This is a genomic window from Mediterraneibacter sp. (assembly GCF_030825015.1).
GTDB lineage: Bacteria > Bacillota > Clostridia > Lachnospirales > Lachnospiraceae > Mediterraneibacter.
Window position 1 is genome coordinate 1 of the sequence record NZ_JAPJQP010000007.1, and the last position, 89,006, is coordinate 89,006.

The 89,006-nt window shown below is 43.2% G+C and carries 82 protein-coding genes, 2 pseudogenes and 1 riboswitch; of the genes and pseudogenes, 78 read left to right on the forward strand and 6 right to left on the reverse strand.

The window, feature by feature from the left end:
- The first annotated feature begins 223 nt into the window (after positions 1-223).
- From nadA to RCH61_RS05025, 6 genes are all read left to right on the forward strand, one after another.
- On the forward strand, positions 224-1,129 hold the full coding sequence (gene nadA / locus RCH61_RS05000) for a quinolinate synthase NadA (protein WP_306480050.1): 906 nt from the start codon (positions 224-226) through the stop codon (positions 1,127-1,129).
- Positions 1,130-1,283: 154 nt separating this feature from the next.
- Positions 1,284-2,510 carry an L-aspartate oxidase gene (locus tag RCH61_RS05005; protein ID WP_306480051.1) on the forward strand — a complete coding sequence of 409 codons (1,227 nt, stop codon included), beginning with the start codon at positions 1,284-1,286 and terminating at the stop codon, positions 2,508-2,510.
- A 150-nt stretch (positions 2,511-2,660) separates the two neighbouring features.
- Positions 2,661-3,527, forward strand: a complete 867-nt coding sequence (nadC, locus tag RCH61_RS05010) for a carboxylating nicotinate-nucleotide diphosphorylase (protein WP_306480052.1) — start codon at positions 2,661-2,663, stop codon at positions 3,525-3,527.
- Positions 3,524-4,039: a transcription repressor NadR gene (locus tag RCH61_RS05015; protein WP_306480053.1), complete on the forward strand. Its 516-nt coding sequence runs from the start codon at positions 3,524-3,526 to the stop codon at positions 4,037-4,039. The genes nadC and RCH61_RS05015 overlap by 4 nt, the downstream gene beginning before the upstream one ends.
- Positions 4,040-4,073: 34 nt before the next feature.
- Positions 4,074-5,297 (forward strand): class I SAM-dependent methyltransferase, encoded by a 1,224-nt coding sequence (locus tag RCH61_RS05020; RefSeq protein WP_306480054.1) that lies wholly within the window; start codon positions 4,074-4,076, stop codon positions 5,295-5,297.
- A complete protein-coding gene (locus tag RCH61_RS05025; protein ID WP_306480055.1) occupies positions 5,294-7,747 on the forward strand; it encodes a C39 family peptidase in 2,454 nt (817 codons plus the stop codon). Before RCH61_RS05020 ends, RCH61_RS05025 begins: the two co-directional genes overlap by 4 nt.
- A 165-nt stretch (positions 7,748-7,912) precedes the next feature.
- On the opposite strand, the gene RCH61_RS05030 is transcribed toward RCH61_RS05025, so the two are convergent.
- The gene (locus RCH61_RS05030; protein WP_306480056.1) at positions 7,913-8,416 is read right to left on the reverse strand and encodes a QueT transporter family protein; all 504 of its coding nucleotides are present in this window, start codon (positions 8,414-8,416) and stop codon (positions 7,913-7,915) included.
- A 434-nt stretch (positions 8,417-8,850) separates the two neighbouring features.
- Between RCH61_RS05030 and RCH61_RS05035 the strand changes: the two genes are divergently transcribed.
- The 4 genes from RCH61_RS05035 (at position 8,851) to RCH61_RS05050 (ending at position 11,326) form a co-directional block, all read left to right on the forward strand.
- A complete protein-coding gene (locus RCH61_RS05035; RefSeq protein WP_306480057.1) occupies positions 8,851-9,180 on the forward strand; it encodes a nucleotidyltransferase domain-containing protein in 330 nt (109 codons plus the stop codon).
- Positions 9,165-9,560, forward strand: a complete 396-nt coding sequence (locus tag RCH61_RS05040) for a HEPN domain-containing protein (protein WP_306480058.1) — start codon at positions 9,165-9,167, stop codon at positions 9,558-9,560. Before RCH61_RS05035 ends, RCH61_RS05040 begins: the two co-directional genes overlap by 16 nt.
- A 72-nt stretch (positions 9,561-9,632) precedes the next feature.
- Entirely contained in the window at positions 9,633-10,055 is a 423-nt protein-coding gene (locus RCH61_RS05045; RefSeq protein ID WP_306480059.1) for a hypothetical protein, read from the forward strand.
- A gap of 131 nt (positions 10,056-10,186) precedes the next feature.
- Positions 10,187-11,326, forward strand: coding sequence for a glycerate kinase family protein (locus RCH61_RS05050; protein WP_306480067.1), 1,140 nt, complete (start codon positions 10,187-10,189; stop codon positions 11,324-11,326).
- Positions 11,327-11,490: 164 nt separating this feature from the next.
- Here the strand turns inward: RCH61_RS05050 and RCH61_RS05055 are convergent, their stop codons facing one another.
- On the reverse strand, positions 11,491-12,081 hold the full coding sequence (locus RCH61_RS05055; protein WP_178007793.1) for a 50S ribosomal protein L25: 591 nt from the start codon (positions 12,079-12,081) through the stop codon (positions 11,491-11,493).
- A gap of 224 nt (positions 12,082-12,305) precedes the next feature.
- Between RCH61_RS05055 and yfcE the strand changes: the two genes are divergently transcribed.
- The 25 genes from yfcE (at position 12,306) to RCH61_RS05180 (ending at position 40,106) form a co-directional block, all read left to right on the forward strand.
- On the forward strand, positions 12,306-12,878 hold the full coding sequence (gene yfcE, locus RCH61_RS05060; RefSeq protein ID WP_178007791.1) for a phosphodiesterase: 573 nt from the start codon (positions 12,306-12,308) through the stop codon (positions 12,876-12,878).
- Positions 12,854-13,825 carry an NYN domain-containing protein gene (locus RCH61_RS05065; RefSeq protein ID WP_178007789.1) on the forward strand — a complete coding sequence of 324 codons (972 nt, stop codon included), beginning with the start codon at positions 12,854-12,856 and terminating at the stop codon, positions 13,823-13,825. Before yfcE ends, RCH61_RS05065 begins: the two co-directional genes overlap by 25 nt.
- Before the next feature lie 109 nt (positions 13,826-13,934).
- A complete protein-coding gene (gene asnB / locus RCH61_RS05070; protein WP_178007787.1) occupies positions 13,935-15,473 on the forward strand; it encodes an asparagine synthase (glutamine-hydrolyzing) in 1,539 nt (512 codons plus the stop codon).
- Positions 15,474-15,554: 81 nt separating this feature from the next.
- Entirely contained in the window at positions 15,555-16,808 is a 1,254-nt protein-coding gene (locus tag RCH61_RS05075; RefSeq protein WP_178007785.1) for an iron-containing alcohol dehydrogenase, read from the forward strand.
- Positions 16,809-16,846: 38 nt separating this feature from the next.
- Complete coding sequence (locus RCH61_RS05080) at positions 16,847-17,608, forward strand: TatD family hydrolase (RefSeq protein ID WP_178007783.1); 762 nt, start codon at positions 16,847-16,849, stop codon at positions 17,606-17,608.
- Positions 17,609-17,700: 92 nt separating this feature from the next.
- Positions 17,701-18,567, forward strand: a complete 867-nt coding sequence (gene rsmA, locus RCH61_RS05085) for a 16S rRNA (adenine(1518)-N(6)/adenine(1519)-N(6))-dimethyltransferase RsmA (RefSeq protein WP_178007781.1) — start codon at positions 17,701-17,703, stop codon at positions 18,565-18,567.
- Positions 18,568-18,712: 145 nt separating this feature from the next.
- Complete coding sequence (locus RCH61_RS05090) at positions 18,713-20,083, forward strand: citrate/2-methylcitrate synthase (protein ID WP_178007779.1); 1,371 nt, start codon at positions 18,713-18,715, stop codon at positions 20,081-20,083.
- 15 nt (positions 20,084-20,098) lie between these two features.
- Entirely contained in the window at positions 20,099-21,040 is a 942-nt protein-coding gene (locus RCH61_RS05095; RefSeq protein WP_178007777.1) for an alpha/beta fold hydrolase, read from the forward strand.
- Between the two features lie 57 nt (positions 21,041-21,097).
- Complete coding sequence (gene asnS, locus RCH61_RS05100; protein WP_178007776.1) at positions 21,098-22,489, forward strand: asparagine--tRNA ligase; 1,392 nt, start codon at positions 21,098-21,100, stop codon at positions 22,487-22,489.
- Positions 22,490-22,656: 167 nt separating this feature from the next.
- The gene (locus RCH61_RS05105; RefSeq protein WP_178007774.1) at positions 22,657-23,709 is read left to right on the forward strand and encodes a metallophosphoesterase family protein; all 1,053 of its coding nucleotides are present in this window, start codon (positions 22,657-22,659) and stop codon (positions 23,707-23,709) included.
- Positions 23,710-23,712: 3 nt separating this feature from the next.
- Complete coding sequence (locus tag RCH61_RS05110; RefSeq protein ID WP_178007772.1) at positions 23,713-25,338, forward strand: ATP-binding protein; 1,626 nt, start codon at positions 23,713-23,715, stop codon at positions 25,336-25,338.
- Between the two features lie 37 nt (positions 25,339-25,375).
- Positions 25,376-26,725, forward strand: a complete 1,350-nt coding sequence (locus tag RCH61_RS05115; RefSeq protein WP_178007770.1) for a CCA tRNA nucleotidyltransferase — start codon at positions 25,376-25,378, stop codon at positions 26,723-26,725.
- Positions 26,726-26,811: 86 nt separating this feature from the next.
- The gene (locus tag RCH61_RS05120) at positions 26,812-27,813 is read left to right on the forward strand and encodes a CotS family spore coat protein (RefSeq protein ID WP_178007768.1); all 1,002 of its coding nucleotides are present in this window, start codon (positions 26,812-26,814) and stop codon (positions 27,811-27,813) included.
- Positions 27,814-27,890: 77 nt separating this feature from the next.
- Complete coding sequence (locus RCH61_RS05125; protein WP_178007766.1) at positions 27,891-29,630, forward strand: phospho-sugar mutase; 1,740 nt, start codon at positions 27,891-27,893, stop codon at positions 29,628-29,630.
- A gap of 105 nt (positions 29,631-29,735) precedes the next feature.
- Positions 29,736-30,008, forward strand: a complete 273-nt coding sequence (locus RCH61_RS05130) for an HU family DNA-binding protein (RefSeq protein ID WP_004846044.1) — start codon at positions 29,736-29,738, stop codon at positions 30,006-30,008.
- Positions 30,009-30,238: 230 nt separating this feature from the next.
- The gene (locus RCH61_RS05135) at positions 30,239-30,478 is read left to right on the forward strand and encodes an RNA-binding S4 domain-containing protein (RefSeq protein ID WP_178007764.1); all 240 of its coding nucleotides are present in this window, start codon (positions 30,239-30,241) and stop codon (positions 30,476-30,478) included.
- 87 nt (positions 30,479-30,565) lie between these two features.
- Positions 30,566-30,850, forward strand: coding sequence for a sporulation protein YabP (yabP, locus tag RCH61_RS05140; RefSeq protein ID WP_178007762.1), 285 nt, complete (start codon positions 30,566-30,568; stop codon positions 30,848-30,850).
- 3 nt (positions 30,851-30,853) lie between these two features.
- Positions 30,854-31,213 (forward strand): spore cortex biosynthesis protein YabQ, encoded by a 360-nt coding sequence (yabQ, locus tag RCH61_RS05145; protein ID WP_306480060.1) that lies wholly within the window; start codon positions 30,854-30,856, stop codon positions 31,211-31,213.
- Positions 31,214-31,293: 80 nt separating this feature from the next.
- Positions 31,294-31,635: an FtsB family cell division protein gene (locus tag RCH61_RS05150; protein ID WP_178007758.1), complete on the forward strand. Its 342-nt coding sequence runs from the start codon at positions 31,294-31,296 to the stop codon at positions 31,633-31,635.
- Positions 31,636-31,876: 241 nt separating this feature from the next.
- On the forward strand, positions 31,877-33,313 hold the full coding sequence (locus tag RCH61_RS05155) for a SpoIIE family protein phosphatase (protein ID WP_306480061.1): 1,437 nt from the start codon (positions 31,877-31,879) through the stop codon (positions 33,311-33,313).
- A gap of 7 nt (positions 33,314-33,320) precedes the next feature.
- Positions 33,321-34,784 (forward strand): tRNA lysidine(34) synthetase TilS, encoded by a 1,464-nt coding sequence (gene tilS, locus RCH61_RS05160; protein WP_178006476.1) that lies wholly within the window; start codon positions 33,321-33,323, stop codon positions 34,782-34,784.
- Positions 34,741-35,268, forward strand: a complete 528-nt coding sequence (gene hpt / locus RCH61_RS05165; RefSeq protein ID WP_178006477.1) for a hypoxanthine phosphoribosyltransferase — start codon at positions 34,741-34,743, stop codon at positions 35,266-35,268. The genes tilS and hpt overlap by 44 nt, the downstream gene beginning before the upstream one ends.
- Positions 35,269-35,283: 15 nt before the next feature.
- A complete protein-coding gene (ftsH, locus tag RCH61_RS05170) occupies positions 35,284-37,125 on the forward strand; it encodes an ATP-dependent zinc metalloprotease FtsH (protein ID WP_330692926.1) in 1,842 nt (613 codons plus the stop codon).
- Between the two features lie 3 nt (positions 37,126-37,128).
- On the forward strand, positions 37,129-39,195 hold the full coding sequence (locus RCH61_RS05175) for a glycoside hydrolase family 13 protein (protein WP_178006478.1): 2,067 nt from the start codon (positions 37,129-37,131) through the stop codon (positions 39,193-39,195).
- Positions 39,180-40,106: a bifunctional hydroxymethylpyrimidine kinase/phosphomethylpyrimidine kinase gene (locus RCH61_RS05180; protein WP_306480062.1), complete on the forward strand. Its 927-nt coding sequence runs from the start codon at positions 39,180-39,182 to the stop codon at positions 40,104-40,106. Before RCH61_RS05175 ends, RCH61_RS05180 begins: the two co-directional genes overlap by 16 nt.
- A 116-nt stretch (positions 40,107-40,222) precedes the next feature.
- Here RCH61_RS05180 and RCH61_RS05185 read toward each other — a convergent pair whose 3' ends face one another.
- Both RCH61_RS05185 and RCH61_RS05190 read right to left on the reverse strand, forming a co-directional pair.
- Entirely contained in the window at positions 40,223-41,086 is an 864-nt protein-coding gene (locus RCH61_RS05185; protein WP_178006325.1) for a methionyl aminopeptidase, read from the reverse strand.
- Between the two features lie 38 nt (positions 41,087-41,124).
- On the reverse strand, positions 41,125-42,360 hold the full coding sequence (locus RCH61_RS05190) for a DUF1015 domain-containing protein (protein ID WP_178006324.1): 1,236 nt from the start codon (positions 42,358-42,360) through the stop codon (positions 41,125-41,127).
- Between the two features lie 156 nt (positions 42,361-42,516).
- Here RCH61_RS05190 and RCH61_RS05195 point away from each other — a divergent pair, with 156 nt between their 5' ends.
- The 4 genes from RCH61_RS05195 to RCH61_RS05210 all read left to right on the forward strand — a co-directional run bounded on the left by RCH61_RS05195 (position 42,517) and on the right by RCH61_RS05210 (position 45,905).
- A complete protein-coding gene (locus tag RCH61_RS05195) occupies positions 42,517-43,083 on the forward strand; it encodes an FHA domain-containing protein (protein WP_178006323.1) in 567 nt (188 codons plus the stop codon).
- A gap of 191 nt (positions 43,084-43,274) precedes the next feature.
- Complete coding sequence (locus RCH61_RS05200; RefSeq protein WP_178006322.1) at positions 43,275-43,697, forward strand: hypothetical protein; 423 nt, start codon at positions 43,275-43,277, stop codon at positions 43,695-43,697.
- Positions 43,698-43,918: 221 nt separating this feature from the next.
- Positions 43,919-44,431 (forward strand): shikimate kinase, encoded by a 513-nt coding sequence (locus RCH61_RS05205; RefSeq protein ID WP_178006321.1) that lies wholly within the window; start codon positions 43,919-43,921, stop codon positions 44,429-44,431.
- A gap of 181 nt (positions 44,432-44,612) precedes the next feature.
- Positions 44,613-45,905, forward strand: a complete 1,293-nt coding sequence (locus tag RCH61_RS05210; protein ID WP_178006320.1) for a UDP-N-acetylglucosamine 1-carboxyvinyltransferase — start codon at positions 44,613-44,615, stop codon at positions 45,903-45,905.
- A gap of 69 nt (positions 45,906-45,974) precedes the next feature.
- Here RCH61_RS05210 and RCH61_RS05215 read toward each other — a convergent pair whose 3' ends face one another.
- The gene (locus RCH61_RS05215) at positions 45,975-46,973 is read right to left on the reverse strand and encodes a LacI family DNA-binding transcriptional regulator (protein WP_178006319.1); all 999 of its coding nucleotides are present in this window, start codon (positions 46,971-46,973) and stop codon (positions 45,975-45,977) included.
- Positions 46,974-47,204: 231 nt separating this feature from the next.
- Between RCH61_RS05215 and melA the strand changes: the two genes are divergently transcribed.
- The 20 genes from melA to RCH61_RS05315 all read left to right on the forward strand — a co-directional run bounded on the left by melA (position 47,205) and on the right by RCH61_RS05315 (position 68,095).
- A complete protein-coding gene (gene melA, locus RCH61_RS05220; protein WP_178006318.1) occupies positions 47,205-48,563 on the forward strand; it encodes an alpha-galactosidase in 1,359 nt (452 codons plus the stop codon).
- On the forward strand, positions 48,544-49,827 hold the full coding sequence (locus RCH61_RS05225; protein ID WP_178006317.1) for an ABC transporter substrate-binding protein: 1,284 nt from the start codon (positions 48,544-48,546) through the stop codon (positions 49,825-49,827). Before melA ends, RCH61_RS05225 begins: the two co-directional genes overlap by 20 nt.
- A gap of 95 nt (positions 49,828-49,922) precedes the next feature.
- A complete protein-coding gene (locus RCH61_RS05230) occupies positions 49,923-50,798 on the forward strand; it encodes a carbohydrate ABC transporter permease (protein ID WP_178006316.1) in 876 nt (291 codons plus the stop codon).
- Positions 50,799-50,809: 11 nt separating this feature from the next.
- Positions 50,810-51,646: a carbohydrate ABC transporter permease gene (locus RCH61_RS05235; protein ID WP_178006315.1), complete on the forward strand. Its 837-nt coding sequence runs from the start codon at positions 50,810-50,812 to the stop codon at positions 51,644-51,646.
- Positions 51,647-51,701: 55 nt separating this feature from the next.
- Positions 51,702-52,766 (forward strand): amidohydrolase family protein, encoded by a 1,065-nt coding sequence (locus RCH61_RS05240; protein WP_178006314.1) that lies wholly within the window; start codon positions 51,702-51,704, stop codon positions 52,764-52,766.
- On the forward strand, positions 52,763-53,740 hold the full coding sequence (locus tag RCH61_RS05245) for an N-acetylglucosamine kinase (RefSeq protein WP_178006313.1): 978 nt from the start codon (positions 52,763-52,765) through the stop codon (positions 53,738-53,740). The genes RCH61_RS05240 and RCH61_RS05245 overlap by 4 nt, the downstream gene beginning before the upstream one ends.
- A gap of 6 nt (positions 53,741-53,746) precedes the next feature.
- Complete coding sequence (locus tag RCH61_RS05250) at positions 53,747-55,168, forward strand: MATE family efflux transporter (RefSeq protein WP_178006312.1); 1,422 nt, start codon at positions 53,747-53,749, stop codon at positions 55,166-55,168.
- 73 nt (positions 55,169-55,241) lie between these two features.
- Positions 55,242-55,339, forward strand: a riboswitch (SAM riboswitch).
- A 211-nt stretch (positions 55,340-55,550) separates the two neighbouring features.
- Entirely contained in the window at positions 55,551-56,744 is a 1,194-nt protein-coding gene (gene metK, locus RCH61_RS05255) for a methionine adenosyltransferase (protein ID WP_178006311.1), read from the forward strand.
- A 229-nt stretch (positions 56,745-56,973) separates the two neighbouring features.
- The gene (locus RCH61_RS05260) at positions 56,974-58,029 is read left to right on the forward strand and encodes a sensor histidine kinase (RefSeq protein WP_178006310.1); all 1,056 of its coding nucleotides are present in this window, start codon (positions 56,974-56,976) and stop codon (positions 58,027-58,029) included.
- On the forward strand, positions 58,022-58,714 hold the full coding sequence (locus tag RCH61_RS05265; protein ID WP_178006309.1) for a response regulator transcription factor: 693 nt from the start codon (positions 58,022-58,024) through the stop codon (positions 58,712-58,714). Before RCH61_RS05260 ends, RCH61_RS05265 begins: the two co-directional genes overlap by 8 nt.
- 192 nt (positions 58,715-58,906) lie before the next feature.
- Positions 58,907-60,295, forward strand: a complete 1,389-nt coding sequence (locus RCH61_RS05270; RefSeq protein WP_178006308.1) for a TrkH family potassium uptake protein — start codon at positions 58,907-58,909, stop codon at positions 60,293-60,295.
- A gap of 20 nt (positions 60,296-60,315) precedes the next feature.
- The gene (locus RCH61_RS05275; RefSeq protein WP_178006330.1) at positions 60,316-60,999 is read left to right on the forward strand and encodes a potassium channel family protein; all 684 of its coding nucleotides are present in this window, start codon (positions 60,316-60,318) and stop codon (positions 60,997-60,999) included.
- Between the two features lie 17 nt (positions 61,000-61,016).
- The gene (locus RCH61_RS05280) at positions 61,017-61,808 is read left to right on the forward strand and encodes a TrmH family RNA methyltransferase (protein ID WP_178006307.1); all 792 of its coding nucleotides are present in this window, start codon (positions 61,017-61,019) and stop codon (positions 61,806-61,808) included.
- Between the two features lie 52 nt (positions 61,809-61,860).
- A complete protein-coding gene (argF, locus tag RCH61_RS05285) occupies positions 61,861-62,844 on the forward strand; it encodes an ornithine carbamoyltransferase (RefSeq protein WP_178006306.1) in 984 nt (327 codons plus the stop codon).
- A gap of 18 nt (positions 62,845-62,862) precedes the next feature.
- Positions 62,863-63,861, forward strand: a complete 999-nt coding sequence (locus RCH61_RS05290; protein ID WP_178006305.1) for a biotin--[acetyl-CoA-carboxylase] ligase — start codon at positions 62,863-62,865, stop codon at positions 63,859-63,861.
- Positions 63,862-63,951: 90 nt separating this feature from the next.
- Positions 63,952-64,275 carry a DUF6145 family protein gene (locus RCH61_RS05295; RefSeq protein ID WP_178006304.1) on the forward strand — a complete coding sequence of 108 codons (324 nt, stop codon included), beginning with the start codon at positions 63,952-63,954 and terminating at the stop codon, positions 64,273-64,275.
- Positions 64,276-64,277: 2 nt separating this feature from the next.
- Complete coding sequence (locus RCH61_RS05300; RefSeq protein WP_178006303.1) at positions 64,278-64,934, forward strand: ABC transporter permease; 657 nt, start codon at positions 64,278-64,280, stop codon at positions 64,932-64,934.
- A gap of 83 nt (positions 64,935-65,017) precedes the next feature.
- Positions 65,018-65,953: a glycine betaine ABC transporter substrate-binding protein gene (locus RCH61_RS05305; RefSeq protein ID WP_178006302.1), complete on the forward strand. Its 936-nt coding sequence runs from the start codon at positions 65,018-65,020 to the stop codon at positions 65,951-65,953.
- A gap of 57 nt (positions 65,954-66,010) precedes the next feature.
- Entirely contained in the window at positions 66,011-66,736 is a 726-nt protein-coding gene (locus RCH61_RS05310; RefSeq protein WP_178006329.1) for an ABC transporter ATP-binding protein, read from the forward strand.
- 6 nt (positions 66,737-66,742) lie between these two features.
- A complete protein-coding gene (locus RCH61_RS05315) occupies positions 66,743-68,095 on the forward strand; it encodes an MATE family efflux transporter (RefSeq protein ID WP_178006301.1) in 1,353 nt (450 codons plus the stop codon).
- A 77-nt stretch (positions 68,096-68,172) separates the two neighbouring features.
- On the opposite strand, the gene RCH61_RS05320 is transcribed toward RCH61_RS05315, so the two are convergent.
- On the reverse strand, positions 68,173-69,012 hold the full coding sequence (locus tag RCH61_RS05320; protein WP_178006300.1) for a helix-turn-helix domain-containing protein: 840 nt from the start codon (positions 69,010-69,012) through the stop codon (positions 68,173-68,175).
- Positions 69,013-69,346: 334 nt separating this feature from the next.
- Between RCH61_RS05320 and RCH61_RS05325 the strand changes: the two genes are divergently transcribed.
- The 19 genes and pseudogenes from RCH61_RS05325 (at position 69,347) to RCH61_RS05415 (ending at position 88,884) form a co-directional block, all read left to right on the forward strand.
- Positions 69,347-70,687, forward strand: a complete 1,341-nt coding sequence (locus RCH61_RS05325; RefSeq protein WP_178006299.1) for a carbohydrate ABC transporter substrate-binding protein — start codon at positions 69,347-69,349, stop codon at positions 70,685-70,687.
- A 114-nt stretch (positions 70,688-70,801) separates the two neighbouring features.
- Entirely contained in the window at positions 70,802-71,692 is an 891-nt protein-coding gene (locus RCH61_RS05330) for a carbohydrate ABC transporter permease (RefSeq protein WP_178006298.1), read from the forward strand.
- Between the two features lie 15 nt (positions 71,693-71,707).
- Positions 71,708-72,601 carry a carbohydrate ABC transporter permease gene (locus tag RCH61_RS05335; protein WP_178006297.1) on the forward strand — a complete coding sequence of 298 codons (894 nt, stop codon included), beginning with the start codon at positions 71,708-71,710 and terminating at the stop codon, positions 72,599-72,601.
- Positions 72,602-72,613: 12 nt separating this feature from the next.
- Positions 72,614-72,793: a DUF6903 family protein gene (locus RCH61_RS05340; protein ID WP_178006296.1), complete on the forward strand. Its 180-nt coding sequence runs from the start codon at positions 72,614-72,616 to the stop codon at positions 72,791-72,793.
- Between the two features lie 57 nt (positions 72,794-72,850).
- A complete protein-coding gene (gnpA, locus tag RCH61_RS05345) occupies positions 72,851-75,007 on the forward strand; it encodes a 1,3-beta-galactosyl-N-acetylhexosamine phosphorylase (RefSeq protein WP_178006295.1) in 2,157 nt (718 codons plus the stop codon).
- Positions 75,008-75,475: 468 nt separating this feature from the next.
- Entirely contained in the window at positions 75,476-76,675 is a 1,200-nt protein-coding gene (locus RCH61_RS05350; protein ID WP_178006328.1) for a cation:proton antiporter, read from the forward strand.
- Between the two features lie 370 nt (positions 76,676-77,045).
- A pseudogene (locus RCH61_RS05355) lies at positions 77,046-77,174 on the forward strand (sporulation transcriptional regulator SpoIIID); the annotation flags it as partial.
- A 332-nt stretch (positions 77,175-77,506) separates the two neighbouring features.
- Complete coding sequence (locus RCH61_RS05360; protein WP_306480064.1) at positions 77,507-78,739, forward strand: hypothetical protein; 1,233 nt, start codon at positions 77,507-77,509, stop codon at positions 78,737-78,739.
- A 34-nt stretch (positions 78,740-78,773) separates the two neighbouring features.
- Positions 78,774-79,571 carry an LEM-3-like GIY-YIG domain-containing protein gene (locus tag RCH61_RS05365; RefSeq protein ID WP_178006294.1) on the forward strand — a complete coding sequence of 266 codons (798 nt, stop codon included), beginning with the start codon at positions 78,774-78,776 and terminating at the stop codon, positions 79,569-79,571.
- Positions 79,572-79,811: 240 nt separating this feature from the next.
- Entirely contained in the window at positions 79,812-80,000 is a 189-nt protein-coding gene (locus RCH61_RS05370) for a hypothetical protein (protein WP_178006293.1), read from the forward strand.
- A gap of 66 nt (positions 80,001-80,066) precedes the next feature.
- Complete coding sequence (locus tag RCH61_RS05375; protein ID WP_178006292.1) at positions 80,067-80,279, forward strand: hypothetical protein; 213 nt, start codon at positions 80,067-80,069, stop codon at positions 80,277-80,279.
- 109 nt (positions 80,280-80,388) lie between these two features.
- Positions 80,389-81,240, forward strand: a complete 852-nt coding sequence (locus tag RCH61_RS05380; protein ID WP_178006291.1) for a MurR/RpiR family transcriptional regulator — start codon at positions 80,389-80,391, stop codon at positions 81,238-81,240.
- 308 nt (positions 81,241-81,548) lie between these two features.
- A complete protein-coding gene (locus tag RCH61_RS05385; protein WP_178006290.1) occupies positions 81,549-83,459 on the forward strand; it encodes a PTS fructose transporter subunit IIABC in 1,911 nt (636 codons plus the stop codon).
- 1 nt (position 83,460) lies between these two features.
- Positions 83,461-84,120, forward strand: coding sequence for a ribose 5-phosphate isomerase A (gene rpiA / locus RCH61_RS05390; protein WP_178006289.1), 660 nt, complete (start codon positions 83,461-83,463; stop codon positions 84,118-84,120).
- A 61-nt stretch (positions 84,121-84,181) separates the two neighbouring features.
- On the forward strand, positions 84,182-85,159 hold the full coding sequence (locus RCH61_RS05395) for a Gfo/Idh/MocA family protein (protein WP_178006288.1): 978 nt from the start codon (positions 84,182-84,184) through the stop codon (positions 85,157-85,159).
- Positions 85,152-85,928 (forward strand): HAD-IIB family hydrolase, encoded by a 777-nt coding sequence (locus RCH61_RS05400; RefSeq protein ID WP_178006287.1) that lies wholly within the window; start codon positions 85,152-85,154, stop codon positions 85,926-85,928. Before RCH61_RS05395 ends, RCH61_RS05400 begins: the two co-directional genes overlap by 8 nt.
- A gap of 229 nt (positions 85,929-86,157) precedes the next feature.
- A pseudogene (locus RCH61_RS05405) lies at positions 86,158-87,157 on the forward strand (recombinase family protein); the annotation flags it as partial.
- 585 nt (positions 87,158-87,742) lie between these two features.
- A complete protein-coding gene (locus tag RCH61_RS05410) occupies positions 87,743-88,072 on the forward strand; it encodes a MerR family transcriptional regulator (RefSeq protein WP_306480065.1) in 330 nt (109 codons plus the stop codon).
- A gap of 26 nt (positions 88,073-88,098) precedes the next feature.
- Positions 88,099-88,884, forward strand: a complete 786-nt coding sequence (locus RCH61_RS05415) for a hypothetical protein (RefSeq protein WP_306480066.1) — start codon at positions 88,099-88,101, stop codon at positions 88,882-88,884.
- Positions 88,885-89,006 lie beyond the last annotated feature (122 nt).

The window sequence follows — 89,006 nt, forward strand, 5'->3', positions numbered from 1 at the left end:
AAGGCGTGGGTCTGCAACACCCTGATTCACCGGTTCAAATCCGGTCTGCGCCTCTCAACCCGGAAGAGTAATCTTCCGGGTTTTTGTTATTATTGGCAGGAATGAATGGATTGAAAATATTACTGAAAACACAACTGTCTTGTCATTTGTAAACCCAAGTGTTATAATGAGCATCACGACAGAAACAAAGGCGTATGGATTTCATGCGGGAAAGGGTATACAAATGACGATTAGAGAAGAGATCGAACAGTTGAAAAAGGAAAAGAATGCAGTCATACTGGCACATTATTATGTAAGACCGGAAGTGCAGGAAATTGCGGATTATATAGGAGATTCTTTTTATTTAAGCAAGGTTGCCGTAGGGCTGGAAGAGCAGACGATTGTGTTCTGCGGCGTTTCATTTATGGGAGAAAGCGCGAAAGTACTGAATCCACAGAAGACTGTTCTTATGCCGGATGCAAAGGCGGACTGTGCGATGGCGCACATGGCGGATGAGGAAACGATCAGAGCTATGAGAGAAAAATACGAGGATTTGGCAGTTGTCTGTTATATTAATTCGACGGCGGAATTAAAAAGACTGTCGGATGTGTGCGTGACCTCAGCTAATGCTGTTCGGATCGTAAAGGCTCTGCCTAATAAAAATATTTTCTTTATCCCGGATCGGAATCTGGCACATTTTGTGTCAGAGCAGACACCGGAGAAGAATTTTGTGTACAATGAAGGATATTGTCCGATCCACGAGAAAGTAAAAATCGAGGAATTAAAACAGGCAAAAGCAGAACATCCGAATGCGGAAGTGCTGACACATCCCGAATGTCCGAAGGATCTTCTTGATCTGTCCGATTATATCGGAAGTACATCGGGGATTATCGATTATGCGGGAGAAAGTGATGCAGAAGAATTTATTATCTGTACAGAGAATGGTGTGAGATACGAACTTGAAAAGCGATATCCTGATAAGAAGTTTTATTTTACAAAGACAGAGCCTGTCTGTGAGGATATGAAGATGATTACGTTGGAGAAGATCGCGCATGTTCTGAAAACCGGAGAAAATGAAGTTCAGATGGAGGATGCCCTTCGTTCTGCTTCCAGAAAACCGCTGGAGAAAATGCTTGATCTTGCAAAATAATCAGAAACTGCCTTAAAAGGTGTTTGATCTTGCAAGACGATGAGGATTGTCAAGAGAGGGAAAGCTGTCTGAAAGAATGGAAGATGAAACAAAAAGAGAGCGGAAGGAACAGGAAAACGGAAAATAAGATTCGGGGGAACCAAAGGAAGTTGATATGGAGAAAATAAAAGAGAAACAGGAGCAGGTTGACGCGGTCATTGTCGGGACAGGAGTTGCCGGATTGTTTGCCGCTTTACATCTGCCGCGTGATTTTAAGATCATGATGATCACAAAGTCAGATTTAGAAAGCAGCGATTCGTTTTTGGCACAGGGCGGAATCTGTGTGCTGCGCGACGAAAGCGATTATGACAGCTATTTTGAAGATACAATGCGCGCCGGACATTATGAGAATCGCGAGGAATCAGTTGATATTATGATTCGAAGCTCACAGGAAATTATTCGGGAATTGATCGGGTACGGAGTTGAGTTCGAGCGGAGAGCGGAAGGCGGAAATGAACCGGTCGGCGACAGCGATATTTCTCGTACATATGAATATACGAGAGAGGGCGCGCATTCCAGTCCGAGAATTTTATTTCATGAAGATATTACCGGGAAAGAGATTACGAGTAAGCTGTTAGCGCAAGTAAAAGAACTGGAAAATGCAGAGATTTTTGAATATACAACAATGACGGATATTATAGAGGAAGACGGCGTGTGCCGAGGAATCGTCATGAAGGATCAAGACGGAACGCAAAGAGAAGTCCGGGCAGGATATACAATTCTTGCGAGCGGCGGAATCGGAGGACTGTACCGCCATTCCACGAATTTTCCGCATTTGACGGGGGACGCTCTTGAGATTGCGAGAAAGCATGGAATCAAACTGGAGCATACGGACTATGTGCAGATTCATCCTACAACGCTTTATTCGAAAAAACCGGGGCGCAGATTCCTGATTTCCGAATCAGTGCGCGGAGAGGGCGCGGTTCTTCTTGATAAATCGGGAAATCGTTTTGTCAATGAACTGCTTCCGAGAGATGTGGTGACGAAAGCAATCCGTGAACAGATGGAAAAGGATGGGACAGACTATGTATGGCTGTCTATGGAAAATATAGGAGAAGAAATGATCTTAAATCATTTCCCGAATATATACAGACGATGCAGGGAAGAAGGATACGATGTGACGAAAGAGCCGATTCCGGTCGTTCCTGCCCAGCATTATTTTATGGGCGGTATTTGGGTGGACAGTGACAGTCAGACATCGATGGAACGATTGTTTGCGGCGGGAGAGACGAGCTGCAACGGCGTTCATGGGGCGAATCGTCTGGCAAGCAATTCGTTATTGGAAAGCCTTGTGTTTGCAAAAAGGGCGGCGCAGAAGATCGTCAGATTGGAAGTTAAATAAAACGGACGAAAACATATTGAAAAAAGAGAAATAATGAAAAGATTGAGGGCGAAAGGGAAGACAGATAAAAAATCGCGGCGAAAAGAAAACAGATAAAAATGCAGGCGAAAAAGGAACAGTGGAATAGAAAATGGGAAAAGGAGAAAAAACGTGAATAAGATTACGATGAAATTACAGGCAGATCATTTGATCATGGAGGCGCTGAAAGAGGATATCTCAAGCGAGGACGTAAGTACAAACGCGGTGATGAAAGAGGCGGTTTCAGGAGAGGTGGATCTGATCTGCAAACAGGATGGAATTATTGCCGGATTGGATGTTTTTTCAAGAGTATTCGAACTTTTGGATGAAAATACAAAAACAGAGCTTTACTGCAAGGATGGAGATGAGGTAAAATCAGGACAGCTCATGGGAAAAGTAAAGGGAGATATCAGAGTGCTTCTTTCCGGTGAGCGTGTAGCGCTTAACTACCTTCAGAGAATGAGCGGTATCGCAACATATACACATTCTGTAACGGAACTTTTAAAGGGAACGAAGACAAAACTTTTAGACACAAGGAAAACAACGCCGAATATGCGCATTTTTGAGAAATATGCGGTTACAGCCGGAGGCGGATATAATCATAGATATAATCTGTCTGACGGAGTTCTGCTTAAAGATAACCATATCGGAGCGGCAGGCGGAGTGGCTCAGGCGGTGAAGATGGCGAAAGAATATGCGCCGTTTGTGCGTAAGATCGAGATCGAAGTAGAGAATCTTGATATGGTAAGAGAAGCTGTTGAGGCGGGCGCGGATATTATTATGCTCGATAATATGTCTGCAGACGAGATGAAAGAAGCGATCAAAGTTATTGACGGCAGGGCGCAGACAGAGTGTTCAGGAAATGTGACGAAAGAAAATATTGCGCGGCTGACAGAACTTGGAGTAGATTATATTTCAAGCGGAGCATTGACCCATTCGGCTCCGATACTTGACATTTCAATGAAAAACCTGCATGCTGTTAAGGGGGACGTCAGATGACAGGCTCTGACAGAAGAAAAGGGATCGTAGATCAGATCCGAAGCAGCGCGGCGCCTGTTCCCGGCAAAGTGCTGGCGGCGGCATATGATGTGAGCCGTCAGGTGATCGTACAGGATATTGCCCTGATACGGGCGGCGGGACATGATATTATCTCTACGAATCGAGGGTATATCATTAATGAGCCGGCAGCGGTAAGCCGTGTGTTCAAGGTGAAGCATACGGATGAGCAGGTGGAAGAAGAGCTGACGGAAATCATTGATTTGGGTGGAATTGTTCGGAATGTGATGATCAATCACAGAGTTTACGGTCATATGGAAGCCGAGATCAATATTACATCCCGCAGAAAAGTGACGGAATTTATGGAAGATATCCGAAAGGGAAAATCAAGTCCGCTGAAAAATATTACTTCGGATTATCATTATCATAAAGTGGAAGCAGACAGTGAGGAGACGCTGGATCTGATTGAAAATATGTTGAGAGACAAAGGATTTCTCGTGGAGGATCGTGGTTAAATCATTTAAAGCTAAGATGGACAGAGGTTGAATAATGAATGAGATTTTTACATTGCTGAAAGAAGTTTTAAATAGAGATTTTATCCGTGCGGTACTCAGTAATCCGAGAGTAAAAGACGCGGTGATAAAGGCGAAGGTGCGTCCCCTTGAGAAAAACGGGCGGCTGATATTTCAGATTGAGACGTTTACGAAGAAACAGGCGTTTCATGCAAACGAGGATGCCGAACAGGCGGCGCGGTTATTGACGGAATATATGGAAAATTTCCGACAGATGCAGATCGAGACGGTGAAGGCAGAATATACGATCCTTGTAAGTAAGAAAGGAAAAGTGTCCGTCAAGATGAAAAAGCGAAAATGTGAAGCTGCGCAGGCGGATCTGTCTCATGACAGAAAGAAACGATACATTTTGGAAGAGGGAATTTTTGTTCCGTTTTTACATGACCTTGGAGTGATGACTGAGGAAGGGAAGATCGTTCGGACAAAAACTGACAAATTTCGACAGATTAATCGATTTCTTGAATTTATTGAAGATATTCTTCCTCAGCTTGACAGAGGCAGGGAACTGACGATTCTAGATTTTGGCTGTGGGAAATCTTATCTCACATTTGCGATGTATTATTACTTAAAGGAACTGAAAGGTTTTGATATTAATGTGATCGGGCTTGATTTGAAAGAAGACGTCATTCATCGGTGCAGCGGGCTTGCGGAAAAATACGGATATGAAAAACTTCACTTTATGGTCGGAGATATTGCCGATTATGAAGGTGTAAAGGAAGTGGATCTTGTAGTGACACTCCATGCATGCGATACGGCGACAGATTATGCTCTTGCCAAGGCGGTTGGCTGGAATGCGAAAGTGATCTTGTCAGTGCCGTGCTGTCAGCATGAGATCAATGGGCAGTTTGCCGAGGCAGAGAAAGTGCATGGATATGACGGATGTTTAGCTCCGATTATGGATTACGGACTGCTCAGAGAGCGTTTTGCAGCTTTGGTGACAGACGGACTTCGCGCGAAATATTTAGAAAGCGAAGGGTATGATACGCAGGTGATCGAATTTATCGATATGGAGCATACGCCGAAAAATATTCTTCTTCGAGCAGTCAAAACAGAGAAGAAAAACAGAACAGTATGCGGAGAAGGAAAAACAGATACAAGAGCAGAAGCAAAAACAGTGATAGAGAAATGCGAACAGTTTTTGCAGATCGAGCCGGCTTTGGGGAGACTGCTGGCGGATAAAGGGGAGAATAACAGAGAATGAAGAAAAAAGTCATGAAAGCAGGGGTGCTGATCGTTGTGTTTTTTGCGGCGATCCTCATTTCAAGTCTTGTCATCAACTGGGATGTGCCGGATGATGCGGCTGACATGGGCGCCGCGTCATTGCCGAGAGTTTCTTTTTATGTAGGGGAAACGGAAGTCAATCCTTTGCTTGGTTATGTGAAGAAGATGGATATACCGGCTGTGCGTGATACGATTACTCCTCTTGAGAGTAACGGTTCGCTGACAGTGAAGACGAAGAAATATGGGAATGAGATCAGTAAGCTGAAATACGAAGTATATTCTCTTGACGGAACGAAGCAGTATACAAAAGGAACTGTGAAGATATCGAAAGATACTTCTGAGGCAGAGCTGGATCTGAGCGGGATCTTATCAGAGGAGACGCCGGAAGCGGTTCTGAAAATAATGCTTGATACGAATCTTTCTCAAAACGGGAAAACAGCCGGTTATTATACCCGCATCGTACGTCCGAAAGAAGTGACGACAGATCAATGTCTTGCATTTGCAAAGGATTTTCATACAAAGGCGCTTCATCAGGAAGCGACAGAAGAGATTACGTCATATTTAGAGCCGAATGAGCAAAGTGATAATACAACGTATCAAACGGTCAATATCCATTCAGATATTACTCATGTGCAGTGGGGAAATCTGTCTCCGTCTGTGATCGGTGACGTAGAGTGGAATATCAAGGAAAGTAATACGGTATATACATCAATCCTTGCAAAGTATAAAGTTGCCTGTACGGATGAAGACGGTGTGACAAATATTTATAACGTAAAAGAGTTTTTCAGAGTGAGATTTCTGGTAGATACGATTTATCTGCTGGATTATAACCGGGATATGGAACAGATATTTGACGGGGAAGAAAGTGATTTTGATGAAAATGGGATCATGCTCGGCATCGTTTCGCCGGATCTTTCCTATGAACTGAATAAAGATCAGACTTCTGCTGCGTTTGTGCAGGCGAGGGAGCTATGGCTGTACGAGTCAAAGAAAGGAAAGCTGACGAAAGTATTTGCGATGGCAGATCAGGAAGGCAGAGATACCCGGGGACAGAACGATCAGCATGCAGTACGTGTGATCAGTCTGGACAATAAAAATAACGTAACCTTTGCTGTCTATGGATATATGGCAAGGGGAAGCCATGAAGGGGAAGTAGGCGTTGGTATCTATTATTATGATGCCGCTGAAAATATGATCGAAGAGAAGGCGTTTATCACAAGTACGAAATCTTTTGCCATTGCAGAAGAAGAGTTGGGCAAGATGGTGTATTACAATCAAGGCACATCGCTTCTGCACGTTCTTGCGGACGGGACGCTGTATCGGATCAATCTGAAAGAAGATGAGAAAAAAGTTCTTGCAGAAAATCTGACGGATGATCAGTATGCTGTATCAGATGACGGCCATCTTATGGTGTATCAGACTTCGAAAAAAGAAAATAAGTCGGTGAAGCTTCATATTATGAATTTGAAGAGCGGAGACGATTATACGATTAATGCAGAGGAGGGGGAAGCCTTACGGCCTCTTGGATTTATTAACGGAGACTTCGTGTATGGAAAGGTCAGATCAGCGGATGCAGGGACGACGGTGTCAGGGGAACAGATCAGTCCGATGTACGAAGTGCAGATTAGAAATGCGCAGAATAAAGAAGCGGCGCAGTATAATTTTACAGAGCAGAATATCTATACGACGGACGTTCTGATCGACGGCAATCTGCTGACGTTTAACCGTGTCATAAAAGACGGTGAGACTTATAATTCCACAAAGCAGGAATATGTGACGAACAACGCAGAACGCAGGGAGTCAAAAATCTCTCTTGAGACGTATGTGTCGGAAGATGCAGGTAAACAGATACGTTTTACTTTTGCAGATGAGCTGAAGCAGAAACAGAAGCGAAATGAAAAACCGGAATATCAGATCAGTAAAAAAACATTGACGATTGAGCCGAAAGGAAAAGAGCTTGAAGAAAAGTATTATGTTTACGGTATGGGAGAATTGGCGGCTGTTTATAATAAAGCCGGATATGCGGTGCAAAAGGCGGAGCAAGTATCAGGCGTTGTAATCTCTTCGGAACAAAAATATGTTTGGGAAAAGGGGAACAGAGATCTCGTATATTCGACAGAGGCGGGATCGTTTCAGTGTGAAGAAGGCGAAAGTTCTCTTAAAGCGTGTGAACGTTACATGGAACAGTATCAGGCTCAACGGCTGGATCTGACAGGTTGTGCGCTTGATCAGGTTCTTTATGTGATCAACAGAGGCTGTCCGATGATCGCTATTCTTGAATCCGGACATGCGGTGCTTCTGACCGGATACACAACGACAGATATCACATATGTAGATCCGAATACGGGAGAGTCACATACGGTCGGTATGGACGAAATGTCAAATATGGCAGAAGCCGGAGGAAACACATTTATCGGATACATTAGATAAAAATAGAAAAACAAAACAGAAAAGAAAGATAAAACAAAAACCGCGGGATACCGAAAAATCGTATCTCGCGGTTTTTTGCAGCGGCGATGAGCCAAAGTCCGGGCTTGCCCGAGAACTTGGCGACTGCTTATAATTCTGAAATGTGCTTTTGGCACTTCCGGTGACTTATGAAACAGAAGGTTTGAATAAAACGCCTTTGTATTTATTTAGTGCAGTGTACAAAATCATTCCGAGAACGCCGCAGGAAATAATTTCTCCGAGTCCGACCGTCAGCATCATAAATGGAATCGGAAGAGGCACTGCGTAGCCGTATTTTAAAATGAACGGAACGATGAGCGCATTTGCGATGATCGGAGGGATCGGCGCGAGGTATTTGCTCTTATTGCGAAGCTGCCATGTAAATAAAGCTCCGATCAATGTAGCGATACTTCCGAAAACAATGTCCGGTAAAATCGCTCCGCCTAATATGTTGCTGATAAGACAGCCTAAAAATACTCCGGGAATACCCGCAGGCGTAAGTGCGGGGAGAACAGTCAGCGCTTCCGAAAAACGGATCTGCACTTCTCCGAATGCAAAAGATGCACCAAGCATAGTCAGTACGACATAGATCGCGGCGATCATTGCCGCTTGTGCCATGAAAAGCACTTTGTTTTGTTGAGTTGTTTTCATTTTTTAATTCTCCTTTAGTTTTGTTTTACGAGTGGAAGGTCTCGAACACTCGATTCATTTAACGCCGGAAATCGGCGGCAAGCCTGATAGACCTTGGTTTTTGTAGGCTTTGCAACGTCTGCTAGTATAACACGGTAGTAGCAGGAAATCAAGAAAAGTACCAAAAAAGTACCAAATCGGAATGTCCAGAATTTGTCCAACTTGGGAAAAATGAAAGGGCTATATGTTGAATTATCACCGGAGGACTATAAATGTTTAGAAACACAATTAAAACGGAGAAATTTAGATAAAACGAATTACATATTGTAACCCCACATATTGATGGATCTAAATTAGAATATTTGGATTGTTTGATATAACTGGTTATGATAATATGTAGATATACAGAAATACTATTTGGGTAAAAATAATTATCACAGAAAGAGGTGAGACGAATGTTATCTGAAAAAATGAAAGAAGACCTGATTCATGGGCTGAGGTTGATTTTTGGTGATGATATTCAGACGATTATCTTATACGGTTCTGTTGCAAGGAATGAAGCCACAGAAGAAAGTGATATCGATATTGCAATTATTATGAGAAAAGATATGGGGGAAGTTGAGAAGGAACAATTTATCCGCTGGTCTGCTGAAATGGATATCCAATACAACAGAGTGTTTTCAATCGTTGATATTCAGGAAGAACAGTTGGAAAAATGGGGAGATATTCTTCCTTTCTATAAGCATGTCAGAGAGGAAGGTATCGTTTTGTGGAAAGCAGCTTAAGAGAATTAGCGGGATACCGTATGGAACGGGCAAAAGAAATGCTTTCGGCAGCGGAGGACAACTTGAAGATTGGTCAGTATAAAACTTCTTTAAACCGTTCCTATTATGCAATCTTTCATGCAATGAGAGCTATGAATATTTTAAAAGGTTTTGATTCTTCCAAACATTCGGGAGTGATTGCATATTTCAATAAGGAATACATTAAGGAAGGTATCATGGATAAGGAGCTATCCGTAATTATAAAAAGCTGCTCCTTTTTGAGAGAAAAATCAGACTATGATGATTTTTTCATAGTCGGAAGAAAAGAAACGGAGAACCAGCTTGCAAGTGCAAAGGTTTTTCTGGAAGCAGTAGAAAAATATTTAACCGAAAAGGAATAGAGGAAACAAAGATTAAGAGGTGGATGTAACAGTCTGCCTCTTATTTTTGTATATTTTCAGGAGGCAAAGAAAATGGCGGGAATAAAAGACGAATTAGCCAAAAAGGATGAAAGTACAAAGGGTGAAACAAAATTAACAAAGTCCATGAGTATTGCAGACTTAATTTTACTAAAGATCAATCTTGAAAAGAGTAAAGTGCTAAACAAAGACGGAAAACCCATTATAAAGGTTGTTTTAGAGAATTTGGGGAGTAATCTGATACAATCCCTTAATATTATTAATCGGAAAGATAGATTGATAAAGAATGAGTTCCCGGAAAGTAATTATGAGGCTCAATATGTGTTTATTACCAATGTGTCCAGTGATATAAAAGATAGTTTTTCATATAATACTGAGTTGAATGAATATTGTTTTGATTTATCTGAATACAAAGGGCAATTTAAAGTTTTATGCCTCGGATTATGTAATCCTATACATGCATTCGATGTCTTATAAAAACATTTGAAATGTAAGAGAAGAAATGATACTCTGTGTACATTAAAGGTATTTCTATAATGAAAAATAAGTTTGGGAAAACATTTTTATAATGCTTATTTCTGAGCGAAGGGAAAGGAATGAATGTATTTATGAAAATTGTGGCGGCGATAGATTCATTTAAAGGAAGTATGACTTCGGTGCAGGCTGGGAAAGCTGCCGCAAAGGGCATTCACAAAGTTGATCCTGAAGCGGAAGTGCGGGTCAGACCTTTGGCAGACGGAGGCGAGGGAACGGTAGAAGCGCTGGTGTCCGGTATGAACGGGATCATTCGGAAGGTCAAAGTGACGGGACCGTTAGGGAAGCCGGTCATATGTGAGTATGGTGTGATCGAGGGTGAAGAAGAGAAGACGGCGGTGATTGAAATCGCAGGGGCGGCAGGCCTTACGCTTCTTCTGCCTGAGGAACGCAATCCTCTTTATACGACAACTTATGGAGTGGGAGAGACGATCAAAGATGCGGTTGTAAACGGATGCAGAAGATTTATTATCGGGATCGGAGGCAGTGCGACGAATGATGGGGGAGCAGGAATGCTTCAGGCTTTGGGTTTTGGCCTTTTGAAGGAAAACGGGGAGCAGATTCCGACTGGGGCATTGGGGTTGGAAGAACTGGCGGAGATCACAGATGACCATGTGATCCCCGGATTAGCAGAATGCAGATTCAAGATCGCCTGTGATGTGACGAACGTACTGTGTGGAGAAACAGGCGCAAGTGCGGTATATGGTCCGCAGAAAGGCGCAGATAAAGAAATGACCGAAAGGTTAGATCGACTTCTCTTTTCTTATGCGTCTTTGGTGAAGAAAAAAGTTCCGAAAGCAGATCCTATGTATCCCGGCACAGGAGCAGCAGGCGGTCTGGGATTTGCATTTCTTGCGTTTATGGAAGCGCAGTTGGAGTCCGGCATCCAAATTGTGATAAAAGAAACCGGATTAGAAAAGGAAATTGCGAAGGCGGATCTAGTTATTACCGGAGAAGGGCGTATGGATGGGCAGACTGCCATGGGAAAAGCTCCGATTGGGATTGCGAAGCTTGCAAAGAAGTATGGAAAACCGGTTATCGCATTTACAGGGACTGCTGCGCCTGATGCCGGAGCATGCAACGAGCAGGGGATCGATGCATTTTTTCCGATATTAAGGGAGGCGGTTACTCTTGAAGAGGCGATGAAGCCGGAAAATGCAAAGGCAAACATGGAGGCGGCGGCAGAACAGGCATATCGACTGTGGAGATTATGATATACAAAAATGCCCCGTTCCCTTTGCCGCGCACGAAGTGGGATGATCTGGGAGGCAAATCTCCACTGTGCGTCAGGTTTCCGGAACGGGGCAAACGTGTACTTTGTTTACAGTCTATTACAAGGTGAGGGCTAGAAAGCACATGTTTGTTTTGATTTATCAGATCAGGCGTCGGCGTTTTCTTCTGAATCAGTATCATCGTCTGAAGCAGACGCGTGTATTTCTGTTATGGTGACAACCGTTGTATCAGGATCGGTTGTTACGTCCAAATTTTCAATTTTTGTAATATCAAGGTCTTTCACACGGATCGTGTCTCCGACCTTCAGATCTCCTACGTCCAGGTCGATTTTTTCAACAAGTGCGGACGGCAGAGCCTTGAAATCAACTTCGTGGAGCATCTGCTGCGGAACTCCTGCGATAAGTTTGTCTGTGTTGAGCAAATGGATCTCTGCGGAAGAATGTACCTTCTCTGTGCTGACAAGCGCCTGAAAATCGATTTCATCTACGAATCCTTTGAGCGGGTTAAAATCTACTTCTTTGATGAGCGCATCATAGGCGGTGCCGTCAATTTCAAGGCGGACTCTTCCACCCTTTCCTTCCTCTTTTAACAGGCGGTCGATATCACTTTTTGCCATCTTGAGCGGAATTGATTCTTCCATTTCGCGTCCGAAGATACAGCCGGTTACATATCCTTCCCGTCTTAATTTTTTTGCTTTGATTGACATGTCTCGTTTTTCAGCTTTTAAAGTATTCATTTATCTTTTCCTCCAAATTCACTGAATTACGCTTAGCAGCCTTCGACTTGTATCAAGCAGGTATTGTTAAGTGTGTTTCTTTGTTACACCTATAATATAGCACGCTTGTCAAGAGGGCAGATTTACAAAAACAGAAGGGTTATGTTAAAATGATAAAATAAAGGGACAGGAACAATGTTTTATATAGTTTAAAACTGTCAAATCTAAATATGTGGGGAAAAAATATGAAATGGATGATTGCGTCAGACATACACGGTTCGGCGGTATATTGCGGGCAGATGCTGCAGGCATATCGGAGAGAAAAAGCGGATAGGCTGCTGATCTTGGGAGATCTTTTATATCACGGTCCTCGTAACGATCTGCCGGAAGGATACGCGCCGAAGGAAGTGATCCGAATGTTGAATGAAGTGAAAGAGGAACTGGTTTGTGTGAGAGGAAATTGCGATACCGAAGTAGATCAGATGGTTTTAGAATTTCCGATCATGGCAGAGTACGGCATTTTTCAGTTTGAAGGGATGGACATGATTTTTGCATCGCATGGTCATGTATATCATCCGAACAGTCTTCCGCCGCTGAAGAATGGGGATATTTTATTGAACGGGCATACACATGTGCCTGCGTGTGAGAAGAGAACGGACGGGAGCGGAAAACAGTACATGTATCTGAATCCGGGGTCGGTGTCTATTCCGAAAGAAGGATCGGCACACAGTTATATGATTTATGAAAGCAAAGCGTTTACTTGGAAAAATATGGAAGGTGAGGTATACATGGAATGGAAGAAAGATTCGCGCTTTTGATCGATGCGGATAATGTATCAGCAAAATATATTAAGCCGATTTTAGATGAATTGTCAAAATACGGAAACGTGACGTACAAGAGGATTTACGGAGACTGGACGCGCCCGAACAGCGCCGGATGGAAGGAAGAACTTTTACAGAATTCTATTACTCCGATCCAGCAGTTCAGTTATACTTATGGGAAAAACGCAACAGATTCCGCAATGATCATTGATGCGATGGATATGCTGTATGCAAGTGAACTGGAAGGATTTTGTCTTGTCTCAAGCGACAGTGATTTTACAAGACTTGCCAGTCGCCTGCGGGAGAGCGGGAAACGGGTGATTGGGATGGGAGAGGCGAAAACTCCTCTTCCGTTTCGCAAGGCGTGCGAGATCTTTACGGAATTGGAGCTTCTTTTGGAAGATAATATGATGGGAGCGGCAGAGCGTGAAGAGAAAGTGGGACTTCATGCAGTGAGCGGAAAAGAAACGAAAAAAATGATCTCGGCGACAAGAGAGCAGGTGGAAGAGGCTGTTGTAAAGATTATTACAGAAAATAAAAACAACGACAGGGAAACCGGACTTGGAGAAGTCGGAAGCAGACTGGTCAAGCTGTATCCTGATTTCGACGTTCGCCGTTACGGATATAGTCTGCTGTCTAAATTTCTGGAAACTCTTCCGAGACTGATGCTGATTCAGGAAGGGACAAAAGTGTCTGTTGCGCTCTATGAGGATAAGAGCAGGAAAGAAATGGTAGAAGAATACATTTTGTATCAGATCAAAACAAGCGGTGAAAACGGGATTCCTTTGAGCGCGCTTGGAAACAGGATCCGGCTGAAGTTTGGTGATTTCAAGGTGCGGGACTATGGATTCTCACAATTCAAACCTTATATTCAGAGTTTCCCCGAGGTGGAACTCCAAGGGGAAGGCGAGAGAACGAAAGCAGTGTATGCGCCGGAATTATGATCTTTTTTGATTCTTGTAACATCGCAGGCTTTCGTTTATAATAGCCGTGTAACAGAAGAGTTGGCGCTGCCGTCCGCAAAAGGCGGTATGCAGTTGGGAGTGAAAACAGATGATAAAAGTAAAAGAATACAGAGGTCATATAAGAAACTGGGAAGAACTTTGCGAGAGGCTGGAGATCTCTCTTGATCTGACAAGAGAAGAGCGTGAAGAGCAGATCCTTGTGAAGGCGTATGAGACATGGGGCAATGAGATGGCGGATCATATGCATGGGATGTTTGCATTTGCGCTGTGGGATGAAGAGGAGCAAAAACTGTTTTGTCTGCGCGATCAGTTCGGAACAAAGCCGTTTTATTATTATGAGACGGCGGATGGGAACTTGTTGTATGGGACGACAATCCGGGGGATCATGGAACAGCCGGGATTCGTGAAAGAATTAAATGAAGAAATGCTTCAGCTTTATTTGAGTCTGACCTATGTGGCGGGAGAGAACACGTTTTTCCGAGGACTGAAAAAGCTGCTTCCCGGCAGATATCTTATCTGGCAGAATGGCAGACTTTCTGTCAGTCGGTACTGGATGCCGGAATTTCATCCTGATAAGAGTCGGACTTTGGAGCAGTGGGCGGATGAGATTCACAGGACGGTAGGGGAGATCATGCCGGAGGTGAAGACGAAAGAAGAGTATGCAGAATCGTTCTTATCCGGCGGCGTTGATTCTTCTTATGTATTGGCGATGTCAGATGTGGAGACAACGGATTCCTGCGGATATGAGGAAGAGCGGTTTGACGAATCGGGATTGGCGAAGCAGACGGCAGATATTTTGGGAAGAAAAAATCTCCGCTGTCTGATTACACCGGAAGAATATTTCGGTATTGTTCCATATGTGATGTATAATATGGAGCAGCCGCTGGGAGATGCTTCGGCTATCGCGTTTGCGATTGCATGCAGGGAGACGGCGAAGCATACGAAGATCTGTTATTCGGGCGAGGGTGCGGATGAATTTTTCGGCGGATATAATATGTATCGGAATGCAGAGCGATACGGAGAGAATCTGAAGACGTTTTATGTCGGCAATACGAATATCATGAAAGAAGATGAGAAGAAACGAATCTTGAAAACGTATGATCCTGATGTACTTCCGATCGAACTTGCAAGGGGCATTTACGAAGAGACGGAAGGTCTTGATCCATTGACGAAGATGTCGGATGTCGATATTCAGATTTGGCTTGAGGGGGATATTTATCTTAATGTGGATAAGATGAGTCTGGCAGCAGGACTTGAGATCCGAATGCCTCTGACCGACAGAAGGATTTTTGATATTGCGTCAAGGATGCCGTCAGAGTATAAAGTGAATGAGGAACAGAATAAAGTTGCGCTTCGTACGGCGGCGGCGAAAGTGCTTCCTGAAGAAATCGCATTTCGAAAGAAGCTTGGATTCATAGTGCCGATTCGTATTTGGATGGCTGACGAACGATACAATGCAGATGTGCGGAGGCTTTTTGCAAGTGATATCGCAGAGAAATTCTTTCATATCGATGAGATTCAGGCGATTTTCGATGAGTATGTGGGAGGCAATTCGGATAATTGGAGAAAAGTGTGGACGATCTACACATTCCTTGTATGGTATGAAGAGTATTTTGTGAAAAGATAATGGGGAGAAAGAAAAAAGTTTCTATTCATACATAAATGATGCGAGTATAATAATGTAAATTTAATAAGGGGATGCATATATATGACAACGAAGAAAAGCATCAAGAAACTATATTGCAGAATGTTTCAGCGGGTTATGAAAGCAGGTGTGTCTGTGATCCCGTGGCGTACGCCGAAACTGATGAAAGGTGCAGGCGCGATCCGGCATCTTCCGGCGGCGGTCAAGAGAAGGGGATTAAAGAAGGCGCTTGTTGTTACAGGTCCGACGCTGATCGGGCGGGGACTTCTTGACGGATTGCTTGAAGAGATGGAAGAGCAGGGTCTTTTGTATGTCATTTACAATAAGCTGGAACAAAATCCGACAGATGAGAATGTTGAAGATGCGGCGCGGCTGTTTTGGGAGAATGGTTGTGACTGTATGATCGCCGTTGGCGGGGGAGCGCCGATGGACTGTGCGAAAGCGGTCGGTGCGCGGATTGGAAGGCCGAATAAACAGATTCGGCAGATGCAGGGTTTGTTTCGGGTTGTGAAGCCGATTCCAATGTTGTTTGCGGTTCCGACAACAGCCGGATCAGGCTCGGAGACGACGATGTCGGCAGTGATTACAGAAGCCGCGGCGCATCATAAGGCAGCGATCAATGATCTGCGTTTGATGCCGAAATATGCGGTTCTTGACCCGGAGCTGACAGTGGGAGTTCCGCCGGAAGTGACGGCTGCGACAGGAATGGACGCGTTATGCCACGCCGTGGAATCGTATACAAATGATACTTATAATAGTGATACAGAGCGAGAATTGTGCAGAAAAGCAGTCAGACTGATCTATGATAATCTGATCAAAGTCTATGAAAACGGCAGTGATCTTGAAGCGAGACAAAAGATGCAGCAGGCTGCATTTTATGCTGGAAGAGCATTTACAAGAGGAGCAGTCGGGTATGTACACGCTATCGGACATGCGGTGGGAGGTTTGTACGGTACGCCTCACGCAGTGGCGATGGCAGTTCTTCTTCCGCATGTGATGCGGGCATATGGCGAAGCGGCGCATGAGAAATTGGCGGAATTAAGTGATGTGTGCAAGCTTGCTCCGACGGAAGCGCCGGACAGTGTGAAAGCGGACGCATTTATCAGGTGGATCGAGGGAATGAAAGTGCAGATGCAGATTCCGGAATATCCTGAGATGATTAAAAAAGAGGATATCAGACAGATTGCAAAATGGGCGGAAAAAGAAGCCAATCCTCTTTATCCGGTTCCTGTTATATGGAATCGCCGCGAGTTTGAAAGCTTTATCAGAGGATTGACGGGAAAAAGGAAAACGGGAGAAGATGATCTTGTTTTTTGAATGACAAACGACAATGGAAGGGAAAGGAATCTTGAAAGATGATAATCGATACACATGCGCATTATGATGATGAACAGTTTGATGAAGATCGTGAGGAGATTCTCGGACAAATGCAGGCTGCCGGAATCGGAATGATCGTGGATGCCGGTTCTACGATCTCGTCATGGGATAAGATTGTAAAGCTGACAGAACAATATCCGTTCATGTACGGCGCTGTCGGTGTTCATCCTGATGAGGTCGGAAGTCTTGATTCAATACAGTTTGCAAGGATGGAACAGCTTCTTGATAAAGAGAAGATCAAGGCGGTCGGAGAGATCGGTTTAGATTATTATTGGGATAAAGAAAATCATGATCTTCAGAAAGAGTGGTTTGTCAGGCAGCTTGGACTTGCCAGACAGAAAGAACTTCCGGTGATCATTCACAGCCGTGAAGCGGCAGCGGATACAATGAAGATCATGAAAGAATACGGTTCGGGACTGGGCGGCGTTATCCATTGTTATTCCTATTCTCTGGAGATGGCGAAAGAGTATGTAAAAATGGGATATTATATCGGAATAGGCGGCGTGGTAACTTTTAAGAATGCAAAGAAACTGAAAGAGGTCGCAAAGGAGATTCCGCTAGAGTCTATCGTGCTGGAAACAGATTGCCCGTATCTTGCTCCGGTTCCCCATAGAGGGAAGAGAAACAGTTCCCTTTATCTTCCCTATGTGGCGGAAGAGATTGCGGCGTTAAAGGGCGTTGCGGCAGAGAAAGTTATTTTGCAGACCGAAGAAAACGCGCGGAAGTTATACGGACTCTAGAGAATGAGAAAAGAAAAGGTGCGGGATGAAGAGCACAGAGAAGCAGAAATCCCGCGGAGTTTTTGAAGAGAAAAGATTTGGGAAGGAAACATATGAAAGAACCTACGCTTGGCAATCCGCAGAATACGATTGCGGTGCTTCAGAAATATAATTTTATTTTTCAAAAGAAATTCGGACAGAATTTTCTGATCGATACACATGTTTTGGATAAGATCATCCGTGCGGCAGAAATCGGAAAAGATGATCTGGTGCTTGAGATCGGTCCGGGGATTGGAACGATGACGCAGTATTTGGCGTGTGCGGCGAGGAAGGTGATCGCAGTTGAGATCGACAGAGCTTTGATTCCGATTTTGGAAGATACGCTTGACGGATATGAAAATGTGCGTGTGATCAATGAAGATGTACTCAAAGTCGATATCCGAAAGTTGGTTGAGGAAGAAAATGAAGGCAGACCGATCAAAGTTGTCGCAAACCTGCCGTATTATATTACGACGCCGATCATTATGGGGCTGTTTGAAAATCAGGTGCCGATCAAAAGTATTACAGTGATGGTGCAGAAAGAAGTGGCAGATCGGATGCAGGTCGGACCGGGCACGAAAGACTACGGCGCATTGTCTCTTGCGGTACAGTATTATGCGGAACCGTATATTGTGGCAAATGTCCCGCCAAACTGTTTTATGCCGCGGCCGAAAGTCGGATCTGCGGTGATCCGGCTGGAAAGACATGAACGCCCGCCGGTTGAAGTCAAAGATGAAAAGCTGATGTTCAGGCTCATTCGGGCATCTTTTAATCAGAGAAGGAAAACATTGGCAAATGGATTGAAAAATTCGCCGGAGATCGATTTTTCGAAAGAGGAGATCGAAAGCGCGATCGAAAAACTTGGGAAAGGTCCCAGCGTGAGAGGTGAAGCGCTGACGCTTGCAGAATTTGCTGAACTGGCAAATTATTTTTGTGAGTAGAACGGAAACTATTTACAAGATATAGAAAGTTTAAAGTTTACTAACTGCGTCTGCTTCATAAAGATTTAATAGACAGTTTATTGTATAATTCTTTTGTTTTTAGTATAATAAACAAATATACCAAAAATGAAAAGGAGGAAGTTGTATGGCAAAAAATATAGACAGCATATTTTTTGATATTACTCCGAAGATTGAAGAACTTGCTCTTAAGTGTGAGCAGAATAATGCGATCGATAAGGAATTATACACGAAGTATGAAGTGAAAAGAGGTCTCCGGGATCTGAACGGAAAAGGTGTGCTTGCCGGACTTACGAATATTTCGGATGTGTGCGCATCGAAGATTGTAGATGGGAAGTCTGTTCCGTGTGAAGGAAATCTGTATTACAGAGGTTATAATATCAAAGACCTTGTCAAAGGGTTTCTTGAGGCGGATCATTCGGGATTTGAGGAGACAGCGTATCTGCTTCTGTTCGGAGAACTTCCGAATAAAGCACAGTTGGAGGATTTTCAGAATATGATCGCGGAACGCCGTACGCTTCCTCCGAATTTTGTGCGCGATGTTATTATGAAAGCGCCCAGCCGCGATATGATGAACAGTATTACAAGAAGTATTCTTCAGCTTTATTCTTATGATGAAAAAGCGGACGATACAAGTATTCCGAACGTCCTTCGTCAGTGTCTGAACCTGATCAGTCAGTTCCCGATGCTGATGGTATATGGATATCATGCATATAATTACCGCAGAGGAGAGGATCTTTATATTTATGCGCCGAAGGCGGAACTTTCCACAGCGGAGAACATTTTGATGATGCTTCGTGAAGATCGGAAATATACGAAGCTTGAAGCAGAGATTTTGGATATGGCGCTTGTGCTCCACATGGATCACGGCGGTGGAAACAACTCAACTTTTACGACTCATGTTGTTACGTCTTCTGGGACGGATACATATTCGACGATCGCCGCTGCAATGGCGTCCCTGAAAGGACCGAAGCACGGCGGAGCGAACATCAAAGTGACACAGATGTTCGAGGATATGAAGTCTGTTTTGACAGACTGGGAAGACGAAGATCAGATTCGTGCTTATTTGGAAGCTCTGCTCGATAAGAAAGCATTTGACCGAAAGGGATTGATCTACGGTATGGGACATGCGGTTTATTCGATCTCTGATCCACGAGCTGATATCTTCAAAGGATTTGTGAAAAAGCTTGCAAAGGAAAAAGGCCATGAAGCAGAGTACGGTCTTTATGAAAAGGTAGAACGTCTTGCTCCGGCAATTATCGGAGAGAAACGAAAGATGTATAAAGGTGTTAATGCAAATGTCGATTTTTACAGCGGACTTGTGTACAGCATGCTTGATCTTCCGCCGTCATTATATACACCGATCTTTGCAGCGGCACGTATTGTAGGATGGAGCGCGCACAGACTGGAAGAGCTTAAAAACGTAGACAAGATCATACGTCCGGCATATAAACCGCTCGCGCCATACCGCGATTATATAAAATTAGATGACAGGTAAGGAAGCATCAGTGACATGAGAGACGAGTTTTATTTCCCATCAAAAGACGGTAATACAGAGATCCATACGATAGAATGGAAGCCTGAGGGCGAGGTGAAAGCAGTATTGCAGATCTGCCACGGAATGGTAGAGTATATCAAGCGATACGATGAATTTGCCGAATTTTTATGTGACAAGGGTTTCTATGTCGTGGGAAATGATCATTTGGGACACGGAAAGTCAGTACAGGCAAAATCGGAATATGGTTTTTTCAGTGAAAAATATGGTAATGCGTGTGTCCTCGGCGATATTCATACGCTTCGCCAGCGGACGATGAAGAAATATCCGAACGTTCCGTATTTTATGCTGGGACACAGTATGGGATCTTCGCTTCTGCGTCAGTATATTCAGATGTATGGGAAAGGACTGAGCGGAGCGATCATTATAGGCGTGGTTGCCGATCATAAAAAGGCGACGCTTGTGTTTGGAAAACGTCTTTGCAGATTGATGGCAGCCGTGCGGGGCTGGCATTATCGCAGTCATTTTGTAGATCGTCTGGCTGTTGGGAATTTTAATCGAAAGTTTAAGCCGTCAAGGACGCGGGCAGACTGGGTTACAAGCGACAGGGAACATTTGGATGCCTATGTATCGGATCCGCTTTGTTCCTTTGTCTTTACGGTTAACGCGTATTACAGTATGTTTTCAGGAATGATCAACATGCAGAGAAAGGAAGGCGTCTACATGATTCCGAAAGGCCTGCCGATTTTGTTTGCGGCAGGATCGGAAGATCCGGTAGGAAATTTCGGAAAAGGCGTCCGTAAAATTTATGAAAAATACAGAGCGGCGGGAATAAGAGATGTATCGCTGCGGCTCTATACCGGTGATCGGCATGAAATCTTGAATGAATCAGACAGAGAACAGGTATATGATGATTTATTTGAGTGGCTGACAGGACATATGGAAGAGAAAGTGTTATAATAGAACTGTTATTGCCGCAGAAATGCCGGTGAAATTTGATTGAAGGAGTTATCTGATATGGAATTGACAACGATTCGGGAATTATTTAAAGACAGAGAATCATATCTTGACAAAAAAGTAACTGTAGGAGGCTGGGTTCGGAGTCTTCGGGATTCGAAGACATTCGGTTTTATTGTGGTGAATGACGGTTCTTATTTTGAACCGCTTCAGATCGTATACCATGATGAGATGGAGAACTTTGCAGAGGTTTCAAAATTAAACGTAGGAGCGGCAGTAATCGTGAAAGGTACGCTTGTCGCTACTCCGCAGGCAAAACAGCCTTTTGAGATTCAGGCGGACGAAGTACAGATAGAAGGCGCGTCTGCATCGGATTATCCGCTTCAGAAGAAACGTCATTCTTTTGAATATTTGAGGACGATTTCTCATCTGCGACCGAGAACAAATACATTTCAGGCAGTATTCCGTGTGCGTTCTTTGGCGGCATATGCGATTCATAAATTCTTTCAGGAAAGAGGATTTGTGTATGTACATACACCGCTGATCACGGGAAGCGACTGCGAAGGCGCAGGAGAGATGTTCCGTGTTACGACACTTGATATGGATCAGATCCCGAAAAATGAGGATGGAGCAGTAGATTATACAAAAGATTTCTTTGGAAAAGAGACGAGCCTTACGGTGAGCGGTCAGCTTAATGGTGAGACATATGCGCAGGCGTTTAGAAGTATTTATACATTTGGACCGACATTCCGTGCGGAAAATTCAAATACGACGCGTCATGCAGCGGAATTTTGGATGATCGAACCGGAGATTGCATTTGCTGATCTTGAAGATGATATGGATCTTGCAGAATCTATGCTGAAATATGTTATTAATTATGTGATCGAGAATGCGCCGGAAGAGATGAATTTCTTTAATTCTTTTGTTGACAAGGGGCTTCTTGAAAGACTTAATAATGTTGCAAATTCAGATTTTGCCCGCGTTACTTATACAGAGGCGATCGAGATATTAGAAAAGAATAACGATAAGTTTGAATATAAGGTTTCATGGGGATGCGATTTGCAGACAGAGCATGAACGTTATTTGACGGAACAGGTATATAAACGTCCGGTATTTGTTACAGATTATCCGAAGGAAATTAAAGCGTTTTATATGAAACAAAATGATGACGGAAAAACTGTTGCTGCAGTTGACTGTCTTGTTCCGGGTATTGGTGAGATCATTGGCGGAAGTCAGAGAGAAGATGATTATGAAAAACTGCTTGCCCGTATGAACGAACTTGGTCTTGATGAGAAAGATTATGGTTTCTATCTTGACCTTAGAAAATACGGCTCTACAAGACATGCAGGTTTCGGATTGGGATTTGAGCGCTGCGTGATGTATCTGACAGGAATGTCAAATATTCGTGACGTGATTCCGTTCCCGAGAACAGTAAATAACTGCGAACTGTAGTGAGGAACGCTGTTTGCGGCGGCAGGGATAAGAGGCGTTTTCAGAGAAAGCTTTCAGAGGCTGATTAATATAAACAGATAGAGAAGAAGTGTATTATAAGGGCGCGACAGTTGTGTGGCGTCCTTTTGCTACTATATGAAAGAGGTGCGGAAAAGGAGAAATAAAAGATGAGATTTATTCATATTGCGGACGTTCATCTGGGGGCAGAACCGGAAGCGGCAGGATACAGCCAAAACAGAGGACGGGAATTGTGGGCATCGTTTGAGAATATAGTACGGATATGTGAAGCGGAGAAGACAGACCTTCTTCTTATTGCCGGAGATCTTTTTCATAGACAGCCGCTTGTGCGGGAGTTAAAAGAAGTGAATTATTTGTTTTCGGAGCTGACGCATACGAAAGTTGTGCTTATTGCAGGAAATCATGATTATATGCGGATCGATTCGAATTATCGGACTTTTAAGTGGAATAAAAATGTCTTTCCGCTGTTTGGAAAAGAGATGGAGCATATCGATTTTCCGGAATTAGAAACTGCTGTATATGGTTTCAGCTATTATGAACGGGAAATTCGAGAGCCGCTTTATAATGATGCAGAGCCGGCAGGGTTTGAGAAAAATGAAATTTTACTGGCTCATGGAGGAGATGAAACACATATTCCGTTTGACAAAAAAAGGTTGGGCAAAGCGGGATTTTCCTATATTGCGTTAGGGCACATCCATAAGCCGCAGGCGTTGGAGAAAGATCGGATGATCTATGCGGGAGCGCTTGAACCTATTGATCAGAATGACGTAGGGCAGCATGGATATGTGAAAGGAGAGATCACAAATGGAAGTACGAGAACCCACTGGATTCCATTTGCGGGAAGAGAGTATATCCATGGCAAAGTAGAAGTAGATACATTGGATACAGAAGGTAGCATAAAATCCAAAATAAAGCAACTTATAGATGAATATAGAAATAAAAACATTTATAAAATCTTTCTTAGAGGGAAAAGAGATCCAGATATCATATTCGATGTGGGATATTTGGCAGAAGATGGCTGCATTCTGGCGGTTATAGATGAGACAAGTCCGGCGTATGATTTTGAACGGCTTTATGCGGATAACAAAGAAACACTTCTCGGAAGATATATTGAAAAATTCGCAGGATGCGAAGAAGGAAGTGTAGAATATTGCGCGCTCTGTGAAGGAGTGGAAGCGCTTTTGGCGGGAAACAGAGGATAAACAATGGTAATAAGGGAGCTTTATATTAAAAATTTCGGGAAATTTTCAGAAAAGCATTTTTATTTAAAAGACGGAGTACAAGTGATCAGCGGGGAAAATGAGTTCGGAAAGACAACGCTGCATTTGTTTATAAGAGCGATGCTCTTCGGGTTGGGACGAGGCAGGGGAAGAGCGGCGGCGAAAGATGATTTTACGAAGTATGAGCCATGGGACGGCGGCAGTTATGCAGGCGTTATGCGGTTTGAATGTGGCGGGAGATGTTTCCGGCTTGAGAGGACGTTTGGAAACGGACAGAAAAGCGGGAAAAAGGTTCTTTTGATCTGTGAGGATGACGGGGAAGAACTGTCACCCGAACACGGCGACCTGGAAATGCTTTTGGGTAGTCTGACAGCAGAATTATTTGACAGCACGGTATCTGTCGGTCAGTTGAAAAGCAGACCCGGACAGGCGCTTTCCGAGGCGCTGGAGAATTACGCTGCGAATTATTACGAGACAGGCGGAGCAGATCTTGACTTAAGAGGCGCGGTGCAGACGCTGAGAGAAAAAAGAAAAAAGACAGAACGGGCAATTCGGGAAGAGCAAGAAAAAGAAGAGCGAAAAAGACAGAAGATGCTTCAGGAATGTGAATATTTAGAGCGGGATATGGAGAGCCTTCGCGGGGAATATGAAGAGAGAAGAGAAGAACTTCACTTATTGAAGAGGTCTGTAAAGATGCGGGAAGAGGAAACGAAGATCGGTACAGAAGAGACAGAAACCAGAAAAGGTCGGGGGAAACATATTCTTTTCACCGGACTTGGCGGGATTTTTGCCGGCGGGATCGGACTGCTGTGGAGTCGTTTTGCGGCGGTTCGGGCAGGAGGATTTTCCGTGTCTTTTGCAGGAATTGCAGAGATTTTGCTTTTGATCGGATTAGGGATGTGTGCGATTGGACTGTACGAGGTAAGCAAAGAACTGCGAGAACGCAAAAAGAGCAGGCAGGATAAGAAATCTGCTGCAAGAGAAGTTGATTTGAACGGGCAGATCGATCAGAATTGCCAAATGGGAGAATTACGGGAATCAAGCGAGTTGAGAGAAAAGATCCGTCAGGCGCAATGGCAGATGTCACATCTGCGATCGGAGTGGAAAGAAAAGGAGATCCGTTGTCAGAATATACAGGAACAGTGCGGTGAACGGATGGACAGTGAGATCGGAAAGAGGCTGAAAGTGCAGAGAGAAGCGCTTGAAATGGCGGAAGAGGTTCTTATACAGACGGCGAAGGAAACGTCGGACGCCACTTCGCAGAAGATGAATCTGAGAGCCTCGGAAATCTTTTCTGAGATTACGGATGGCAGATATAGAGGGCTGAAGGCCGACGCACATGAGGGGATCTCTGTTTGGGACGGCGTACGCCGTATTCCGGCGGAGCGTCTGAGCAGAGGAACATTAGAGCAGATCTATTTTGCTGTGCGGATGGCGGCGGCAGAGATGCTTCTGGAAGAACCGATGCCGCTTATCTTTGACGATGCATTTGCTTTTTATGATGATAAAAGGCTGGAATCTGTTATAAAATGGTTGAGCCGGCAGAAAAATCAGGTTATAATATTAAGTTGTCACAATAGGGAAGAAAACTTGTTGGGGCAGTTCATGTAAATGGTTAGAAAAAGGGTATTTCAGAGGTGGAAGTTTCATGAAGATAGCATTACCGCGAAAAGTAATGATAATTATAAAAAATCTGCAGCTCCACGGATACGAAGCGTATGCGGTGGGAGGTTGTGTGCGTGATTCAATCCTTGCACGAAGACCGAAGGATTGGGATATTACAACATCTGCAAGACCGGAGGAAGTCAAGAAACTGTTCAAGCGGACGGTTGACACAGGAATTGAACATGGTACGGTTACTGTTTTGCTTGGAAAAGACGGATATGAGGTTACGACTTATCGGATCGACGGCGCGTATGAAGACAGCAGGCATCCGAAGGAAGTTTTGTTTACGAACAGACTGGAGGAAGATCTTCGCCGCAGAGATTTTACGATCAATGCGATGGCATATAATGATGAAGTACGTTTGGTGGACGTATTTGGAGGAATGCAGGATCTTAATCATCATTTGATTCGGTGTGTCGGAGAGCCGAAAGAACGATTTTCTGAAGATGCACTTCGGATCTTGCGGGCGGTACGGTTTTCTGCTCAGCTTAATTTCCCGATCGAGTCGAAAACGGCTGCTGCGGTCAGAGAACTTGCGCCGACATTGGAACATATCAGCGCAGAGCGAATACAGGCAGAACTTGTAAAACTTCTTGTGTCGGCACACCCGGAGCGGATACAGGATGCATATGAATTGGGGATTACAAGGGTGATCCTCCCGGAGTGGGATGCGATGGAAGGCGTGGCGCAGAATACCCCACATCATAAGTATGATGTGGCTCAACATACGCTTCATGCATTGAAGTATGTGAAACGGAACAAGATCCTACGTCTTACGATGCTGTTTCATGATATGGGAAAACCGGCGAGAAAGACAACGGATGAGAACGGAAGGGATCATTTTAAAGGGCATGCGCTTGTAAGTGAAGTGATTGCCCGTGATGTGATGCAGAGACTGAAGTTTGATAATGACACGATCAAGAAAGTGACCCGGCTTGTCTGCTTTCATGATTATCGGGTGGAAGCGACTCCGGCAAACGTACGGCGGGCAATGAACCGGATCGGCGTCGATCTGTTCCCGTATTATCTGGCGGTTCGGCTGGCGGATGTGAAGGCGCAGAGTTCGTACAGAAGGCGGGAGAAGATCGAGAATATTGTTGCCATGAGAAAGTATTATCAGGAGGCAATCATAAAGGAAGAATGTGTGACGCTTAGACAGCTTGCCGTTGGTGGAAGAGATCTGATGGCGCTTGGCATGAAACCCGGAGTTGAGATCGGAAGAATGTTAAGTGAACTGCTTGAATATGTCATTGATCATCCGGAAGAAAATGATAAGAAAAAATTGTGTGAATATGTAAACAAAAAAATATCTCAGAAGAACGAAAACAACTGATAGAAAGATCAGAAAAGAATGGTTATAATCGCCCTCTGTTGTTCATACATTAAAAAGAGTCATAATGTAGAAAACAGGGGGCAGTTATGAGAGAAGAATACGAACTGGAAGTTTTGGAAAAGTATGACATAGAAGTGAAAAGCACCCGAAGGATAAGGGGTGCGTTTTTTTGTGATACGAAAGAAGGGACGATGCTGCTCAAAGAGACAAAGATGTCAGAGCGGCGCGCCCCTTTTTTATATCGTGCGCTGAGTGAAATAGAAAGCCGCAGCAACATAAAAGCTGACATACCTGTCTGCACAAAGGAAGGTGGATTTTGTGTGATGTCAAGGGAAGGCAACTTGTATATGCTGAAAAAATGGTATCCGGGAAGAGAGTGCGACGTAAGGCAGGAACAAGAAGCTGCGTGGGCGTTTGGAACACTTGCGGATTTGCATAAGGAAATGGAAGATCTGGCTGTAAGGGTAGATCTTGGAGCTGATATGACAGGGAGGAATCCGGTTGAAGAGATCCGCAGATATAACAGAGAACTGAAAAAGGTTCGATCCTTTATTCGTTCAAGACCGGTGAAAAATGATTTTGAAATTTTGTTTTTGGAAAATTTCGACAAAATGTATTGTGCGGCAGATTGCGTTCTAAAACAGATGGAAAGTTCGGGATGCAGACAGCTTTTTGAAGAGAGTGTTTCTAAAGGAAGCGTTGTCCACGGAGACTACAATCATCATAATCTGATTATGCTCAGAGACGGGATTGCCGTGACAAATTTTGAACATATGCATGTAGATGTTCAGGTGAAAGATTTTTGTTATTTTTTAAGAAAAGTAATGGAAAAAAATCAATGGAAACAAAAAACAGGACAAAAAATGGTGGAATCCTACGAACAGGTGCGTCCTTTATCGCAAAAGGAACGGGAGTTTATCGCTTTAAATCTTGCTTATCCTAAAAAATTCAAAAAGATCGCAGGGAGCTATTACCAGTCTAATAAGGCGCATCTTTCTGAAAAGAATGTAGAAAAACTGGAAATGTGTATTCGTCAGACAGAAGAAAAATATGAGTTCCTTAGTCGGATATTTCCTTTAAATTTATAGGAGTTTGTTGTATAATAAAACATATCGAGCATATAGGGGCGGATATAAAATTTATATTTAGTTTAGGAGGTAATATTATGGACTACAAAGCGAGGTATGAAGAATGGATTTCGAATTCATACTTTGATGAAGATACGAGGGCGGAGCTTGAGAGTATCAAAGAGGATGAAAATGAGATTAAAGAACGATTTTATATGGATTTGGAGTTCGGTACAGCAGGTCTGCGCGGTATCATCGGCGCAGGAACAAATCGTATGAATATTTATACGGTTCGTAAGGCGACACAGGGACTTGCGAATTATATCATTAAGAATGACGGTCAGGCAAAAGGAGTTGCGATTGCGTATGACTCCCGCCATATGTCAACAGAATTTGCAAAAGAGGCTGCCTGCTGTCTGGCTGCAAACGGGATCAAAGCATATATCTTTGAGTCACTGCGTCCGACACCGGAGCTTTCTTATGCAGTGAGAAAACTCGAATGTATTGCCGGAATTAATATTACGGCAAGTCATAATCCTCCGGAGTATAACGGCTATAAAGTATACTGGGAAGACGGCGCACAGATTACGCCTCCTCATGACAAAGGTATTATGGACGAAGTAAAAGCAGTGGAAGATTACACAACGATGAAGACGATGCCGGAAGAAGAAGCGAAGGCGGCGGGACTTTATGAAGTGATCGGAGCGGAAGTGGACGACGCTTATATTGCAGAACTGAAGACACAGGTTCTTCATCATGATGCAATCGAAGCGGCGGGAAAAGATCTTAAGATCGTGTATACGCCGCTTCATGGAACCGGCAATATTCCGGCGCGCCGCATTTTAAAAGAACTTGGTTTTGAGAATGTATATGTCGTAAAAGAGCAGGAACTGCCGGATGGAGATTTCCCGACAGTTTCCTATCCGAATCCGGAAGCTGAGGAAGCTTTTGAGCTTGGATTGAAACTGGCGAAAGAGATCGATGCGGATATCGTACTTGCGACAGACCCGGATGCGGACAGGCTTGGCGTTCGTGTGAAAGATAAGGACGGCGTATATCACGATCTGACAGGTAATATGTCAGGATGCCTTCTTGCAGATTATGAGATCGGACAGAGAAAAGAACTGAAAGGACTTCCTGAAGAAGGATATCTTATTAAGACGATTGTAACTTCTAATATGGCAGATGCAATCGCAGACTACTATAATGTAGGTCTTATTGAATGTCTGACAGGATTCAAGTATATCGGACAGCAGATCCTCGGATTTGAGACAAAAGGAAAAGGAGAGTACCTGTTTGGATTTGAGGAAAGCTATGGATGTCTGATTGGAACTCATGCAAGAGACAAAGATGCGATCGTAGCTACAATGGCATTGTGTGAGGCTGCGGCTTACTATCGTACAAAAGGTATGACATTGTGGGATGCGATGATCGAGATGTATGAGCGTTACGGATATTATAAGGACGATATTCAGTCCATTACGATGAAGGGAATCGAAGGACTTGAGAAGATCCGTCAGATTCTTGCTTCTCTTCGCAGTGAACCGCCGAAAGAGATCGCCGGATATAAAGTGCTGAAAGTAAGAGATTATCAGGCAGACACGATCAAAGACATGGAGACAGGGGAAGTAACCGCAACAGGACTTCCGAATTCTAATGTGCTTTATTACGAACTTCCGGACGGAGCGTGGGTATGTGTAAGACCGTCGGGAACAGAGCCGAAGGTAAAATTCTATTATGGTGTAAAAGGCGCTTCTATAGCGGATGCGGATGCAAAATCCGAAGAAATGGGAAAAGCCATTATGGAAATGGTGAAAAATCTTGACAAAGCAGTGTAAACCCGATATAACAGTATTTAAAGGCGGAAACTAGAGGAATTCAGATTGTTCCCCTTTAAAACGAATAACATTGTATGGTGATACAATTAAGAGGAGGATTTACCTATGAACAAGACAGAATTGATTACAGCAATCGCAGAGAGCGCTGACATTTCCAAAAAAGATTCTGAAAAAGCGCTGAAAGCTTTTGTTGATGTTGTTACTGAAGAACTGAAAAAAGGTGAGAAAGTTCAGCTTGTAGGCTTTGGTACATTTGAAGTGAGTGAGAGAGCTGCAAGAGAGGGTAGAAACCCGCAGACAGGAAAGACGATGAAGATCGAAGCTTGCAAAGCTCCGAAATTTAAAGCAGGAAAAGCTCTTAAAGACGCTATCAATTAATCAATTCGTTTGAATGCGCAGATAATGAAAGGCACTTACGATGCATGGCATCGCGAGTGCCTTTTGAGTATTACTGCGCATAAGGCAAAGAGTATGCGGACAGACAGAAAATACATTTAGAGTATCCCTCAGATGTGATGGATATTATGACAGGACTGAGGAAAGAATGGGGATTCGTTTATTCTGAAGAACGATAAAAACAGCAGAGTCAGTGGAAGGAGGATGAGAGAATGCGGCTTGATAAATTTTTGAAAGTATCCCGTCTGATTAAAAGACGGACAGTGGCAAATGAGGCGTGCGACGCCGGCAGGGTTTCAGTCAACGGGAAACCGGCGAAAGCATCTGTGCAGGTAAAACCCGGAGATGTGATCGAGATCCGTTTCGGGACAAAGGATGTAAAAGCGGAAGTACTGAAACTGGAAGATACAACGAAGAAAGAGAAGGCGGAAGAATTGTTCCGGTATCTGTAAAGAAAGTGGAATGAAAAGCATAAATGAAAACAACCTTTCATATATATAACCATGCTGTAAAAAGTTCGGAGGCGGGAGGGAGTTTTCATGGAAGAACAGCGGATTGCAAAGGCGCACAAATTGATCGTAAACAACCGAAAGACGAGTACGGTGACCGGGGTTTTGGATGTACTGTCTTTTGATCTGAATGAGATATTACTTGAAACGGAACAGGGGATGCTTATGGTAAAAGGAACGGATCTTCATGTCAACAGGCTGACGGTGGAAAAAGGCGAAGTCGATCTGTCAGGGAATATTGACAGTATTGCGTATTCAAGTGTAACTCCGCAGGCGAAGCAGGGGGACAGCTTTTTGACGAAGCTGTTTAAGTAAAGTATGATACTTGGAATCGGAGCGGAAGCAGGGATTTTTCTTTATGCGGTGCTGGCAGGAGTTGAGGTGGCGGCTGCCTATAGAATATTAGTCTGTTTTCGAAACCTCGTTGTCCACAGTTCGTGGGTGATGAGCCTGGAAGATCTTATTTACTGGTTTGGGGCGAGCGTGTATATTTTTCGGAAAATGTATGAGACAACGTACGGCGGAATCCGCTGGTTTTTTGTGCTTGGGATGCTGTGCGGCGGGGCGACCGGATATGCGGTGATGAAGACTGCCGTAAAATGGTGTGCCGGAATATGTGGAAAAAAAGAAAAAAATGAAAAATCGGGCAGAAAATCAAAGAAAGAAAAAAGAAAATAAGTCTTGAAATGAGTTCGGAAAAAAGCTACAATATTACTTAACACTGGGGAGTGCAAAGAAGAATGAATAGGGTGATATAAATGAACGGTAAGAAGAAAAGAACGACGGATAGAAGACATATGGATCGCAGAAAATCAGCGAATCTTCGGAAATACAAAAGAAGTATTCTGATGATCTGTACGGTTCTTGTATTTTTGTCCGGGGTACTCGCGGTCGGCGCAGTGAAACTGCATGCGAAGAACAGTGAGTATAAAGCGCAGGAAGAAGAATTGGACGCGCAGATCAAGGCAGAAGAGAAGCGCGCGGAAGAAGTTAAGGAATACGAGGCGTACGTTCAGACAGATGAGTACATAAAAGAGACGGCGGAAGATAAACTTGGTCTTGTGAATCCGAATGAAATTATTTTTAAACCGTCTAAGTAGAGCAGAGATAAGACAAAAAGCAGTTTGAAAAGCAGGATAGAAAGCAGAACAGGCATGTACGAAAGATAACTCCGGGGAAGATTCCCCGGAGTTTTTTGCGACTGGCGACAAGCCAAAGTCCGGGCTTGCCCGAGATCTTGGCAACCGCTTACAATCCCGGAATGTGCCTTTTGGCAATTCCGGTGATTGCTGCAAAAAAGATCGAGATTCTTTTTACGCAATCAGGAAAGGAGTCATATTAATGAAAGAAGGACAGGCTTTGCAAGGGAGTCCTTATGTAGAACAGATTGAAAAATATGCAAGCTCATTAAAGCAGCTTTCTCATACATTTTTAGAACTGGAGAAGCAGAAGGAAGAATTTACCGGAGCGGACATTGACGGCATGTTTGAACGGGTAAAAGAACGGGTGTGCAGGAAATGTGAAAAAAACGCATGGTGCTGGGGAGAAAATTTTGTTCATACATATCAGATGGGATATGATGTATTATCAGCGGTCGATCATTACGGAAATGAGCTGAATGTGGAGACGAAACGCAAACTCATGCAAAAATGCGAGAAGGCGCCCCGTTTTCTTCGGGAAATGCTGGAAGGATTTCGGGATGCCAGGCAGAATATCATATGGACAAACCGTTTGGCGCGAAGCCGGGAGGGCTGTGCGTTTCAGATGGATCTTTTCGCAGACATTATGAAGCAAACTGTGAGAGAATTGGAAAAAAGTATTTTTACAGATGAACGGATGGAAAAACGGATTGCAGCCGCGCTCCGCAAATGTGGGATGCGTGTTCTTTATACTTATCTGTTTTTGAACGGGGAGGGAAAGTTTGAGATTCATGTGACGGTTCGAAGCACGGGAAAAGAAAAAGGGACGGCGAAAGAAGTTGTTCAGGCTGTGTCAGAGGCATCGGGAAAACGTTTTATCCTTGCACAGGACGGGCCTCAGGTAGTCGGTTTTCGTTACATGACGATCGTATGCAGGGAAGGTCCACGGTATTATACGCTGTCCGGTTCTGCGAAAATCGGGAAAGGATGCTCTAAAATATCGGGAGATAATTTTACACTGATGGAGATACCGGGGGGCAGAAAGGCGGCGGCCCTTTCGGACGGAATGGGATCCGGAGAGGAAGCCTGCAGGGAGAGTACGCTGGTAATCGAACTTTTGGAAGAACTGCTTGCCGCGGGTTTCCCGGAAAAAGCAGCAATTCAGATGATCAACACAACTCTGTCGGCGGGGCGTGAGGAAATCCATTATTCAACAGTGGATTTAAGCGTGTTTGATCTGTATTCCGGGGAGTGCGAGATTGTGAAGGCTGGAGCGTCCTCTACATTTATCAAGAAGAAAGATTGTGTGGAACATCTAAGTTCCACGAGTCTTCCGATCGGGGTGATGAATCAGATCGAGATAGATTCTGTCAGGAGAAAGCTTGAGGATGGAGATCTCGTTATCATGGTAACTGACGGGATCCTGGATGCACTTCCGGTGGGCGAGCAGGATATTTTGCTGGAGACGATCATTCAGGGAAGCGCAATCGCCAACCCAAAGGAAATGGCACATCATATTTTGGAGCAGGTGCTGGCGTGGACAGGGCGCGAACCGGCAGATGATATGACGGTGATTGTTGTCGGAATGTGGGAAATATATCGTTCGGACACTTTACAGGCGAGGATGAATTCGGTATAGTTGACTTATGATGAACAGAGCGGGAAGAGAAACAGAAAAAAGAATTGAAGAATTGATCGTACAATTTCATATGATCGAACAGGGAGATGTTGTGATTGCAGGCGTATCGGGCGGAGCGGATTCGGTATGCCTGCTTTTGGCGCTCTGCGGTCTGAGGGAAAAGTATGGATTCGATGTAAAAGTATGTCATGTGAATCATTGTCTGCGGGGCGAGGCGGCGGATGCCGATGAGGCATATGTGAGAGGGCTGTGCGGAGAACTTAAGGTGGAATGCCGGGTTTTCCGAAAAGAAGTGGAATTAATTGCAAAAAAGCGGAAACAATCTTGTGAGGAAGCGGGACGCGAAGTAAGAAAAGAGGCGTTTGAGCAGATGTGCGCCGAAAACGGAGGAACGAAGATTGCGACCGCCCATCACAGAGATGACAACGCAGAAACGATTCTTCTCAATATTGCGCGGGGAACCGGAATCCGGGGTCTGTGCGGGATTGTTCCGATGCGCGGAAAACAGATAAGACCCCTTCTTTCACTTACGAGGAAACAGATTGAAGGTTATCTGCGGGAGAGGAACATTGCGTGGTGTACCGATGCGACGAACGAAGAAGATGAATATACACGCAACCGGATCCGGCATAAAGTGCTTCCGGTGTTGGAAAATGAGGTCAACAGGCAGGCTGTAAAACATTTGGAATCTTTGTCGCGTCAGGCAGAGGAAGTGTGTGAATATCTTGACTATGGCGCAGAACAGTTGTGGAAAACATGTGTCCGCATAGAAAAGAAGGAAAATGATACGGAGATATCAGCTCTTATGATTGAAAAAGAACCGTTCTTTCGGGAATTTCCGGCTGTAAGAAAGCTTCTTCTTCAAAAAGCGGTCGCAAAAGTACGGGGAGCAGAGAAAGATGTGACATCCGTTCATCTTCAGTCGGTATCGGAACTGTTTGAACGTCAGGTCGGAAAAAGTGTCGATCTTCCGGGCGGCGTGAGCGCAAGGCGGACGTATACCGGAATAGAACTTTGCAGGCAGCCAGAAGACTTGTTTTTGGAAGCCGAGAGAGCGGCACAGCAGAATTGTCCGAATGTCAGGCTGGATCTTCGTTTTGTGGAAAACGGAAACATTTCGCAGGCAGAAGAAATCCCGCAAAAAAGTTACACGAAATGGGTTGATTATGATATAATTAAATGCGGACTTTGCCTGCGGACAAGACAAAGCGGCGATTACCTTGTGATCGATGCGCAGGGAAAACGTCAGAAGATGAAGTCATGGTTTATTAATGAGAAGATTCCGAAGGAAGAGCGGGATAGGATGCTTCTTGTCGCCGATGGGAATCATATCGTATGGATACCGGGATACAGGATGAGTATTGCGTATAAAGTGACAGAGAAGACAAAGAAGATTGTTGAAATAAAGATTACGGAGGAAGAAAGAGATGGCAGAAACGATCAGAGAGATGATTTCAGAAGAGAAAGTTGATGAGAAGATTCGGGAACTTGGAAGAAAGATCAGTGAAGATTATGCGGGAAAACAGATTCATTTGATCTGTGTATTAAAGGGCGGCGTATTTTTTATGTGCGAGCTTGCAAAACGGATCACAGTTCCGGTTTCTATGGATTTTATGTGCGTTGGAAGTTATGGGGACGGAACATCTTCAAGCGGAGTTGTCCGTATAGCGAAAGATCTGGATGAGTCGATTGAGAATAAGGAAGTACTTATAGTAGAAGACATTATTGATTCGGGCAATACGCTGTATTACCTGATCGATGTATTGAAAAAGAGAAATCCGGCAAGTATGCGCCTTTGTACATTGCTGGATAAACCGGACCGCAGAGTGAAGGATGTAAAGGTTGACTACTGCGGATTTGAGATCCCGGATGAGTTTGTCGTGGGATACGGGCTTGATTACGCCCAAAAATATAGAAACCTCCCTTACATTGGCGTAGTGGAAGGTGTGGAATAATCAGGAGGATCAGTTTTGGATAATAACAGAAATTACAGAAGTGTGAATGGATTTACGATCATTACATTTATGGTGATCGTTTTTGGCGCGCTCTGGATGGCGAATCGGATGCAGGTGCATCGGCAGGCGATGACGTACACAGAATTTGTCACACAGGTTGAGGCGAAGAATGTAGAAGAAGTTTACATTGATCAGAATAAAGCAGTTCCGACAGGTACTGTCGTGTTTGTGCTGAAAGATACGGATGAGAACCGTTCGGTCAATGTTTCTAATGTGGAAAAGGCAGAAGAACTGCTTGAGAAGAATAAGGTTGCATATGAGATATCTGCGATCCCGGAAACGTCGATGATCTCTTCTGTGCTTCTTCCGACAGTGATTACGCTTGGCGGGATCATGCTGCTCTTTTTCCTTATGAACCGTCAGGGAAACGGAGCGAATGCAAAGGCTATGAATTTTGGAAAGAGCCGTGCGCGCATGACGAATCGTGACGAGATCAAAGTGACATTTGCAAATGTTGCAGGTCTTCAGGAAGAAAAGGAAGAACTTGCGGAGATCGTTGATTTTCTGAAATCGCCGAAAAAATATGTGCAGGTAGGCGCGCGGATACCGAAAGGAGTGTTGTTGGAAGGCCCTCCGGGAACAGGAAAAACGCTTCTCGCGAAAGCGGTCGCAGGAGAAGCCGGAGTTCCGTTCTTCAGTATTTCGGGTTCGGATTTTGTGGAGATGTTTGTCGGTGTGGGAGCGTCCCGTGTGCGTGATCTTTTTCAAGATGCAAAGAAAAACGCGCCGTGCATCATCTTTATTGACGAGATTGACGCTGTGGCAAGACGGAGAGGAAGCGGGCTTGGCGGCGGTCATGACGAGAGAGAGCAGACGTTGAATCAGCTTCTTGTTGAGATGGATGGTTTTGGCGTCAATGAAGGAATTATTGTGATGGCTGCAACGAACAGAAAAGATATTCTCGATCCGGCGATCTTAAGACCGGGACGTTTTGACCGGAACGTGCTTGTAGGGCGCCCGGATGTAGGCGGCAGGGAAGAGATCTTAAAAGTTCACGCGAAAAATAAACCACTGGCGGAAGATGTGGATCTGAAACAGATCGCGCAGACAACGGCAGGATTTACAGGGGCAGATCTGGAGAATCTGCTAAATGAATCTGCGATCATAGCTGCGAAAGAAAACCGGATGTTCATTCAGCAGAAAGACATCCGCCACGCATTTGTAAAAGTAGGGATCGGAGCAGAGAAAAAGAGCCGTATCGTTTCGGAGAAAGAACGGAAGATCACAGCTTATCATGAGGCTGGGCATGCGATTTTGTTCCACGTACTTCCTGATGTAGGACCTGTATACAGTGTGTCTATCATTCCTACAGGAGGAGCAGGCGGATATACGATGCCGCTTCCGGAGAAAGACGAGATGTTTAATACGAAGGGGCAGATGCTTCAGGAAATTACGGTTTCTTTAGGAGGCCGCGTAGCAGAAGAAGAGATTTTTGACGATATTACGACAGGCGCTTCGCAGGATATCAAGCAGGCGACTGCCATCGCAAAATCAATGATCACGAAGTTCGGTATGTCTGAGCGTCTTGGTCTGATTAATTATGATAATGACAGTGATGAAGTGTTTATCGGACGCGATTTTGGACATACATCGAGAGGATATGGAGAGAAGATTGCAGGAACGATCGATGAGGAAGTGAAACGAATCATTGACGAGTGCTATGCAAAAGCACGTTCTATTATCGAGGAACATCACGATGTGCTTGACGCATGTGCAAAGCTTCTGCTTGAAAAAGAAAAGATTACGCGCAGTGAGTTCGAGGCGTTGTTCGAGGACGGAAAATCAGAGGAGGTTTAGTATATGAACAGAGAGGCACTATTCTGTGACGGTACGCAGGATTATGTCATCCCTGCTGAACCAAAGGAAAACGAAAAGATCAAGATCCGGTTTCGCACGGCTCATAATGATGTGGATGAAGTCCATATTTTGAGCGGCGATACGTCACATTCGATGTGGAAGACTGTTTCTGAAGATGAATTCGATTTCTATGAGATAGAGTGGCAGCTTGGCGATGCTCCTCTTAGTTATTTGTTCGAAGTGAAAAGCGGAGATCAGCTCTGCTATTTCAGCAGAGGGGGAGTTTCGAATCAGAGGGAAGATTATTATGCATTTACGGTCGTTCCGGGGTTTTCAACTCCAGAGTGGGCGAAGGGTGCAGTTATGTATCAGATTTTCGTGGATCGGTTTTATAACGGAGATCCGACGAATGATGTAGAAGACGGGGAATATATTTATATTGGCGCGCCGAGCGCGAAGGTCAAAAACTGGAGCAAAGTTCCGGCAGCGATGGATATCAGGAATTTCTATGGAGGTGATCTTCAGGGCGTTATGGATAAATTAGATTATCTTCAGGATCTCGGAGTTGAGGTAATCTATTTTAATCCGCTTTTTGTCTCTCCGTCGAATCATAAATACGATATTCAGGATTATGACTATATCGATCCGCATTATGGGAAAATTGTTGCAGACGGCGGAGAAGCGCTTCCGAAAGGTGCGAAAGATAATATCGGCGCAACGAAATATCAGAAGAGAACAGGGGATATCCGCAATTTGGAAGCAAGTAATGCACTGTTTGCAAAGCTTGTCGAAGAGATGCATAAGAGGGGGATGCGGGTGATCCTTGACGGAGTATTCAACCATTGCGGTTCGTTTAATAAATGGATCGACAGAGAGAGGATCTACGAACAGCAGCCGGAATATCCGAAAGGCGCGTATGTAAGCGCTGACAGCCCATATCGGAAATATTTCCGTTTTCATGATGAGAGAAATGAGGCATGGCCGTATAATAAAAGTTATGACGGATGGTGGGGGCATGAAACACTTCCGAAGTTGTCTTATGAAGATTCACCGGAACTTGAGCAATATATTATGGACATAGGAAAGAAATGGGTTTCTCCACCGTATAATGTAGATGGATGGAGGCTTGATGTTGCGGCAGATTTAGGGTGCAGCAATGAATATAATCATATGTTCTGGAAACGTTTCCGCAAGGAAGTAAAGGAAGCGAATCCCGAAGCTTTGATTCTGGCAGAACATTATGGAGACCCGGCAGAATGGCTGCAGGGTGATGAGTGGGACAGCGTCATGAATTATGATGCGTTTATGGAACCTCTGACATGGTTTCTGACCGGAATGGAGAAGCACAGCGATGAACGAAGGACAGATCTGTGGGGAAATGCAGACAATTTTGTGGGCGGTATGAGACATTTTATGGCGAGTATGCTGACACCGTCGCTTCAGGTTGCGATGAATGAACTTTCGAATCATGATCATTCCCGTTTCCTGACACGAACGAACCATGTCGTGGGCAGAGCAGAACATGTGGGAGCAAAGGCAGCGGAAGAAGGGGTTAATTATGCTGTCATGCGTGAAGCGGTTACGGTTCAGATGACATGGGTCGGAGCGCCGACAGTTTACTACGGAGATGAGGCAGGTGTGTGTGGATTCACAGATCCTGATAACCGGAGGACATATCCGTGGGGCAGGGAGAATAAAGAACTGCTTGCGTTTCATAAAGAAATGATTCGGATTCACAAAGAAGAAAAACCTCTTCGGAAAGGTTCGATCAAGCTGCTTTATGCAGAGAGAAACGTACTTGCGTATGCAAGATTCCAAGAGGACGAGCAGATCGTTGTCATATTGAATAATAGTAAGGAACTTAAAGAGTTGACTGTTCCGGTCTGGCTGTCCGGAGTTCCGAAAGAGGGCAGAATGGAACGGCTTATGTATACATACGAGGAAGGATATACGACCGAGTATGACGAATATATAGTTGAAAACGGAGAGATTGTTATTAATATGGGACGCCACTCTGCGATTGTGATGAAACCGATACCGGAGGGAGATACAATATGGCAGGAAAAGTAGCGGTCTTGAATGATTTGGCAGGATTCGGGAGGTGTTCGCTGACAGCGGCAATCTCGGTTCTCTCGGCGATGGGGGTGCAGCCATGCCCTTTGCCGACAGCCATATTAAGCGCTCAGACAGGGTTTGAAAGCTATTTTTTTCAGGATCTTACAGAGCAGATGGGAAAGATTACTGAAGAATGGAAGAAAGCAGACGCACAGTTTGACGGGATTGTTACAGGATTTATGTCAGGACACAGACAGATCGGGGAAGTGAATCGCTTTCTTGATCTGTTTCATAAAGACGGCGCATTTCTTCTTGTAGATCCGGTGCTTGGAGATAACGGAAAACGATTTCCTGTTTTTGACGGGGTATTTCAGGAAGAGATGAAGCAGCTTGTCAGGAGGGCGGATATCGTAACGCCGAATGTGACGGAACTTTGTTTATTGACAGAGTTTGATTATCATCTTGTACAAGAGGCTGCCGAAACAGGGGATAAGGAAGCTCTTTTTGCTGTTGTGGCTGAAGCTGCCGGGAGACTTTTGGACAGCGGGGTATCAGAAGTGATTGTGACAGGGGTTCTGTTTGATGAGGCGAAGCCGGACAAAACAGGAACAGATTTGAAAAAAGATCCGCAGGCGGAGACAAGACAGAAAAAGGTTGCAAATCTTACGGTGACGCGTGAGAGAATGACAGCGAGTATATCCTCTTTTATCGGGACAAGTTATTCAGGAACGGGAGATCTGTTCGCTTCTGTAGTTGCCGGCGGGAAGGCGCGGGGCGACTGTACGGAGGAGTCGGTCAGACTGGCGGGAGAGATGATCGAACGGGCAATAAGAGACGCGGTATCTCTCGGGATTTCCCGAAAAGAAGGTGCAGAATATGAAAAATATCTTTGGATGTTGTGCGAGAAGAACCGCAGTAGTTCTTGAACGAGGACACTTTTGGCGAGAAAAAGAAAGAAAAAAGAAAATACCGCAGAACAGCAGGCGGAAAAGCCTCTGTTCTGCGGTATTTGTTTTTGGTAAGCAATAGCGTTTTAGACGCGTTACTTTGTCAAGACTTCGATTCCGTCATTTGTTACGAGTACCATATACTCGATCTGAGCTGACAATCCGTCATCAATCGTGTATACAGTCCAGTCGTTGTCTTCATCGACGAAAAAGTCCGGGCTGCCCTCATTGATCATTGGTTCGATCGTGAAGATCATGCCGGGAACGAGAAGCATTTCGCTTCCTTTCGGTGTGACATAGCTGACAAATGGATCTTCGTGAAATGCAAGTCCGATGCCGTGTCCGCCGATCTCTTCTACGACAGAGTACCCGTTTTTATGTGCATGAGTGCTGATTGCATGTGCGATGTCGCCCAAGTGCCCCCAAGGTTTTGCCGCCGCGAGTCCAAGATTGACACATTCTTCTGTCACACGGACGATCTTTTCTGCACGGTCTGAAACTGTTCCAAGCTTAAACATACGGGAAGCGTCGGAAAAATATCCGTCTAAGATTGTGGAGACGTCAACATTGATGATATCTCCTTCTTGAAGGATAATGTTTTTGTCGGGAATGCCGTGGCACACTTCATTGTTGATCGAAGTGCAGACACTTTTGGGAAATCCCTGATAGTTAAGCGGCGCAGGGATGCCGCCGTGCTCTTTTGTAAATGTATATACGATATCGTCGATATCGGCGGTGCTCATTCCGATGCGGATATTCTTCGCAACTTCATCAAGTACTGCTGTGTTCAGTTTGGCGCTTTCTTTGATCTTTTCAATCTGCGCAGGTGTTTTGAGGATCGCTCGTGTAGGAACGATTTCGCCTCTTTCCGTATGCAGAAGGATCTTTTCTTCAATCGGCATATGGCATTTTTTATATTTTTTGCCGCTGCCGCACCAACAGAGTTCATTTCTTTCCATGAATAACATCTCCTTGTTGTGTTTTTAAAAGGAACCTTTTAAAAGCGGTGAATAAACAGTCCGCTTCGCAGTTTCGGTTCAAACCATGTTGATTTCGGCGGCATAAGAAGACCTGCATCTGCAACATCCATTAATTCTGTCATTGAGGTCGGATACATGGCAAAAGAGATGCCGCCGGTTTGATCAGCAGCGTCTTTTAATGCGCCGAGTCCCCGGATTCCGCCGATGAAACGGATGCGGGAATCTGTTCTGGGATCCGTAATTCCAAGAACAGGAGCGAGAATGTGGTCCTGCAGAATAGAAACATCGAGATCTTTCACCGGATCGCCTGAAAACAGGTCGGAACCGGCGGTTACAAGATACCAGTTTCCGTCGGCGTACATACCGAATTGTCCCTTTTGCTGCGGACGTACAGGTTGTGTGCCGGCAGGAATCACATCAAACTTACCTTTTATTGTATCAAGAAATTGGTCAAATGTATACCCGTTCTTATCTGCAACAACCCGATTATAATCATAGATCGCAAGTTCATCTGAAGGGAAGAGAACGGACAGAAAATAATTATATTCTTCTTCTCCCGAAAAATCAGGGTCTTCCGATCTGCGCTTCAGACCGACTTTGACTGCAGATGCGGCGCGGTGATGACCATCCGCGATATATAAGTTAGGGATTGATTTAAAAATTTCCGAAATATCAACGATTGTTGACACTTCATCTATAAGCCACACTTCGTGTCTTACACCGTCGCTGCTTGTAAAATCATAAAGCGCAGGAGCAGTTTGGACAGTATGGATGATTTCACTGAGTTTTTCGTTTGGTCTGTAAGCGAGAAAAATCGGCCCTGTCTGCGCGCTGCATGTGTCGATGTGACGGATGCGATCTTGCTCTTTTGCTTCCAGCGTGTTTTCGTGTTTCAGGATCACGCCGCTTCGGTAATCATCGACGGAAGCGCAGCCTACAAGTCCGGTCTGTGTTCTTCCGTTCATTGTAAGTGCGTATAAGTAGTAACAGGGAGCGCCGTCCTGAATGAAAGAACCGTTTTCGATCATGCGGTTCAGCGTTTCGGCTGCGGTTTGATATACATCGTCATCATAGGGATTCGTTCCTTTTGGAAGAAGCGTTTCGGCGCGGTCAATCTGAAGAAATGACATCGGTTCGGCATTTACGATCTCTCGTGCTTCATCACTGCTGTATACGTCGTAAGGAAGAGCGGCAACAGCAGGCGCGAGATCTTCGCGGGGACGGATTCCTTTAAATGGTCGGATTGTGCTCATAGGGGTACCTCCTTAAAATCGTTTGCCAAATAACTATACCATAAGGCAAAGTGATTTGTCACGGAAGAGTCGGATGAAGTGAGACAAAAACTGACATTTTACTTGCCCGAATTGTAAAAATATAGTAGTATTAAATTTTAGAGGAGAGAAAAATTTATGTGGTATTGGATTGTAATGGTTTTACTTGCGGCAGGATGTGCCGCGATGTTATTTGCCTCGTTTTCCGGGATCAAAAAAAGTAAAGCGGAGCTGGCGAGAACAGATGGCAAGGGGCGTAAGAAACGTCGGGATGAATATGAAGAAGGGTATGGGCGTGAGGAGGAAGCACGCGCACGTTCCAGACGGGAGCGGGAAGAGGAAGCTTATGCGAGAGAACAGCGCCAGCGGAGGAAGAAACGCCGTTGGAAGATCATACTCGAAGATATCGACAGTTGGGAGAAGTATAGTTTTACGTTTTGTGATAATATTGGGATCGGCAGGGGAAAAGATGGAAGCATGTACGAAAAATATCTTCCGATCACATCCGACGGCAGAGTTTCCAAGCTCCATTGTGTGATCTTGCATAAGAACGACAAATTGTATATAAAAGATGAGGATTCACGAAATGGTACATATTTGAATGGCGTCCGCATCGATCATCCGATGGAGATCCAAAGGGATGATATTATCGGGATCGGCGAAACTCGTCTTGAAGTACAGCGTGTTCTTCGGGAAAGCGATTAAAAGAGAAGACAGAAAGTGATGCGCCAAAGGATGGTGTGAGTATAAGAAAAGCAGCCCATTTTACGAGTATGGCAGAGAACTGTCAGAATCGTGGAACGGGCTGTTTTGCGTGGTGCAATATTTTGGATTGTCACATTTTTGCATGATTTTACATATAGTACCCATATAATATCAGTCCGGGAGTGAGAAAGATGAACGAAAAACTGCCTTATTATATGGCTTATCCGATGCCTTTTTCCTTTGATGATGAGAGGGTGGAGCGGATGGATTTTGAATATTTAAAAAGTATGTATCCGAAGATCCCGAAACGGATTCTTCCTTATGTAGAAGAAGAGTGCGATCGAATGGAATATGAAAACAGCATGGTGTATGATATGTATCCCGATAAGCTTCAGCTAAAGCTGATGTGTGCGCGGGTGTGTGATAATGTCCGGCGGTATGAGCATATTTGCAGGGAAGATGGGGGAGATACAGAAGCGGAGGATGCAGATACCGCAGAAAATGCGAAGCTGGAGATGCAAAATCTGCGGGATTTGGTAGAAGTAATGCTGTTTCAGGAACTGTATAAACGGCGGTGCGATCATCGAAGGTGCTGTCACCGACTTTTTAAATAGGGTGATTTGCTTTATGCAAATTTTGCAAAATGTAGATGGGATTGATTGGAGAAAATGCGTTTTAGCTGAAATTTGAGGGGTATTAATCGTGAAAATTTAGGGATATTTTACAGAAATTTTCAAGCTGTCTGTCTTGATTTACTAATAGGACGGAATGTGATAAAATAAGAAAGATATAGCAATGTATACAGAAGGGGAATAAAATAAGGCGGAGAATACATATGAAGAAAAATTTGATTTTTATAGGGATGCCTGCAGTCGGCAAAAGTACAGTCGGTATTGTTGTGGCCAAACGTCTCGGAATGCAGTTTATCGATACGGATCTTTTGATTCAGGAACAGGAGAATAAGCTTTTGTGCGAGATTATAGCCGAGGTGGGAGACGATGGCTTTATTGAGATCGAAAACAGGGTGAATGCAGATGTAAATGCGGAAAATGCAGTTATTTCTCCGGGCGGAAGCGTGATCTACTGTGAAGAGGCAATGGAACATTACAAAAAGATCGGAACGATTGTATATTTGAAAGCATCTTATCAGACAATAAAGAAGAGGATACGCAGTCCGAAGAAGCGGGGGGTTGTCCTGCGGGACGGACAGACGCTGAGAGATCTCTATGAAGAGCGCGTGAAATATTTTGAAAAATATGCAGACATTACAATCTGTGAAGACGGATGTCAGATAGAAGATACGATTGAAAATGTTCTGGCAGAAGTAAAAAAACTTGACAATGTATAGGAAACCGCACTAGAATAGTGTTTTGGCAAAAACTTGGGATTTAAAAAAAGTTAAATATGTGTTAGAATAGACACGACAGACTGAAATCAACACAAATATATAGAATATAGAGATAGACAGAATATAGAGAAATGTACAAAAAAGTACAAGTATGATAATAAAATCTAAATAGAGGTGTGATATGGAACAATATATCATAAAAGGTGGCAATCCGCTTGTCGGCGAAGTAGAGATCGGCGGTGCAAAAAATGCGGCTCTTGCAATTTTAGCAGCAGCGATTATGACGGATGAGACTGTTCAGATTGAGAATCTGCCTGATGTGAATGATGTAAATGTGATGTTGGAAGCCATTGACGGGATCGGCGCTATGGTGCAGAGGATCGATCGTCATACAGTGAAGATCAACGGAAGTACGATTGGTGATTTTAATATAGAGTATGATTACATTAAGAAGATCAGGGCTTCTTATTATCTGTTAGGGGCGCTTCTCGGTAAGTATAAGAGAGCGGAAGTTGCGCTTCCGGGGGGATGTAATATCGGCAGCAGACCGATCGATCAGCATCTTAAAGGTTTCCGGGCGCTCGGAGCAGATGTTGATATTGAACATGGTAAGATTGTTGCCGAGGCGGAGAAGCTTCGGGGAACACATTTATATTTTGATGTTGTGACAGTTGGAGCGACGATCAATGTGATGATGGCGGCGGCTATGTCCGAGGGTCTGACGATCATGGAGAATGTGGCGAAAGAGCCGCATGTTGTTGATGTGGCGAACTTTTTGAATAGCATGGGCGCCAATATCAGAGGTGCGGGCACGGATGTAATTAAGATCCGCGGCGTGAGATCGCTTCATAAGACAGAATATTCTATTATTCCGGATCAGATCGAAGCAGGTACGTTTATGTTTGCAGCGGCGGCTACAAAAGGGGATGTGACGGTGCTGAATGTAATTCCGAAGCATCTTGATGCTACGATCTCAAAATTAGTAGATATTGGATGCGAAGTGGAAGAATTTGACGATGCGGTTCGCGTTGTTGCGAAAAAACGTCTGAGATGTACACAAGTGAAGACACTTCCGTATCCGGGATATCCGACGGATATGCAGCCTCAGATCGGAGTGACGCTTGCATTGGCGCAAGGAACAAGTACGATTACGGAAAGTATTTTTGAAAACAGGTTTAAATATCTTGGAGAATTGGCGCGCATGGGCGCACAGGTGAAAGTGGAAGGAAATTCCGCGACAATCGAAGGGGTTGAGAAGTTTTCTGCGGCTCGTGTGAGTGCGCCGGATCTTCGCGCTGGCGCAGCACTTTGTATTGCCGGGTTGGCGGCGGAAGGAATTACGATCGTCGATGATATCGTTTATATTCAGAGAGGGTATGAACGTTTTGAAGAGAAGCTTAGAAGTCTCGGCGGTATGATTGAGCGGGTATCCAGTGAAAAAGAGATTCAGAAGTTCAAATTGAAAGTTGGTTAAAGATTTAGGCAGGATCGGAATAAGTCGATCCTGCCTTTTGTTCTTTTACAGTGTAAAATTCACATTGTTTCAGCGGATTTTTCGAGTCGATTTTCGCACTTTTAATTCGACGGGAAGAAGGAGCTGCTGTTTTAAGACGGTATTGCTTTTGATCTGCCGGATCAATACTTCGGCGGATAGTTTTCCCATCTCGGCGGAAGGCAGACGGATCGTTGTCAGCGCCGGTGAGAAGTTTTTAGAAAGAGCGATATCGTTAAATCCGACAACTCCGATATCCTGAGGACATTTTAAGCCTAAATCTTTTAATTGAGAGAGGACGACGATCGCCAGAGAATCTGAACCGGCGAAGATCACCTCTGTTTCGGGATGCTTTGTTAAAAGCTCTTTTACTTGAGCGGCACATGTCTTTGAATCCCAGTTACAGTTGTAGATCAGCTCAGGGTCATAGGGGATCTTGTTTTCGCGAAGCGTTTCCCGCAAGATCATCATGCGGCAGCAGGAGTCGAAGTCTGAGGACAGGGATGAGTTGGAAGGCCCTCCGATATAGGCAATTTTTCTGTAACCGCAGTCGATAATATGATTGAAGACCAGCTGGTTTGCATATACGGTATTGTAACCTACATTGCAGTATCCGTTAATGTAATTGTCAATGAATATGAGTTTTTTGTTCAGGCTTGTAATAAAATCAAGCGTTCCCGGAGGAAGTTCTGTGATGATCAGCCCGTCCAGCTCCGCAAGCTGTTTTTTCAGTCCGGGAGTCATATCTTGCAGTTGAGCATAGCTTACGATTAACGAAATAAATGCGTTATGTGAGGCGCAATAAGATTGAATACCACCAAGAATATCGTTGAAATAAGGGTCAGAGTAACTATAGGTTAAGGACATGATACAGCCGATGTGGATCTGACTCTTTTTTCCTGTATATTGATAATGAAGTTCTTCTACTGTTTTAAGAACCCTTTCTTTTGTTGCCTGACTTACCCGAAAATCAGGATCGTCAGAAAGAACTTTGGAAACAGTAGTAATAGAAACATTTGCTGCTTTTGCAACTTCTCGAATTGTAGCCATAAGATCCCCTCCTTGTTTAGTAAACATAATAGCACAAAAAATTAATTATGTAAATAAAAAAATTATGTAAATTATCAACAAAAAAGAAAGTTTAGTAAACAAAATAGGTTAAAATAACTATAAAAATCAGACAAAAATAAAATAATTTGTGAAAATTACTTGAAAATCAGGTAAACAAATATTATGATTTAGATAAACAAAGACATAATGTTTAGTAAACGGAGGTGCAGCATGAAAAAATTTACATTTATAGGAGCAGGATCTCTGGATTTTACCAAAGACCTTGTAAGAGACATTCTTACATTCGAGGCGTTTCGGGATGCGGAATTGATGTTGATGGACATTGATCCGAAGCGCCTTGAATATGCGGTAAGAGGAGTACAGAAGATTGTTGACGCGGGCAATTATCCGGCAACAGTAAAGGGAACGCAGGATCGGAAAGAAGCGTTGAAAGATGCGGATGGCGTTCTGATTACAATTTTGCAGGGAGGTGTAGAAGTCTGGCGGCATGATATCGAAATTCCGAAAAAGTATAATGTCGATATCTGCGTAGGAGATACGCGCGGTCCATCCGGTATATTCCGGTTTTTAAGAACCGCTCCGGTACTTCTTGATATTATCAGAGATTGTGAAGAAGTATGTCCGAATGCGGTAGTTCTTAACTACACAAATCCGATGGCAATGCTTGTAAGTTATCTGCAGTCGATGTCTGATATGAATATTACAGGATTGTGCCACAGCGTACAGGGAACAGCGGAAATGCTTGCAAAATGGATCGGAGCGGAAGATAAACAGGTTCGCTACACATGTGCGGGAATCAATCATCAGGCATTTTATCTTGATTTTAAAGTGGATGGAAAAGACGCTTACCCGGAGCTTTACAGGGCGATTGAAAGAGAGGAAGTGGCTGCTGAAGAACCTGTCAGAATCGAAATGTTTAAGAAATTAGGATACTTTAATACCGAGTCGTCAGGACATAATTCAGAGTATGTCGCGTGGTTCAGAAAACGTCCGGATCTGATCGAAAAATATTGTACTCACGGAACAGGATGGAATCCGGGTGCATACGGATACATCTTGGATGAATATTTAGGACGGGAAGACACATGGGAGAAGGAGTATACAGACTGGCTTGAAAATGGCGAGGTGGAACTTGAAAGAGGAGAAGAATATGCTTCCAATATTTTCAATGCGGTATTTGGCGATCATACACCTTATTTCTTTAACGGAAACCTGAAAAACCACGGCTACATCACGAATGTAAAACAGGGAGTATGTGTGGAAGTTCCGACGGTCGCAACAGAAGAAGGGATTGTTCCGATCAAACAGATCACGCTTCCCGACCACCTTGCAGTGCTCGTAAACAACTCGGCGCTGATTGAAGATCTGGCTGTGAAAGCGGCTATTGAAGGAGATCCGAATCTTGTATTTCAGGCTGTTTTATATGATCCGCTTACAAGCGCGGTGTGCAGTATGGATGAAATTCAGAACATGGTTCAGGAAATGCTTGATAAAAATGCAGAATACTTAGGTTATTTTAAATCCTTGAAAATAAATATGGAGGTGCTACATGAAAAAGAGAATCGTTAGTTTAATATTATGCGGAGTTATGGTATTTTCAGCGGTAGGATGTTCAGGCGGCGGAGAAGATAAGGCGGGAAAAGATGATGTTACGCTGACAATGTGGAGTCATATCAATGAACCGTGGAATGCGGCATATGAGGACGCAATCAAAGAATTTGAAGCCCAAAACAAGGGAATTCACATTAAACTTGAGACGTTCCCGTATGACGAGTTTGAATCGAAAGTGCAGACGGCTTTGATCGATGGAGAAGGCGGAGCTGATATTTATGAATTGTGGGGAGGCTGGGCGTTAGACTTCACTCCTTACGGAACATTGATGGAATTGCCTGAGGAAATGGCAGAAAAAGTGCGGGAAGAAAATTATGCGCCGACATATGGAGCGCTTGAGTATGAAGATAAAATGTACGGTATCCCGTTAGAGTATAATATTGAGTACGGTGGAATGCTTGTAAACGATGCGCTTTTAGAAGCGAAGGAGCTTACTGTTCCGACGACATGGGCGGAGCTTAGAGAAACGGCTATAAAAGGAACAGAACATGACGGAAATATTTTCCAGTGCAAAGGATTTGATTTTGTTAACTGGGATTCCGTACCGTATTATTTCCTTGCTTTTATACTTCAGCAGGATGCGGATTATATGACGGATGACGGGAAATTCGACGTAACGACAGATGCAGCTAAGACTGCTTTTAACGAACTTGCGACGATGGTAACAGAAGACAAAGTTACAGATCTTGAAGGTCTGACAGGCGGAGCCGATATGGAAGGTTATCAGCAGTTATATGCAGGAAGAAATATGATGGTTCCACGCGGTCCGTGGACGATTTCGGAAGGTGAGCAGTCATTTGGATTAAAACTCGGTACAGATTTTGATTATGTTGCAATGCCTCAGTATGGAAACAATCAAAAATTTGCTTCAGAAAACGGATGGTCTCTGGCAGTCAGTGCAAGCTGTAAAGAGCAGGAAGCGGCGATAAAATTCCTTGAGTATCTGTATCAGGATGATGTTATGTTAGAGCATAATATCCGCTGTACACAGATCCCGGCGAAAAAGAGTCTGGCTCAGAGCGAAGAATATAAGAAAGAAGTTCCGTATGCGGACATTCTTGTCGGAATTCTCGATCAGGGACAATTTATCGGAAGCTTTAATACAGACCGTTTGAAAGAAACGATCAATAATACATTTGTCGCATATTGCTCAGGTAAATATGACTCGATTGATGCGGCAATGACAGATATGAATGAGAAACTGAATGGAATATTAGAGTAATGTATATCGGCTGTCGCAGATCAGACATGAGAAGAACTATGAAAGACGAGAGCAACAGATGTGAAGCGGCAGCCTGATTCACAAGGGGGTACGCCATGAAAAACAAAAAGTTTGTAGGGACGGTTATGATACCGGCTATGCTGCATATGTTTATATTTATTGTTATCCCAATCGTGATCGGCCTTGTGATTTCGTTCTTTAACTATAATCCACTTAGTTCGGATAATAAATTTATAGGACTAGAAAACTTTGTGAGGCTTGCTCAGGACGCGGATTTTCGTAAGGCACTTATTAATACGTTAGTATTTGTACTTGTTACAGTTACTTTAAATATCGGGATCGCTCTTGTCGTTGCACAGATGATCTCATGGTTCAAATCGAATAAGGTAAGAAGTTTTTTCAGGATGGTATTTTTCCTTCCGTGTATTGCGCCTATGGTTGCAACCTCTGTTGTATTTTCTCGTTCAATCTTTCCAACGACAACCGGATTTTTGAATGTGGCGCTTAATAAAATAGGGATCGATTCGATCAACTGGCTCGGAGATCCGAAAGTAGTCATGATCTCTCTGATTATTTATACCATTTGGGTGGATGTCGGATATAATATTATTTTGTTTTCAGCAGGAATAGACGGAATCCCTTCTTATGTATATGAAGCAGCAGATCTGGATGGGGCGAGCGAATGGGTGAAATTCCGTAAGATTACATGGCCGCTGCTTGGAAGAAGTTTTCAGTTTGTGATCGTACAAACATTGATTTCACATTTCCAGATGTTTGCACAGTTTGCGGTACTCATTTTAAAAGACGGACCTCAAAATTCGGGACTTGTGCTCTCAAGATATATTTATAAGATGGCGTTTGAATATAAAGATATGGGATATGCATCTGCCGTTTCGCTTGTGCTGTTTGTTATTATCATGACGCTGTCTTTGATCGAACAGAAGAAGAGCTCGGTAGACTGGGAATATTAGGAGGCGTAGTTATGAAAATGTTAAAAGACAAAAAGAACAGAAAATTAAGAATCATTTCATTTGTGATTTTGTTTTTGGCAGCAATTCTGTTTCTTGCGCCGTACTTTTGGATGCTTTCTAATTCGTTTAAATCAACGAAAGAGATTTTGCTGGAACCTACGAATATGCTGCCGAAGCAGTTTACACTTGACGGGTATGTGAAAGTGTTGACCGAGTCCCCATTTTTCAGGTGGATGGCAAACTCGCTTTTTGTGACGATTATAGATACGATTGTTGTTTTGTTTACAAGTTCTTTGATCGGATTCGTGTTATCGAAATACAGATTCAAATTGAATAAAGCGTTGTTTTATGTCATATTGATCACAATGATGATGCCGACAGCGGCGATGATGATCCCGAATTTTCTGCTTATCTCAAAGCTGGGATGGTATGATAAGATCATTTCGCTTGTTGTGCCTACGTTTGTGAATGCATTTGGAATTTTTCTGTGCAAACAGTTTATTGACGATATGCCGAAGGAACTTTTTGAGTGTGCGATGCTCGATAATGCAGGACCTTTTACGATCTATAGGAAAATCGTGCTCCCGGGGATACGCCCGGCGCTTGGAAGTTTGACGATCTTTACGTTTTTGGGACTTTGGAATGACTATCAGACACCGTTGATCTATTTGAACAGTTCGGAAAATATGACGCTGCCGCTTGCGATGTCGTATTTTTCAACGCAGCATTTGTCAGATCTTTCGGCGACGATGGCTGCGGCCTCTCTTATTATGATTCCGGCGTCAATCGTATTTATTATCTTCCAGAAGCAGTTCATTAAAGGAATTACGATGACGGGAATGAAATAACGTAAAATATATCAAAAGAGAATTATAAAGATAAAATCAAAGGGGGTGATCCTGCATGGAATTAGAAAAGTTTGATCCTGTCTGTGCCGCAGTGCTGAAAAAGACGGAAATTGATAAGCCGGCATATCCGGTGATAGATTTTCATATGCACATGGGAAAAATGCTGTTAGGGGAATCGTATGAAACAGAGTATGATACGCAGGAGTATGTAAGGGAACTGAAAGAATCCGGCGTTGTATGCGCTGTAAACATGGATGGCTATTTCGGACAAGAACTGAAAAAGATGCAAAAGAAACAAGAAGGGTTCGAGGAAATGTTTTTCAATTTTATGCAGCTTGATTTTTCTGCATATGATGAGCCTGATTTTTGTAATAGGACAGAAACGGTTATAGAAGAATCGTACAGACAGGGCTGTCGGGGAATTAAGTTGTGGAAAGATCTTTCGCTGTGGAAGCGGGATAAATACGGCAAGCCGATCCGTACAGATGATCCTCGTTTTGATATCATCTATGATACGGCGGCAAAACTGCATATTCCGGTATTGATGCATATTGCCGATCCGGCGGCGTTTTTTACTCCGAAGAGTGAGAGGAATGAACGCTGGGAAGAGCTTGATGTCTGTCCGGAGTGGGATTTTTCAGATCGTGAAACATATATGAGCTTTGAAGAACTTATGCAAATGCAGGAGAATACAGTGCGCAGCCATCCGAAAACAACGTTTGTGATCGCTCATGTCGGAAGTTATGCGGAAGATTTGGGTTGGGTGAGCGCGCAGCTGGAGAAATATCCGAATATGTATATTGATGTTGCGGCGCGTCTGGCGGAGATTGGACGAGTGCCTTACAGCGCGCGGGAGTTTTTTGTGAAGCATCAGGATCGGATCTTGTTCGGTACAGACTGTACGCCGCTTAGTATGGGATGTCATAAGATTTATTATCGTTTCTTTGAGACGAAAGACGAGTATTTTCCGTATCAGCCGGAAGGAGAACTTCCGGGTCAGGGAAGATGGGCGATCTATGGGATCGGACTGGAGGACGAAATATTGAGAAAAATTTACTACAAAAATGCGTGTAAGGTTCTTTCCCTTGACGAAAGCAGATTTGCGGGAGGTGTGAGATGAGACGGTATTTAAGCGTTGACTGCGGCGGAACGAAGACGGCGTTCCTCTTATGCCGTGAGACGGGAGAATTGGAGGCTGCGTGTACATTAGGTCCGGGCAATTATATGGTGAATGGGATCGATCATGTTCTGTCAGTGTTAAAAGACGGCATTTTGCAGATCTGCTGTCAGGCCGGGATTGCACAAAGTGAGATTACACATAGTTTTATAGCAATCGCAGGTTTTAAGGATATCCCGTCGGATGTGCCGATTCTCACACGTCTTGTGCAGGAAACGTTTCCGAGAATGGCGATAACACTAGGTAACGATACGGAAAATGCGCTGGCGGGATCGCTTCTTGGGAAACAGGGGATTCACGTTATTGCAGGAACGGGATCGATCGGCCTTGGGTTTGATAAAGACGGACGTTATGTGCGAAGCGGAGGATGGCATCATCTTTTTGGAGGAGATGAAGGCAGTGGTTACTGGATCGGATGTCAGTTGATCCGGCATTTTACGATGCAGGCGGATGGAAGAGAAGAAAAAACCGCTATGTTTGATTACATTTTAACAAAATATCATCTTGCGTGTCCTGAAGACATTCTTAAGCTCGTCATTAACGAGTGGAAAGGGGAACGGGATAAGCTGGCTTCTATGTCTAAGGATGCATATGAGCTTGCGGAACAAGGCGACGCTGCTGCGGCAGATATTTTCAAAAGTGCGGCTCGTGAACTTGCAAAGGTTGTAAAAGGCGTATACCGAAACGGACATTTTGATACTCCGGTCTATGTGTCTTATTCAGGCGGCGTGTTCAAAGCGATGAAATATATAAAAGAAACTATGGAAAAAGAACTTCAGGACGTTTCATGCGTTTTTACAGAACCGTGTCTTCTGCCGTCTGCGGGCGGAATTATACTGGCATGCAGGGAAGACGGATATGAGGTGAGCGAACAGATGATTGACAATCTGCGCAAGGCACAGTATATGCGTGTATAAAATGATATGAAAAAAATAAAAGAAAAATATATCGGAAACAAGGCTTTTTATACAATGGTTATGGCGATCGCGATTCCGATCATGGTGCAGAACGGACTTACGAATTTTGTGAATCTGCTGGATAACATTATGGTCGGAAGACTTGGGACAGAGCAAATGTCGGGAGTCTCGATTGTCAATCAGATTATTTTTGTGTATGATCTGTGTATTTTTGGCGGGGTTGCCGGGGTGGGAATTTTCACCGCGCAATATTTTGGACAGAAAAATGACGAGGGAATACGCAGTACGTTTCGCTATAAGTTTTGGCTGGCGCTGATCATTACTGTCGGCGCCGTTTTTGTTTTTTTATTTTTTGGAAAAGAACTGATTCTTTTGTATTTGACTGGGGAGAACGGTGGTAGTTCAGGAGCGACGTTGAAGTACGGTATGGCGTATATGAGGATTGTTCTACTGTATTTTCCGGCGTTTATGATCTTACAGATCTATGCAAGTACGATGCGCGAATGCGGAGAAACAGTTGTGCCTATGAAAGCCGGAATCATGGCGGTGGCAGTTAATCTTATTTTGAATTATCTGCTTATATATGGAAAGTTTGGATTTCCAAGGCTCGGTGTGGCTGGGGCTGCTGTGGCGACCGTAATGTCTCGCTATGTAGAGGCGGCGGCCGTTGTGATTTGGGCGCATACTCATACTGAAACAAATACATATATGAAAGGCATTTACAGAACAATGTCCATCCCCAGCCATCTTGTGAAAAAATATTTTGTGAAGGGAATGCCGCTTTTGCTGAACGAGGCGTTGTGGTCTTTTGGGATGGCCGTGCTGGTGCAAAATTATTCGGTGAGAGGTTTGACGGTAATTGCGGCAATGAATATTGCAGATACGATCAATAACCTTTTCAGTGTTATTTTTGCGGCGATGGGAGAATCGGTGGCTATTATAGTAGGGCAGGTTCTTGGATCCGGAGATATGAAAAAGGCAAGGGATACGGATAATAAGATGATTGCGTGTTGCATTTTTATCAGTTTTACAGTATCTGTCTTACTGTTTCTTTGCGCACCGTTTTTCCCGCGGATTTATAATACGACAAATGCTGTGCGTACGGCGGCGATGGGGCTTATTTTGGCGCAGGCGGTGTTTACCCCGCAGAATGCGTTTTTGAATGCCGCTTACTTTACGCTTCGGGCAGGCGGAAAAACAGGGATTACTTTTTTCTTTGACTGTGTATTCCTTTGGTGCGTGAACGTTCCGGTCGTTTTTGTTTTGTGCCGATACACAAGTCTTGCTCCGTGGGCTGTTTACAGCGCGATGCAGATTGGAGAGTGGCTGAAATGTATTGCGGGCGCGGTCATGGTGAAAAAGGGAGTGTGGCTTCAGAATCTGACCGGAAGCAGGGAGATGAAAGTGAGAACTTCTGTGGAAAAATGAAGAAAAGCATTGACATTTCTGTATGTACATTGTAAAGTCTTGTTTGGAACAAATAATTGAATAAAAATACTTTCTCTTATTCAGAGCAGTGGAGATACAAAGGATCTGAGAAGCTGCGGCAACCCCTGAGCAGGAAGGTGCCAACCTGAGCGAGTCATCGAACAATAAGAGGATTGTTGTGATAGAGAAACAGTCCGCTTTTGCGGGCTGTTTTTATTTCATAGGAACTGTGTTCCGTGAAATAAAAACGCTCCGCGAGGATTGCACTGCGGCGGATAGGAATTATGTTGCTGAAGCAACCCGCCGCAGGCGGAGAATTCTGCAGGCAGAATTCTTTCTTGATCATAAAGAAATAGAGAAAGTGGATGAAAGGAGAACGGTTATGGAAAGAGAAAAGATTTTATTTACTTCTGAGTCAGTTACAGAAGGACATCCGGATAAGATGTGCGATCAGATCTCGGATGCGATTTTAGACGCGCTTATGGAGCAAGATCCGATGAGCCGTGTTGCCTGTGAGACATGTTGTACGACAGGCGTCGTAATGGTTATGGGTGAGATCACGACAAAGGCATATGTAGATATTCCGAAGATTGTGCGCGATACAGTTCGTGAGATCGGATATACGAGAGGAAAATACGGATTCGATGCGGATACGTGCGGTGTGATCACAACGATCGACGAGCAGTCTTCAGATATTGCAATGGGCGTTGACAAAGCGCTTGAAGCAAAAGAGCATAAAATGTCAGAAGATGATATTGAAGCGATCGGAGCAGGAGATCAGGGAATGATGTTCGGTTATGCATCCGATGAAACAGAAGAATATATGCCGTACCCGGTGGCAATGGCACATAAACTTGCGCGCCGTCTGACAGAAGTGAGAAAGAACGGAACACTGCCGTACCTTCGTCCGGATGGGAAAACACAGGTAACTGTGGAATATGATGAGAACGGTGTTCCAAAACGTCTGGATGCGGTTGTTCTTTCTACGCAGCATGACCCGGAAGTGACGCAGGAACAGATCCATGAAGATATTAAGAAATATGTCTTTGATGAAATGATTCCGGCGCATATGACAGATGATGAAACGAAATTTTTCATTAATCCGACAGGCCGTTTTGTAATCGGAGGACCTCATGGGGACAGCGGTTTGACGGGCCGCAAGATCATCGTTGATACTTACGGCGGAATGGCGCGCCACGGCGGCGGCGCTTTCTCGGGAAAGGACTGCACGAAGGTTGACCGTTCTGCGGCATATGCAGCACGTTATGCGGCGAAGAATGTCGTGGCGGCAGGACTGGCGAAACGTTGTGAGATTCAGCTCTCCTATGCGATTGGCGTAGCACAGCCGACATCTGTATCGGTAGATACATTCGGTACGGGAAAGGTTTCGGATACAAAACTTGTAGAGATCATCCGTGAGAACTTTGATTTCCGTCCGGCAGGAATTATTAAAATGCTGGATCTGCGCAGACCGATCTACAAACAGACTGCGGCGTATGGACATTTCGGAAGATTGGATGTTGAACTTCCGTGGGAAAAACTGGATAAAGTTGACGATCTGAAAAAATATCTTTAGTCGTAGACCAAAAACGGTTGCAGCATGTGAAATGCAGCAAGGCCGCTGCCCGGACATGGAGAGCATGAATGGGCGGCGGTTTCTTTTTTTGAAGAAGTGAATTTTGAAGACAAGGTGAAAAAAGGCGGGGCAGGCTTTGTTTATAAAAAGTTTCGTTGAAGAAGCAGTGTCATGACGGTATAATAATATTATCACGCGAAAGCGAGAATCTGTTTTGGGAGGAGCGCTTATGAAACTTAAGACAAAATTGATCGTGGCATTTATGTCTGTTATGATCCTGCCTATGATCTTTATGACGGTCGTGATGCATACATTTGCACCGCGGGAGGTGGGAGAACTTCAGCAGCTTTATATGATCGTTGTATTTATTACGACGACGATGCTGATCTATTGGATCTACCGTTCGGTTTCGCTTCCTTTGGCAAAACTTCAAAAGGCGGCAAGAAATATCAAAGAGGGCAACCTTGATTTTGAGATCAGGCAGGAATCAGACGACGAGATCGGGCAGCTCTGTCAGGACTTTGAGGAAATGAGGCTCAGGCTGAAAGCCAATGCAGAAGAAAAAGTAGCATTTGACAGGGAGAACAAAGAGCTGATCAGTAACATTTCTCATGATCTGAAGACGCCGATCACTGCCATAAAAGGATATGTAGAAGGCATCATGGACGGGGTTGCCGACACACCGGAAAAGATGGACAGATACATTAAGACAATCTATAATAAAGCAAATGAGATGGATCTGCTTATTAATGAGCTGACTCTTTATTCAAAGATCGATACGAACCGTATCCCGTATAATTTTACGACAATATCTGCGAAAGATTATTTCGGAGACTGCGGAGAGGATCTTCACATGGAGCTTGAGTCGAAGGGGGTAGAGTTTACCTATCGAAACGACATGGAAGAAGACTGTAAAGTGATCGTTGATCCGGAGCAGCTTAGAAGAGTTATTAACAATATTGTGTCTAATTCTTTAAAATATATGGATAAACCGAACGGAAAGGTTACGATGGAAGTAAAAGATGTCGGTGATTTTATTCAGATTGAATTAGGCGATAACGGCAAGGGCATTGCGGCGAAGGATCTGCCGTACATTTTTGATCGCTTTTACCGGACGGATGCTTCCAGAAATTCATCAAAGGGAGGAAGCGGAATCGGGCTTTCGATCGTGAAGAAGATCGTGGAAGAGCACGGAGGCAATATATGGGCGACCAGTGAAGAGGGCGCCGGAACAACAATGTATTTTGTAATCAGAAAATATCAGGAGGTATCGATTGATGAGTAAGCGTATTTTGATCGTGGAAGATGAAGAAAGTATTGCAGACCTTGAAAAGGATTATCTTGAGCTGAGTAATTTTGAAGTGGAAGTGGCGAACGACGGAGAACTGGGACTGCAAAAAGGGCTTGGAGGCGATTTCGATCTGATTATTCTTGATCTGATGCTTCCGGGTGTTGACGGTTTTGAGATCTGCCGTCAGATACGAGATCAGAAGAATACTCCGATCATTATGGTTTCTGCGAAAAAAGATGATATTGATAAGATCAGGGGACTTGGTCTTGGCGCGGACGATTATATGACAAAGCCATTTAGTCCCAGCGAACTCGTGGCGCGTGTGAAAGCACATCTTGCCAGATATGAACGTCTGATCAACAGCAATGCGGAAGAAAATGAAGTTATTGAGATCCGCGGACTGAAGATCGATACAACAGCGAGACGGGTTTGGGTCGGAGGAGAAGAACGGTCGTTTACGACGAAGGAATTCGATCTGCTTACATTTTTAGCAAGTCATCCGAACCATGTGTATACGAAAGAAGAATTGTTCCGCGAGATTTGGGATATGGAATCGATCGGAGATATCGCTACCGTGACGGTTCATATTAAGAAGATCCGCGAGAAGATCGAATACGATACGTCGCATCCGCAGTATATTGAAACGATATGGGGCGTCGGTTATCGCTTTAAAGTATAATCGTGCGAGAAATAAAAAGAAATCTGCATTTACAGCGGGCAAAAAGGAGTTTCGTTTTCGGAGCTCCTTTTCTATTGTAAATGTTGATAAATGCGTGTATCATATAGAAGTCAAAAGAGAAACGGCGGACATGATAAGATGGATGCCGGATATAGGGGAAGACAGATTAAGATCAAAGGGTGATTTTGAAAAATGGAAAAAGGGAAAAAGAGTCCGAGAAAATTGAAGTTAAATACAGTGCAGACTGTAGCAATGGGCTTTTTCGGTGTGATCCTCGGAGGAGGAATACTGCTTAGCCTTCCGGTCTGTAATCAAAAACCGATTGAATTTATCGATGCATTGTTTACGTCTGTCAGCGGCGTGTGTGTTACGGGTCTTATGACCGTAGTTCCGGCAGAGCAGTTTACGCTGCTGGGAAAGCTGATCCTGCTGCTTTTGATACAGGTCGGCGGACTTGGGGTGATCGCATGTATGTCCGCGTTTTTTCTTTTATTAGGAAAAAGAATCAATATGAAAGGCAGGATCACGATACGGCAGGCATATGGACTGGATACGCTCTCGGGACTTGTAAGATTTATAATCCGCATTTTAAAAGGAACGTTTTTGGTGGAGGGGATCGGCGCAGTACTTTTTGCGATCCGGTTTGTCCCGGAATTTGGCTTTATAAAGGGGATCGGTTATGGGATCTTCCATTCGATTTCGGCATTTTGTAATGCGGGGATCGATATTCTTGGAAGTACCAGTTTCATTCAATATGCTGGATCTCCGCTTATTAATTTTACAACAATGTTTCTGATCGTTATGGGAGGACTTGGTTTTCCGGTATGGCATGATATTGCGGTCAATGCAAGAAAGCTGTGGGGAATGAAGAAACGACCGTTGAAATGGATGTTTACCCGCCTTCGTTTGCAGAGCAAGATCGTACTTGTGATGACGGGGATGCTGCTCTTATGCGGAACTCTCGGTTTTTTCCTCCTTGAGTTCAACAATCCGGAAACGATAGGAAATATGAATCTGTTTGAGAAGATGATGGCGTCGCTGTTCCAGTCGGTTACGACAAGAACGGCAGGGTTTGCCACTGTGCCGCAGGGCGCTTTGCGGGAAAGTTCCAAGCTTTTGGGATGCATGCTTATGTTTATCGGAGGATCTCCGGCAGGTACGGCCGGAGGCGTTAAGACAACGACGATCGCGATGCTTTTGCTTACGGTTCTCTGTGTGCTGAAAAACAGAAAGGATACGGAGTGTTTTGACAGAAAGATTGATAACAATATTGTCAGATCGGGAATTACGATCACGATGGTAACTTTGATCTTTTTGATGACGGGAATTACGGCTCTTACGATTTTTGAACCGGGAGTTGATTTTCTTGATCTGGCATATGAGGCGGCGTCTGCAATGGGGACAGTCGGATTGACGGCTGATCTTACCCCGGTTTTGAGCAGGGGCAGTCATGTGATCCTTATGATCCTTATGTATGTCGGCAGGATCGGACCGCTGACGATGGCGCTGCTGTTATCAGGACGAAGTGACAGGGATTCACAGTTTAGAGAACTGCCGGAAGAAAATGTAATGCTTGGATAGAAGACGGATAAAAGAGGATGATGCATGAAAACGAAGGGAGACAGATTATGAATAGACAGTTTGCAGTGCTGGGACTTGGAAGTTTTGGCTCGAGTGTGGCTCTTACATTAGAAAATATGGGATGCGATGTGCTGGCAGTAGACGAATCTTATGAAAAGGTGCAGGAGATCGCCGATAAAGTTTCTTATGCAGTTAAGGCAGATGTGTCAGATCCTGATGCGTTACAGTCTCTTGGAGGACGGAATTTAGACGGCGTTGTCATTGCCACTTCGGAAAGTCTGGAGGCGAGTATTATGGCGACGATGCTCTGCAAGGAAATGGGAATTCCACTTGTAGTGGCGAAGGCGAAAGATAAGCTCCAGGGAGCGATTCTGCAAAGGGTCGGGGCAGACCGCATCGTGTATCCTGAGATCGAGATGGGAAGCCGTGTGGCAAAAAGTCTTGTGTCGAAAGAATTTGTGGATTGGATATCTCTTTCGAACGATTACAGTATGGTAGAGATCGTTGTGCCAAAGAACTGGATCGGCAAGAGTCTTGTTGATCTTGGCATAAGGGAACGTCTGGGGATCAATGTTGTCGGTATAATTAAGAACGGAAAGATCGAAGTGGCGATCGATCCGCAGGAACATCTTCAGGAAAATACGATCTTGATCGTAATCGGTTCCAACGATATTCTTGAAAAATTTGATACGAAGAACAGATAGAAACGACAGGTGATAAAATGATTACAAGTACATCTAATATACAAGTGAAGGAATTGATTCGGCTTCAGAAAAAGAGCCGCGAACGAGAAACCGAAGGCGTGTTTATTGCCGAAGGCCCGCGAATGGCAGCCGAGATTCCAAAGGAACGCATTGTAAAGCTGTATATTTCGGAAAGCTTTCAAAAAAAATGCAGGAAAGAAAAAAACGAACAGTTCATAAAATCGGCGGAAGTCATGTCAGATCCGGTGTTTGCCCGTGTGTCTGATACAAAGACTCCGCAGGGAGTTCTTGCCGTTGTGCGCAGGATGGAATATACAATGGAAGACGTTTTGGGAGAAAACCCTCATGTGCTCGTGCTGGAAAATATTCAGGATCCGGGGAACTTAGGAACGATCTTTCGAACGGCAGAGGCTGCGGGGGCAACGGGTATCGTGTTGAGTAAAGATTGTGTGGATCTGTATAATCCGAAAGTTATCCGTTCGACTATGGGAGCGGTTTTACGGCTTCCGTTTCTTTATACGGATGATCTGACGGGAACGATCAATGAGATGAAACTGGCAGGGATTAAAATTTATGCGGCGCATCTGGGCGGCGAGACAGATTATGATCAGGAAGATTACCGAACGGCATGTGCGTTTCTCATAGGAAACGAAGGGAATGGACTGACGGAAGAAACTGCGGCATGTGCAGACAGGAAGATCCTGATCCCGATGAAAGGATCGGCGGAATCTTTAAACGCTGCGGTTGCCTCGGCGGTGCTCATGTTTGAGGCTGGAAGGCAGAGACGCAGACAGAGTGATAAAGGATAGAAAGAGAAAACAAAAGAAAATAAAAATCAATAAGAAGAGAGAGGGAAAGACAATGGATTTAAAAGGAAGACATTTTTTGACACTGAAAGACTTTACACCGGAAGAGATCTTATATCTTTTGGATCTTTCCGCAGAACTGAAAGAGAAGAAGAAACAGGGCATCCTGACGGAATGGCACAAAGGCAAAAATGTAGCGCTGATTTTTGAAAAAGACAGTACCCGTACACGCAGTTCTTTTGAAATTGCCGCTCACGATCTTGGGATGGGTTCTACTTATCTCGGACCGACAGGATCACAGATCGGTAAGAAAGAAAGCATTAAAGATACGGCGAGAGTACTGGGAAGAATGTATGACGGGATTGAGTACAGGGGGTATGGACAGGAGATCGTCGAGGAACTGGCGAAATATGCAGGCGTTCCGGTTTGGAATGGTTTGACAAATGAGTATCATCCGACACAGATGCTTGCGGATATGCTTACGATCCGTGAAAATTTCGGAAAGCTGAAAGGACTGAAACTTGTGTATATGGGGGATGCCCGCTATAATATGGGAAATTCTCTTATGATTGCCTGTGCGAAATTAGGACTTGATTTTGTTGCGTGCACGACGGAAGAATATTTTCCGAATCAGGAACTTGTAGAGGAATGCCGCGGTTATGCAGCGGCATCAGGATCGACGATCACATTGACAAGCGATGTGAAAGAAGGAACGAAAGACGCTGATATTATTTACACAGATGTCTGGGTATCTATGGGAGAGCCGGACGAAGTGTGGGAAAAACGGATCAAAGCGTTGTCTCCATATAAAGTGACAAAAGAAGTGATGAGCAATGCGAAACCGGAAGCGATCTTCCTTCACTGTCTGCCGGCATTTCACGATCTGAAGACGAAAGTCGGAAAAGAAGTCGGCGAGCGTTTTGGAATTACGGATATTGAAGTGACGGATGAAGTGTTTGAGTCTGAACAGTCAAAAGTGTTCGATGAAGCAGAGAACCGGATGCATACAATTAAGGCGGTCATGGCGGCAACACTTTAAGTTAAAAATGGAGAGAACATGAAAGCAGAAATTTTGAAAATGCTGCGTGAGACAAACGGGTATATTTCCGGTCAGGAAATCTGTGAAAAATTCGGCGTGTCGCGCACGGCTGTTTGGAAGGTCATCCGACAGCTTCAAGAAGAAGGCTATAAGGTTGAGGCTGTGCGAAACAGAGGCTATCATATGGTAGAAATTCCGGATCTGCTGACGAAAGAAGAACTGGAAAGTTGTATGCATACCGAGTGGGCAGGCAGGAAGATTGTCTGTTGTCAGGTGACAGATTCAACAAATCTGCGGGTGAAACAGCTCGGGGACGAAGGAGCGCCTGCCGGAACGTTGGTTGTGGCAGAAGAGCAGACTGCCGGAAGAGGACGCAGAGGGCGGTCATGGGATTCGCCTGCCGGAACAGGGATTTTTATGTCGATTCTTTTAAGGCCTGAAGTTGCGCCGGACAAGGCGTCCATGCTGACTCTTGTGATGGCATGCAGTGTGGCGGAGGGGTTAAAACAAAGTCTGAGGCAGGAAGAAAGTATCTGTTCGAAGATCCAGATCAAATGGCCGAATGATATTGTTGTCAATGGGAAAAAACTGGCTGGTATTCTGACAGAGATGAGTACGCAGATTGATTATATCGATCATGTGACTGTAGGTGTCGGGATTAATGTCAATACAAGACAATTCCCGAAAGATATTAAAGAACGCGCAACGTCTCTTTACATGGAATGCGGGCATACGGTGAGGCGCGCGCCTGTGATCGCATCGATCATGGAATGTCTGGAGAAGAATTACCGTATCTTCCTTGAAACGGAAGATCTGACAGGACTGATGGATTCTTATATGTCGATGCTGGTTAATCGGGACAAAGAAGTTCTCGTGCTTACTCCGAAAGGAGAATATAAAGCGCATGCATTGGGGATCAATAAAAAAGGAGAACTGATCGTGCGGCGGGAGGACGGAACGCAGGAAGCGATTTATGCCGGAGAAGTTTCAGTCAGAGGCGTATACGGATATGTATAGATTTTGCGTGTTTGAAAGAAAAGACGCAGCAGTCCGGGCAGAACAGTCTGATCGGATGTTGAGAGAACGTTTGAAAAAGAGAGGTTTTATATGGATGAAGAGATCGTGCTTTGTGCAGCAAGTGCATATGAGCAGAAATTTTATTTGAATCCGCAGTTTGCGTCTCTTCCTGAAGCGGTACGGCAGGAATTACAGATCATGTGTGTGCTGTATACGGAAGATGTCGGCGGAATTCTTATGGTTGTATATGATGAAGATGGCAATTTGGAGTTGAAAGTAGAACATGAGGAGAACGATTTCGCTTTTGATGAGATCGGAAGTGTTTTGAAAATCAAGCAGCTACAGCAGACGAAGAGGGAATTGTTTGAGTCGCTTGAAACATTTTACCGGGTGTTCTGCCTTGGAGAGGAGTAGGCGTGGAGTTTTTTCAAAAAGTCATTCATCTGTATGCGGAGAGAAAAGACTGGTTTTTGGAACTGCTTGCAGCTCATGTGGGGCTGGCGCTGACCGCGGCTGTGTGCGCCGGAGTTATAGGGCTTCTTTTGGGAATCTTTATTTCAGAGCATAAAAAAGCAGCTGCCCCTGTTCTGACCATTGCAAATATCTGTTATACGATTCCGGCGATCTCGCTGCTTGGAATGTTGATTCCTGTTTTGGGGATCGGCGATAAGACGGCGGTGACGGCGCTGACTATTTACGGGATCATGCCGATGGTACGCAATACTTATGCGGGGATTACCGGAGTTGGAGAAGAAGTTGTCGCGGCGGCAGAAGGGATGGGAAGCACACGGCTTCAGATCATGACGGAAATCAAGCTTCCGCTGGCGTCAGGCGTGATTATCGCCGGTGTGAGAAATATGGTCGTTATGACGATCTCGGTGTCGGCAATCGCTTCATTTATCGGTGCAGGAGGATTAGGAGTGGCAATTTACAGAGGGATCACGATCTACGATACGGCGATGACATTCTGCGGGAGTTTTCTGATCGCGTTTTTGGCGATTGTGAGTGATTTTCTGTTGGGGTTGCTGGAACGAAAGCTGAAAAAGAAAACAGGCGGATATAAACGGCAATAAAAAGAAGAAAATTAAAAGGCTGAAAAAGCAAGATATTAAAAAACAAGAATTTGAAAAATGAAACAACAAAAGGAGGCAGGCAGATGAAGTTAAAGAAGATAGCAGCGATTATTTTGTCAGGCGCACTTGTATTTTCTATGGCAGGATGCGCGGGAAATGATGGAAAAGATAAAACAGAAGAAGGAACGTCCAAAAGCCCGGAAGAACCGGTGAAGATTGCGACAAAACCGATGACAGAACAATTTATTCTCGGAGAGATGCTGAAACAGCTTATAGAGGAAAAGGCCGGTTATAAAGTAGAACTTACAAAGGGGATCGGCGGCGGAACGAGTAATATCCAGCCTGCGATGGAAAAAGGCGAGTTTGATCTTTACCCGGAATATACGTCCAGTGGATGGATCCTTGTGCTCGGGCATGAAGCGGGAGAAGTGAGCGATGATGAGATGTTTGCGAAACTTCAGGAAGAATACGAAGAAAAATTTGATATGACATGGATCGGTCTGTACGGTCAGAACAACACTTATGCTGTTGTAGTCAGAGAAGATACGGCAAAAGAATACGGCCTTGAGACATGCTCGGATCTGGCGGCAGTTTCTGATCAACTGATTTTCGGAGGAAATCCTGATTATATTGAGCGGGCGGACGGACTTTCCGGAATGTCTGAGGCGTATGGATTCCGGTTTAAAGAGATCAAGGATATTGATATCGGATTGAAATATCAGGCGCTTAGAAGCGGAGATATTGATGTGACAAATGGATATACGACAGATGCACAGATCAGTCAGGACGATGTGAAAGTGCTTAAGGATGATAAATCCTATCAGGTGAATTATTTTTGTTCAACCGTTGTCCGTGAAGATGCGCTCAAAAAATATCCGAAGTTAAAAGAAACATTGGAGCTCATGGATGGGATTCTTACAGATCAGAAGATGGCGGAGCTGAACTATCAGGTAGAGGAAGAAGGACGCGATGAGGCGGAAGTGGCAGAAGAGTTTTTGAAATCTGCAGGTTTGCTATAGGTTCTTAGAAGCCTTGAGAGCGGATCCTTTCTGAAACGATAAAATACAAAGGAAGCAATATGTATGGAAATGATACGTCTGGAACATGTGACGAAAAGTTTTGGCGGGCATAAAGCATTGGATGATGTGAGCATTGCCGTGGAAGAAGGAGAGTTCTTGACGGTGATCGGGAGATCGGGATGCGGGAAAACAACGATGCTTCGCATGATAAACGGGCTGCAAAAACCGGATTCGGGAAAAGTATATGCGGCAGGAGAAGATGTGGGGGAAGCGGATTTGATCCGTCTTCGCAGAAAAATCGGATATGTGATACAAAATAAAGGACTGTTTCCTCATATGACGGTTGAGAAGAATATCACTTATGTGCCGATGATCAGCGGAAAGAAAGATAAGAAGCAAAACAGGAAACTGGCGGAAGAACTGATTAGGCTTGTCGGACTGAAAGAGTCGATGCTTGACCGTTATCCTGAAGAACTTTCAGGAGGACAGCAGCAGCGGGTCGGAATTGCGAGGGCGCTTGCGTCACAGCCGAAGCTGCTTTTGATGGACGAGCCGTTCGGAGCGCTGGATGAAATTACGAAACGGGCGATGCAGAATGAATTGCTGGCTCTTCAGAAAAAACTGGGTATGACAGTTGTATTCATTACACATGACATTCGGGAAGCGATGAAATTAGGCGACCGTGTTCTTGTTATGGAAGAAGGAAAGATTGTGCAGTGTGATACGCCGGAACAGGTAAAGGAACATCCGGCAGATGAATTTGTGAAAGAGTTGATCGGATAAGGGACTATGAAAAAACGTGATCTGACAAAAGGAAATGTAACGGCGACCATGTTGTTGTTCGCCGTTCCGATGATTCTGGGGAACGTGCTGCAGCAATGCTATAATCTGGCGGATACGTGGATTGTCGGAAGGTTCGTCGGAGCAGACGCGCTGGCTGCGGTGGGAAGCGCCTATACGCTGATGACGTTTCTGAATTCAATCCTGATCGGGATGTGTATGGGAAGCGGCGCTCTTTTTTCAATCTGCTATGGACGCAGGGCGATGAAGAAACTGAAAGAATATATTGTTTCATCCTTTGTGCTCATTTTCCTGGTGACTGCAGCGCTGACGATTGTTTCCTATCTGTGTCTTGATCCGATCCTCAGTCTGCTGCGGACTCCTTCGGATATTTATGAACTGATGCGCGCCTATATGGGGACGATCCTTATCGGACTGGTCTTCGTTTTTCTTTATAATTATTTTGCATTCCTTCTCCGGGCGTCTGGCAATTCAATCGTTCCGCTGTTTTTTCTCGGGATCGGAACGGTTTTTAATATCGGACTGGATTTCCTTTTTGTTGCAGGACTTGGACGCGGGGCGAGAGGGGCTGCGGAAGCGACCGTTCTTGCTCAGGCGGCAGCGGGGATTGGGATTGGATTATATGCACTTTTGAAAGAATCGGAACTTAATAGAAAGAAAATGAAAGAAGAAGGGATCGGTATACGGAAGGATCTGCTGAAAGAGATCTTCTCTTATTCGGTGTCCACAGGAATCCAGCAGTCGGTAATGAATTTTGGGATTCTTATGGTTCAGGGACTTGTAAATAGTTTTGGGACTTCGGTTATGGCGGCGTTTGCTGCGGGAGTGAAGATTGATACGTTGGCGTATATGCCGGCACAGGAGTTCGGAAACGCGTATTCGATCTTTATCTCTCAGAATTATGGCGCGGATAAGAAAGACAGAATCCGAAAAGGAACGAAGAGCGCTGCTGTGTCCGCGCTGATCTTCTGCGCGGCAGCCTCTGCTGCGGTCTTTTTCGGAGCAGAAGTTCTGATGGGGATTTTTATTGATCCACAGGAGACAGAGATCCTACGGATCGGAGTGGGGTATCTGAAAATCGAAGGAGCATGTTATTGTGGAATCGGGATTTTATTTTTGCTTTACGGATATTTTCGGGCAGTGGAAAGACCGGAAGTTTCGCTTCTTCTTACGATCCTTTCTCTCGGTACGAGGGTAATTCTGGCCTATGCCTGTGCGCCTTTATTCGGTGTGGAAGCAATATGGCTTGCCATTCCGATCGGGTGGGCGCTGGCGGATGCGGTGGGACTTATCCTCTTAAGGGGAGGTTCGAAGCGCCGCAGACAGTCTGAAGGGGCGTAACAGTTATCTGTTGTGAGAATTTAAGAGCGCGGCAACGGCAGCAGCGGGCAGCCTGAAGATTCGGCGGCTGTCAGGAATTACCGCATAAACTGCTTTCGGTAAGCGGTGGGCGTCATGCCGCATGTTCTGCGGAAGCATTGAGAAAAATAGCTTGAGGAAGAGAAGCCGCACTGTTTGGCAATTTCTGCCTGATTCAGATCTGTTGAAGTGAGAAGTTCCTGACTTGTAAAGATCCGTTTCTGTGCGAGATAGTTCATAGGAGCGATGCCGTAGATTTCTGTAAATGTATGGGCAAAGTAATATTTGTTCAGATGAGTTAGTTCGGCAAGTGTGTCAAGCGTAATATTTTCCCGGAAATTGGAATCGATAAAGCGTTTTGCATAGCTGCATTCGCGGGTAATCTTTTTGGGGGCAGGAAGCATCTCCACAGGAGATCCGGTGTGCCGTGAAAGCTGGATGATAAGGGCTTCGAGAAGGTTCTGACAGACCGTCTCGTAGCCCTCTTTTTGTTCGTCCATCTCCCGAAGGATCGTATAAAAATAGAAGTTAAGATTTTCGTGGAAAGGTTCACAATGGATGTTTAAATATTCTTTATCATCATAAATAAGAAAGTTCAGTCCCTCTACGCCGAGGACGATGTACTCCAGCGGTGAATTTTTGTCTGAGACTTCTGTATGGCGAATGCTGGGATTGACAATGATCAGATCTTGTTTTTGGATCGGAAACGATTCCTCCTCTACGATAAAACTTCCGCATCCGTTTAGTACATAAAAAAGCTCGGGGAAATAATGGGTATGCGGATAGCTCTCCCAGTCCTCTTCGTATTTAGAATAGCTGGAGTAAAGAAGGTGATACGGCATCTGTGAAAACGTCGTTTCCTGATTAGAAGTATTGAATGAATGTCGTATATTTCCCATAGATACAGCCTCCGTCATTTGTCCAAAATGGTTTAGAAATTTTGTTTTTAGCTAAAAAAGTAAAAATTTTAATGTGTTTATTATATTGAATTCTTAAAAAAAAATCAAGGTAAAATAGATGCATTGTAGAAGTTGGGGGAAAATAAATTATATATAATGCACAAAAAAATGAAATAAAAAAAGATTTTGTCGGAAAAACGCAAAAAAAGGGGGAGAAATATAAAAAAGCAATATTTATAAAAAAAAGGACAAGAATGGGTATTGAAAAAAGATGCATTTTCGTTTATTCTAAGAGCAACAAAGCAAATCGTTAAATAAAGGAGGACCAACGATTATGAAAAAGAAAAAACTGATCAGTCTGTTACTCGTTGCTTCTATGGCATTCAGCCTTGCAGCATGTGGTTCATCAGGCGGAGACGACAAAGACGCTGACAAAGGTGGAGACGGAAAAACACTGAAGGTTGCAGCGGTAGAAACAGCTTACGGTGCAGATATGTGGAATGAAGTTTGCGACGCATTCGAGAAATCTCATGAAGGCGTTACGGTTGAACTTACAATCGACAAAAAACTTGAAGATGTAATCAACCCGCAGATGAAATCCGGCGAGTATCCGGACGTGATCTTAAGAGCTGTAGGAGCTGAATCAGGAATTACAGAGACATTTGTAAAAGACAACAACCTTGTTGACCTGACAGATGTTCTTGATATGACAGTACCGGGCGAAGACGTAACTGTAGGAGACAAGATCCTTCCGGGATTCGTTGAGAATACAATTACAAATCCGTACGGAGACGGAAAAACATATTTGATGCCGATGTTCTACGGTCCGTGTGGATTGTTCTACAATGCAGGACTGTTCGCAGAAAAAGGATGGACTGTTCCGACAACTTGGGACGAGATGTGGGCACTTGGCGACAAAGCAAAAGCTGAAGGAATCTCACTCTTTACATATCCGACAACAGGTTACTTTGATGCATTCTTCTATGCTTTGCTGCATGAGACAATGGGAGACGACTTCTCTAAAGCTCTTACATATGAAGATGGTATCTGGGATACAGAAGGTGCGAAACAGGCATTTGACATTGTTGCAAAACTTGCTACATACACAGAGCCGACAACACCGGCTAACGCAAACGACAACGACTTCCGTAAGAACCAGCAGCTTGTACTTGACAACAAAGCGCTGTTCATGCCGAACGGAAACTGGGTAATCGGCGAGATGGAAGACGCTCCGAGAGCAGAAGGATTTGAGTGGGGATTCACAGCTCTTCCGGCTGTTAAAGATGGCGGAGAGAGAGCTTCTTACACATTCTTCGAGCAGATTTGGATGCCGGCAGAAGCAAAAGAGCAGGATCTTGGAAAAGAATTTATCTCATTCCTGTACTCTGATGAAGCAGCTAAGATCTTCTTCGATAAAGGCGGAGCAGTTCAGCCGATCGAAGGAATGTCTGATATGATCACAGATGATAATACAAAACTGTATTACTCAATCTATGACACAGGCGCAGTTGCAGTTATGGATGCATTCGCAGCAACAGAACCGATCGAAGGTCTTACAACACGTTCTACATTCTTTGACCCGGTTAACTCTCTTGTAACTGGCGACAAGACAGAGCAGGATTGGATCGATCAGATCAAGACTGACAGTGCTAAATTCCACGAAGCACTCAAATAAATAAAATAAATCACCGGAAATTTACCGGTCCTGATGACCGGAAGAATATCAAAGGTGTAGGCGGGCGGTGAATCTGTTTTCACCGCCCGTTTTATCCTGACAGGAGATGAATCAATGAAAGCAAGAAAAGGAAAAGGGCTGTTTGTATTTTGCTGCCTTGCCCCGGCAGCGATATTGTTTATCGTATTTATGATCCTGCCTACGATCGATATTTTCCGTATGTCTATGTTTAAATGGGGTGGATATACAGATAATAAGACGTTTGTAGGATTACAAAACTTCAAAATATTGTTTAAGAGCGACAAATTTTATCAGGCGTTCCAGAATTCAATTCTGCTGATCGTTCTTGTTACACTTGTAACATTTACGTTTGCGCTTGTATTTGCTTATATTTTGTCACGCGAAAAAATTAAAGGAAAAACATTCTTTAGTGTTATTTTCTACATCCCGAATATTTTGTCAGTCGTAGTTATCAGTGCGATCTTCTCAGCAATCTACGATCCGAATCTCGGACTGCTGAACTCCTTCCTGAATCTGTTCAGAGGAGCGGAAAATCCGATCCTTTGGCTCGGAGATCAGAAGATTGTTATTTACAGTATTGTGATCGCGCTTGTATGGCAGGCAATCGGATACTACATGGTTATGTATATGGCAAGTATGGCGAATGTGCCGGAAAGCCTCTATGAGTCAGCGGCTTTGGAAGGAGCCGGAAAGATCAGACAGTTCTTTACGATCACAATTCCGCTGATCTGGACAAATATCAGAACAACACTTACATTCTTTGTTATCAGTACGATCAATATGAGTTTCCTGCTTGTAAAAGCAATGACAAACGGCGGACCGGACGGAGCGTCAAACGTATTCTTAAGTTATATGTATCAGGAAGCATACACAAACTCTTCCTATGGATACGGTATGGCAATCGGCGTTATGGTATTCCTCTTCTCATTTGCACTTGCAGGAATTCTGAATGCGGCAACAAAACGTCAGGAAATCGAATTTTAAGGGAGGAGGATCAAGATGGGAAAAACAAAAGTAAAAGAGTCAAAAAAACCATTGACACTTTCAAAAGTGGTAGTATATATCTTATTAATTCTCCTTGCGATCACAATTATCATCCCGGTTGGCTGGGTATTTGTTGCATCTGTTAAGCAGAATTCAGAATTTTACGGAAGTCCGTGGGTACTTCCTGAGAAGATTTATTTCCAAAACTTTGTTGATGCGTGGCAGAAGGCGAGCATGGGTACTTATATGCTCAATTCAGTGATCGTAACAGCGCTTGCATTGCTGCTGCTGATCGTGATCTCGCTTCCGGCTGCATATGTACTTTCCAGATTCAAATTTAAAACTTCAAAATTCTGGAACGTACTCTTCATGGCAGGTTTGTTCATCAACGTAAGTTATATCGTTGTGCCGATCTTCCTTATGCTCAACAACTGGGATAAGGCGATTCGCCAGATGACGGGCAATACGTTCTTCCTGAACAATTTGTTTGTGCTGGCGCTTGTGTATGCGGCTACAGCGCTTCCGTTTACAATCTATCTTTTGTCCGGATATTTCCGGTCTTTGGCAAAAGATTTTGAAGAAGCGGCTTATGTAGACGGAGCAAGCTACTTTACAACGATGGTAAAGATTATATTCCCAATGGCAAAACCGAGTATCGTTACGGTTATTCTGTTCAGTTTCCTGTCCTTCTGGAATGAGTATATTATTTCCATGACACTTCTGACGAAACCGGAACTGAAAACTTTGCCGGTAGGACTTATGAACTTGATGGCGGCGCAGAAATCGGCTGTTCAATATGGACAGATGTATGCAGGTCTTGTTATCGTTATGCTGCCGACATTGATCTTGTACATCTGTGTACAGAAGAAACTGACACAGGGTATGACACTTGGCGGATTGAAGGGTTAGGAGGTTGATATCATGGATGAAAGAACAAAACAGATTTTAGTAGGAATCGTTGTTGCTGTTATTTTTATCGTATCTGTTGCCCTTATCATTATCGGTCAGAAACATATCGGACCGCAGGGACTTCTGACAATGCTTGTAGGGCTTGCAGGTCTGATCGGGCTTCTTGCCTTTTACAATCATAAATATAAGTAACAAATCATAACAGAAAATCTAAGCAGAAAATAGGAAAGAACAAAGAGGATATAATTCATGGAAAATTCAAAAGGACTTGTGACCATTCCTACAGATCTCGACGTCGTTCCTGAGACTTTGGAATTGATGAAGCGCTGGGGAGCAGATGCGATCAGAGACTGTGACGGTACAGATTTTCCGGAAGCGCTCAAAGACGCAGATGCGGAAATTTATTCTACATATTATACGACAAGAAAAGATAACGATTGGGCGAAGGCGAATCCGGAAGAGATACAGCAGATGTATCTTATGACGCCGTTCTATACGGCTGATTCTGAGAGTCTGTCGATCGAAATCATGAAAGGACTTTATCCTGACATGCTCAGTCCGAACACACGCGATGATATTAAACGCTGGTGGGAAGTTGTAGACCGCACGACAGGAGAAGTCGTTCCGACAGACGAGTGGGATTATAATGAAGAGGACGGAAAGGTTACGCTTAAGGCAGTTCCGTTCCATGAGTATACGGTGAGCTTCCTCGCCTATATCATGTGGGATCCGGTACATATGTACAATGCAGTTACAAATGACTGGAAAGATGTAGAGCATCAGATTACATTCGATGTTCGTCAGCCGAAGACACATGAGTATACATTGAAACGTTTGAGAAAATTTATCGAGGATCATCCGTATGTAAACGTACTTCGTTTCACTACGTTTTTCCATCAGTTCACACTTGTGTTTGACGAGCTCGCCCGTGAGAAATATGTGGACTGGTACGGATATTCGGCATCAGTAAGTCCGTATATCTTAAAACAGTTTGAAGAAGAAGCCGGATATCCGTTCCGCGCGGAATATATTATCGATCAGGGATATTACAATAACCAGTATCGTGTTCCGAGCAAAGAGTTCCAGGATTTCCAGGCGTTCCAGAGAAGAGAAGTTGCTAAGATCGTAAGAGAGATGACAGACATCACACACGAATGCGGCAAAAAGGCAATGATGTTCCTCGGAGATCACTGGATCGGAACGGAGCCGTTTATGGAAGAGTTTAAAACACTTGGTCTTGACGCTGTCGTAGGAAGTGTCGGAAATGGTTCTACACTTCGTCTGATCAGTGATATTGAAGGCGTGAAATATACAGAAGGACGTCTCCTTCCGTACTTCTTCCCGGATGTATTTAATGAGAACGGTGATCCGGTTAAAGAAGCAAAATATAACTGGGTGACAGCAAGAAGAGCAATCTTAAGAAAACCGATCGATCGTATCGGATACGGCGGTTATCTGAAGCTTGCGCTCCAGTTCCCGGAATTCCTTGATTATGTAGAGCAGGTATGCAACGAGTTCCGTACGCTTTATGCAAATGTAAAAGGAACGACACCATACTGCGTGAAGAAAGTTGCAGTGCTTAACTGCTGGGGCAAGATGAGAGCATGGGGATGCCATATGGTGCATCATGCCCTGTATCAGAAACAGAACTACTCTTATGCAGGAATCATTGAGTCTCTCTCAGGAGCGCCGTTTGACGTTGTATTTATCAACTTCCAGGATATTCTGGACAATCCGGCGATCCTTGACGATATCGATGTGATCATCAATGTCGGAGATGCAGATACGGCGCATACAGGCGGCGAATGGTGGGAGAACCCGCAGATCATCGAGTCTATCCGCAGATTCGTTTATAACGGCGGCGGAATCATCGGTGTCGGCGAACCTTCAGGACATCAGTATCAGGGACATTTCTTCCAGCTTGCGAACGTATTCGGCGTAGAGGAAGAAACAGGATTTACACTCGGATATGATAAATACAACTGGGATGAGCACGAACACTTCATTCTGGAAGATTCCGAAGAAGTAGATTTCGGAGAAGGCAAGAAGAATATCTATGCTCTTCCGAACGCAACGATTCTTGTACAGAAAGAAAAAGAAGTGCAGATGGCAGTAAACGAATTCGGAAAAGGACGCGCCGTTTATATCAGCGGACTTCCGTACAGCTTTGAGAACAGCCGTGTACTTTACCGTGCAGTGCTTTGGAGCACACACAGTGAAGATGAACTGAACAGATGGTTCAGTACAAACTATAACGTAGATGTACATGCTTATCCGAAGAACAATAAATACTGTGTTGTAAATAATACGGATGAGTCACAGCAGACAACGATTTACCGTGGAGATGGAAGCTGCTTTGAGCTTGAGCTTGAGCCGAACCAGATCATCTGGTACGAGATCGCGTAATGTCTGAGAAAGATCGTGCAGGCGTTATTTCCTGCCGATCGTTTGCGGTCGTTTTGTTGGGGAACAGACGACGGCAGAGAAGTTTGTGAAAAAGAAAATAGAGCGAATGAAAAAGATTACGGTTCATATGCATATATGAGCCGTAATTTGATATTGGATGTGAATAATAGCGGAAAGAGATAATGGATCAGAAGCAGTTTAGCCGCAAGGGATCGTAATCATTTCTTGCGTAAAGTAAGGGTCAGTTCTAATTCTGTAAATTGAAAACATGTATAGTAGTGATATCCGTTTTCGCCGATAATTTCAGGAGCGAGCGGAGAAACGGAGATCATGACTTGCGGAGAAAAGGTTTCTGAAAAGGAGTATATAGAGTTACAAAAATATGCGCTTGGAATATGGATGTTCCGATTATCTAAGATCAAAGTTACAGAAAGGATGCCGCAGAAGGAAGGTGAGGAGGATGAGATTATGTTGCTTAGTATTGCAATGATATTGTTAGTTGGGATGTCTATGGGATGGATCTGTAAAAAGATTCATCTGCCGAGCCTGCTTGGGATGATCGTAACAGGAATTGTACTTGGACCGCATGCGCTGAATTTGATTGACGGTTCGATTTTGAATATTTCATCGGAACTAGGACGGATCGCGCTTATCATTATATTGACGAGAGCAGGATTGTCACTGGATTTTAATGATCTGAAAAAGGTGGGTCGCCCAGCTGTTTTGATGTGTTTTGTGCCGGCTTGTTTTGAAATGGCAGGAATGATCCTGCTGGCTCCAAAAGTGCTTGGGATTTCGATTTTGGATGCGGCGATCATGGGAGCGGTTGTCGCCGCAGTTTCTCCTGCGGTTATTGTTCCGAAAATGCTGAAGTTGATGGAGGAAGGGTATGGTGTGAAACAGGGGATCCCGCAGATGATTCTTGCTGGTGCGTCAGTTGACGATGTGTTTGTAATTGTAATGTTTACGGTATTTACAGGACTGGAACAGGGAAACCATATTTCGGCTGTGAGTTTTATTAATATTCCGGTTTCCATTGCGGTCGGAGCTTTGGCAGGATTTCTTATCGGAATTTTATTTGCAAAATATTTTGAAAAGATCCACATAAGAGATACTTCAAAAGTGATCATTCTTTTGTGTGTTTCCTTTCTGTTGGTTACCTTTGAAGACAAATTTGCATCTGTAATTCCGTTTGCATCTCTAATCGCGGTTATGACGATCGGTATCGCTTTGCAGCAGAAGAGAAAAATCGTGGCAGAACGATTGTCTGTAAAATTCAATAAACTTTGGGTTGGAGCAGAAGTAATGCTTTTTGTACTCGTTGGAGCAACTGTGGATATTCAGTATGCTGTGTCGGCGGGGATCGCAACTGTTGTTCTGATTTTTGCAGTTTTGGTATTTCGGATGTTGGGGGTGTTTTTGTGTCTGCTGAAAACGAAGCTTACTGTGAAAGAAAGATTGTTTTGCATGGCCGCATATATGCCGAAAGCTACTGTACAGGCGGCGATCGGAGGCGTGCCGCTTGCGATGGGATTGTCCTGCGGAAATATCGTTCTGACAGTTGCGGTTACTGCGATTTTGATCACTGCGCCGCTGGGGGCTTTTCTGATCGAATTGACTTATAAAAAATGGTTAAAACAGGAAAGGGAGAGTTTGCCTTTGGCGTGATTTTCCAGTGTGTACATATTAATTATGAGAGAATAGAAACGGGCGTCTTGCGTGAAAGCAGGCGCTCAATTTTTGTGATTACAATCCCAGAATGTGCCTTTTGGCATTTCCGGTGATTATGAAAGCAAATGTTTATTTTTGAAAGGGAGAATGTTTATTTTGCAAGGTCTTTTCTGAAACTATTATTCGGAATACAGATAAATGTTCCGAAAAATATGCTTAAAAAAATTCCTGTAAAAAATTCTGTACAGGAACATGTTACCGAAGAAGTGTAAGTTGAAAATGATAGAAGCAGCAACAGCTTTTGTATATAACATATTAAATCATGTCCCTGCATACATTGTAAAAAGATGTGTCTAGGGGAATATTTGTGAAAGATTATATTGAGGAACGAGCCGTTGAAATCGCAGCATATATCATAGAAAATAATGCGACAGTACGGCAGACGGCAAAACAATTCAGGATTAGTAAGAGTACTGTACATATGGATGTAACAAAAGAAGCTGGAATGTGAAGGTTTTGTATGTGGTGAGATGAAAGAGATAAAAAGTAAAGTATATAAGGGGATTTGGTGGGAGGAAATGACTCCGCAGAATCAAATCTGTGATGAAAAAGCTCGGTGATGACTGGGCTTTTTGCATGTGGAAATAAGTAGGAGTAGAAAAGTATGGCTGAGAGTGAAAATACTGTAGTGTATCTTTTATTCATAGGTGATACGTTGTTAGGCAAAAGTGTGATATAATCAAATTGATTATTATCAGGTTTAGGTAGATTAAAAATTTTCGTGAATTTTACAAAAGATATTATAAAGAATATTTTGGGGAGGTTTCTATGAGCAATATAATAAAAATTAATGATGATAGAAATTTAGTTGCAGAACAGAATGATGAAATTGTGAGAGAATGCCATGATTTAGCTGAGATGACAGAAGAAATGTTGTTGGATGCACGAAAAGAAATTGCAAATAAGAAAACTCTTAGTGTGCCGATTGCGGAACTGGCTTTATTAGGAACTGGAGTAGCGTCTTTAATCCCGGCTTTAAGGACAGTGACACAAACAACAACATTTAATACTCAGGGCTTATATCAGCTTGCGAATGCAGGAGTAGGAGATACTTTAAAGATAGCAAAGAATGGCAATTTTTGGGGAGCATTCAAAACTGCAGATGGGGCATCGAAATTTGCACAGCTTCAAGCAGCAGAGCCTCTTTCAACTACCAGTACTGCAGTAATGCCCATTGATCCGGCAACAATGATGATGGCAGTAGCACTGTTTACAATAGAGCAACAGCTAAAAAATATAGAGAAAATGCAGAAACAGATTCTGCTATTCCTTGAAATTGAAAAAGAATCGGAGATTGAAGCAGATGTCGAGATACTGTCTAAAATGATTACTACATACAAGTATAATTGGAATAATGAACATTTTGTTGCAAGTAATCATAAGATGGTGTTGGATATTCAGAGAACAGCCAGAAAAAATATGCTTTCATATAAAAAGAAGGTTGCAGAATTAATAGATTCCCCCAAATTGAGTGTCGCTCAGGCTAAGGTAAAATCAACTTTAAGCGATTTACAGAAGAAATTCAAATATTACAGATTGTCGTTATATACTTTCTCGATGGCTTCATTGGTAGAAATTATGCTTAGTGGTAATTTCAAAGAGGAATATATTTCTGATGTAAAAGCGGAAGTTAAAAAGTTCTCATTGGAATACAGAGATTTATTTACAGAATGTTCAATGTACCTTGAAAAGATGACCTCAGTATCTGTAGAAGCAAGTGTCATGAAGGGGATCGGAGTTGCAAGTAAAGCGGTAGGAAAGTTTATTGGCAGCATCCCGGTTGTGAAGGAAGGTCAAGTGGATGAATTTTTACAAGACAGAGGAGTACATTTGAAAGAAAATGCTCAGGGTATGCAGAGGAATGTACTGGAAGCATTTGCAACACTTCACAATCCGGGAACTGGCGTCTTTATGGACAAAATGGAAGATATGATTCAGATTTATAATCAGACTGATAAAATTTGTTTTGATGATGATAAAATATATCTTATTGCAGGGTAAGATAATGAGGAATTAGAACAAGAAGGAGTAGAATTTGGAGAAGTTTTCAGAGAAAAGTTTATTATCGCTTGGAGATTATTATGTCTATAGTCTGATTGATCCCAGGAATAGGAAAATATTTTACATTGGCAAGGGAACCGGAAATCGGGTTTTTGAACATGAATTGGAAAGTCAGGGAAGTCCAGAGAGCGAAAAGTTGAAGTTAAAGATGATAGCAGAGATTAAATCAGCTGGTTTGGAAGTTGAAAAAGTTATTATTAACTGCAATCTGACAGAAGCGGAAGCATTTGCGGCAGAAGCGGCACTAATTAATGCGTTTAATTATGTTGAAGATACCAGGTTAACAAACATTGTTGCAGGACATCATTCGGCGGAGGCTTTGACAGTAGATGATTTTGAAAAGATATATGGAGCAGAAGAGTTACAAGAATCAGATATTCGGCACAAAGTAATGATTATTAAGATAAATAAACTTTATCAAAAAGGGATGACGGAAGATGTTCTGTATGATTCGGTACGTGGTATTTGGCGAGCATCACTAGAACGCGCGAAGACTGTAGAATATGTTTTTGGGGTTTATAATTCGTTAATAGTTGCGGTATATAGACCGACAACGTGGTATGTTTGTAAAGAAGCATTAGAAAAGTTGCCAAAGCATGTTGCACAGTTGACTTCGAAAATGGAGAACAGAGTATTTTTTATAGATGAAGGATTTGAGAATCATGAGTTGTTGGACGAAGCGGGGAAGTTTTATTTGTATAAATCCATTGCTGGTTTGAAAGTGAATCAGAGCGCACAGAATCCGATTACATATTTAGATACTAAGAAATAGAGCAAGATCCACCCTGGTATTGCCATATCACAATTTTTAGCATATGGATACCAAGAGTGATCTTATGATGGAACATCCACGTACCCGTTGATTGGTTACATATAGAAAAATTAAATAGAGGTTTATAGAGCATCTGACAAAGTTGGGTGCTCTTATTTTGTTCAAAAAAGAAAATTTTCCACGAAATGTTGCGATTATATTTGTGAAAGCTAGTGAAAGAACGACAGGAACATGGTGTGAGTGTTACAATTATTAAAACAGAATGGTAAAATCGCAAATAAGGAAGCATTTAGTGTGCCGATTGCTGAATTGGCTTTGTTAGGTGCAGGAGTAGAAATGTCTGTTTTGATGAAAATGAATGGCAGCAATAAGAGAGAAGAGCTTGCGGCAGATAAAAGTCATGATATGAAAGAAATTTTGGAACTATAGGACTATTTCTTCTGAAGGTTTCATAGAAATGGACAAAGAGTACAGGAAGGGAGGTAGTTGTTTATCGTGGCAAGGCAAAAATTGAATTATCGATTTCATAATCCGAATACGGTAGAAGCTACCGCCGATTACATATTGAAAATTTTTATGGAAGTGAATGAAAAGAAGGTGGAGCGGGTGATAAAAGGGGCTGCAGAGAAGAATTTGGAAGAGAATGCTATAGAAATGTATACAATAGGTGAAAAAAACAAGAACAAAAGAATTATTGGCGGGTATTGAACTTTCAACGTGCATAAGTAAAATTTATGTGAGAAGTTTGAGTTGATAAATAGAATGAAATGGTATATGATAAGAAAAAGCGAAAATAATTTTCGTGGAGGGAAAAATCATGGAAAATCAACAGTCTGTATTAGATATTATTCAGATAAGATATGACAGCTTTTTTGAACAGGAGAAAAAAATAGCAGGTTATATTTTACAGAATTATAAAGATGTTATCAATATGACGATCGGAGATTTGGCGGATGCAAGCGGAACAAGCGTAGCTACAGTGTCTAGATTTTGCAGGAAATGTGAAGTAGATGGATTTCACCATTTGAAAATCGGTTTGGCGAAAGAACTTGTAATGGGAGAAAAAGAAGTTACGGTTTCGAATGATATTTCAAGAAAAGAGATTGGGCAGTCACTGCAGAATATTCTGGCCAATAAGATTGAAGAGATGAGACAGACTGTTTCGCTTTTTGATGAAAAGCAGTTGGAGACGATTTTAAATAAGATACAGCATGCAGGAATGGTACAGTTTGTTGCAGTTGGAAATACGATTCCGGTAGCACTGGACGGGGCATATAAATTGAATGAGATTGGGATTCCATCCATGGCAGGTACAATCTGGGAAACTCAGCTTTCATTTGCTATGACATTAAAAAAGAAAGATGTACAGATTGCAATCTCAAATTCGGGCGAGTCTAAGCAGGTCGTGAAGATGGTGCGGGCAGCTAAGAAAAATGGTTGTACAACAGTTGGAATTACAAATAATCCGAATTCAACGATTGCAAAAGAAGTAGATTATCATATACAGACTGCCACTAGAGAAAAACTGTTTATGAACGAGTTTTGTTTTTCAAGAGTTTCGGCAATGACGGTAATAGAGATTCTTTACTTGTTTCTGACAGTAGGGCAGGCTCAGAGTTATGCAAGACTGAGTGAGTGTGAGAATCTGATGGCGGATGAAAAAGTGTGAGTAACTTTCTTGTATTGCAGCAGTTACAATACTTGAAAATCGTAGAGGGGCTATAAGTAAGCAGAAGTTATTAATTAAATGAACGAATTGAAAAAATCAGGAAGATGAAAAAGTTTTCTTGATTTTTTTTATACAAAAATAATTTCCGGTTTTTGTGCATTTCTCATAAAAATAATTTTCATGAAATGAAAGTGTTGACGAAAATAAATATTGTAGTATAATTCAAAGCAAGAAAATAAATATCGCGATTATTTATTGAATGAAAAAAATTTGCAAAATGGTTGATTGAAAGTTATGAGGAAAATTGTATGAGAATAAGGGAATTACTAAGCAGTCAGTCGATTGCGCTTGGAGCGAAGTCTGCAAATAAAAAAGATATCATTGAAAAGATGACCGTTCTTATGGAAGCATCAGGAAATCTGACTGATAGAAAACAGTATTTAAAAGGCGTGTTGAAACGTGAGGCGGAAGGAACAACAGGAATTGGAGAAGGAGTTGCCATTCCGCATGCGAAGAATGCAGCAGTAAAAAAAGCAGGACTTGCTGCAATGGTATTGAAGCAAACAGTTGATTTTGACTCTTTGGATGGAGAACCTGTGAAACTTATTTTTATGATTGCAGCGCCGGATAACGGAGAAAATGAACATTTGGAAGCGTTATCAAGATTATCCACCATGCTGATGGATGATGAATTTAGAAATCAGTTGATTCAAGCAGAAGATACAGATCAGTTCTTGGCTATCATTGATAAGAAAGAACAGAAGTTAGATGAAAAGGCATCTGAAAAAGCAGAGATGAGTACTTCTTACAAAGTGTTGGCTATTACAGCTTGTCCGACAGGAATCGCACATACTTTTATGGCCGCGGAAAGTTTGGAGACGAAAGGAAAAGAACTTGGGATTCCGGTCAAAGTTGAGACACAGGGAGCAGATGGAGCGAAGAATGTACTGACAGCAGAGGAAATCAAAGCGGCTGACGGAATTATTATTGCGGCAGACAAAAATGTGAATCTTGCAAGGTTTGATGGGAAAAAGGTTCTGATCACAAAAGTTGCAGATGGAATTCATAAACCGGAAGAACTGATACAGAAGATTGAGAGCGGAAATGTTTCAATTTATCATCATGATGGCCAAAAGGAGCAGAAGCAGCCTGAAGTAAAAGAAAGCCTCGGAAGAAAGATTTATAAGGATCTTATGAATGGAGTATCCAATATGCTTCCATTTGTAATTGGAGGAGGAATTCTGATTGCAATCGCATTCCTTTTGGATGATTATAGTATTGATCCGTCAAATTTTGGTAAGAATACACCGATTGCAGCTTATTTTAAAACGATTGGTGAGTTTTCATTTGGAATGATGCTTCCGGTCCTCTCAGGATTCATTGCAATGAGTATTGCAGATCGCCCCGGACTTGCAGTTGGTTTTGTTGCAGGTTTGGTAGCGAAAGCGGGAAGTACATTTGCAAATCCGGCAGGAGGAGATGTAAATGCAGGTTTTTTGGGAGCATTGTTTGCAGGTTTCGTAGCGGGATATGTAGTACTTGCGCTTAAGAAATTGACAAATAAGATTCCGCAGAGCCTGAACAGCATTCGTCCGATGATTATTTATCCGGTTGCCGGTATTTTGATCGGTGCGGTTATGACAACGCTGATCAATCCTTTTATGGGAAGCATCAATGATGCGCTGACAGAAGTATTGAACAGTATGAATGGGACGAGCAGAGTTTTACTCGGAACTATTTGTGCGGGAATGCAATCAGTAGATATGGGAGGTCCGGTCAATAAGACATCTTATGTATTTGCAACTTCCCAGTTGGCAGAAGGAAACTTTGAGATCATGGCATCTGTTATGGCAGGAGGAATGGTTCCGCCGCTGGCGATCGCATTTTGTACCACGCTTTTCAAGAACCGTTTTACAAAGAAGGAAAGAGAGTCAGGACTGGTAAATTATCTGCTGGGATTATCCTTCATTTCAGAAGGTGCGATTCCATTTGCAGCAAGTGATCCGCTTCGTGTAATTCCATCTTGTATTGTTGGTTCAGCTGTAGCAGGAGGATTATCTATGTTCTTTGAATGTACCCTTCGTGCACCGCATGGTGGAGTTTTTGTACTTCCGACGATTGGACATCCGATGATGTACGCGTTATCAATTTTGATCGGATCACTGATTGGATGCGTGATACTTGGAATCTTAAAAAAACCATTAGGAGGAGAAAGATAAAGTGAAAAAAAGGTGTGCAGAAGAAGCAATAAAGATGATAAGTGAGGGAATGATCGTAGGACTTGGAGGAGGAAGCACGGTTGGTTTTCTCATCGAAGAGATTAAGAATTCCGGGAAGCAGATTCAGGCGGTTACACCATCTATGAATACAGAAGAGTTATGTAGAAAGAATGGTATCACTGTGCTTCCGATGTCACAGGTAGAGAAAATTGATGTAGCATTTGATGGATGTGATGAAGTAGATTGGGAATTCAATGCTTTAAAAAGTTGCGGTGGAATCCATACGAGAGAAAAGCTGGTGGCAGATATGGCACAGAAGTATTTCCTTCTTGCGGATGAATCAAAATATCATGAGGAATTGAAGTTTGAATATCCTGTGACCGTTGAAGTGCTTCCAAGTGCAAGGAGTTACGTGAAAAGGCAGTTAAGTCTTCTTGGGGCAGAGGTCAGAGAAAGAATGTGTGATAATAAGACAGGACTGACAATTACGGATGATGGAAATTATCTGATGGAAGCTAGATTTATAGAGAGGCAGAATGCAGAAGAACTGAATGATGCACTGAATGCGATGAGTGGAATTATTGGCCATGGATTGTTCTATAAGAAAGCAACTGGTGTGATTGTGGCCGGGAAAGATAAAATAGATATTTATGAAAAGTAATTGAGTTAAAAATGAAAAACAATAGATCTTGAAGATAGATCGGAAAGAAGGGATTATTCATATGGAAAAGAAAAAATTAAACTGGGGAATTCTTGGCACAGGATGGATCGCTCATGAGATGGGTGAGGCGCTTAATGCAGTAAATGGAGAAATCTATGCCGTATGTGATACGACACTGGAAGGAGCACAGAAATATGCAGAAGAGTTTCAAGTGACAAAAGCTTACGCAAGTGCGGATGAGATGATTGCAGATCCGAAAGTAGATATTGTTTATATAGCGACGCCGCATAACCTTCACTATCAGTTCCTGCTTCAGTCGGTAAAAGCCGGAAAACATGTTTTTTGTGAAAAATCAATCACTGTAAATAGCCGTCAGTTGGAAGAATGTGTTAAAATTGCAGAAGAAAAAGGACTTGTGATTTGTGATGGTATGACATTACTTCATATGCCTCTTTACAAAGCGCTGAAAGAGAAAATCGCAGAAGGCGTGATCGGAGATGTGAAGATGGTTCAGGTGAACTTTGGAAGCTGCAAGGAATATGATGTGAGAAATCGTTTCTTTTCAAAAGAGCTGGCAGGAGGCGCATTGCTTGATATTGGGGTGTACGCAACTTCCTTTGCAAGATACTTTATGAAGAGTAAGCCAAATGTTGTGTTGACAACAGCCAATTATTTTGAGACTGGTGTAGACGAGACAAGCGGAATACTCTTAAAGAACCCGGACGGTGAGATGGCTGTTATGGCGCTTACTATGAGAGCAAAACAGCCAAAACGAGGAGTTGTAGCAGGAGAAAAGGGATTTATTGAGATCTATGATTATCCGCGTGCAGCGAAAGCTACAATTACTTATACAGAGACAGGAAAGACGGAAGTAATTGAGGCAGGCGAGTCAGCGAAGGCGCTTCAATATGAAGTGGCTGATATGCAGGATTATGTATGGAATAATGGTGGAAAAGAGAATCTTTCAATCGTTCGTGATGTAATGGAGACTTTGACGACAATCAGAAATCAGTGGGGGATGGTGTATTCGTTTGAGTAAAAAATATTTTTTCTTTGATATTGATGGAACTTTGACAGACAGGAAAACAGGGCAGATTGTACCATCTGCCCTTGAGGCAGTAAAAAGGCTGCAAGAAGCAGGACATTTTGTTTCGATTGCCACCGGACGCGCGTGCTATAAGGCGGAAAAATTCAGAGTTGCCAATGGATTTAAAAATATGGTATGTAATGGCGGGCACGGAATCATTTATGATGGTGAATTAAAAGAAAATCGTCCGTTAAATTATGAAGCTGCCAAAGCAGTGTACGATCAGGCGAGAGAACTTGGTTATGGAATTTATACCGCAATAGATGATTCGAATAAAGTATATGCTACAGATTTCCTTTTTCATGAACAAGTGGGAATGAGGAAAGAACCAAGTGTCTATATTATTGATCCGGAATTTGATCCTGCGAGGGACAAGAAAATCTATAAGATGTATGTATCTGTGCCGGAGGGAGAAGAAGATCGACTGACAACGAAAGCATTGGTAGGACACCTGCGTTTTGAAAAGGAATATTTGATGTTTCAGCCAGACGCCAAGAAAGAAGGGATTTTAAGAATGCTTTCTTATGCAGGCGGAACTCCGGAAGATGTTGTCGTATTTGGAGACGATTATAACGATTTGAATATGTTTGATGAGCGTTTCTTAAAAATAGCAATGGGAAATGGATGTGATGAGCTGAAAGCAAAGGCAGATTACGTCACAGATGAGAATGTGAAAGATGGCATTTATAAAGCCTGTATAAAATATAGATGGATTTGTTGATTAGATAATGATTGGGCATGGGATTGTCAGTTTTTCCTGTGAGATATTCTGTCGAAGTACTAAGAATATTTGCCATATAAGTAATCGCATAAATCTGAAGCATACGAAGAAGAAATTAATGGGGATGTTTTACAAAATGTAGAATATCCTCTTTTTCTGTTTCTGAATCTTTCTTTCCTAACATAATATAGATGTAACAGATAAAATGATTTTAACAGAGAGGTATGTTATGAAAATAGCAGCATATTGCCGTGTTTCCACAGATAAAGCCGATCAGCTCAATAGTTTAGAAGCTCAAAAAGAATTCTTCTCTGAGTATACCCAGCGTACCGGAGACGTTTTAGTAAAATTATATGCAGATGAAGGTATTTCAGGAACGAAAATCAAAAATCGTAAGGAATTCCTTCGCATGATGTCCGATGCAGAAAAAGGAATGTTTGATATGGTCGTTGTAAAGGATATTTCCCGCTTTGCCAGAAATACTGTGGATCTTTTACAGAATATTCGAAAATTGAAAGCGTTAGGAATTGAAACGCAATTCCTGACAGCGAATATGACAAGTATGGGAAACAGTGAGTTTGTTCTTACCATCTTTGGAGCATTGGCTCAGGAAGAAAGCGCGAATACATCTAAGCGAGTGAAATTTGGAAAAAAATTAAACGCAGAAAAAGGACGAGTTCCCAACATTGTATATGGATACGATAAAACAATCGGAGATTATTTCAATCTTAAGATCAACAAAGAAGAATCAAAGGTTGTAAAGCAAATTTATAAGTGGTACACAGAAGAAGGATATGGTGCTGCCAAGATTTCCAATATGCTGAACGAAAAGGGCTATCGGACAAAGAGAAACTGCAAATGGAGCCAGAATGCCATCTGCAGGATTTTGACCAATGAGATTTATACGGGAAAGATTATCAATGGAAAGCAGGAAATCAGTGATTTTCTGACTGGTCAGAGAAGAGAGAAGGATGAAACGGAATGGCTTGTTGTGGAACGTCCGGAACTTCGTATGATTGAAGATGAAGTGTTTGAAAAAGCACAGGAAATTCTTCGTGGAAGAAACGATGCATTTAATTTGAATCATGAGCGGCAAAGCAACAAATATTTGTTTTCTACATTGATTAAATGTAAAGAATGTGGCTGGTCTTTCCGAAGGACAGTTCGTACTTATAAAAATACGTATGTGCGTTGGGTTTGTTCCGGGAGAAATGGAAAAGGAGCAGATGAAATTTATGTTTCATATGGAACTATGTATGGAATTATTTATTGTAGTCGAGAACAAACTTATAAAAAATTTGAGGAAATTAAAAAAGTTCTTGAGAAAGATTACGAAGAGAATAAAGAGCCGTCAAATGAATTTATAAATACATTCGCAAAAACATATGGGTTATGTCTGCCGAATGATGTACTTTTTGACATGTCATCGTTATTTGAACTGTTTTAACATAATCTTTATTTTCCACATACATTGTAAAAAGATGTATCTAGGGAAATTTTGAGAAAGATTATGTCGAAGAGAGCTGCTGCAATTGTGAACAGTGCGACAGACGATGAAAAAATTTGGAGTCAGTAAAAGGACTGGAGATATGAATATAATACAAAAGAAAGTTTTGTGTAGGTGGTAGAATAAGAAAGGATTATAAGGTATTTACATTCAATTATATGGGTGTTAATGCCTTTTTTTAATGCAAAAAAATTCTCGCGAAAAAACCATTTCCTCTTATGGAAGATTAGAAAACACAGTTGAATCTTCCGAGTAAAAAGCCTTTGACTGCACGCAACGTGCAGTTGTAGGGTAAAAGGAGAAAGGTATGGAAGGTATGACTCTGCGAGAAATATGTGAAGTATTGGAGGTGTCTAGGAGAGCGGTTCAAGGGTATGAGAAAGCAGGCCTTGTGTCTGCAACAGACCGGAATAAGTACGGACACTTACTCTATGATGAAGCTGCTATGTTGAGAATTGCACGAATTAAGTTCTATCAGCAGTTAGGATTTTCTATTAAAGAGATTATTGGTATCATTGATGCACCGAATATTCTAGTGAAGGCAGCACTTGAAGCGCAGGTGCAGAAACTAAAAAAAGAAAAAGCAGAAATTAGCGAGTTGATTGAAAAAGCAAATCAAGTTATAGCTAGTTTGTAAAGCAATAAAGAAAGAGGGAGAAACAAATGAGGGATAAAAAGAAAAAAATTTTAATTATTGCGTTAGTTGCTGTTGCAATTATAACAATATCAGGTATTGGAATATATTTTGGTTACCATACATGGGATGAGGCAACGTGCTCAAAACCAAAGAAATGTAGTATCTGCGGAAAAACTGAGGGGGAAGCATTGGGTCATAAATGGAGAGATGCAACATGTACGGAACCACAAATTTGTTCCGTATGTAATCGAACAAAGGGCGAGAAGTTAGGGCATAATCTAGATAAATGGTCTATAATAAAAGAAGCTACATGTACTGCAGTTGGAGAAAAGGAAGCAATATGTAAAAGATGTAAAAAAAGTTTACCAGAGGAAATCCCAATGACAGATCATACACCGGGGGAATGGACTGTAACAAAAGATTATAAAGTGAATAGAGATGGAACAGTAACTCCAGGAGTAGAATCTGTATTATGTTTTGTATGTAATAAGGAATTGGAGACGAGAGAATACAAAATAGAATTGACTAAAGGACAGAAAAACGCGGTGATTCGGGCATATGAAGAGGAAAATTTCTGGCACGTATCGAGGGACTATTTAATAAATGATGTATTGGTCGGATTTGATTACTTTAGCGTAGAGGATGCAACATTTGCAGTTGATCATATGGATGTAAATTTTGATGAACAAGCAGTGTTATATGTAAAGCAAAATTCATCTGGCCAGTCCAGAGGGGAAATCACAGAAATGATGCGTTATTACGGCTATACCGAAGAACAGATTAACAATGCATTAGAAGAGTCTGGAATATAGAGTACTCATAGAAATCATTGCTATTGAAGACAAAAGTTATCGATAGAGGCTTGGGGAGAATTCTCCAAGCTTAGAGTATAATTATCATTGGCAAAAATAAAGGGAAGAGATCGAAACCTCTT

Coding starts and splice junctions, on each gene's coding strand:
- RCH61_RS05155 (WP_306480061.1), top strand. CDS start 31,877: ATGAAAGAAGGACAGGCTTTGCAAGGGAGTCCTTATGTAGAACAGATT.
- RCH61_RS05185 (WP_178006325.1), bottom strand. CDS start 41,086: ATGGAAAGAAATGAACTCTGTTGGTGCGGCAGCGGCAAAAAATATAAA.
- RCH61_RS05295 (WP_178006304.1), top strand. CDS start 63,952: ATGGATGAAGAGATCGTGCTTTGTGCAGCAAGTGCATATGAGCAGAAA.
- RCH61_RS05095 (WP_178007777.1), top strand. CDS start 20,099: ATGAGAGACGAGTTTTATTTCCCATCAAAAGACGGTAATACAGAGATC.
- RCH61_RS05380 (WP_178006291.1), top strand. CDS start 80,389: ATGGAAAATCAACAGTCTGTATTAGATATTATTCAGATAAGATATGAC.
- RCH61_RS05395 (WP_178006288.1), top strand. CDS start 84,182: ATGGAAAAGAAAAAATTAAACTGGGGAATTCTTGGCACAGGATGGATC.
- RCH61_RS05050 (WP_306480067.1), top strand. CDS start 10,187: ATGAAAATTGTGGCGGCGATAGATTCATTTAAAGGAAGTATGACTTCG.
- RCH61_RS05120 (WP_178007768.1), top strand. CDS start 26,812: ATGAGAGAAGAATACGAACTGGAAGTTTTGGAAAAGTATGACATAGAA.
- asnS (WP_178007776.1), top strand. CDS start 21,098: ATGGAATTGACAACGATTCGGGAATTATTTAAAGACAGAGAATCATAT.
- yabQ (WP_306480060.1), top strand. CDS start 30,854: ATGATACTTGGAATCGGAGCGGAAGCAGGGATTTTTCTTTATGCGGTG.
- RCH61_RS05410 (WP_306480065.1), top strand. CDS start 87,743: ATGGAAGGTATGACTCTGCGAGAAATATGTGAAGTATTGGAGGTGTCT.
- melA (WP_178006318.1), top strand. CDS start 47,205: ATGAAAAAATTTACATTTATAGGAGCAGGATCTCTGGATTTTACCAAA.
- RCH61_RS05180 (WP_306480062.1), top strand. CDS start 39,180: ATGGCAGGAAAAGTAGCGGTCTTGAATGATTTGGCAGGATTCGGGAGG.
- RCH61_RS05280 (WP_178006307.1), top strand. CDS start 61,017: ATGATTACAAGTACATCTAATATACAAGTGAAGGAATTGATTCGGCTT.
- tilS (WP_178006476.1), top strand. CDS start 33,321: ATGATGAACAGAGCGGGAAGAGAAACAGAAAAAAGAATTGAAGAATTG.
- RCH61_RS05360 (WP_306480064.1), top strand. CDS start 77,507: ATGAGCAATATAATAAAAATTAATGATGATAGAAATTTAGTTGCAGAA.
- RCH61_RS05090 (WP_178007779.1), top strand. CDS start 18,713: ATGGCAAAAAATATAGACAGCATATTTTTTGATATTACTCCGAAGATT.
- yabP (WP_178007762.1), top strand. CDS start 30,566: ATGGAAGAACAGCGGATTGCAAAGGCGCACAAATTGATCGTAAACAAC.
- RCH61_RS05315 (WP_178006301.1), top strand. CDS start 66,743: ATGAAAAAACGTGATCTGACAAAAGGAAATGTAACGGCGACCATGTTG.
- RCH61_RS05335 (WP_178006297.1), top strand. CDS start 71,708: ATGGGAAAAACAAAAGTAAAAGAGTCAAAAAAACCATTGACACTTTCA.
- RCH61_RS05110 (WP_178007772.1), top strand. CDS start 23,713: ATGGTAATAAGGGAGCTTTATATTAAAAATTTCGGGAAATTTTCAGAA.
- RCH61_RS05325 (WP_178006299.1), top strand. CDS start 69,347: ATGAAAAAGAAAAAACTGATCAGTCTGTTACTCGTTGCTTCTATGGCA.
- RCH61_RS05035 (WP_306480057.1), top strand. CDS start 8,851: ATGTTATCTGAAAAAATGAAAGAAGACCTGATTCATGGGCTGAGGTTG.
- asnB (WP_178007787.1), top strand. CDS start 13,935: ATGATAAAAGTAAAAGAATACAGAGGTCATATAAGAAACTGGGAAGAA.
- RCH61_RS05020 (WP_306480054.1), top strand. CDS start 4,074: ATGAATGAGATTTTTACATTGCTGAAAGAAGTTTTAAATAGAGATTTT.
- RCH61_RS05385 (WP_178006290.1), top strand. CDS start 81,549: ATGAGAATAAGGGAATTACTAAGCAGTCAGTCGATTGCGCTTGGAGCG.
- RCH61_RS05045 (WP_306480059.1), top strand. CDS start 9,633: ATGGCGGGAATAAAAGACGAATTAGCCAAAAAGGATGAAAGTACAAAG.
- RCH61_RS05005 (WP_306480051.1), top strand. CDS start 1,284: ATGGAGAAAATAAAAGAGAAACAGGAGCAGGTTGACGCGGTCATTGTC.
- RCH61_RS05215 (WP_178006319.1), bottom strand. CDS start 46,973: ATGGCTACAATTCGAGAAGTTGCAAAAGCAGCAAATGTTTCTATTACT.
- RCH61_RS05340 (WP_178006296.1), top strand. CDS start 72,614: ATGGATGAAAGAACAAAACAGATTTTAGTAGGAATCGTTGTTGCTGTT.
- RCH61_RS05205 (WP_178006321.1), top strand. CDS start 43,919: ATGAAGAAAAATTTGATTTTTATAGGGATGCCTGCAGTCGGCAAAAGT.
- yfcE (WP_178007791.1), top strand. CDS start 12,306: ATGAAATGGATGATTGCGTCAGACATACACGGTTCGGCGGTATATTGC.
- rsmA (WP_178007781.1), top strand. CDS start 17,701: ATGAAAGAACCTACGCTTGGCAATCCGCAGAATACGATTGCGGTGCTT.
- RCH61_RS05195 (WP_178006323.1), top strand. CDS start 42,517: ATGTGGTATTGGATTGTAATGGTTTTACTTGCGGCAGGATGTGCCGCG.
- RCH61_RS05305 (WP_178006302.1), top strand. CDS start 65,018: ATGAAGTTAAAGAAGATAGCAGCGATTATTTTGTCAGGCGCACTTGTA.
- RCH61_RS05130 (WP_004846044.1), top strand. CDS start 29,736: ATGAACAAGACAGAATTGATTACAGCAATCGCAGAGAGCGCTGACATT.
- RCH61_RS05245 (WP_178006313.1), top strand. CDS start 52,763: ATGAGACGGTATTTAAGCGTTGACTGCGGCGGAACGAAGACGGCGTTC.
- RCH61_RS05105 (WP_178007774.1), top strand. CDS start 22,657: ATGAGATTTATTCATATTGCGGACGTTCATCTGGGGGCAGAACCGGAA.
- RCH61_RS05150 (WP_178007758.1), top strand. CDS start 31,294: ATGAACGGTAAGAAGAAAAGAACGACGGATAGAAGACATATGGATCGC.
- RCH61_RS05265 (WP_178006309.1), top strand. CDS start 58,022: ATGAGTAAGCGTATTTTGATCGTGGAAGATGAAGAAAGTATTGCAGAC.
- RCH61_RS05175 (WP_178006478.1), top strand. CDS start 37,129: ATGAACAGAGAGGCACTATTCTGTGACGGTACGCAGGATTATGTCATC.
- RCH61_RS05320 (WP_178006300.1), bottom strand. CDS start 69,012: ATGGGAAATATACGACATTCATTCAATACTTCTAATCAGGAAACGACG.
- RCH61_RS05260 (WP_178006310.1), top strand. CDS start 56,974: ATGAAACTTAAGACAAAATTGATCGTGGCATTTATGTCTGTTATGATC.
- nadA (WP_306480050.1), top strand. CDS start 224: ATGACGATTAGAGAAGAGATCGAACAGTTGAAAAAGGAAAAGAATGCA.
- RCH61_RS05055 (WP_178007793.1), bottom strand. CDS start 12,081: ATGAATACTTTAAAAGCTGAAAAACGAGACATGTCAATCAAAGCAAAA.
- RCH61_RS05240 (WP_178006314.1), top strand. CDS start 51,702: ATGGAATTAGAAAAGTTTGATCCTGTCTGTGCCGCAGTGCTGAAAAAG.
- RCH61_RS05210 (WP_178006320.1), top strand. CDS start 44,613: ATGGAACAATATATCATAAAAGGTGGCAATCCGCTTGTCGGCGAAGTA.
- hpt (WP_178006477.1), top strand. CDS start 34,741: ATGGCAGAAACGATCAGAGAGATGATTTCAGAAGAGAAAGTTGATGAG.
- RCH61_RS05350 (WP_178006328.1), top strand. CDS start 75,476: ATGTTGCTTAGTATTGCAATGATATTGTTAGTTGGGATGTCTATGGGA.
- gnpA (WP_178006295.1), top strand. CDS start 72,851: ATGGAAAATTCAAAAGGACTTGTGACCATTCCTACAGATCTCGACGTC.
- RCH61_RS05270 (WP_178006308.1), top strand. CDS start 58,907: ATGGAAAAAGGGAAAAAGAGTCCGAGAAAATTGAAGTTAAATACAGTG.
- RCH61_RS05065 (WP_178007789.1), top strand. CDS start 12,854: ATGGAAGAAAGATTCGCGCTTTTGATCGATGCGGATAATGTATCAGCA.
- RCH61_RS05015 (WP_306480053.1), top strand. CDS start 3,524: ATGACAGGCTCTGACAGAAGAAAAGGGATCGTAGATCAGATCCGAAGC.
- RCH61_RS05135 (WP_178007764.1), top strand. CDS start 30,239: ATGCGGCTTGATAAATTTTTGAAAGTATCCCGTCTGATTAAAAGACGG.
- RCH61_RS05075 (WP_178007785.1), top strand. CDS start 15,555: ATGACAACGAAGAAAAGCATCAAGAAACTATATTGCAGAATGTTTCAG.
- RCH61_RS05225 (WP_178006317.1), top strand. CDS start 48,544: ATGAAAAAGAGAATCGTTAGTTTAATATTATGCGGAGTTATGGTATTT.
- RCH61_RS05030 (WP_306480056.1), bottom strand. CDS start 8,416: ATGAAAACAACTCAACAAAACAAAGTGCTTTTCATGGCACAAGCGGCA.
- RCH61_RS05230 (WP_178006316.1), top strand. CDS start 49,923: ATGAAAAACAAAAAGTTTGTAGGGACGGTTATGATACCGGCTATGCTG.
- RCH61_RS05250 (WP_178006312.1), top strand. CDS start 53,747: ATGAAAAAAATAAAAGAAAAATATATCGGAAACAAGGCTTTTTATACA.
- RCH61_RS05415 (WP_306480066.1), top strand. CDS start 88,099: ATGAGGGATAAAAAGAAAAAAATTTTAATTATTGCGTTAGTTGCTGTT.
- RCH61_RS05275 (WP_178006330.1), top strand. CDS start 60,316: ATGCATGAAAACGAAGGGAGACAGATTATGAATAGACAGTTTGCAGTG.
- RCH61_RS05290 (WP_178006305.1), top strand. CDS start 62,863: ATGAAAGCAGAAATTTTGAAAATGCTGCGTGAGACAAACGGGTATATT.
- metK (WP_178006311.1), top strand. CDS start 55,551: ATGGAAAGAGAAAAGATTTTATTTACTTCTGAGTCAGTTACAGAAGGA.
- RCH61_RS05115 (WP_178007770.1), top strand. CDS start 25,376: ATGAAGATAGCATTACCGCGAAAAGTAATGATAATTATAAAAAATCTG.
- RCH61_RS05235 (WP_178006315.1), top strand. CDS start 50,810: ATGAAAATGTTAAAAGACAAAAAGAACAGAAAATTAAGAATCATTTCA.
- RCH61_RS05190 (WP_178006324.1), bottom strand. CDS start 42,360: ATGAGCACAATCCGACCATTTAAAGGAATCCGTCCCCGCGAAGATCTC.
- RCH61_RS05125 (WP_178007766.1), top strand. CDS start 27,891: ATGGACTACAAAGCGAGGTATGAAGAATGGATTTCGAATTCATACTTT.
- RCH61_RS05200 (WP_178006322.1), top strand. CDS start 43,275: ATGAACGAAAAACTGCCTTATTATATGGCTTATCCGATGCCTTTTTCC.
- RCH61_RS05025 (WP_306480055.1), top strand. CDS start 5,294: ATGAAGAAAAAAGTCATGAAAGCAGGGGTGCTGATCGTTGTGTTTTTT.
- RCH61_RS05330 (WP_178006298.1), top strand. CDS start 70,802: ATGAAAGCAAGAAAAGGAAAAGGGCTGTTTGTATTTTGCTGCCTTGCC.
- RCH61_RS05080 (WP_178007783.1), top strand. CDS start 16,847: ATGATAATCGATACACATGCGCATTATGATGATGAACAGTTTGATGAA.
- argF (WP_178006306.1), top strand. CDS start 61,861: ATGGATTTAAAAGGAAGACATTTTTTGACACTGAAAGACTTTACACCG.